A 115,343-nucleotide genomic window follows, 5' to 3' on the forward strand; every position below is an offset into this window, starting at 1 on the left:
CAGCAGTTCCAGCCCGAGCACCTCGCGATAGAAGCGGGCGACAATCGCCGGATCGGCCGTTTCGATATTCGCGACGATGCGTTTGACCTTCATGGATCCTCCTTACCGCACGACGGGCGTCGCATAGGCCGGCATGTCCGGCCGGTGTGCCGCGCGCACCTCCGCGACGCGCTCGATCACCTTGGGCAGCGCAACCGTGATGTGGTGGCGGAGCGTTTCGGCCGCGCGTGTCCGGTCGTCCACATCGAGCGCGCGGAACACCGCCAGGTGCTCGGCGATGAAGGGCTCGTCGGCGGGCATGCGGTGCGAAACGCCGATAATGTGCTTGCTGACATTCAGCATGAAGCGGGCGCGCCGCAACGCGATCAGCAGTTCGCGGTTCGGGCAGTAGCCGAGGCAGGTGATGTGCAGGTCGGTTTCAAGACCGTCCATCGCCTCGACGGAGAGAGCCGGATAGGCAGCCAGCGCCTCCTCCAGCCGCTGCGTCATGGCACGCCGCTCGACCAGCGGGATGAACGGCGCGGCCCGGCTCAGCGCCAACGGCTCCAGCGCGATGCGGATGTCGTGCAGGTCGTACATGCGCTGTTCGTCGAGCGGCACCAGCGTCCAGCGCATGCGCTCGTCCTTTTCCACGATGCCGAGCGCTTCGAGGCGGGTCAGCGCGTCGCGCGCCACCTGCCGGCCGACGCCGCGCGCACGCGCGAGTTCCACCTCGTTGATCCGGTGGCGGCCGAAGACGGAGAGATGCACCATCTCCCGCTCCAGGTTCTCGTAGATCGCCTCCCAGGCCGGCGCCTTGCGCAGGGCCGGCGCCTCCTCGTCAAGGCCGAGCATCTCGGCCGTCAGCACCACCCGCTTCGGCCCGCCGCGCCCCTGCCCCACCAGGAAACCGCGCCCGTCGAAACGTCGGATCTGCCCCGCCGCCTCCAGGAGCGCGAAAGCCTGGCGGACCGGCGTGCGGGTGGAGGCAAAGAGCGTTGCGACCGGCCCCTCCAGGAGGAGGGCCCCCTTCGGCAGCCGTCCGGAGGCAATCGCTTCCGCCAGCACCTCGCGGATGCGCAGATAGAGCGGGCTCTTGTCGAGCGCCCCTTCGGCGCTTTCCGCGCCCGTTTCCGCCAAAGCTTGCCCTGTGCCGATCATGGCGCGGACCATCGCATGAATGCACCGTGCCGACAACGGTCATGTCCGCCGCAGGCCGCGGCAAGGAAATTGCGTCGCACCGGCAAAAAATCTCCATTCCTTTCGTGACGCGCGGGGTGTTTTGCGCTAGGGAACCCTGCTGAGGCTCGCAATGCGGCCCGAAAAAGCCCATATGTCAGCCGCGTCCACTCGAGGAATTGACCATGCCCGCATATCGCTCCCGAACCACCACCCACGGCCGCAACATGGCCGGTGCCCGCGGCCTCTGGCGCGCGACCGGCATGAAGGATACGGACTTCGGCAAGCCGATCATCGCGGTGGTGAACTCCTTCACCCAGTTCGTGCCCGGCCATGTGCACCTCAAAGACCTCGGCCAGCTCGTCGCCCGCGAGATCGAGAAGGCCGGCGGCGTTGCCAAGGAATTCAACACGATCGCCGTCGACGACGGCATCGCCATGGGCCATGACGGCATGCTCTATTCGCTGCCGAGCCGCGAGATCATCGCCGACTCGGTCGAATACATGGTCAACGCGCACTGCGCAGACGCCATGGTCTGCATCTCGAACTGCGACAAGATCACCCCCGGCATGCTGAATGCCGCCATGCGCCTCAACATTCCCGCCGTCTTCGTCTCCGGCGGCCCGATGGAGGCCGGCAAGGTCGTGCTGCACGGCAAGACTCACGCGCTCGACCTCGTCGACGCCATGGTCGCGGCGGCCGACGACAATATCTCCGACGAGGACGTCAAGGTCATCGAGCGTTCCGCCTGCCCGACCTGCGGCTCCTGCTCCGGCATGTTCACCGCCAATTCGATGAACTGTCTGACCGAAGCCCTCGGCCTGTCGTTGCCGGGCAACGGCTCCACGCTCGCGACCCATGCCGACCGCAAGCGCCTCTTCGTCGAGGCCGGCCATCTCATCGTCGACCTCGCCCGCCGCTACTACGAGCAGGACGACGACAGCATCCTGCCGCGCTCGGTCGCCAACAAGAAGGCCTTCGAGAACGCCATGTCGCTCGACATCGCCATGGGCGGCTCGACCAACACGGTGCTGCACATCCTGGCCGCCGCCCATGAAGGCGGCATCGATTTCGATCTCGATGACATCGACGAACTGTCGCGCCGGGTGCCGTGCCTCTCCAAGGTCGCGCCCGCCAAGCAGGACGTGCATATGGAGGACGTGCATCGCGCCGGCGGCATCATGCGCATCCTCGGCGAACTTGACCGCGGCGGCCTCATCCACCGTGACACGCCGACCGTGCATGCCGAAACGCTGGGCGACGCCATCGACCGCTGGGACATCACCCGCACCAGCAGCGAGACCGTGCGCACCTTCTTCCGCGCCGCGCCCGGCGGCATACCGACCCAGGTCGCCTTCAGCCAGGAAGCGCGCTGGGACGAGCTGGACACCGACGGCGAGAAAGGCGTCATCCGCTCCGTCGAGCATCCGTTCTCGAAGGATGGCGGCCTGGCCGTGCTCTCCGGCAACATCGCGCTCGACGGCTGCATCGTGAAGACCGCCGGCGTCGATGAATCGATCCTCAAGTTCTCCGGCCCCGCCGTCGTCTTCGAAAGCCAGGATGCAGCGGTGAAGGGCATTCTCGGCGGCGAGGTGAAGGCCGGCGACGTCGTCGTCATCCGCTACGAAGGCCCGAAGGGCGGCCCGGGCATGCAGGAAATGCTCTATCCGACGAGCTACCTGAAGTCGAAGGGCCTCGGCAAGGCCTGCGCGCTGATCACCGACGGGCGCTTCTCCGGCGGCACATCCGGCCTTTCCATCGGCCATGCCTCGCCCGAGGCGGCGCAGGGCGGCGCGATCGGCCTCGTGCGCCAGGGCGATCTCATCGAGATCGACATCCCCAACCGCACGATCAACCTTGCGGTTCCGGAAGCGGAACTCGCCGCCCGCCGCGCCGAGCAGGACAAGCTTGGCTGGAAGCCGGCCGCCCCGCGCAGGCGCAACGTCACGACGGCGCTGAAGGCCTATGCCGCCTTCGCCGCCAGCGCCGACAAGGGCGCCGTGCGCATCCTGCCCGAGTAAGAGGTTCGCCGGGCGCTGGACCTATCCGGCACCCGGCCGATTCTCACAGGTGGCGCGTCTCGGCCGGCGTGTTCCACCAGGCATTGTTCCGCCCGTCGAAATACTGGACCGGCAGTTCCGTCAGTTCGCCCTGCTCGATGTCATCCAGGCAGGCGACGTTTATCGAGACATAGGCCCCGCCGATCGCCTCGATATAGCCATGCCCGAAGGGTGAGACGCCGCAGGTCCTGCAGAAGCGGTGGTGCCCGCTCATCGTGCCGAACTGGTAGTCGCCAAGATCCGCTTCCTCGCATTGCAGGCGGAAGGCGTCCGGCTTGATCTGGGCCCCCCAATAGCGCTTCTTCGAGCAGATCGAGCAATTGCACCGGCCCGTGCCGGCGGAGAGATCGATATCGGCCTCGTAGCGGATTTTCCCGCAGTGGCAGCTTCCCTTGTAGGTCCTCAACATGATGCTCTCCTCGCTTGCGCTGCTGGCGCTAAAATGACAATATATTGTCAAAATCACCCTCGCAGAATGACAGCATGTTGTCAATATGAGTCCTGACCGCACCCCCGCCGGCGATGCCTTCGCCACCTTCGCCATCTCGATCCTGCGCCTTGCCGGGCATTTGCAAACCGCTGGCGATGCGCTGGCCAAACCGGCCGGCCAGACGAGCGCCCGCTGGCAGGTGCTTGCCGCCGCCGACCATGCGCCGATGTCCGTCGCCGATGCCGGGCGGGCGCTCGGCATGACACGGCAGGGCGTGCAGCGCGTCGCCGATCTCCTCGAAAGGGACGGTCTGATCGTCTATGCCGAAAATCCTGCCCACCAGCGCGCCAAGCTGATGGTTCTGACGGATGGCGGCAAGGCGGCGCTTGCCGCCATCCGGGCACGCCAGGCGGTGTGGGCGGATGCACTCGGCGAGGCGCTCGGCGAAAAGGTACTGCTCCAGGCAACCGAAACCGTCATCGCCGCGTTACAGGCCATCGAGAAACAGTCCATCCCGGAGCGGTGAAGGCGGCGCGCGCTTTGACATGGGCAAGAAATGTTGATACCAACTCATTTGTCGAAAGCCCGCGAAAGAGGAGTTCCGAGCATGAGACCGAACCACGAGATCGTATCCCGAAAGGAATGGCTGACTGCCCGCAAAGCGCTGCTGGCGCTTGAAAAGGAGGAGACGAAGCTGCGCGACAAGGTGCGCGCCGAACGCCTCGCCCTGCCCTGGGTCAAGGTCGACAAGACCTATACCTTCGACACGCCCGATGGCGAGAAGACGTTGGCCGACCTGTTCGACGGCCGCAGCCAGCTCATCGTCTACCATTTCATGTATGGCCCCGACTGGGATGCCGGCTGCCCCGGCTGCTCCTTCATGGCGGACCATGTCGACGGCATGCTGCCGCATCTCAACAACCACGATGTCACGATGATCGCCGTCTCCCGCGCCCCGCTGGAGAAGCTTGAGGCCTACAGGAAGCGCATGGGCTGGAAATTCCCCTGGGTGTCCGCCTATGGCAGCGATTTCAATTTCGACTATCATGTCTCCTTCACGAAGGAGGAGCTGGCGAGCGGCAAGGTCATCTACAATTACCGCGAGACGGACGCGGCCGATGCGCATGACGAGCTTCCCGGCCTCAGCGCCTTCTTCAAGGACGAGGACGGCACCGTCTACCATACCTATTCCGACTATGCCCGCGGCGGCGAGGAGGCGCTCGGCACGCTGATGATCCTCGACCGCGCACCGAAGGGCCGCAACGAGACCGGCACGCTCAGCTTCGTCAAGCGCAAGGACGAATATGCAGGGACGCAGAAGACGTCATCCTGCTGCGACTGAACCCGCCGACCGAGAGAAGGCCAACCGAAAGAAGGGACGACCGCATGCACAAGGACTATGGCACGTTCTGCTGGTATGAGCTCATGACGCCCGACGTGCCCGCCGCCGAGCGGTTCTATGCGTCGGTCGTCGGCTGGTCGACGCATGATTCCGGCATGGAGGGCATGGACTATACTCTCGCCTATGCCCGCGAGAGCCAGGTGGCCGGCCTGATGACGCTGCCGGCGGAGGCGGAAGGCATGCCGCCGATGTGGATGGGCTACATCTTCACCGACCGGATCGAGGAGACGCTGCGGGATATCGAGGCCAATGGCGGAAAGATCTGCCGCCAGCCGCAGGACATTCCCGGCATCGGCCGCTTCGCCGTCGCGAGCGATCCGCACGGCGCCGTCTTCTCGCTCTTTTCCACCGAGGACGAAGGTCCCCAACAGCCCGGCATGATGACGCCCGGCCATATCGGCTGGAACGAGTTGATGGCCGGCGACCTCGACAGCGCCTGGGAATTCTATTCGAAAACCTTCGGCTGGACGAAGGATACGGCCGTCGACATGTCGGACGCCGGCATGGGCACATACCAGACCTTCGCCGTGCGCGGCGGCGACGCGATCGGCGGCATGATGACCAACCCGCCCGGCGCGCCCGCGCCGCCCTTCTGGGGCTATTATTTCGTCGTCGAAGGCCTCGATGCCGCCGGAAAGCGCGTGACGGACGGCGGCGGCCAGATCGTCATGGGGCCGATGGAAGTGCCCGGCGGCGCCTGGATCCTCAATTGCGTCGATCCCCAGGGCGCCTATTTCTCGCTGGTTTCGATGAGCCGCTGAGCCTTGGCCACGCGGGGCGGCCCGGCCGCCCCGTCTTTCCACAGCCTTCCGTCATGGAGTCGTCACGACGGGACGGTATGGATGGACTGTCAGAACCGGACAGGCTCCGGCCGCAGGATGCGCTTTCTGACAGCCGATAGCGGCATGATCTGTAGCTGCGTATTCTTTCAGAAATCATCCTATGCGTCTTTCCCTCAAGCTTTCGCTTGCAGCCCTGCTGCTGGCCGTCATCGCCATTTCCGCGACCAGCGTCGCAAGCCTTACGCTGAGCGCCAGCCAGTCGGCCGCAGCCGCCGTGACGAAGCTGGAAACGCTCGCCGACGGCCGGCGCAACGAGCTGGCGCAATATCTGCAATCGATCGTCAAGGAGACGCGCGACCTCGCTGGCCAGAAAGTGGTCGCCAAGGCGCTCGACGACCTGTCCGGTGCGTTCGGCGGCATCGAGGGCGACCGCACGGGTGAACTGCACCGCCGCTACGGCGGCAAGGCCGATCTCAAATCCGCCGAGGTCGACACGTTCGACCAGTTGCACGGCCGCTACCATGGCTTCTTCCAGCGCAATGCCGAAACACTTGGTTTTGACGACATGCTGCTGGTCAATCTCAGCGGCGACGTGGTCTATTCCCTGAAGAAACACGGCGATTTCGGCAGCAATGTCGTGAACGACCCGGCGCTCAAGGATACCGGCCTCGCCAGGGTGTTTGCGGAGGCTGCGCCCGGCACGGACACGGCCATCGTCTCCTTCGGCGATTTCGAGGCTTACGCCCCTGCCGACCGCGCCACCGCCTTCCTGGCCGCCCCGGTCTCCTCCGTCGCCGGCAAGATCGGCGTGCTCGTGGTCGCGCTGCCGACCGAGCGCATCACCGCAAAGCTGAACAATCCGGTCGGCCTTGGCGAAACCGGTGAGGCCATGCTGCTGAACGCGGAAGGCGACCTCCTCACCCGCCCCTCGCATGGCGTGGACGCCGACGTGTTCGCCATGCGCATCGCTCCGGATCTTCTGACGGCCGCCGATGGCGCGGCGATCGCCAGTGCGACCCTGCCCGATCACCGCGGCCACGAGGCGAAACTCGCCGCCGCGCGCTTCGATTTCCTCGGCCGCACCTGGACGGTTGCCGCGGTCATGGCCTCCAGCGAGGTCTTTGCCGGCCTCAACCGCCTCATCAACTGGACCCTGCTGATCTCGTTCGGCGTGCTCGCCGTCACGGCGGCCGTCGGCTTCCTCTTCGCCAGCCGTCTTTCGCGCCCGATCACCGCCCTCGTTTCCGACATGAACCGCCTGGCGGGCGGCGACACGACCATCGCCTGCAACGGCAGGGACCGCCGCGACGAGATCGGTGACATGGCGCGCTCCGTCGTCGTCTTCCGCGATGCGGCGATCGAAAAGGAACGCCTGCAACGGGAAACGGCGACGATGCGCGAGGACGCCGAAAGCGAACGCGCCGCGCGCGACGCCGCCAGGCAGGTGGAGGACGCCGAGACGGAAGCGGCCGTGCAGCACCTTGCCGAAGCGCTGCAGCACCTCGCCCGCGGCGACCTGACGCGGCGCATCGACAGGCCCTTCATCGCCGCGCTCGATCGCATCCGCACGGATTACAACGCCTCCATCGAACGGCTCGCCGAAGCCATGACCACGGTGCGCGTCAACACGCACCGCATCCGTGACGATTCCGGCGAGATGCAGGAAGCGCTGATGCAGCTTTCCACCCGCACCGAGCGCCAGGCCGCCTCGCTCGGCGAGGCCGCGACGGCGCTTGCCGAGATGACGCAGGCCGTGCAATCCGCCGCCGAGCGCACGACGGTCGCCGAACGCCTTGCTTCCGACACCAAGAAGAGTTCGGCCGCCTCCGAGCAGGTCGTCGACAACGTCGTCGGCGCCATCGGCAAGATCGAGACCTCCTCGCACGAAATCGGAAACATCATCGGCGTCATCGACGACATCGCTTTCCAGACGAACCTCCTGGCGCTGAACGCCGGCGTGGAGGCCGCCCGTGCCGGCGAAGCCGGCAAGGGCTTTGCCGTCGTCGCCCAGGAAGTGCGGGAGCTTGCCCAGCGCACTGCGAGCGCCGCCCGCGAAGTGAAGGCGCTGATCACCAAATCCGCCGACGAGGTGGCGCGCGGGGCGGGCCTCGTGCGCGAGACCGGCAGCGTGCTGCGCGACATCGCCGGCAAGGTCCATGCGATCGACGCCGAGATCAAGGAGATCGCCCGCGCCGCCCGCGATCAGTCCACCGGCATCCACGAGATCAACACGACGATCCGCCAGCTCGACACGGTCACGCAGCAGAACGCCGCGATGGTCGAGGAAAGCAGCGCCGTAACCCACCGTCTCACGGATGAATCGGCGACGCTCGCCCGCTTGGTCGGCCAGTTCGAGATCCCGCACGAGACGCCGGCGGCACCGCCGCTGCTCCAACGCATCGCCTGAGCAGCCGGAAGCGCGCGCCATTCCCGCTTGCAATCTCTCTTCGCATTGCACAAACTCCCCGCGATGGCGGCAGAAGACCGTCACCGAGGGGAAAAAGAGAGCGCATGTCGATCAAGGCCGGTATCTACCACCTCACCCATTACAAATACGACAATCCGGTCCGTCTCGGACCCCAGATCATCCGGCTGAAGCCGGCGGCGCATTCCAAGACCAAGGTCATCAGCCATTCGCTGAAGGTCTCGCCGGAAAACCACTTCGTGAACCTCCAGCAGGATCCCTACGGCAACTACCTCGCCCGCTACGTCTTCCCCGATCCGGTCACGGAACTGAAGATCGAGGTCGACCTCGTCGCCGACATGACGGTCTACAATCCGTTCGACTTCTTCGTGGAGGAGGAGGCGGAACACTGGCCCTTCGACTATCCGGAGGACCTGCGCGAAGACCTGAAGATCTACCGCACCCCCGAGCCGATGGGGCCTGAACTGGAAGCCTTCATGGCGAGCGTCGACCGCTCGCGCCAGCGCACGGTGGACATGGTCGTCGGCCTGAATGCGCGTCTCCAGCAGCAGGTGGGCTACGTCATCCGCATGGAGCCGGGCGTGCAGACGCCGGAGGAGACGCTAACGACCGCAAGGGGCTCCTGCCGCGATTCGAGCTGGCTGCTCGTGCAGATCCTGCGCAATCTCGGCTTTGCCGCCCGATTCGTCTCCGGCTATCTCATCCAGTTGACGCCGGACCTGAAGGCGCTCGACGGCCCCTCCGGCACGGAGGTCGATTTCACGGACCTGCATGCCTGGTGCGAGGTCTATATCCCCGGCGCCGGCTGGATCGGCCTCGACCCGACCTCGGGCCTTTTGACCGGCGAAAGCCACATCCCGCTCGCCGCCACCCCGCACTACCGCAACGCCGCGCCGATTTCCGGCGGTTATTTCGGTGAGGCGAATACCGAGTTCGACTTCGCCATGACGGTGGATCGCGTCGCCGAGCATCCGCGCATCACCAAACCCTTTTCCGACGAGAGTTGGGAGGCGCTGAACGCGCTCGGCCACGAGGTGGATTCGGTCCTCGCCGCAAACGACGTCCGCCTCACCATGGGCGGCGAACCGACCTTCGTCTCCATCGACGATTTCGAATCCGACGAATGGAACACCGCAGCCGTCGGCCCGACCAAACGAGAGAAGGCCGACCAGCTGATCCGTCGCCTGCGGCAGCGCTTCGCCCCCGGCGGCTTCCTGCATTACGGCCAGGGCAAATGGTATCCCGGCGAGAGCCTGCCGCGCTGGACCTTCTCGCTCTACTGGCGCCGTGACGGTCGGCCCATCTGGCAGAATCCGGATCTGATCGCCGAAGAAGGCAGTGATGCGGATGTCGGGGAGGCCGATGCCAAGGCCGTACTGACCGGCATCGCCGAGGAACTCGGCGTCGAACCGGACATGGTGCAGCCGGCCTATGAAGACCCCGCCGAGTGGATCATCAAGGAAGGCAATCTTCCCGAAAATGTCGATCCGTCGAACTCGAAGCTCGAAGATCCGGAGGAACGCAGCCGCATCGCCCGCGTCTTCGAACGCGGCCTCACCACGCCGACCGGCCATATCCTGCCGGTCCAGGCCTGGAACGCCCGCGCCGGCGGGCGGCGCTGGGTCAGCGAAAGATGGCGCACGCGCCGCGGCAAGATCTTCCTTGTTCCCGGCGACAGCCCCGTCGGCTACCGCCTGCCGCTCGGCGCCCTGCCCTATCTTCCGCCCTCCGGCTACCCCTACATCAACCCGGCCGACCCTTCCGAGAACAAGCCGCCGCTGCCGGATTATTCCGAACCCGGCCGCACGATGGCCGCGGCCTCGTTCCAGGCGAGCGAGGCCGGGCAGGACCGCGTCGAGCAGGTCCGCAGCGAAATCGTCGGCGCGGTGCGCACGGCGATGAGCGTCGAGGCGCGCGATGGCCGGCTCTCGATCTTCATGCCGCCCGTCGAGCGGGTCGAGGACTATCTCGACCTCGTGACCGCCGCCGAGCGGGCGGCCGACCGGCTCGGCCTGCCCGTCCATATCGAAGGCTACGCCCCGCCGCAGGACGAACGCCTCAACGTCATCCGCGTCGCGCCCGATCCCGGCGTCATCGAGGTCAATATCCATCCCGCATCCGGCTGGCAGGATTGCGTCGACATCACCAGCGCCGTCTACGAGGAAGCGCGCCAGTCCCGCCTCGGCGCCGACAAGTTCATGATCGACGGCCGCCACACCGGCACCGGCGGCGGCAACCATGTGGTCGTCGGCGGCAGGAACCCGAACGACAGCCCGTTCCTGCGCCGTCCGGACCTCCTGAAGAGCCTCGTCCTGCACTGGCAGCGCCATCCCTCGCTCTCCTACCTCTTCTCCGGCCTCTTCATCGGCCCGACCAGCCAGGCCCCGCGCATCGACGAGGCCCGGCACGATTCGCTCTACGAGCTGGAGATCGCGCTCGCCCAGGTGCCTGCGCCGGGCGAGGGTGCGCCGCCGCTGCCCTGGCTCGTCGACCGGCTGTTCCGCAACCTTCTGACCGACGTCACCGGCAACACGCACCGTTCGGAAATCTGCATCGACAAGCTGTTTTCGCCGGACGGGCCGACAGGCCGGCTCGGCCTCGTCGAATTCCGCGGCTTCGAAATGCCGCCGAACGCCCGCATGAGCCTGGCCCAGCAATTGCTGATCCGCGCACTCATCGCCCGGTTCTGGCTGAACCCGGCCAAGGGGAGCTTCGTGCGCTGGGGCACCACGCTGCACGACCGCTTCATGCTGCCGCACTATGTCTGGCAGGATTTTCTCGACGTCATCGCCGACCTCAAGGCGAACGGCTTCGACCTCCGGCCCGAATGGTTTTCCGCCCAGCTCGAATTCCGCTTCCCCTTCTGCGGGGAGGTCGAATACGAGGGCGCGAACCTTGAGGTGCGCCAGGCGCTGGAACCCTGGCATGTCATGGGCGAACAGGGCGCGATCGGCGGCACCGTGCGCTATGTCGATTCGTCCGTCGAACGGCTGCAGGTGAAGCTGGAGACGGTCAATCCGGAGCGCTACACCGTCGCCTGCAACGGCCGGCCCTTGCCGCTGAAGCAGACCGGCACGAAGGGCGTTTCCGTCGCGGGCGTGCGCTACAAGGCCTGGCAACCGGCCTCGGGCCTGCATCCGGTGCTGCCCGTCAACACACCGCTTACTTTCGACATTTATGATACATGGTCGCGGCGGGCGATCGGGGGCTGCATTTACCACGTTGCCCATCCGGGTGGACGCAACTATGACACCTTCCCGGTCAACGGCAACGAGGCCGAGGCGCGCCGGCTGGCGCGGTTCGAGCCCTGGGGGCACAGGACGGGTGGCTATACGCTGTGGCCGGAAACACCGTCGGCGGATTTCCCGCTGACGCTGGATCTGCGCCGGCCGCCCGGCATCTGACCTCCGTTAGGAGTGAATGGATTGAAGACCACGAGTGTGGAGGCGGAACGCAGGGCGGCCGAGGCGGCACACGCCTATGCCCCGCTTCCGGATGTGGCCGACGAGATGGTCGACACCGCGGGCGTGGTGCGCCCTGTCTGGCGGCATTTCCTGGACGCGCTCGGCCGCATGGACGAGGCGGACCTTGCCGGCCGCTTCGCCCGCGCCGACCGGTATCTGCGCGATGCCGGCGTCTTCTACCGCGCCTATGGCAAGGAGGCGGTCAGCGACCGTGCCTGGCCGCTCTCCCACATTCCCGTGCTGATCGACGAAGCGGAGTGGGAAAACCTCTCGCGCGGCCTCATCCAGCGCGCCGAACTGCTGGAAGCCGTCGTCGCCGATATCTACGGCAAGAACGAGCTCGTCGCGAACGGCTTGCTCCCCCCTGCCCTCGTCGCCTCCAACAACGAGTTCCTCCGCCCGCTCGTCGGCGTGCATCCCGCCGGCCAGCATTTCCTGCATTTCGTCTCCTTCGAGATCGGCCGCGGGCCTGACGGCAACTGGTGGGTGCTTTCCGACCGCACGCAGGCTCCGTCCGGCGCCGGCTTCGCGCTGGAGAACCGCGTGGCGACGACCCGCGCCTTCTCCGACGTCTATGCGGAAACCCATGTCCACCGCCTCGCCGGTTTCTTCGGCGCCTTCCGCACCACGCTGCAGGCCAACAAGTCGGCCGAGGATCGCATCGCCGTCCTGACACCGGGCCTTGCCAACGAGACCTATTTCGAACACGCCTATATCGCCCGCTATCTCGGCTTCATGCTGCTGGAGGGCGAGGACCTGACGGTCGTCGGCGGCCGGGTCATGGTGCGCACCGTCGCCGGCCTCAAGCCCGTCGGCGTGCTCTGGCGGCGGCTCGACGCCGCCTTCGCCGACCCGCTGGAGCTGAACCAGAACTCCCATATCGGCACGCCCGGCATGGTGGAGGCGCTGCGCGCCGGCTCCGTCACCTTCGTGAACGCGCTCGGCGCCGGCATCGTCGAGACCCGTGCCTTCCTCGCCTTCCTGCCGAACATCTGTCGCCAGTTGCTCGGCGAGGACCAGCTCCTGCCGTCCGTGGCCACCTGGTGGTGCGGCCAGAAGAGCGAGCGGGAGCATGTCGCGGCCCATATCGAGCGCATGGTCATCGGCCCCGCCTATTCGACCCGCCCCTTCTTCGACGACAACGAACAGTCCGTGCTCGGCTCCACCTTGCGCGACACCGCCAAGCAATCGATCGCCGAATGGCTGGCGAGCGATGGCGCCAAGCTGGTCGGCCAGGAAGCCGTCACCCTCTCCACGACGCCCGCCTTCGTGGACGGCAAGCTCGTGCCGCGGCCGATGTCGCTGCGCGTCTTCGCCGCCCGCACGCGCGACGGCTGGCAGATCATGCCCGGCGGCTTCGCCCGCATCGGCGCCGGCGACAATGTCGCGGCCATCGCCATGCAGAAGGGCGGCTCGGCCGCCGATGTCTGGATCGTCAGCCGGAAACCCGTCGAGCGCACCTCGCTGCTGCCCGCCGAAGAGGTCTTCACCCGCAACATGCCCGGCAGCCTGCCGAGCCGCGCGGCCGACAACCTCTTCTGGCTCGGCCGCTACATCGAGCGGGCGGAAGGCGCCTTGCGCATCCTGCGCGCCTGGCACGGCCGTTACGCCGAATATGCCAATCCCGGGCAGCCGCTGCTGAAGGACGTCACCGACTACCTGGAAGCGCTCGACATCGACACCTCGGAGGCCGTGCCGACAAGCCTCATCCGCAACATCGACAGCGCGGTCTTCTCCGCCAGCAATATCCGCGACCGCTTCTCGCCGGATGGCTGGCTGGCGCTGAACGACCTGTCGAAGACAGCCCGCCGCTTCCATGTCAATGTCCAGGCCGGCGACGACGCGACGCGCGCCATGACCGTGCTGCTCCGCAAGCTCGCGGGCTTCGCCGGTCTCGTGCACGAGAACATGTACCGCTTCACCGGCTGGCGTTTCCTCTCCATCGGCCGCTATCTCGAACGCGGCCTGCACATGACGCGCCTGCTCGGTCACATGTCCGGCGAGGATGCGCCCGACGGCGCGCTCGACATGCTGCTGGAGATCGGCGACAGCGTCATGACCCACCGCCGACGCTACAATGTCGCGACCGCGCGCCTGACGGTCACGGACCTCCTCGCGCTCGACCCGCTCAACCCGCGCTCGATCCTCTACCAGCTGAACGAGATCAAGAACGAGGTCGAGCAGTTGCCGAACGCCTATGCCAACGGCCAGATGTCACCCTTCTACCGCGAGGCGATGCGGCTGCATGCGGGGCTCGCGGTGATGACGCCGGAAACGATGACGGACGCGGTCTACAAGCGCTTCGAGACGGAACTCGAAAAGCTGTCCGACATTCTTGCACAGACCTATCTGAGCTGAGCGAGGGGGAGGCGCCGAAACCATGCTCTACGACGTCAACCTCCATATCAGCTACCTCTACGACACGCCGGTTTCCGGCGGCCGGCATATCGTACGCGTGCTGCCGCTGTCGATCGCCGGGCGCCAGCGGCTCGTCGCCGGCACGGTGGGCGTGACCCCCGGCCCCGGCGAACGGGTCGACCACACCGACTTCTTCGACAACCCGATGAGCGCCATCCTCTTCCGCAACGCGCATGAGCGGCTCGACATCCGCATGCAGGCGCGCGTGCATGTCGACATGCCGGAGCCCGCCGCCGACTTCTCCCCGCGCGTCACCGACCTGCCGGAGGATATCGCGAACTACTGGTCGCTCGATGCCGGCTCGCCGCACCATTATACCGGCCCGAGCCCGCGGCTGAAGGACTGCCCCGAGATCGCCGAATATGCCCGCTCCATCGTCAGGCCGGACATGACCATCCGCGCCATCGCGACGGCCGTCTGCGCGCGCATCCACAAGGATTTCACCTACGACCCGAAGGCGACGAATGTCGACACGACGCCGCGCGAGGCCTTCAAGCTGAAGCGCGGCGTCTGCCAGGATTTCACCCATGTGATGATCGTGGCGCTGAGGAGCCTCGGCATTCCCGCCGGCTATGTCAGCGGGTTCCTGCGCACCATCCCCCCGCCGGGCAAGGAGCGACTGGAAGGGGCGGACGCCATGCATGCCTGGGTGCGCTACTGGTGCGGCCGGGTGAACGGCTGGATGGAGCTCGACCCGACCAACGACATCCCCGCCGGCACCGACCATATCGTCGTCGCCTACGGCCGCGACTATGCGGACGTTGCCCCCGTCATCGGCGTCCTGAAAGGCTACGGCCAGCACAAGACGAACCAGGCCGTCGACGTCATCCCGGTGCGCCAGACGGCATGAAATCCCGTTTGGAAACAGCCGCAAAGGCCGGTTTCTCAGGGTCTATGCAATTTTACGAAAACTATACCACGCGCCCGAACCGTTAAATAACACTTCGCTGCTAGGTTCCCCCCACATTATGAAGATGGTGGGTGAATTCTCATGACGAAGAACACGGAAAGAAAGACCTGGGTCTCCCGCCTCCTGCGGGATCGCGGCGGCAATTTCGGAATGATGACGGCGCTCATCTTCCCAGTCATGCTGGCGGCCGGCGGCGTCGCCATCGACCTGACCACCATGGTCATGAAGAAGGCCGAGTTGCAGGACGCCGCCGATGCGGCCGCGCTCGCCGCAGCCTCGGCGCTCGCCAATGACGGCAAGAACATCTCCGAGGCGAAGGTCATCGCCATGCGCTTCCTGAAGACGCAGATGAGCGGTTCGACCGCGGTCGAAGACGTCGAGGTGGGCGGCGAGAACGACGACCCGAAGAACGAATACGATTTCGATGCCTCCACCGTCGTCGACATCACCGAGACGGCGCTGCTCGGCAACGGCAAGTCGTTCAAGGTGAACGTCTCGACAAGCTACGAGATGAAGTTCAATCCCTTCACGCGGCTTCTCGGCCAGACGAAGACCACGATGAACGCCGCAAGTTCGGCGGAAAGCGCGACGGAATCGAAGAACGCCCTCTCGATGTTCCTCGTGCTCGACAAATCCGGCTCGATGGCCTGGATCACCAACGAAAAGGACACGTCGGTCTATTCCTGCATCAACTGGACGGAATCGAACTGGGGCAATACCAAGACCAAGGCGACGAGCCCGTGCTATGTCTCCAAGATGGCCGCGTTGAAACTTGCCGTGGCAAGCCTCTTCACCCAGTTCAAGGCAGCGGACCCGACCAACACCTTCGTGCGCACCGGCTCGATCGCCTACGATTCGGTCAGCTACACGCCGAGCGCCCTGGCCTGGGGCTTCACGAATTCGCTCGACTACGTCAACAAGCTCAATGCCGAAGGCGGCACCGCCTCTGGCAAGGCCATGGAAACGGCCTACAACAGGCTGAAGGAATCGTCTGAAAACAAGGCGCACAAGGACAAGAACGGTCAGGTCCCGACCAAGTACATCGTCTTCATGACGGATGGCGACAACAACAACACATCCGACGACACGAGCACGAAGGCGACCTGCGCCGCCGCGAAGAAAGACGGCATGGAGGTCTACGCCGTCGCCTTCATGGCACCGACCCGCGGCCAGAATCTGCTCAAGGAGTGTGCATCGAGCACATCGCACTACTTCCAGGCCGAGAACATGGCGGCCCTGGTCTCCGCCTTCAAGGTGATCGGCGAGCGCACCTCCGCAGTGGTCTCCCGCCTGACCAAATAAGCGGCATCCCGCTATCGGAAAACGCAAAACCCGCCGGGCTTGCCCGGCGGGTTTTTTAGCATGTTCAACGTGTTTCAGGCATGTCGAAAATGCATGCTGCCTTTCTTGAAAAGCATGTTGCAAGCGCTTCGGATAGATGCATAAATTGATTTAAACGCGACTTTCGCGAGAACAGACGCACAGAATGCGAGGGGGCAAAGTTCACCGATGATGAACCGGGTTACCAACAACGATCTCGCCCCCGCCCCCCGATCATCCGATCGCGAACAGCTTGCGACCGAGCTGCTGGAGCGCCTCAAATACCGTATCGGCAAGGACCCGAAAGTGGCCAAGCCGCATGACTGGCTGACGGCGGCCATCCTGGTTGCGCGCGACCGCATCACCGACAAGTGGATGGACTCCACCCGCCGGACCTATGCGACAGGCGCAAAGCGGGTCTACTACCTCTCGCTCGAATTCCTCATCGGCCGTCTGATGCGCGACGCCATGACCAATATCGGCATCATGGACGAGATGCGCCACGCGCTCGCCTCGCTCGGCGTCGACCTCGACATCATCGCTGAGCTGGAACCGGATGCCGCCCTTGGCAATGGTGGTCTCGGCCGCCTGGCCGCCTGTTTCATGGAGAGCATGGCGACGGTCGACGTGCCGGCCTATGGCTACGGCATCCGCTATGTGCACGGCCTCTTCCGCCAGCAGATGGCGGACGGCTGGCAGGTGGAACTGCCGGAGACCTGGCTTGCCCACGGCAACCCCTGGGAATTCGAGCGGCGCGAGAGCTCCTACGAGATCGGCTTCGGCGGAGCCGTGGAAACCATCAATATCGGCGAGGACAAGCAGCGCTTCGTCTGGAAACCGGCCGAGCGCGTCATCGCGACCGCCTATGACACTCCGGCCGTCGGCTGGCGGGCCAAGCGCGTCAACACGCTGCGCCTGTGGGCCGCCAACCCGATCGACCCGATCCTGCTCGACGCCTTCAATGCCGGCGACCATATCGGCGCGCTGCGCGAGAGTAACAAGGCGGAAAGCCTGACGCGTGTCCTCTACCCGGCCGACGCCACCTCCGCCGGCCAGGAGCTGCGCCTCAGGCAGGAGTTCTTCTTCTGCTCCGCCTCGCTGCAGGACATCCTGCGCCGCCACCTGCAGCAATATCCGGATTTCACCTCGTTGCCTGATGCCGTCGCCATCCAGCTCAACGATACCCACCCGGCCATTTCCGTTGCCGAACTGGTGCGCCTGCTCACCGACGTGCACGGCATCGATTTCGACACGGCCTGGGATATCGCCCATCGCACCTTCTCCTACACCAACCACACGCTGCTGCCGGAAGCGCTGGAAAGCTGGCCCGTGCCGCTGCTCGAGCGGCTGCTGCCGCGCCACATGCAGATCGTCTACGCGATCAATGCCAAGATCCTCGTCGAGGCACGCAAGGAGAAGGGGTTCGAGGACCAGCGCATCCGCAACATCTCGCTGATCGAGGAATCGGGCGAGCGACGCGTGCGCATGGGCAACCTCGCCTTCGTCGGCTCGCACTCGATCAACGGCGTTTCGGCGCTGCACACCGAGCTGATGAAGGAAACGGTCTTCGCCGACCTGCACAATCTCTATCCGGACCGCATCAACAACAAGACCAACGGCATCACCCCGCGCCGCTGGCTGATGCAGTGCAATCCGGGTCTCTTCAACCTGATCCGCGAAGCGATCGGCGATGCCTTCATGGATGATGCCGAGGCGCTGAAGGCGCTCGACGCCTTCGCCGACAACAGGGATTTCCAGGAGCGTTTCGCCGCGATCAAGCGGGAGAACAAGAACCGCCTCGCCAACCTCGTCGGGAGCCGCATGGGGGTCCGCATCGATCCCGCCGCGATGTTCGATATCCAGATCAAGCGCATCCACGAATACAAGCGCCAGTTGCTCAACATCATCGAGGCCGTGGCGCTTTACGACCAGATCCGCTCGCATCCCGAACTCGACTGGGTCCCCCGCGTGAAACTCTTCGCGGGCAAGGCGGCGCCGAGCTATCACAATGCCAAGCTGATCATCAAGCTCGCCAACGACGTGGCGAAGGTGATCAACAACGACCCGGCCGTGCGCGGCCTGCTCAAGGTCGTCTTCGTGCCGAACTACAACGTCTCGCTCGCCGAGATCATGGTGCCGGCCGCCGATCTTTCGGAACAGATTTCCACCGCCGGCATGGAAGCGTCGGGAACCGGCAACATGAAGTTCGCGTTGAACGGGGCGCTGACGATCGGCACGCTCGACGGGGCCAATGTCGAGATGCGCGACCATGTGGGCGAGGAGAACATCGTGATCTTCGGCATGACGGCGGAAGAAGTGGCGAAGGTCAGGGCCGAAGGGCACAATCCGCGCGCCATCATCGAACAGTCGAGGGAGCTGTCGCAGGCGCTCGCCGCGATCTCCTCCGGCGTCTTCTCGCCCGATGACCGCAACCGCTTCGCCGGTCTCGTCGACGGCCTCTACAATCACGACTGGTTCATGGTGGCCGCCGATTTCGACGCCTATGCCAAGGCCCAGCGCGATGTCGACGCCATCTGGACCGACAGGGCCTCGTGGTACTCCAAGACCATCCGCAACACGGCCCGCATGGGCTGGTTCTCGTCCGACCGCACCATCCGCCAATACGCCAAGGAAATCTGGAGAGCCTGATGACCGCACCGCCGAAAACAGGCACGACGGGTGGGCCGTCAGAGCTTCTGGCGAAGGCGGATATCGACGCGATCTTGGAAAGCCGGCACTGGGACCCGTTCGCCGTGCTCGGCCTGCATGCAGCCGGCAACAGCTATGTCGCCCGCTGCTTCCTGCCCGGCGCGGCTGAGGTGACCGCCGAGACGCTCTCGGGTAAGGAGATCGGCGAGCTGACGCAGGTCGATCCGGCCGGCATCTTCGCCGGCGAGGTCTCCGTCAAGAAACTCCAGCCGATCCGCTACCGCGCCAGAAATGACGGTGGCGAATGGGTGGTGATCGATCCCTATTCCTTCGGCCCGGTGCTCGGCCCGATGGACGACTACTACATCCGCGAGGGTTCGCACCTTCGCCTGTTCGACAAGCTCGGCGCCCATCCGATGACGCTCGACGGCATCGAGGGGTTCCACTTCGCCGTCTGGGCGCCGAATGCCAAGCGGGTCTCCATCGTCGGCAATTTCAACAATTGGGACGGCCGGCTGAATGCGATGCGGCTGCGCCGCGACACCGGCATCTGGGAAATCTTCCTGCCCGGCATCACCATCGGCCATGCCTACAAATACGAGATCGTCGGCATCAACGGCGAGGTCCTGCCGCTGAAGGCCGACCCCTTCGCCCGCCGCTCGGAGCTGCGCCCTAACAACGCCTCCATGACGACAGGGCCGATCGACCAGGCCTGGGAAGACGCGGCGCACCTTGCGCACTGGGCCGCGGCCGACGCCCGCCGCCAGCCTATCTCGATCTACGAGGTGCATGCCGGTTCCTGGCAGAAGAACGATAGCGGCGACTTCCTCACCTGGGACGAGCTGGCGAGCCGCCTGATCCCCTATTGCGTCGACATGGGCTTCACCCATATCGAGTTCCTGCCGATCACCGAATTCCCCTTCGATCCGTCCTGGGGCTATCAGACGACCGGCCTCTATTCGCCGACCGCCCGCTTCGGCGAGCCGGAAGGTTTTGCCCGCTTCGTCAACGGCTGCCACAAGGTGGGCATCGGCGTCATCCTCGACTGGGTGCCGGCGCATTTCCCGACCGATGCGCACGGCCTGCGCCAATTCGACGGCACCGCGCTCTATGAGCACGAGGACCCGCGGCAGGGCTTTCATCCGGACTGGAACACCGCGATCTACAATTTCGGCCGCGCCGAGGTTCTCTCCTACCTCATCAACAACGCGCTCTACTGGGCGGAAAAATTCCACCTCGACGGCCTGCGCGTCGATGCGGTCGCCTCGATGCTCTATCTCGACTATTCGCGCAAGCACGGCGAATGGGTACCGAACGAATATGGCGGCAACGAGAACCTGGAGGCCGTGCGCTTCCTGCAGTCGATGAACAGCCATGTCTATGCCGCCCATCCCGGCATCCTGACCATCGCGGAGGAATCGACCTCCTGGCCGAAGGTTTCGGCGCCGGTGCACGACGGCGGCCTCGGCTTCGGCTTCAAGTGGAACATGGGCTTCATGCACGACACGCTGCAGTACCTGTCGCGCGAGCCGGTGCACCGCAAGTTCCACCACAACGACATGACCTTCGGCCTGCTCTATGCCTTCACGGAGAACTTCGTGCTGCCGCTCAGCCATGACGAGGTCGTGCACGGCAAGGGCTCGCTGATCGCCAAGATGACGGGCGACGACTGGCAGAAATTCGCGAATCTGCGCGCCTACTACGGCTTCATGTGGGGCTATCCCGGCAAGAAGCTGCTCTTCATGGGCCAGGAATTCGCGCAATGGCAGGAGTGGAGCGAGGCGCGCGCCCTCGACTGGAACCTGCTCGAATATCCGCTGCACGAGGGCATGCGCCGGCTGGTGCGGGATCTCAACGGCACCTACCGCCGCAAGGCAGCGCTGCATGCGCGCGACTGCGAGGGCGACGGCTTCGAATGGCTGATCGCCGACGACCGGGAGAACTCCGTCTTCGCCTGGCTGCGCAAGGCGCCGGGCGAGAAGCCGATCGCCGTCGTCACCAACTTCACTCCCGTCTACCGCGAGAACTACGGGGTCCCGCTGCCGGTGGAGGGCCGCTGGCGGGAAATCCTCAACACCGACGCCGAGATCTACGGCGGCAGCGGCAAGGGCAATGGCGGCGCCGTGCAGGCCAAGAAAAACGCAAATGGAAGAATAGCAGCCACGATCACCCTGCCGCCCCTGGCGACGCTGATGCTCGAGCTGGACGCATAAGATTTCGACTGTCGGGAGGACACTATGGAGCAAAAGCGGATTCAACCCCTCGCCCGTGACGCGATGGCCTATGTTCTGGCGGGGGGCCGCGGCAGCCGCCTCAAGGAACTGACCGACCGGCGCGCCAAGCCCGCCGTCTATTTCGGCGGCAAGGCGCGCATCATCGATTTCGCCCTCTCCAATGCGCTGAATTCCGGCATCCGCCGCATCGGCGTCGCCACCCAGTACAAGGCCCATTCGCTGATCCGCCACCTGCAGCGCGGCTGGAACTTCTTCCGGCCCGAGCGCAACGAGAGCTTCGACATCCTGCCCGCCAGCCAGCGCGTCTCCGAAACGCAGTGGTACGAGGGCACCGCCGACGCCGTCTACCAGAACATCGACATCATCGAGGATTACGGCGTCGAATACATGGTCATCCTCGCCGGCGACCATATCTACAAGATGGACTACGAGCTGATGCTCCAGCAGCACGTCGATTCCGGCGCGCAGGTCACCATCGGGTGCCTCGAAGTGCCGCGCATGGAAGCGACCGGCTTCGGCGTCATGCATGTCGACGAGAAGGACCAGATCATCGCCTTCGTGGAAAAGCCGGCCGATCCGCCGGGCATTCCCGGCAATCCCGACATGGCGCTCGCCTCCATGGGCATCTATGTCTTCCACACCAAGTTCCTGATGGACCTCCTGCGCCGCGATGCCGCCGACCCGACGTCGAGCCGCGACTTCGGCAAGGACATCATCCCCTACATCGTCGAACACGGCAAAGCCGTCGCCCACCGCTTCACCGCCTCCTGCGTCCGCTCGGATTTCGAGCGCGAGGCCTACTGGCGCGACGTCGGCACGGTCGATGCCTACTGGCAGGCGAACATCGACCTCACCGACATCACTCCGGAACTCGACATCTACGACGGCTCCTGGCCGATCTGGACCTTCGCCGAGATCAAGCCGCCGGCAAAGTTCGTGCATGACGACGAGAACCGCCGCGGCTCGGCGATCTCCTCGCTCGTCTCGGGCGATTGCATCATCTCCGGCTCGACGCTGCACCGCAGCCTGCTCTTCACCGGCGTGCGCGCCAATTCCTATTCCCGCCTCGAAGGCGCCGTCGTGCTGCCCAACGTCATGATCGGCCGCCATGCCAACCTCAGGAACGTCGTCATCGACCGGGGCGTCGTCATTCCGGAAGGCCTCGTCGTCGGCGAGGATCCGGTGCTCGACGCCAAGCGCTTCCGCCGGTCGGAAGGCGGCATCTGCCTCATCACCCAACCCATGATCGACAAGCTGGAGCTCTAGTCGTCCTCATGAACATCCTTTCGGTGGCATCCGAAGTATTCCCGCTGATCAAGACGGGAGGCCTCGCCGACGTCGCCGGCGCATTGCCGATCGCACTCGCCGGGCATGGTATGCACATGCGCACGCTGATGCCCGGTTATCCCGCGGTCATGCAGCGGCTGGAAAGCGTCGAGGTGGTCGCCACCTTCGACGACCTTCTCGGCGAACCCGCACGCATCCTCGCCACCCGGCACGAGGGCCTCGACATCCTCGTGCTCGATGCGCCCGGCTTCTTTGACCGGCCAGGCGGGCCCTATACGGATGCCACCGGCAAGGATTTCGTCGACAACTGGCAGCGCTTTGCCGCGCTCTCCTTCGCGGGCGCCGAAATCGCCCGCGGCCTGCTGGCGGACTGGCGGCCGGACATCGTGCATGCCCATGACTGGCAGGCGGCGATGACGGCGGTCTACATGCGCTATACCGGCCTGCAGCACATCCCCACCATCGTCACCGTGCACAACCTCGCCTTCCAGGGCCAGTTCGGCGCCGACATCTTCCCGGCTCTCGGCCTGCCGCCGGAAGCCTTCACCGTCGACGGGCTCGAATATTACGGCGATGTCGGCTTCCTCAAGGGCGGGCTGCGCACCGCCTGGTCGATCACCACGGTCAGCCCGACCTATGCCCACGAGATCATGACGGCGGACTACGGCATGGGTCTCGAAGGCCTGATCAATGCCCGCGCCGGCGACCTCGTCGGCATCGTCAACGGCATCGACACCGCCGTCTGGAACCCCGAGACCGACACGAACATCGCCCGCCCCTACGCCGCCGGCTCGCTGAAGCAGCGCGCGGTCAACCGGCGGGCGCTCGCCGAGCGCTTCAATCTCGAACAGGATGACGGCCCGGTCTTCTGCGTCATCAGCCGCCTCACCTGGCAGAAGGGCATCGACCTCATCGCCGAGGTCGCCGACTGGATCGTCGATCAGGGCGGCAAGCTCGCCGTGCTCGGCTCCGGCGACCAGGGCCTGGAAGGCGCGCTGCTCGCCGCGGCCTCCCGCCATCGCGGCCGCATCGGCATCGTCATCGGCTATAACGAGCCGCTGTCGCATCTCATGCAGGCCGGCGCCGACGCCATCCTCATCCCCTCCCGCTTCGAGCCCTGCGGCCTCACCCAGCTCTATGGCCTGCGCTACGGCTGCATCCCCGTGGTCGCGCGCACCGGCGGCCTCGCCGACACCGTCATCGACGCCAACGAGGCCGCCCTTTCCGCCCGCGTCGCCACGGGCTTCCAGTTCACGCCGATCAATGCCGAGGGCCTGCGCCAGGCGCTGCGCCGCGTCTTCAAGGCCTGGCGCGAGCCGAAAATCTGGGCCCGCATCCAGAACCAGGGCATGCGGTCGGACGTTTCCTGGGAAAACAGCGCCGCGCGCTATGCCGACCTCTATTCCAGCCTTCTTTCGCGAGTGTAAGCCGATGACCATCAAGACCGTATCGACCACGCCCTATTCCGACCAGAAACCCGGCACCTCGGGCCTGCGCAAGAAGGTCCCCGTCTTCCAGCAGAAGAACTATGCGGAGAACTTCATCCAGTCGATCTTCGATTCGCTGGAGGGGTTTGCCGGCGAGACGCTGGTGATCGGCGGTGACGGCCGCTACTACAACCGCGAGGTCATCCAGCTCGCCATCAAGATGGCGGCGGCCAATGGCTTCGGCCGCGTGCTCGTCGGCCGCGGCGGCATCCTTTCGACGCCCGCGGCCTCCAATGTCATCCGCAAGTACAAGGCCTTCGGCGGCATCGTGCTGTCGGCCAGCCATAATCCCGGCGGCCCGACCGAGGACTTCGGCATCAAGTACAATATCGGCAATGGCGGCCCGGCGCCCGAAAAGATCACCGATGCGATCTTCGCCCGCACGAAGTCCATCGACAGCTACAAGATATCGGACGTCGCGGACGTGAACCTCGATCTTGAAGGCACGCACGAGATCGAGGGCATGACCATCACCGTCATCGATCCCGTCGCCGACTATGCCGAGCTGATGGAGCAGCTCTTCGACTTCGCCGCCATACGCACCCTGCTGTCCGGCGGCTTCCGCATCGTCTTCGACGCGATGAGCGCCGTCACCGGCCCCTATGCCAAGGAGATCCTGGAAAACCGCCTCGGCGCCACCAAGGGCTCGGTGCTGAACTTCATGCCGCTGCCCGATTTCGGCGGCCACCATCCGGACCCCAATCTCGTGCATGCCCGTGCCCTCTACGAGACGATGATGGCCGACGACGCGCCGGATTTCGGCGCGGCCTCCGACGGCGACGGCGACCGCAACCTCATCATCGGCAAGGGCATCTTCGTCACCCCCTCCGACAGCCTCGCGCTGCTCGCCGCCAATGCCCATCTCGCTCCCGGCTATGCCAAGGGCCTTGCCGGCATCGCCCGCTCCATGCCGACCTCCGGCGCGGCCGACCGCGTCGCGGAAAAGCTCGGCATCGGCATCTACGAGACGCCGACCGGCTGGAAGTTCTTCGGCAACCTGCTCGACGCCGGCCTTGCGACGATCTGCGGCGAGGAAAGCGCCGGCACCGGCTCCAACCATGTGCGCGAGAAGGACGGCCTCTGGGCGGTCCTCCTCTGGCTCAACATCCTCGCCGTACGCAAGGAAAGCGTTCTCGACATCGTGAAGCAGCACTGGGCGACCTACGGCCGCAACTACTATTCCCGCCACGACTACGAGGAAGTCGACACCGACGCCGCCAACGGCCTGGTGGCCAATCTGCGCGGTGAGCTCGCCACGCTGCCCGGCAAGACCTTCGGCGCGCTGAAAGTCGAGACCGCCGACGACTTCGCCTACAACGACCCGGTCGACCAGTCCGTCAGCAAGAACCAGGGCGTGCGCATCCTCTTCGAAGGCGGCTCGCGCGTCGTCTTCCGCCTCTCCGGCACCGGAACATCGGGCGCGACGCTGCGCGTCTATGTCGAGCGCTTCGAACCCGACCCCGCCCGCCACGACATCGACACCCAGGAGGCCCTTGCCGATCTCATCGCCGTCGCCGACGCGATCGCCGGCATCAAAAGCCGCACCGGTCGCGATGCGCCGACCGTGATCACCTGAGATGGCGATGACCGCCCCCTCCTTCGCGCCGGGCGCCACGCTCTCCGGGGACGGGGTGGAGTTCGCGGTCTATTCGCACGACGCCGCCCGCGTCGAGCTTTGCCTGTTCGACAAGGACGGCGACAGGGAACTTGCCCGCCTCGCCATGGGACGGGACGAAAACGGCTTCCACCGCGTCTTCGTCGAAGGCGCGACCGCCGGCACGCGCTACGGCTTTCGCGCCGACGGCGTCTATTCCCCCGACCACGGCCTTTGGTTCGACCCGGCGAAACTGCTCGTCGACCCCTATGCGAAGGAGATCGACCGCCGCTTCGTGCATGACGGCCGGCTCACCCGCTGCGGCGTCGAGACAGCGGAGATCGTGCCGAAGGCCATCGTCACGCGCGACCGGCCGGTCAGCCTGAAACCGCCGCTCTTCCGCCCCGGTGGCTTCGTCTACGAGGTGGCGGTGCGCAGCTTCACCATGCTGCATCCCGAGGTGCCGGAGAGAATGCGCGGCACGGTGGCGGCACTCGCCCATCCCGCCGTGCTCGCCCATCTCAAGCGGCTCGGCGTCGACGCCGTCGAGCTGATGCCGATCACAGCCTGGATCGACGAGCGCCACCTGCCGCCGCTCGGCCTTTCCAACAGCTGGGGCTACAACCCGATCGCCCTGATGGCGCTCGACCCGTGCCTCGTGCCCGGCGGCATGCGGGAGCTCGCCGACACCGTCGCGGCACTGCGGGCAGAAAACATCGGTGTCATCCTCGACCTCGTCTTCAACCATTCCGGCGAGAGCGACCGCCACGGCACGACGCTCTCCATGCGCGGCCTCGACAATCTCACCTATTACCGCCATGTAGAGGGCCGCCCCGGCGAATTGATCAACGACACCGGCTGCGGCAACACCATTGCCGGAGAACACCCGGTCGTGCGCCAGCTCGTGCTCGACAGCCTGCGCCATTTCGTGCGCCATGCCGGCGTCGATGGTTTCCGCTTCGACCTCGCGACGATCCTCGGCCGCGAGGCGGACGGCTTTTCCGCCCATGCCGCGCTGCTCTCCGAAATCTGCGCCGACCCGCTGCTGAAGGACCGCGTGCTGATCGCCGAACCCTGGGATATCGGCCCCGACGGCTACCAGCTCGGCAATTTCCCGGCGCCGTTCCTCGAATGGAACGACCGCTACCGCGACGATACCCGCATGTTCTGGCGCGGCGACGGCCACCGGCTCGGCGCCTTCGTCACCGCCTTCGCCGGCTCCTCCGACATCTTCACCCGCCACGGCGGGGATCGCACCCGCTCGGTCAATTTCCTCGCCGCCCATGACGGTTTCACGCTGATGGACCTCGTCTCGCACACGGTGAAGCACAACGGGGCGAATGGCGAGGACAACCGCGACGGCCACAACGAGAACCATTCCTGGAACAACGGCGCCGAGGGCGAGACGACGGATGGTGCCGTCCTCTCCGCCCGCCGGGCGGATGTGAAGGCGCTGCTCTCCAGCCTCTTCCTCTCCCGCGGCACCGTCATGCTGACGGCGGGTGACGAGGGCGGGCGCAGCCAGCAGGGCAACAACAATGCCTATTGCCAGGACAATGCCATTACCTGGCTGCATTGGGACAGGCTGGACGAAGGCCTGATCGAACACACCGCCATGCTCTCGGCGATCCGCAAACGCTTCCCTGCCCTCATCGAAACGACCTTCTGGAGCGGCGCCGGCGATGTCGAATGGCGAACGCTGTCAGGCACCCCGATGACGGTCGGCGACTGGGAAGCGCCGTTCGCCGGAACCCTGCTTGTCCTTCTCAAGACACCTGATCTACAACAGCAGCGGATCGTCCACCTCGCGATCGCCATCAACCGGACGCATGGTGAGCAGGCGCTCGCCCTGCCGCCGCCGGAGGGACGCGACTGGACGAGCCTGCTTTCCGCCAACCATCCCGCAACCGGCCTCCTCCATGCCCGCAGTGTCGAGATTTTTGTCGAAAAGCACTGATCTTCATTGTCCGGACAAAGCGTCTCTCTAAAGCATGTCGCAAATGCGCCGCTGTCTTGCGAGAACACCGAATCCAGGCGCGCATCGAGCGGCAGGAAAACCATATGCCAGAGACCATTCACCTGAAGGACGTCAGTACCCTCGTCGGCACCGAACTCGGCCTGTCGCGCTGGTTCACGGTCGACCAGACGATGATCGACCGCTTCGCCGAGGCGACGGAAGACCATCAGTTCATCCACACCGACCCCGTGCGCGCCAGCGCGGAAACGCCGTTCGGCGGCACGATCGCGCACGGCTTTTTGACGCTCTCGCTGCTCTCGGCGATGAACTATGACTGCGTGCCGCGCATCGCCGAACAGACGATGGGCATCAACTACGGCTTTGAAAAAGTCCGCTTCATGACGCCGGTGAAGAGCGGTGCCCGCGTGCGCGGCCGCTTCATGCTCGCCGAGGCTCGCTTCCGCGGCGCCGGCATGGTGACCATCCGCTATGACGTGACCGTGGAGATCGAGGACGAGCGCAAGCCGGCGCTGACGGCCGACTGGATCACCATCATCCAGTTCGACCCGAAGGATCGCCCGGAGGACGCATGAAGATCCGGCCGGCCACGTCGGGGGACTTTCCGATCCTCGGTGCCTGCGACTTCTCCTTCCTCGTCACCCGTGAGGCCGTTCCACCCTTCGAAGGCGACTGGCTGGCGCATGCCCGACCGGTGGAGCCCTACGCCAAGAGCTACGGCTTCGATCCCGATGAACTCGGCGCCCACGCGGGCGATGGCGACAAGGCGCTCTTCGTCGTCCTCGGAGATGAGGCGCCGGTCGGTTACATCGCGCTTTCGGCGGGGTGGAACAATTTCGCCTTCGTCGACGATATCGCAGTCGACATGGAATGGCGCGGCACGGGCGCGGCGCAACGGTTGATGCAGCACGCCTGCCATTGGACGAAGGAAAAGGGCCTGCCCGGCATCCGCCTCGAAACCCAGACGAACAATATTGCAGCCTGCCGGTTCTACCTGCGCCAGGGTTTTGCGCTCGGCGGCCATGACCGGCACCTATATGAAGGGCTGTCCCCCGGCACGCGGGAGACAGCCCTGTTCTTCTATCGCTTCCTTTGACTGCGATCAGAGCCCGGCGTCTTCCGCGCCTTCCGCCAGAAGGCCGAAGGCATAGGGCGAAAACGAGCGCCAGCATTCCACACGGTAGTCCTCTTCGCCGGAGCGGAAGAGCACGATCTCGATCTTGCCGAGCACGGTGCGCGCCGCGGCGCCGACCGGGAAGATCGTGTTGCCGAGATCGAGCGGGCAGGCGCTGGCGATCGCCCCGGCCGCATCCGGGCCGGAAACCAGGATCGCCGTGTTGCGGTGGGAGACATCCGTCGCCGAATGCAGTGCGGAAACACCGGATGCGATGCCCATCAGGTCCGTGCCGTTCTCGTCGATCAGCAGCCACTCGTCCGGGCCGAGCCAGAGCGCGTGACGGCCGCTGACGGAGGCCGAAGTCTTGGGCCGTCGCGGCAGTTCGAGGCCGAAGGCCAGCGAGAGCGTGCCGATGGCATCCTCGCCGGCACGCAGCGAGAGACGGGTCGCGGCAGCGGCGGGCGTGACGCGCGCGCCGGCGGAGCCGCCATGGCGGCCAGCAAGCGGCGCCTTGCGAAGAGCTTGATCAGCCATTGAGGCGTCCTCCTTCCTTGTCGATGAAGACCATGTCGCTGACCTCGACCGCGATGGTGCGGTCGGGCATCGGCACGTAGAGCGTCTGGCCCATGCGCGCCTGGCCGCCGGCGACGAGCGCCATGGCGATGGAGCGGCCGCAGTTTTCCGACCAGTAGGACGAAGTCACGTGGCCGAGCATCTTCATCGGCTTCGGCTCGTTCGGATCGGCGACGATCTGCGCGCCCTCCTCCAGAACCACTTTCGGGTCCTTGGTCAGAAGGCCGACGAGCTGCTTGCGGCCTTCCTTGACGAGGTCCGGTCGCTTCAGGCCGCGGATGCCGACGAAATCCGCCTTCTTCTTGGAGACGGCCCAGCTCAGGCTCGCATCATGCGGCGTGACCGTGCCGTCCGTGTCCTGGCCGACGATGATGTAGCCCTTCTCGGCGCGCAGGACGTGCATGGTCTCCGTGCCGTAGGCGCAGGCGCCGAGCGGTTCGGCGCGCGCCCAGATGGCTTGCCAGACGGCTTCGCCGTAATCGGCGGGGACGTTGACCTCGTAACCCGCTTCGCCGGTGAAGGACATGCGGAACAGCCGGGTCGGCACGCCGCAAATCTTGCCCTCGCGCACGCTCATATGCGGGAAGGCCTCGTTGGAGATGTCGATGCCCTCGACGAGCGGTTCGAGGATTTCACGCGCCTTCGGCCCCTGCACGGCGATGACCGCCCACTGTTCGGTGGTGGAGGTCAGCCAGACCTTCAGGTGCGGGAATTCCGTCTGGAGATAGTCTTCCATGTGGTGCATGACGCGCGGCGCGCCGCCCGTCGTGGTGGTGACGTGGAAACGATCTTCCGCCAGACGCCCGACGACACCGTCGTCATAGACGAAACCGTCCTCGCGCAGCATGATGCCGTAGCGGCAGCGGCCGGGCTTCAGCGTATCCCAGGCGTTTGTGTACATGAGGTTGAGGAACTCGGCGGCATCCGGGCCGACGACCTCGATCTTGCCGAGCGTCGAGGCGTCGAACAGGCCGGCAACATTGCGCACCGTGCGGCACTCGCGGTTGACCGCGTCGTGCATCGTCTCGCCGGAGCGCGGATAGTACCAGGCGCGCTTCCAGTTGCCGACATCCTCGAAGACCGCGCCATGCGCCTCTTCCCAGGCATGCATCGGCGTCTTGCGCGCCGGATCGAAGAGCTCGCCGCGCGAATGGCTGATCAGCGCACCGAAGGTGACGGGCGTGTAGGGCGCGCGGAAGGTCGTGAGGCCGATCTTCGGGATCTCGCGGTTCAGCACTTCCGATGCGATGGCAAGGCCGTGGATGTTGGACAGCTTGCCCTGGTCCGTCGCCATGCCGTTGGTTGTGAAGCGCTTGATGTGCTCGATCGAATGCATGCCCTCGCGCACGGCAAGGCGGATGTCCTTGGCGCAGACGTCGTTCTGGAAGTCGACGAAGGCCTTGACGGTGGTGTCGATCCCGGCCCCCTCGCCGGTGCCTGCCATGCCGCCGGTCCATTCGAAGGCGTTTTCGCCGCGAAGCTCGACCTTGCCGCCGCCCTCATTGCCGGTGGCGCGGGCCATCAGCTCGCCGGCGGCGAGCGATTCCTCGATCGTCGCCTGCAGGCCGTCCGTGCCGTTGCACGAGCCGACCGAGAGGCAATCCTGCGCATAGGTGCCCGGTAGGAAGCGGCCGGAAGCGGCGTCATAGGCGACCTTGCCGCGCGACTGCGAGAAGAGATGCACGGAGGGCGTCCAGCCGGCGGACATCAGGAGCGCATCGACCGGAATGGCGCGGGCCGAGCCGCCACCGTTGCGGACGACCGACATGGAGGAGACGCGGAGCTTGCCCTTGGTATCGACGACCGAATGGCCCGTCAGCACTTCGATGCCGAGCTTGCGAGCCTCGGCGAGAACGGCCTCGCCGGGCTTCTCGCGGTTGTCGACGATGGCGGCGATGGTGACGCCGGCGCGCTTCAGGTCGAAGGCGGCCTCATAGGCCGAATCGTTCGCCGTGTAGACACCGACCTTGCGGCCGACGGCAACGCCGAAATGGTTGAGATAGGTGCGCGCCGCAGACGCCAGCATGATGCCCGGCCGGTCGTTGTTGGCGAACACCATGTGGCGCTCGATCGAGCCGGTGGCGAGGATGACGCGCTTGGCGCGGACCTGCCACAGACGCTCGCGCGGCAGCGTCTTGTCCGGACGCGCGAGGTGATCGGTGACGCGCTCGACGAGGCCGACGAAATTGTGGTTGTAGTAGCCGAAGGCCGTGGTGCGGGTGAGGATGGTGACGTTCTCCATCGCCTCCAGCCTGGCGGCCGTCGCCTGCGCCCAGTCGTAGCCGTTCTGGCCATCGATCTTCACCGACGTGTCGAAATGCAGGGCGCCGCCCACTTCCGGCTGCTCGTCGCAGAGGATGACGCGGGCACCGGCCTCAGCGGCCGCAAGCGCCGCCGAGAGACCAGCCACACCGGCGCCGGCGATGAGCACGTCGCAATGGGCGTAGCGGTTGGCATAGTGATCCGGATCCTCTTCCGTCGGCGCGACGCCGAGGCCGGCGGCACGGCGGATGAAGGGCTCGTAGACCTTTTCCCAGGCCGCCTTCGGCCACATGAAGGTCTTGTAGTAGAAGCCGGCGGCGAAGAAGGGCGAGAGCAGGTTGTTCACACCGCCGACATCGAAGGCAAGCGACGGCCAGCGGTTCTGCGAGGAGACCTTCATGCCGTCGAAGACTTCCTGCACCGGCGCGCGCACGTTCGGCTGGCGGCGCGCGGCGTCGCGGGACACATCGATCAGCGCGTTCGGCTCTTCCGGACCGGCCGAGAGGATGCCGCGCGGGCGATGATACTTGAACGAGCGGCCGACGAGGTGCACGCCGTTGGCGAGCAGCGCGGAGGCGACGGTGTCGCCTTCCAGCGCGTCGAAGGTCTTTCCGTCGAAGGTGAAACGCGCCGTCCTGGCGGGGGTCAGGCGGCCCTGACCGGCAATGCGATTGGCGCCGCTCATTTCGCGGTTCCTTCCGTGGCTTCATAGGTTTCGACGGTCTTTTCGGTGGCGGTCGGCTCGCCGGAAAGGTTCGGCTTCGGCTCGCCCGCCTTGTAGCTCATGACGAACTTGTCGCTCACCGTGTCGCGCGCCGCGTTGAAGAAGCGGCCGCAGCCATGGATATGGCGCCAGCGTTCGAAGATCAGGCCCTTCGGGTTGTCGCGCAGGAAGAAGTAGTCCTGGAACTCCTCGTCCGTGATGTCGGCGATGTTGGTCGGCCGGGCGATGTGCGCGTCGCCGCCATGGCGGAATTCGAGCTCGGAGCGCTCTTCCTCGCAGTAGGGGCAGTAGATCAGCAGCATTTTATCCTACCTGTTTAAAGCTCTGGTCCCGTCACGAACGTGCCCGGGTCCTGGTCGCAAAGTCGCTGGCCCATGGTGACGAAGGGAGCAATCCGGTGCACGAGCTGCTCGACAGTGTCGTAAGGGGCCAGAATGTCGTTCATTCCCAGATTGACGATGCTCATCGCAAAGACGTTCATGTCGAGGTTGAAGGCACGGTTCATGTCGGTCTCATCGGGAATGAAATAGACCGCCCGATTGCCCAGCACCTTCGTGCACCCCAGCATTCCGCCCTTGGCCGAGAAAGGCCATTCCACCTCGCCCGCCGCCCGATGGATCTTCTGGAAACGGAAATCCCCGGCCTCGGGGAAGAGGTCTCCAGCCGGAACGGCACCAGCCGTCATCAGCAATCCGGCGACGAGCGCGCCGTTCATCAGTGGGCCACGGCTGCCGCCGCCGCCTCGTCGATGAGGCGGCCGGTGCGGAAGCGGTCCAGCGTCAGGCCGGCCGCCAGCTTGTGCGGCTCGCCCCTGGCGATGAGGTGGGCGAAGAGATGCGCCGAACCCGGCGTCGCCTTGAAGCCGCCGGTGCCCCAGCCGCAATTGACGAAGAGGTTCTTCACCGGCGTCACGCCCTGGATCGCCGAGCGGTCCGGCGTGTTGTCGGTGATGCCGCCCCACTGGCGCATCATCTTGACGCGGCGGAACATCGGGAAGAGTTCGCAGATCGCATCAAGCGTGTGCGTGATGATCTGCAGGCCGCCGGTCTGGGAATAGGAGTTGTACTGGTCCGTGCCCGCGCCGATGACGAGTTCACCCTTGTCCGACTGCGAGATATAGGCATGCACCGAGTTTGACATGACCACGCAGGGGAAGATCGGCTTCATCGGCTCGGAGACCAGCGCCTGGAGCGGCACGGAATGCAGCGGCAGCTTGACGTCGGCCATGGCCATGATGACCGAGTTGTGGCCGGAGGCCGACACCGCGACCTTCTTCGCGCCGATGAAGCCCCTGGAGGTCTCGACACCCGTCACCGCGCCGTCAGGCCCGCGGCGGATGCCCTTGACCTCGCAGTTCTGGATGACATGCACGCCACGGTCCGAGGCGGCGCGCGCATAACCCCAGGCGACGGCATCGTGGCGGGCGGTGCCACCGCGGCGCTGCAGGGCCGCGCCGTTGATCGGGTAGCGGGCGGAGGCGGAGATATCGAGAACAGGCACGAAATCCTTCGCCTGCTGCGGCGTCAGCCATTCATTGTCGATGCCGTAGAGCCGGTTGGCATGGACATGGCGCTGGAAGGACTGCTTGTCGTGCACGTTGTGCGACAGCATCATCACGCCGCGCGGCGAGTACATGACATTGTAGTTGAGATCCTGGCTCAAACCTTCCCAGAGCTTCAGCGAGTGCTCGTAGATGTCCATGCTCTCGTCATAGAGATAGTTCGAGCGGATGATCGTCGTGTTGCGGCCGGTGTTGCCGCCGCCGAGCCAGCCCTTCTCGATGACCGCGACATTGGTGATGCCGTGCTCCTTGGCGAGGTAATAGGCCGCGCCGAGGCCATGGCCGCCGCCGCCGACGATGATCACGTCATATTCCTTGCGCGGCTCGGGCGAGGTCCATTGCGCCTCCCACCCCTTGTGGCCGCGCATCGCCTCGCGGGCGACGGCGAAAACCGAATATTTGCGCATCCCGTGTCCTCAAATTCCCGCCGGCCCGGCCGGCTTGTTTCCTGCCCCGATAGAAAGCAAATCCTGGCGCGGCGCGCCGTATTCTTTGCGACGCATTCGGGCGCACCTTGTACCACATGCGACATGAGCACCGCCGGGAATTTTGCCGCGGCCTTTCCCGCGGCAACAGCGCATGCGAAGCACCCCCTGTGCGTCGGGGATAAGCATGACGAGAGGCCACCTATACCGCGATTTCCGTGGCTCCTCGCAAATATCCTCAGCCTTCCGACGCTTCAGGCTGGACTTCTGCGCAGGCTTCTGATATCCGACGCCTCAATCGTCAGCCTTCCGGGCTGCGCGAACGTCATTTATTTGCCTGACGAGCGATAGAATCGCCGGGCTAACAACGAACAAAGGAACGGGATTCTCGTGCAGGTACTTGTCCGCGATAACAACGTTGATCAGGCTCTCCGCGCTCTCAAGAAGAAGATGCAGCGCGAAGGCATTTTCCGTGAAATGAAGATGCGCGACTTTTACGAAAAGCCGTCGCAGAAGCGTGCGCGTGAAAAGGCCGAAGCCGTCCGTCGCGTTCGCAAGCTGGCCCGCAAGCGCGCCCAGCGCGAAGGCCTTATCGGCGGTCGTCCCGGCGCCCGTTGATCGGCCGTCTTTTCGACGTTTTCGGATGCAAGACCGGGCGGGGGCGAACATTTCGCCGCCGCCTTTTTTGACGTGACCGGACGTTCTTTCACGGAAGTGAAAGACTTCCCGTGCAATTCCGGGCGCCATCGCTACGCACCTTCGCCGGAATTGCTTTCAAGCGTAGCGTTTTCATCGCGCATGAGGCGCGACAGAAGCCCACTTTGAGGATTCGCACTTGGACATGGCTGCATCTACCGGGTTCCCGACCGACCGCTTCTCCCTCTCGGCTGCCCGCCTGCGCCGCCCCCTGATGGCCGCCGCCGCCGCCACGTCCATCGCGCTTCTGCTCACCGGCTGCCAGTCGACCGCGACGTCGACGGATGTCCTGAAGGTCGAGCGCGCCCAGGGCTCGGAAGAGAACATCTCCTCGCTCTCGGCCGTCATCGCCGCCAATCCGCAGGATCCGGCAGGCTACAACGTGCGCGGTTCCGCCTATGGCCGCGCCGGCCAGCATCGCCGCGCGATCGACGACTTCAACCGCGCCATCGAGCTCAATCCGCGCTTCTACCAGGCCTATGCCAACCGCGCGCTCGTCGAGCGCAGCCAGGGCAACCAGGCACAGGCGGCGAGCGACTACAACATGGCGCTGCAGCTCAACCCGAACTATGACGTCGCCTATATCGGCCGCGGCAACCTCTATCGTCAGGCCGGCCGCCTCGATGACGCCTTCCGCGACTTCAACCGCGCCATCCAGCTCGACACGACCGACCCGCGCGCCTATCACAATCGCGGCCTGATCTACCAGGCACGCCGCCAGCACGACAAGGCGATTGAGGATTTCTCGAAGGCCATCTCGCTCTCGCCGAACTCGGCCGAGCCCTATAACGGCCGCGGCATTTCCTACGCCGCGCAGGGCGACGACGACAACGCGTTCCAGGATTTCAACACGGCGATCAACCTCGACGGCAAGCTCGCCGAATCCTGGGCCAACCAGGCGCTGATCTACGAGCGCCGCGGCGACATGGCCCGCGCGGCGAAATCCTATTCGCACGCGCTGAGGCTGGACCCGAACTACAAGCCCGCCAAGGACGGCCTCGCCCGCACCCGCGGCGCCGCCAGCGCCGCCAAGCCGGCCTGACCGGCGCGAGAGATCGACTACCTCTCCTTCGTCATGCCACGGCTGTGGATCCTCGGGTCAAGCCCGAGGATGACGGGAGAAGAGAGGTAAGCAACATATAAAAAGGGCGCGGCATGCCGCACCGCTTGATAGGCCCCGCCCCTCTCCTCCGTCATCCTCGGGCTTGACCCGAGGATCCACGTTCCGGGCGGGTCACAAACAAAAAGCCCGCGATCATCTCGCGGGCTTTTTGTTTCGGGCTGTTTGCCGGTCAGTGGTTCATCGCCTTGACGATGTCCTCGGTCATCTTCTTGGCATCGCCGAGCAGCATCATGGTGCCGTCCTTGTAGAACAGCGTGTTGTCGATGCCCGCATAGCCGGAGCCGAGCGAGCGCTTGACGAAGAGGCAGGTCTTGGCCTTGTCGACGTCGAGGATCGGCATGCCGTAGATCGGCGAGGACTTGTCGTCGCGCGCGGCCGGGTTCGTCACGTCGTTGGCGCCGATGACATAGGCGACGTCCGCCTGCGCGAATTCCGAGTTGATGTCCTCCAGCTCGAACACTTCGTCATAGGGCACGTTCGCCTCGGCGAGCAGCACGTTCATGTGGCCCGGCATGCGGCCGGCGACCGGATGGATCGCGTATTTCACCTCGACGCCCTGCTTCTTCAGCGTATCGGCGAGCTCGCGCAGCGCGTGCTGGGCCTGTGCCACCGCCATGCCGTAGCCCGGCACGATGATGACCTTCGAGGCGTTCGCCATCAGGAAGGCCGCGTCGTCGGCCGAGCCCTGCTTGACCGTGCGCTGCACGCCGTCGTCGGCAGCAGCGGCCGTCTCGCCGCCGAAGCCGCCGAGGATGACGGAGACGAACGAGCGGTTCATGCCCTTGCACATGATGTAGGAGAGGATCGCACCCGACGAGCCGACCAGCGCGCCGGTGATGATCAGCGCGAGGTTGCCGAGCGTGAAGCCGATGCCCGCTGCCGCCCAGCCCGAATAGGAGTTGAGCATGGAGACGACGACCGGCATGTCCGCCCCGCCGATCGGCACGATGAGCAGCACGCCGAGCGCCAGTGCCAGCACGACGATCAGCCAGAAGTCCATATGGCTTTCCGACAGCGTCAGGCCGACGATGAAGAAGACGATCGCGGCGAGCAGCACGATGTTGATGACATGCCGGTAGGGCAGCATGATCGGCTTGCCGGACATGCGCCCGTCGAGCTTGAGGAAGGCGATGATCGAGCCGGTGAAGGTGATCGCGCCGATGGCGGCGCCGAGCGCCATTTCGACGAGCGCCTGGCCATGGATTTCGCCCACCGCGCCGATGCCGAAGGAGACCGGCGAATAGAGCGCGGCGGCCGCCACCAGCACGGCGGCAAGGCCGACGAGCGAATGGAAGCCGGCGACGAGCTGCGGCATGGAGGTCATCGGAATGGAGCGGGCGATCCAGGCGCCCGCGCCGCCGCCGATGGCAAGACCGAGCACGATGAGCACGAGGCCGCCGAAGGACGGCGTCGCGAGCAGCAGCGTCGTGCCGATGGCGATGCCCATGCCGATCATGCCGAGCATGTTGCCGCGACGGCTGGTCGTCGGATGCGACAAGCCGCGCAGCGCCATGATGAAGAGCACGCCGGAGACGAGATAGAGGAAGGCTGCGAAGTTAGCGTTCATCGGGCCGGCCTCACTTGTCTTTTTTCTTGTACATCGCCAGCATGCGCTGGGTGACGAGGAAGCCGCCAAAGATGTTGACCGAGGCGAGGATCAGCGCCACGAAACCAAAACCCGTAGCAACGCCCGAAAGCGAGATGCCGACGGCGAGCAGCGCGCCGACGACGATGACCGAGGAGATCGCATTGGTGACGGCCATCAGCGGCGTGTGCAGCGCGGGCGTTACCGACCAGACGACATAGTAGCCGACGAAGATCGACAGCACGAAGATCGCCAGGCGGAAGACGAAGGGATCGATCGCCCCGCCGGAAACGCCATGCGCCACGGCGGCGGCCGCGTCCGGCACATATTCGGAGGCGGTGCGCACAGCCTCCACGGCACGTTCCAGATCGGTGATTGCCTTGTCGAGAAGTTCGTTCGCCATCACTTGCCCTCCCCTTGCTGAACGGCGCCGCCGAAGTTCGGATGCACCACGGCGCCGCCGTTGGTCAGCATCGTCGCCTTGACCAGCTCGTCCTCGACATTGACCGAGACCGATTTCGTTTCCTTGTCGACCATGGTCTCCAGGAAGGTGAGAAGGTTCTTGGCATAGAGCGCCGAAGCCGACGCCGCGATGCGGCCCGGCACGTTGAGATAGCCGATGACCTTGACGCCCTCGACCTCGACGACCTTGCCGGCTTCCGAGCCTTCGATATTGCCGCCGCGCTCGACCGCGAGGTCGACGGCGACGGAACCGGTGCGCATGGCCGAAAGCATCTGGCGCGTCACGAGCCGCGGCGCCGGACGGCCGGGAATGAGTGCCGTGGTAATCACGATGTCCTGTTTGGCGATATGGTCGGCGACCAGCGCGGCCTGCTTCGCCTGGTACTCCTTGGACATCTCTTTCGCATAGCCGCCGGCAGTCTCGGCCGCCTTGAACTCGTCGTCCTCGACGGCGATGAACTTTGCGCCGAGCGAGGCAACCTGTTCCTTGGCGGCCGGACGCACATCCGTCGCGGAGACGGCGGCGCCGAGGCGGCGGGCGGTGGCGATGGCCTGGAGGCCGGCGACGCCCGCGCCCATGACGAAGACCTTGGCGGCCGGGACGGTGCCGGCGGCAGTCATCATCATCGGCATGGCGCGGTCGAATTCATGGGCGGCGTCGATGACGGCCTGGTAGCCGGCAAGGTTCGCCTGCGAGGACAGGATGTCCATCGACTGGGCGCGCGTGATGCGCGGCATCAGTTCCATGGCGAAGGTGGTGAGACCGGCACGGCCCATCTCGGCGATGGCCGCTTCGTTGCCGTACGGATCCATCGTGGCGATGACGATGGTGCCGGACTTGTAGGTCGCGATCTCGGCGGCAGTGGGCCGGCGCACCTTCAGGACGACGTCGGCGGCATTCGCCTCGCCCGCTCCCACGATGCGGGCGCCGGCGGCCTCGTAGTCGGCATCCAGGATGCGTGAGGCAAGACCGGCACCGGCCTCCACCAGCACGTCGAGCCCGAGGCCCTTCATTTTCTTGACGGTTTCAACGGAACCCGCGACGCGGCCTTCCGCCGGGTCACTTTCCCTTGCGACAAAAACACACTGACTCAAACCGTGGTCCTCCCCCCGAGACTGGCCGTGTTGGATCACGGCGCCGGGATGGCGCCGCGTGACAAACCGCGAATGCGGCTGTTCAGGTCAACGCAGCAGGAAGTAGCCGACGACGTTGAGAATGATGAGGAGCAGCAGGCTCGAGAAGAAACCGGCGCTCGTGAAGAAGCCGGCGGCCATGGCGATCAGCAGCGCGACGCAGAACAGCGTGCCGTATTTGGCACCGGCGATGAAGAGGTCGTAGGTCTTCTCGTGCTCCGGGTAATCCATCGCAGCGCCCGTTTCGACCGGTCCGGAATGATGTTCAGCCATAGTCTACCTTCTCCTAAGCACCCGCACCCGTGAGCAGAAAGCCCGACCCGACGAGCGCCAAAAACAGATTCCCTCAAGCGTGAAGACACGCGTCTTTCTGGCCATACACAATGGATTGGCAAAGCGCAACGGCAAGGCAGGCAGAGCGTTTCGACCTGTATCGTTTCCGAAACAGAACGGGCCGGTTTCGGAAGAAACCGGCCCGGCATGCGACATCAGGGCGCGGGCGCCCTACCCGGCATAGGCGTTGCCGGAAAGCTGGATCCGCTCGCCGCCGAAATGGGCTCTCCGCGCGGTCGGGCGCACCGTCAGCGGGCTGAACGGCAGGTCGTCGCCGCGGGCGAACATCATGCGGCGCTCATAGGGCTCCGACTTGAAGAACGGGAAGCGCTGGTAGAGCGAGGGCAGCGTCTCCTTGACATTGGTCGCCAGCAGCATCAGGTCGATGATGAACTTGCCCTGGTTGCTCTTCGGCGAAGCGACGAAATCGGCATCGAAGACGCGCTTGTAGAAGGCCGAATGCGCGGGCTTGACCATCTGCACGCAGCGATCCGTCTGGAAATAGTCCGTCGCCATCGTGGCGATGCGCAGCGTCAGATACGGAATGGCCGGCATCTCGCTCCAGATCTCCGGGTCGGCCGCAAGGCGAACCGGGTCGATCAGCGACATGCCCGCGTCGAGGAAGGCATTGATCTCATCCGGGAAGACCTTTCCCGACGAGGTGACGCGGTGCTCGGGCGTCACATGGTGCAGGCGCACCGTCGAGATCAGCCGCTCCTCGTAATAGATGCCGAAGACATAGGCATGGCTGTCGAAATCGACCTCGTCGATGAGGACCGCCTGATCATCGAGATGCATGACGGCACCGGCCTTGTAGGCCTTGTAGCGGATGCGGGCGACATCCTCCATGTCCTCGCCCGTCTCGACCCGGCGGTACTCGATCCTGTCGAGCAGTCCCAGAAGCTTGTCCGAAAAGCGGTTGGTCGCCGTCTCCACGCTGGCCATTGTCCCCGTATCCTCGATTGAAAAACACCGGCAGCCACCGCGCTGCCGTCCTTACAATCGTCGATATAAGACAATTTGTGTAAAATACCATTCATTAACCTTAATAGATGGTTAACGCTAATTTTGAATAAGCTGATATATCGTATCGACTTCACACATTGCGGGAAAAGGAAGGATCAGGCGACGCGGCGGCCGCGGCGACCGGAGGAGGAACCGCCGGATTTGCGGGCGAGCGTGTCGTAGAGATCGCGCAGCGCATCGGGCGACATGGGCGCCGCGAAGACATAGCCCTGCACGAGATCGGCACACTGGTACTTGTTGATGAGCGCGAGCTGCTCGCGCGTCTCCACGCCCTCGATGACGATGCGCAGGCCGAGCTCGCGGGAGAGGTTGACCGTGCCGCGCAGGAGCTTGAAGCGGCGCGGGTCCTCACCGATGTTGCGCACGAAGGAGCGGTCGATCTTGATGACGTCGAGCGGCAGCTGGTCGAGATAGCTGAGGCTGGAATAGCCGGTGCCGAAATCGTCGATGGCAATGGTGATGCCGCGGGCGCGCAGCTCCTGCAGGATCGCCTGCACCTTGACCGGCTCCTCCATGAGGCAGCTTTCGGTGACTTCCAGATGCAGCCGGTGCGGCGCGAGCCCCGCCGCCTCCAGCGCCTCGGCGACGAGGTCGATGATGCCGGTGCCGCGCAGGTCCTGCACGGAAAGGTTCACCGAAACGCCCATATGCGCCGGCCAGCCCGCGCAGTCGGCGCAGGCGCGCATGATCATGAAGCGCGTGATCTCGGAGACGATGCCCATCTCCTCGGCGAGCTGGATGAAGACATTCGGCGGCACCGGGCCGCGCTCGGCATGCGTCCAGCGCGACAGCGCCTCGCAGCATTCGATGCGCGACCCGTCCGGCACGAACATCGGCTGGTAGGCGACGGACAGCGTGTTGCTGGCGAGCGCCTCGCGCAGGTCGTCCTTGAGCTTCTGGCGGTCCATGTAGCGCGCGTCCATCTCCTGTTCGAAGACGGTGACGCTGCCCTTGGCGCGCGATTTCGTCTCGAAGAGCGCGAGATCGGCGCGAATCTGCATTTCCTCCAGCCGGAAATCATCGCTCGACACCATCACGGCGCCGGCGCTGAAGGAGACGAGGAAGGTCATGCCATCGAAATCGTAATTGCCGCGAAGCTGCTCGTGGAAGCGGCGCATGCGCGTTTCGAGGTCGCGGCGGTTCGTCTCGTTGGGGAAGAAGAGAATGAATTCGTCGCCCATCAGATGGCCGGCGAGCACCTTGTCGCCGGCAAGCCGGCGCAGGCGCTCGGCAATGGCGCAGAGCAGCCGGTCGCCGGTGACGTGCCCCTTCATGTCGTTGACATGCTTGAAGTCGTCGACATCGAGCACCATGAAGCCGACCGTACCGGGCTTCTTGCGCTCGCCCAGCGCCTCCTGCACGAGATCGGCGAAATAGGTACGGTTCGGCAGGCCGGTGAGGCTGTCGTAGCGCACCATGTGCAGGATCTTCTTTTCTGCCCGAACGCGCCCCGTCACATCCTCGAAAATCAGCACGGCGCCGCCGTTTTCACGCGGCGAGGCGGTGAATTCGAGATAGAGCCCGTCCGTGACCTGGACCAGCGCACGGGAGCGCTCGCCCTTCAGGAGTTCGTCGAGCTGGCGCAGGATCACCCTGCTCTGCTCGGCATTGAGGAAGGTGTTGCGCACGCCGAACCTGAGGACGACATCGAGATGGCAATCCTTCAGCCGCTCCTGGTTGCCGAGATGCAGCAGCTCGCAGGCCCGGCGGTTGGCGACGAGGATGCGATGATCGGCATCCAGCATGAACAGGCCGTGCGGCATGTTGTTGAGCGCCGTGTCGAAACGGTCGGCGATGATGGAGACCTCACGCGTCGCCAGCACGTTCTTGTAGAGGAATTCGCGCACGCCGTTCGCCATCATGCGCGTCGTCATCACGAAGGGCAGGATGAGCACCGCCAGCACCGCGTGGTAGAAATCCTGCAGGCCCAGGAAGCCGACGACCATGGGGAAGCAGGCGGAGAAGGTCATGTAGTCGACGGCCCGCTTCGAGCCGCAATTGCGCCCGACGACGGAGACCATGGTGGCGAGCGTCACCGCGATCGTGGCAAGCTCGGCAAAGCTGTCGCGGCTGAAGAGCAGGCTGTAGCCGCAGGAGGTGCCGAGCGCCAGCGTCGTGCCGACGGCACCGAGATTGTACCAGTTCTCCCAGTAGCGGATGCCGTCCATGTCGAGCGCCGCATGGTCCACCCGGTCGAAATGGCGCATGCCGACGGCGCGCAGCGACCAGATGGCGACGACAAGGCCGCTCCAGATCAGGAAAAAGGGGTCGGATGTCTTGGCGTAGACGAAGGAGAACGTGATGACATGCGAAATCATGCCCACGAAAAGGGTCTGGCGGTTCCCGTACAGCGAGCTGACAAACGACAGATACACATCAGCCGGCAGTGTGTTTTGACCCTTATCCTTCATGGACTCGGCACTCCCTATGACACGAGAGGGTTACCGACCAAAATTTAATGAATGATTTCGGGAAATTACCCAATAACAAGGGTATTGCCCGGCATTATTGCACGCGCATTCAACCCACGGAAGATGCCCTCAACCCCATATTGCAGAATTAGGGTCTTTCACGCGATGAATTCAACCTCGCATGAGTCATCCGCGCAATATCCTGTCTCCAAGGCGACACAGTATTACACGCAAGCAAAGCGAAAAAAGTCGTGCGTGCAATCGTTGTTTGCAAGCGTGTGGTTAATGAGGCGTCGCTGGACAGGGCTGAGATCCGTCAATCCGATACCACTATATCCTGCCGCCTACCGCCTGGAAACCGGGCTTCGGCCGTCATTTCGCCCGAATGGGGGAATTGACTGATGGAAGATTTGATAGCAAATCGTCGATTGGTATTTCTTTTTCCGGAGCCCCTCATGTCGAAACCCGTCGTCGCCATTCCCGCCGATATCAGGGAAATCGAAGGCAACGTCTGGCAGGCCACCCCGAACCAGTATGTGCGCGCCGCCGTCAAGGGCGCGGACGTCACGGTGTTCCTCGTTCCGGCGCTCGAAGCGGGCAACGATTTCGACGGCATTCTCGACCGGGTGGACGGGCTCCTCGTCAGCGGCTCGCGCACCAATGTGCATCCCTCGCTCTACGGCAAGGAAGCGACCGAGGCGGAAGGCCCCTATGACACGGCGCGCGACGCCACCAGCCTGCCGCTGATCAGCCGTGCGCTGGAACGCGGCATTCCGCTGCTGGCCATCTGCCGCGGCATCCAGGAGCTGAACGTCGTGCTCGGCGGCACGCTCGCCAACGAGATCCAGGAACAGCCCGGCATGTGGGATCACCGCAAGCCGGACACGCCCGTCCTCGACGTCGCCTACGGCATCCGTCAGACGGTCCATGTCAAGGAGGGTAGCTGCCTTGCCGCCGTCGTCGGCGCCGGCGAGGTGCAGGTCAATTCGCTGCACCGGCAGGCGATTTCCGACATCGCGCCGCGCCTTGCCGTCGAGGCCGTCGCCGAGGACGGCACGATCGAGGCCGTCTCCGTCATCGGCGCCAAGGCCTTCGCGGTCGGCGTGCAGTGGCATCCGGAATATTGGGTCGGCTCCGACCAGCCGTCGGACAGGCTTTTCGCCGCCTTCGGCCAGGCCGTGCGCGACTATGCCGCCTCCAAGCAGGCGACCGCGCACCGGACCGCTGCCGAATGATCGCTCAGTCGGCAGAAATCATCGTGATCATGGCGTCGGCAGGCTCGACGGCCTCGTAGGCAGGGCCGTCGCCGTCGACGACGGTCAGGATGGCCTCGCCCTGCGCATCGGCGACGACCACCGTGCCGTCACCATTCTTGACCCAGGTCCGCGCGGCGGAAAGGCCCGGCCACACGGCATCGCAATCGGCGCCGGCGGAGAAGCGCTCGCTGCGGCTCGAAATGCGGTCGCCCCGCTCGGCAAGGCAGGCGGTGTTCGCCACCACGTTGGAAATGGTATAGCTGTGCGCTCCCGCCGCGGCGGGAACGGAACTCGTCGTCACCGGGTCCACGGCCGGTGCCCGGTCCGCGGCAACGCTCCAGAGCCCCAGCGCCAAGGCGCCGGCCGCGGCGGCAATCATCGGCGTCTTCATGGGGCTCTCCTTCGCTCTCGACTCGATGGCAAAAGCATGCGCCCGCAAAATTGCCGAAAGGTTAACGAAGGCTTTCCAGACCGTTCCCTGCTTTTCGCGTAAAGGGTGTTTCGGGCACCGGCGTCAGGGCCGCGCCGCGCGCGAACCAGGCGAAGAGATTGTCCGCCACGAGATCGGCCATGGCATCGCGTGTCGCCACCGAGGCGGAGGCGACATGCGGCAGCAGCGAGACGTTCGGCAGGTCGAGCAGCGCCTGCGGCACGTTCGGCTCGTCATAGAACACGTCAAGCCCCGCCGCCGCGATCACGCCGTCCTTGAGCGCCGTGGCAAGCGCATCCTCGTCCACCGTCCAGCCGCGCCCGACATTGATCAGCACGCCGTCCGGCCCCAGCGCGCGAAGGATATGCGCATCGATCGTCCGGTGCGTCTCGGCCGTCTTGGGCACGATGGCGATCAGGATGTCCACCGCCTCCGCCAGCTCCGCCAGCGAGGGGTAATAGGCAAAGGGCACGCCCTCGCGCGGGCGCCGCGTGTGATAGGCGATTTCGATGCCGAAACCCTTGAGCCGCTCGGCGATCGCCATGCCGATGCGCCCGAGCCCATAGATGCCGGCCTTGCGGCCGCGCAGGCTGAGGGGCGTCAGCGGGAAGGCGCCCTCGCGCACCCAGCGCCCCTCGCGCAGCCAGGCCTCGGCCTGCGGAAAGCGGCGCACCGTGTTGAGCAGCAGGCCGATCGTCGTATCGGCCACCTCGTCGTTCAGCACGTCAGGCGTGTTTGTGACGGTTATGCCGCGCGCGGCGGCGGCCGCCACATCCACGCCGTCGTAGCCGACGCCGAAGCTCGCGATGATTTCCAGCGCCGGCAGATGCTCGATCATCGCCGCACCGAAGCCGCCGGAGATCGCGACGCCGGAAATGGTCGCCGCCTCGGAGCGGGCGAGCAGCGCCGGGTCCGCCCGCTCGATGCGCACCACGTCGAAGGTATCCTTCAGCCGGTCGAGCACCCGTTCGCGGATCGTGCCGGGCACGAGAAGACGCGTCTTGGCCACCATGGCGAGATCTCCCATTGCCCGATGCCTCAGCCTTCCGAATGGACCTTGAGCGGTCCGGTGGACTGCCGGATGCGCATTTCCGGCTTGATGAGGTGGATGCCGTCGGGCTCATGGCTGCCCGAGAGCTTGTCGAGCAGCGCACGGGCGGCATTGCGCCCGACCTCGGACTGGCCGTTCCAGACGGTGGTGAGCGCGGGCGTGGCGATCGCCGCCTCCTCCAGGTCGTCATAGCCGGTGACGGAAACGTCGCGGCCGGGCACGAGGCCGGCGCGGGCGATGCCGTTCATCAGGCCGATCGCCACGAGGTCGTTCCAGCAGACGGCCGCGGTCGGCTTCTGCGGCAGGGAGAGGAAATGCACCGCCGCCTCGAAACCGCCCTGCTTGGTGCGCGGACCGGGAATGCGCAGGCCCGGATCGACCTCGATATTGGCCTTGCGCAAGGCATTCACATAACCCTGGTAGCGGTCGCGGCCGGTCGACGTCTGGTCCGTCCCGCCCACCATGGCGATGGTCCGGTGGCCGAGGCCGATCAGATGGTTGGTGGCGAGCGAGATGCCGTAACTGTCGTCGCCGCGGAAGATCGGCACATCCAGCCCCTCGATCGAGCGGGCGATGAGGATCGCCGGCATGCCATTGTCCTCGGCAAGCTGGATATCCTCCGGCGGCGTGCCGATGGCCGGCGACATGATGACCCCGTCGCCGCCGAGTTGCAGCAGCGTCTCGACGAAATTGCGCTGCTTTTCGACCGAATCGTAATGGTTGGAGAGAATGAAGGTCTGCCGGTCGCGGTCGAGCTCGCTCTCGATGGCCTTCAGGATTTCCGCATAGAACGGGTTCATGATGTCGTGCACGACGACGCCGATGATGCCGGAGCGGGAGGTGCGCAGGCTGGCGGCACGACGGTTGTAGATGTAGCCGAGCGCGCGGGCCTGCTCCTTGATCTTGTCGCGGGTGGACGCCGCGACGAGCGGGCTGTCCCTGAGCGCAAGCGATACCGTCGCCGTGGAAACGCCGAGCGTTTCCGCGATGGTGGAAAGCTTGATTTTCTGTGCCACGACCCCTCCCCGACGAACGCCAAGCAACGCGGCGTTTAAAACCGTTTATTTAAACAGTTTAAATCTCGTCGGCAACTGCCTTTTCAACGTCCCGCGGCGCATCCGGCAGGCCGCCATGCAGGTTTTCGTCGACGGCGCGCAGGAGCTTGAGCAACTGGCGCACGTCCTTCTCGCTCAGCCCGTCCGCCGCCTGCTGCTCGCTGAGCCGGCCGGCCTCGGTGATGTGCTCGACGGAGGCCTCGCCGGCCGGCGTGAGGTGCACGACGGTGAGCCGGCCGTCCGTTTCATCCGGCCGCCGCTCCACGAAACCCTGCGCCTCCAGACGCCCGATCGTGCGCGTCATGGTCGGCGCCTTGACGCCGAGCCGGGCGGCGAGCGCGCCGGCGGTCAGGCCCCCCTCTTCCGCCAGCGCCAGGATCACACCGTCCTGGCCGGCATAGAGGCCGGTGGCGAGAAGATTGCGCGACAGCACCGTGCGCATGGAGCGGGCCGCATTGACGACGGCGGCGGCAAGGCCTGCGCCGGAGACATCCTCGTGTCCCTTCTTCTTCTTGCCCTTCTTGCCGTCCTTATGCTTCTTGCCCATCGATTGCCTCCGCCTCACCGTTCCCTGCATCACCCTTGCATCGCGGGCATGGCCTTGTATGACTCATGTGACAGTCGGGCGGCAAGACGGGATAGAGGCAGACGATGACGCATCCGAAGATGCGGTGGAACGACAACGATCCGGCCCTGTCGGTAAAGGACCGCGCGGACTGGATCGCCATTCTGCCGCTCGGCGCCCATGAAGGCCACGGCCCGCACCTGCCGCTCGATACGGATACGCTGATCGCCGAGGGCATCGTCAGGCGGTTGATGGCGGTGCTGCCGGCGCACCTGCCCGTCACCATCCTGCCCACGGAGCCCGTCGGCTATTCGCCGGAGCATCTCGACGTGCCGGGCACGTGCTCGCTGGGTTATGCGGAGGCGGTGGAGCGATGGCTGGCCATTGCGAAGACCCTGCATGAAAAGGGCGTGCGGAAACTCGTCCTGCTCAACGCCCATGGCGGCAATTCGCCCCTGATGACCATCGTCGCCACCGAGGCGCGCGTGCGCTGGAACATGCTTGCCGTCGCGACGGCCTGGACCCGTTTCGGCCAGCCGGAAGGCTGGATCGCGCCGGAGGACAAGGCGATCGACATCCACGGCGGCGATATCGAGACCTCCGTCATGCTCGCCCTGCATCCGGACCGCGTTCGCATGGACAAGGCGGAACATTTCGGCTCGCGGCAGGCGGAATTTGTCGCGCGCTTTGCCCATCTGCGCGCCTATGGCCCGCATGCCTTCGGCTGGAAGATGTCCGATCTCAACCCAAAGGGCGTTTCCGGAAATGCCGCGGCGGCAACCGCAGAGAAAGGCGAGGTCCTGATTGCCCATGCCCTCAGCGGCCTCGTCGCGCTTCTCGAGGACATCGCGGCCTTCGACGTGAAGATGCTGCGCTGAAGAAGCGCCGGGCGGTTTTGCAGGCAACAAAGGCCGGATCGCATTTGCGCTGGCCCGTGCGATCTCCTATATCAGACGCCAACCGGATGCTGCACGCGTCCCCGCCATCGCTCGAGGTTCCCATGACCGAAACAGCCCTCCCCAAGCCCATTCCCGTCACCGTGCTCACCGGCTATCTCGGCGCCGGCAAGACGACGCTGCTCAACCGCATCCTGACCGACAACCACGGCAAGAAATACGCCGTCATCGTCAACGAATTCGGCGAGATCGGCATCGACAACGACCTCATCGTCGAATCCGACGAGGAAATCTACGAAATGAACAACGGCTGCATCTGCTGCACCGTGCGCGGCGACCTGATCCGCGTCGTGGAGGGCCTGATGCGCCGCCCCGGCCGTTTCGACGCCATCATCGTCGAAACGACGGGTCTTGCCGATCCGGTGCCGGTCGCCCAGACCTTCTTCATGGACGACGACGTGCGCCAGAAGACCGAACTCGATGCCGTCGTGGCCCTGGTCGATGCAAAGCACCTGCCGCTGCGCCTGAAGGACAGCCGGGAGGCCGAGGACCAGATCGCCTTTGCCGACGTCGTGCTGATCAACAAGACCGACCTCGTCAGCCCGGAAGAGCTGGCCCGGATCGAGGCGACCGTGCGCGTGATCAACCCGTCGGCCCGCATCCATCGCACCACCCGTTCGGAAATCGATCTCACCAAGATTCTCGATCAGGGCGCGTTCAACCTGGAACGGGCACTGGAAAACGATCCGCATTTCCTCGACCACGACCATCCGGACCATGTCTGCGGCCCCGATTGCGGCCATGACCATCACCATCATGGTCACGACCACGATCATCACCACCATGATCACGACCATCACCACCACGATCATGATCATGACCACCATCACCACGACCACGGCGTCTCACCGATCCATGACGTGACGGTGCAGTCGATCTCGCTGCGCGGCGGCGAGATGAACCCGGACCGATTCTTCCCGTGGATCCAGAAGATCACCCAGACGGACGGCCCGAACATCCTGCGCCTCAAGGGCATCATCGCCTTTGCCGGCGATGACGAACGCTACGTCGTGCAGGGCGTGCACATGATCGTCGAGGGCGACCACCAGCGCGCCTGGAAGGACGGCGAGAAGCGCGAAAGCCGCCTCGTCTTCATCGGCCGCGACCTCGACCGCGAGAAGATCGAGCGCACCTTCAAGGCCTGCGAGGCGCAGCAAGCATGATTTCAAGACATGTTATGCGCCGCCCGGATGCCATTTTGCGCATGAAAGACAAGACCTGATGCCGACCGTCGCGCCTCTCGACCTCGACGACCACGTCGTCGCGGCCGCCTTTCTCGGCGACGTGCCGTTCTTCGCCACCGCCTCCGGCGCCATCCACCGCCTCGACCACGGTCAGAAGGTCACGCAAGCGCATGACGGGCTGCTCGCCTGCATCAGGGACGAAGCGAACGACACGGTGATCACGGGCGGCGAGGACGGCAAGGTGCAGCGTATCGCCGCCGACGGCACCGCGACGCTTCTTGCCGAAGTGCCGCGCAAATGGATCTCCGTCGTTGCCGCAGGCCCGCAGGGCGCGGTCGGCTTCGCGGAGGGCCGCACGGCACGCGTCCGCCTTGCCGACGGCACGATCAAGGAATTTGCCGAAAGCCGCTCGGTCGAGGGCATCGCCTTCGCGCCGAAGGGCCTGCGCATCGGCGTGGCGCGCTACAATGGCGTCTCGCTGCACTGGGTGGCGATGGCCGGCCAGCCGGTCGACCTGGAATGGAAGGGCGCCCACACCGGCATCACCTTCTCCCCCGACGGCCGCTTCGTCGTCACCAGCATGCAGGAAAACGCCCTGCACGGCTGGAAGCTCGACACCAAGCCCGGCGCCGACACCCGCCACATGCGCATGACGGGCTATCCGGCCAAGGTGAAGTCGCTCTCCTGGTCGGTGAAGGGCAAGTGGCTCGCCTCGTCGGGCGCGCCGGCAGCCATCGTCTGGCCGTTTTCTGCCAAGGATGGCCCGATGGGCAAGCCGCCGCTGGAACTCGGCACCCGTGCCGATGTGATGGTGACATCCGTCGCCTGCCATCCGGCGGAAGAGGTCGTCGCCATCGGCTATTCCGACGGCATGGTGCTCGCCGCCCGGTTCGCCGACAGCCGCGAGGTGCTGCTGCGCCGCCCCGGCAAGGGCGCCATCACCTCCATGGCCTGGAGCAGGAACGGAAAACTTCTGGCTTTCGCCAGCGAAGCCGGCGATTGTGGTGTCATCGATCTTGCGGGATAGGAGCGGCACCGTGGCGCGTCAGGTGATCAAGTTTGCCTCCCCCGTCGCCAGGCATCCGGAAAGACGGATCTGGACCGACATACGGGCCGCGGCGCAGCATCGCGCCGACGACCAGCCGCATCTTGCCGAATTGCTTCGCCCCATCCTAGCGGCCACGACGGGCCGGCAGATGCTGATCGGCACGCTCGCCGCGCGGCTCGCCCACGCGGCCGGCGACCGGGCACTTGCGGCGAACGTCCTTGCCTCCATCGAAGACGGTACGCTTCTCGAAGAGACCGAGGCCGATCTCCTGGCGATCGTCACGCGCGACCCGGCCAATCCCGATCCGCTCACCGTCCTCCTCCATCTCAAGGGGTTCCAGGCCCTGCAGGTCCACCGCTTCGCCCATCGCCTCTGGCACGCGGGCCGCATGGAAGGCGCGCGCTGGCTGGCCTCGCAGGCCTCGCTGGTCTTCGGCCTGGATATCCACCCTGCCGCGCGCATGGGCCGCGGCATCATGCTCGACCATGGTTCCGGCATCGTCATCGGCGAAACGGCCGTCGTGGAGGATGACGTCTCGATGCTGCAGCAGGTCACGCTCGGCGGCACGGGCCGCGACAAGGGCGACCGTCACCCGAAGGTGCGCCGCGGCGTGCTGATCGGGGCCGGCGCCAAGATCCTCGGCAATATCGAGATCGGCGCTCATAGCAAGATCGCCGCGGGAAGCGTGGTGGTGGAGCCCGTTCCGCCGCACACGACCGTCGCCGGCGTTCCCGCCAGGATCGTCCGCGTCCACCCGGCAGACGAGATGCCGGCCGTGACGATGGACCAGCAGATCGACTGAACCGTCACCCGCCTCCCCTGAAAACGGGAAGACCCGGGAGAGCGGCGCTCTCCCGGGTCCCGCTGACCGCACGGGCGGGGATGAATGCGGTCAGCGCTTGGGCTTCTTGCAACCGCAGTCGCTGCCGCCGAGAATGCCCAGCGTGTTGCCGTTGAGGATGCCCGACAAGGTGCCGTTGAGCACGCCGTTCAGCACGTTGTTGCCGCGATTGTCACTGAGGATATCGCCGACCCCGACGCCGACACTCGGGGCGATCACGACACCGCCTGTCTTGTTGTTGTTCAGGATGCCGAGGCCGCCGAGCAGGCTGCCGGCCGATGCCTGGCCGGCGCCGGCGATTGCGAAGACGGTTGCGATGGCGATGATGCGGGTCTTGTTCATGCTCTCTCTCCTTCGGTTGTGTACCTCACTGGTACGCAATCGAAGGTAATATAAACGCTGTTTTACTCAACCGGATTTCCCAGTCATAGCAAACAGTTAACCATAACGTAGACAAGTTTAACAATTCCCAACTTAAAGCAATCAAAGGTAGTATAAATCAGACTTTTCAGTTGAAAATCAACTACTGAGGGAATTTTTAACCATGCAACTCTAGGATTCTGTTCCAGAAACGGACAGGGGCAGAATTCGATGCGCTTCCTTGGTGGCTTGCTTTGCGCAGCTTCAATACTGGCCTGGCACAACCCGACAGAAGCCGATTCAACCGTGGATTACAAGGTCGGCATGGGCTGGAGCTCGAATATTTTTCAGGATCCGACCCAACTTTCGGCCGCTTTCGGCGAGGCGAAACTCGCGCTGCGCGGCAGCCTGGCGCTGGAGGACTCCCAGTTGGCCTATGCGCTGAGCACGAGCGCCCGGCGCGTGCCGAAATACCGTTTCGCCGACCAGCGCACGGCCGGATTCGAAGTCGGCTACGCCTATGATGTCGGCAAGGCGGTGAAGCTGACGTTGAAGGGCGGCCTTGAACGTCGGCGCAACGGCGATCTCTTTCTCGCCCTGCCCGGCGCGCTGATCGGCTACCGCAAGGACGATGTCTTCGCGACGGCAAGCGCCGGCCTGACGGCCGACCATTGGGGCGGCCGCAATCACCTGACCGCGGCCCTCTCGAACCTCGACCGCGGCAAGGCGCATTTCACGCTCACCGGCCTGAAGCCGACCCAGCTCGAAGCCGGATACAGCCTGCTGGACGTCACCGGCGGCCATATCCGTCCGCTGCTCAGCGGCGAGGTGGGCGCGACGCTGCAATACCGGGCAAGCCACATTGCCGGTGCCGAGCGCAAGACGTTCGGTCGCTTTCCGGCCGAAACCCTGCGTGGCTCGCTCGCCTATGGCCGGGTCTACGGCAACGGCATCACCCTGATGGCCGAGGCCGGCGTCGTCGGCATAACCAGCCCCCATCTCGGCGAGACCGTCGAGCGTGCCCGCCCCTTCCTCAAGGGTGAAGTGACCTGGCAATTGCCGCACAAGGCCGTGCTGAAGGCAAAACTGGCGCGCGACCTCCAGCTCGCCGATATCGACGATCCGCTCGCCGAGGACATGCGCATGATCGGCCTCTCGCTGGAAAAGGCAGTGACGGAAAAACTGACGCTGACGCTCGCCTACGAGCAGGCCTATAGCGACTGGCTCTACTACGACTACCGCACGCGCACGAAATCGGCCGCCGCCACGCTGACCTATAGGCTGCCAAGGGGCGCGACGGTGGCGCTGGAATACAGCCATCTCGTGCGCCGCGAAAACGACAAGGCCGCCGATTTCACGGTCGACGGCCTTGCAGTGCGGTTTGCCGGTTCCTTCTGAAGCCGCTTCAGCAACGGTGTGCAGCGGCTTTGCGCAAGCCAAAGGGCCTCACCATTCGAGTTCGAGATGCGGCCGGCCGTTCGAGGTCTTTTCCATGGTCCTGCCCGTTTCATCGACGGTGCAATGCACGCGCTGGCGAAAAGCGGAAAAGCTGTCGAAGGTCACCACATCGACCGGCTCATCGAAATGCAGCACCATGCGGTAACGGCCGGGCTGACCGGTCAGCGCCTGCACGCCCAGCACCTGCGCATCGAAAGGCTGGCCGAGATAGTGGCCGCGCACGCGCGCGCCGAGCATCCACGGATTGAATGGCGGCCGGTTGCCGACGACCGCATGCAACGTGTTCCAGCCGCGAAAGCCGTATTGGGCGGCGACGAGTTCGAGAGCACGGGAATGGGAAAGAGCCTGGCCGTCCTCGCAAAAGCGGGCGCGCAGCCGCCTTGCCTGGTCTTTCAGGGCGTCAAGCGATGGAAGGGGCGTCGATGATGAACGCATGTCGGATCTCCAGTCGGTGCATGCGTCTTTTCGGAGGGAGCCCGCATTGCCACCGGTTCGCATGCCTGATGCTGGAAGACCGATTTTCTGAAGGAGAGACTTCACCAAAGCTTGCGCTCGCGGACGGCAGGGGCTCTCACCCTTGCCCTCGCACATAAGGCCTTGCCGGCCTCCTGTCAAATCCGCCGCCGGCTCGACCGTATCTGCGGCGCGCTGCTGGCGCTTGCCGGATCCCTTGCCTTCTCCCGCCGCGCGGCGACCCGGGCAGCCTCAGCCCTCCGCCGTGCCGATGATCTTCGCCAGGAGGTCGTGCAGCTCGTCGCGATAGCCGGAGCGCGCGGACGGCCCGCTCTCGTCGGAGGTCATGGCGACCGTCAGGCCGAGATCGGGCACGACATAGAGCATCTGGCCGCCAAAACCCCAGGCGAAATGGACCATCTTGCCGCCGATCACGCGTTCGAACCAGCCATAGCCGTAGCCGTCGTTGGAGAAGCGGGAATTGGTGCGCGACGTCCAGGACCGGCGGATCCAGTCTTCCGGCACGACTTGCTCGCCCCTGGCCGTGCGCCCGCCATTGCGGTAGAGCTCGCCGAAGACCAGCAGCGAGCGGGTGCTCATCGCCATCTGGTTGCCGCCGAGATAGACGCCCTGCGGGTCGCGGTCCCAGGCGCCGATGCGAAAGCCCTCGACCGGCCCCAGCCAGTCGCGCGCAAGCTGCAGGGTGGATTTGCCCCCGACCTTCGTCAGGATGGCCGAAAGCAGGTGCGTGGAGCCGGTCGAATAGAGCATGCGGCCGCCCGGCTCGTCGACGAAGGGCATGGCGAGCGCGGCACGCACCCAGTTGCGGCTAGCGATCCAGCGTCCGTAATTGCCGCCGGAGGTGCGATCCAACCCCGCCTGCATGGAGAGGAGATGGCCGATCGTGATGCGATCGAGCCGCGGATCGCGTTCCGCCGGCAGGTCGCCGGAAAGGATCGGCGCGATCGGCTGGTCGACGCCTTCCAGCAGGCCCTTGTCGATCGCGATGCCGACGAGGGCGGAGATGATCGATTTGGAAGCGGACTTGATATTGGTGCTTTCGGCCGGCGTATGGCCGCCATAGCCCCGCTCGGCGACAATCTCGCCGTTCCGAGCCACGACGACGGCCCTTAGCTGCGACAGCGCGGCGGCAGCCTCCAGCGTCTCGGCGATCGTCTGTGCCGGCTGCACGACGGCCGGTTGCTGCGCATGAACGGCAGGCGGCGGCGTGATGGCGAGCGCGAGCGAAAGTCCGGCGATAAGAGCGTGCGTCCTCATGCCATGGCACATAGGCGCAGGCCGGCGCGAATTCATGGCCGATTGCCGGCTTTCACGCAATGTTGAAGGCGCCCACCCTACCGGGCGGGCGCTTCGGAATCTCGTCGTCAGAAGCGGTAGGTAACGCCGGCACCGACGAGCCAGGGATTGAGCTTCGCCTTGCCGGTGAGCGGCGCGCCGTCGAAATCGACCTTCCATTTGGGCTCGAGAAAGATCTTCTTCACGTCGAAGTTCACGCCCCAGTGGTCGTCCAGCATGTAGTCGAAGCCGACCTGCAGGGCTGCGCCGACCTTGTTCTCGATGTCGAGATTGGAGAACCTGCCCGAGCCGGACTGCTCATAGAACAGGCTGTAGTTCACCCCGGCGCCGACATAGGGCTTGAAGGCGCCGAAATCGGTGAAGTGATATTGCAGGGTCACCGTCGGCGGCAGCAGCCAGGCCTTGCCCACCTTGCCGAGACCCTCGATCGCGCCGTCCGCATGGACATTCGCATAGGTCGTGCCGAGAATGAGTTCGGCCGCGATGTTGTCGGTGAAGAAATAGGAAATGTCGAGCTCCGGAATGACCGTATCCGAATAGGAGAGGTCGGAACCCGGGATACCGTTCACCGAACCGGAATCGTTCGTGATGACGCCGAGGCCGCGCACGCGGATCTGCCAGGGGCTCTGCGCCGCGAAATCAACGGTCGCCTCCGACGGCGCCATGCGCTCCTCAAGATCGGCGGCGAGCGCCTGCCCAGCCAGCAACCCCAGACCGGCGGCAAGGGCGGCACGCCCCATCCAATGTCCCTTCATGTCGTCTCTCCATCAAACGCGACTCGTCTTTGCGAGCGCGACTATGGAGCGGCAGGGTGCGAGGCTCCCTTGAGATGGATCAAACAGCGGTAGGCGAATGGGAAGATTGGCGCGAATAGCACGCCAATCTTGACAATTATCCAATTAAAACAATGATAAACATCAGACAAAGGGCCGGCAGGTCGCCGGTCCGTCTCAGGCCGCCTTGCGCAGCTCCGCCGCCACCCGGCGGCGACCGCTAGCGACGAGCACGCCGGCGGCATCGGCCAGCCAGCCCTCCTTCAGCTCCAGCCCGAGGAAGCGGCGGCGCTCGAACGGGCCGGGCATGACGAGATGTTGTGCCTTGTCGGCGAAGAAGCCGAAGCGCTCGTAATATTCAGGATCACCGACCAGCAGCACCGCGCCGTGGCCACGATCGCGCGCCTCGGTGATCGCCGCCCGCATCAGCGCGCCGCCGATGCCCTTGCCCTCATGTTCGCAATCGACGGCGAGCGGACCGAGCAGCAGCGCCGGCACGGCGTTGCCGTCCGGATCGACACCCGCCTCGACATTCCACAGCCGTACAGTGCCGATGACGTGGCCATCCGCATCGCGGGCGACAAGCGCGAGGCCTTCGGCCGGCATGCGGCCCCGGCGGATCTTTTCCGACGACTTGCGGAAGCGGGCCTCGCCCATGACGCGGTCGAGCAGGCGCTCGCGCGCAACGACGTCGCCGGCGTTTTCCCGGTCGATGGCGAAGGCAGCATGCGCGAAGAACGCGCGGACAGAATCAAGAACAGTGGCCATCTCTGGGCCTCCCGCACTCAAAACCGATTCAAACGGTATCCGGAACAAATTGTGAAGGCTGGCGCTCCCGCAGGGACGGGAGCGCCAGGTGGTCAGATGACGTAGGCCTTGAGCGGCTCGAAGCCGTTGAAGGCGACGGCCGAGTAGGTCGTCGTATAGGCGCCGGTGCCCTCGATCAGGACCTCGTCACCGATCGAAAGAGTGATCGGCAGCGGATACATGTTCTTCTCGTACATCACGTCGGCCGAATCGCAGGTCGGGCCGGCGAGCACGCAGGGCTCCATCGCATCCTGATCGCGCACGGTGCGGATCGGGTAGCGGATCGCCTCGTCCATGGTTTCGGCGAGACCGCCGAACTTGCCGATGTCGAGGAAGACCCAGCGGTGATTGTCGTTGTCGGACTTCTTCGAGACCAGAACGACTTCCGCCTTGATGACGCCCGCATTGCCGACCATGCCGCGGCCCGGCTCGATGATGGTTTCCGGGATCTGGTTGCCGAAGTGCTTCTTCAACGCGCCGAAGATCGCCTGGCCATAGGCTTCGGCGGAGGGCACGTCGCGCAGGTACTTCGTCGGGAAACCACCGCCCATGTTGACCATCTTCAGCTCGATGCCCTGCTTGGCAAGCTGCACGAAGACGCGCTTGGCATCGGCAAGCGCCGAATCCCAAGCATCGAGCTTCGTCATCTGCGAGCCGACATGGAACGACACGCCGTAGGACACCAGGCCGAGCTGGTGGGCGTAGACGAGCACGTCCACGGCCATCTGCGGCACGCAGCCGAACTTGCGCGACAGCGGCCATTCGGCGCCTTCGCCATCGGTCAGCACGCGGCAGAACACGCGCGCGCCGGGCGCGGCACGGGAAATCTTCTCGACTTCCTCATGGCTGTCGACGGCGAAGAGCGAGACGCCGAGCGCATGCGCCTTGGCGACATCACGCTCCTTCTTGATCGTGTTGCCGAAGGAGATGCGGGAAGCGGTCGCGCCGGCATCGAGCGCCATTTCGATCTCGGCGACGGACGCGCAATCGAAGTTGGAGCCCATGGAGGCGAGCAGGCGCAGGATCTCCGGCGCCGGGTTGGCCTTGACGGCATAGTAGATGGCGCTGTCGGGCAGCGCGTGGCGGAAGGCCTTGAAATTGTCCCGCACGACATCGAGGTCGACCACGAGGCACGGGCCGTCGGGACGTCGGGTGTTCAGGAAGTCGATAATACGTGCAGAGGTCATCTCGGTATTCCCCATATCCAGGTTGCTCCGGGAAACCCCGGAGGACAAAGGGCAGAATGCAGGCACGCTCTGGAACCAGCCGGTGGAGACCCCGGAACCAAGCATGCGCATCATGCGCGAACGGTGAACCGAAGCCCGCCTAGGCTTCAATTCGGCTTTGTCTGCCATGGATTGGCGGGAGAACCCGACCGCACGTCCGGCAATGAAGGTGTGCCTCTTCAGTAACCCCGGCTGTTGGAAAGCCGGCAGACACCAGAAAGGCCCGCACCGTCGTTGCTTCAAGATGTCCTCGCTCTTCCGGTTGGCCGGAGAAACGACTGGAGGGGTTAATTCCAGGTACCTTACCGATTTCCTCACCAATTCGAGGGTCGGCGGACACCCACAGGCACGTGCGACTTTGGGCAAGGCGGGAGATAAGAAGAATCGCTGTCGTAATCAAGAGGTTTTTTGCGAAATGCTATTGAAAATATTCCGGCAGCCACGACATTCGCCGGACTGGTTTTCTAGAGAATGCTGATAACGCACCGGCCACCGTTTCGGCCGCAGCCGAATGGGGACACATGGATACTCTGACCCGAATTCGCGCCTTCATCGACGTCGTCGACGCCGAAGGCTTTTCCGCCGCCTCCCGCAAGACCGGCCGCTCCAAGGCGCTGCTGTCGAAATATGTGCGCGAACTGGAAGACGAGCTCGGCACGCTCCTCCTCAACCGCACGACCCGCCAGTTCTCGATGACCGAGGCCGGCCATACCTACTATCGCACCGCCTCCGACATCCTGAAGGAGATCGACAACCTTGCCGATCTCGTGCGCGAGAAGAACACGGACCTGCGCGGCAAGCTGAAAGTCTCCGCCCCGCGCACCTTCGTCGACGCCGATATCGGCCAGTCGCTCATCGATTTCGGCAAGGAGCATCCGGAACTCTCGCTGGAAATCATCTCGGACGACCGTTTCGTCGATCTCGTCGAGGAAGGCTTCGACGTCGCCGTCCGCATCACACGGCTCGAGGATTCCGCCCTCATCGCGCGCAAGCTCGGCGACTTCTACCTGAAGATCTGCGTCAGCGAGGAATTTCTCGAACGGGTCGGCCCGATCAACCATCCAAGCGACCTCGCCCGCCTGCCCTGCATCATCGACACCAATGGCAAGTCGCACAGCAACTGGCGCTTCATCGACGAGAAGGGCACGGGCTTTTCCGTGCCGGTCGGCGGCCATATAGAGGTGAACAGCCCGACGGCGGCGGTGCGCGCGGCAGCGAGCGGCCTCGGCGTCGCGCAGGTGCCGGCCTTCATCGCCCGCCATTGCCTCGACAACGGCAAGATCGTCTCGATCCTGGAGGATTACCTGCCGACGGACCGCGGCATCTACGCGATCTATCCGCACCGCCGCTACCTGCCGGCGAAGGTGCGCACCTTCGTCGACTTCCTGCACGGCTGGTTCCGCCGCAATCCCGGCATCGAGGCTTGAGGCGACCGGGCGAAGGTCCCAATTCCGACCCATTTGCGTTACATTCAACCGGTCGATTCTGAACGCCGCCGCGAGAGGACATACCCCATGCGCTTCCTCCCCCTCCTCGTTGCCGGAGCAGCCATCATCGCCCCGGCTGCGGCCCTCGCCCATCCGCATATCTTCGCGGAGGCGCGGCTGGAGGTGGTGGCCGGCGAGGACGGCACGGTCAGCGAATTGCGCAATGTCTGGCGCTTCGACGAGATGTTCTCGGCCAGCGTCGTGATGGACTTCGACAAGAACAGCAATGCCGAACTCGACCCGGACGAACTGGCGGAAGTCGGCCAGACCGTGCTCGAATCGCTGGAAGAGTTCAGCTACTACACGACGATCACCGAGGATGGCAAAACCATCAAGGTCGCCAAGCCCGACGCGATCAACGTCGACTACAAGGACGGCCAGCTCCTGATGTTCTTCACCGTCAAGCCGGGCGAGACCATGCCGCTCAAGGGCACGCTCACCTTCGGCGTCTACGATCCCACCATGTACGCCGCGATGGACTTCGCCTCGGATGACGACCTCATCGCCGTCGGCGACAAGTTCGCCGCCTGCAAGCGGGCCGTCGTGCGGCCGGACCCGGACGAGGTGCTCGCCCAGAACCAGGACAGCCTGACGGAAGCCTTCTTCAACGACCCGGCCGGCACCGACATGTCGAAACTCTTCGCCACCCGTCTGGAGCTGACATGCTGACCCGCAGCCGGGCTCTCGCCCTTCTCACGCTGACGCTCGTAATCGCCGCGACCGCCGGCCTTGCCCACGCCCAGTCGCCGCTCGGTATCGGCTCGGCCGAACCCGGCTTCAACACGACGGGCACCTTCGGCAGCCTGTTCGGCTGGATCAACGCGCAGCAGCAGGGCTTCTACCGCGCCATGACCGGCGCACTGAAGGAGATGCGCGAAAATCCCTGGGCAGCCTCGACGCTGGTCGGCCTCTCCTTCGCCTACGGCGTCTTCCATGCCGCCGGCCCCGGCCACGGCAAGGCCGTCATCTCCTCCTACATGCTGGCGAACGAGATAGAGTTGAAGCGCGGCGTCTTGCTCTCCTTCCTTTCCTCGATCCTGCAGGGCATCGTCGCCATCCTGCTCGTCGGCGCGGCCTATCTCTTCCTGCGCGGCACCACGGTCTCGATGACCGATGCCACCCGCGCGCTCGAAATCGGCAGCTATGCCCTCATCGCCCTTTTCGGCGCCTGGCTGCTCTTCAGGAAGCTGCGGCCGGCGGAACGCCGGGCCTCGGCGCTCGGCGCACAGGCGGTCGAGGTGCACGATCATGGCCACCATGGCCATGCGCATCACCACCACCATGCCGGTGAAATCTGCTCGACCTGCGGCCATGCCCATGCGCCGGATCCCTCGCTGCTGAAGGGCGAGCGCTTTGCGCTGCGCGAGGCCTGGTCGGCCATCGTCGCCGTGGGCCTCAGGCCCTGCTCGGGCGCGCTGATCGTGCTCAGCTTCGCGCTTCTGAACGGCCTCTATCTGGGCGGCGTACTCGCCGTCGTCGCCATGTCGATCGGCACGGCCATCACCGTTTCCATCCTCGCCACCCTCGCCGTCACGGCCAAGGGCGCGGCCGTGCGTTTCGCCGGCAACGGCTCGGCGGCCGCCCGCGTCGGCAGCGCCATCGAGATCGGCGGCGCCGCGCTGGTCATGGTGCTGGGACTGCTGCTGCTCGGCGCCGCGCTGCAGGGCTGAGACGGCGCGCTAATTGCCACGGCTGCGCTGGTAGCGCGCCCGGAGCCAGAAGAGCAGGAAGAAGCCGAGCACGAGCAGCGTGCCGAAGACGCCCGCCAGCCACGGCGAGACGTCGCCGAGCGCGATCATCACGCTCGGCAGGAAATAGAACACCACGCCCGTTCCGAGCAGGATGAAGAGCGCGGCCAGCGCCGGCGACTTGCCCTTGCGCTCCCCGCTCATGCCGCGCCCGCCTTGATCTCGGCGCGGATGTCTTCGAGGCGACATTTCTGCTGGCCGCCGGCATCGAAATTGTCGGGCGAGAGCCAGGCGTCGAAGGCCTTGGCAAGAACAGGCCATTCGCCGTCGATGATCGAGAACCAGGCGGTGTCGCGGTTCTCGCCCTTGGACAGCATGTGCTGGCGGAAGACACCCTCGAAGGTGAAGCCGAGGCGGGTGGCGGTGCGCTTGCTGGCCGCGTTGCCGTTGTGGCATTTCCACTCGTAGCGGCGATAGCCGAGGTCCTCGAAGACGTGCTTGGCGAGCAGGTACTGCGCCTCGGTGGAAAGCGGCGAGCGGGACATGCCGCCGCCATGGGCGATGCCGCCGATCTCGACCACGCCGTTCGCCGGGTCCGGCCGCATGTAATGCGCCATGCCGACGACCTTGCCGGCCGCCTTGTCGATGATGACCTCGCGCACCCAGCCGGACTTGATGACCGATTCCGACCAGGCATCGAAATCCTCGATACCGGCAAAATCGGCCTGCGTGAAATAGCGCAGCAGCGGATTGATCTGCATGCCGCCGAACGCATCCCAGAGCGCCTGGAGATGTTTCGCGCGCTCATAGGGCTCCAGACGCACGGTGCGCCCTTCGAGGGCGACGGGCGACGGGGCCGGGCACCCTTTCCAGTCTTTGAGATCGCGCATGAGAATTCTCCTTCGGTCTTGCCGAAGGGATAGAGCAGGCGCCCTGCCCGCGCAATGCGCAAAACGGGGAGCGGCGTTCGGCCGCTCCCCCGAAAGGTTCAGACGGTGGCGGCGGAAACCGTCGCCTCGATATGGTCGACCAGTGCGTCCGGCAGACCGAGGCGGCCGGCGAGCAGATCGAGGTAACCGCGTTCAGCACGCGACTTCGGCTCGATGGCGAGGCGCGAGGCGGTGTAGAGCTCGACGCGCTGCTCCTCGGTCTTGGCCGCGGCGATGATCGCGTCGAGATCGACCGGGTTGGCAAGCTCATCCTCAAGGAACTGCGCCGCGTCGGCGCCAAGGCCGGAGACCTTCAGCTTGTCCATGATGCGGGCGCGCTCGGCCTCATCAATATGGCCGTCGGCACGCGAGGCGGCAATCATGGCGCGCACGAGGATGAGGGCGAAATCGGTGCTGACGGCCTCGGGATGGAAACCGGAATCGGTCGGCGGCGGCAAGAGTTCCGGTGTCGCGCCCTGCGTGGTCTCGACCGGGTTCTGGCCGGACTTGTAGTTCTTGTAGGCCTGGTAGCCGAGGCCGGCGATGGCGGCGAGGCTGCCGAGCTTGAGCGCGGAACCGGCGACCTTGCGCCCGCCATCCGTTCCGAGCAGGACGCCGGCAATCGCAATGGTGGCAAGCGGGTTGTCCTTGGCGAGCTGCGTCACCTGGCCGGCGCGGTCGCGCACGGACCCGCCGGCGCCGGGCACCTGCGAACCGAGGAACTGGTCAAGCAACTTCTTGGCGTCAAACATGGGCGGTCTCCGTTTCGCTTGTTCTCTTGTCATCGCAAGGGCCGACAGCAAGGCAAGATAGGAATGCACGACCGCAATTACAAACGCATAACGGGCGACCAAGGGCCGCCCGTCTGCAAATCCGCTGAACCTGCCTCAGCCCTTCAGCGCCGCCGCTTCCGCGGCGAGCTTCGTGATGCCCGCCCAGTCGCCCTTGGCGACGAGGTCCTTCGGCGCCACCCAGGAACCGCCGACACAGACGACATTGGGGAGCGAGAGATAGTCGCGGGCATTGGCAAGCGAAATGCCGCCCGTCGGGCAGAACAGCGTGCCGGCGAGCGGCGAGGACAGCGACTTCAGGTAGGCGACGCCGCCGGCCTGCTCGGCGGGGAAGAACTTCAGCACCTGGTAGCCCTCCTCGCGAAGGCCCATGACCTCGCTGGCGGTGGCGGCGCCCGGCAGCAGGGGGATATCACTGTCGGCGGCCGCGTCGATCAGCTCCTGCGTCGTGCCGGGGCTGACGATGAACTGCGAGCCGGCCTCGACGGCCGCCTCGAACTGCGCCGCGTTGAGGATCGTGCCGGCACCGGCGACGGCGCCCTCGACCTCGTTGGCGACAGCGCGGATCGCCTCCAGCGCGGCGGGCGTGCGCAGCGTGATCTCAATGGCCTTGAGGCCGCCTGCCACCAGCGCGCGCGCCAGCGGAACGGCGCTCGAAAGGTCATCGATGACCAGCACCGGCACGACCGGCTGCAGCTTCAGGACGGAAAGGAGCTTGGCGTTCTTCTCGCTCATGGCACGACCTTTTAAAACGATTGAATTGTGACCCGAATAGCGCGTCTGCGACGTCGTGTCGAGCCTAAAGCATGAAGGCTTCTCTTGTCATGACAGACTTATCGTGTAGTGTTTCCCTCGCCCAAGCCCATCTCCAACAGCGAAAGCGAGCCTATGGCGAAAGAGATCGAGCGGAAGTTTCTGGTATCGGGCCAACGGTGGCGCACCTTCGCAGACGAAGGAATCGCCATACGGCAAGCCTACATTGTGGCCCAGGACGACCGATCGCTGCGGGTCCGCATCTACGGCAACGGGCAGGCACGCATTACCCTCAAGGTCGGCCATACCGCGCTGGTGCGCGATGAATACGAATTCGAGATCGACCGCGACGAGGCCGAGGACATGCTGCGCCATGCCATCGGCAATGTCATCCGGAAAGTCCGCTACAAGGTACCGCACGAGGGCCACATCTGGGAAGTCGACGTCTATGAAGGCGTCCATCGCGGGCTTGTGATCGCCGAGGTGGAGCTTGCCTCGATCCATGACGAACCGGAGCTGCCCAACTGGGTGGGGCGGGAAGTGACGGGCGAAAGCCAGTATTCCAACCAGTCCATGGCACTCGGCATCAGTGAAGGCGCGCGGCTGCACCAGCTTGCCTGAGCCGCTGCGCCGCATTGCCTGAAATGCGGCAAGGTTGTATGTGGCGGCCATGACCCAAGAGATTTCTTCGCCCGTCCCGGCCAGCGGCTTCCTTGTCGCCGCGCTCTATCATTTCGTCTCGGTTCCGCGCTTTGCCAAGTTGCGCGCGCCCTTGCAGGCGCTCTGCGAGGAGAACGGCGTGCGCGGCACGCTGCTGCTCGCCCATGAGGGCATCAACGGCACGATCGCCGGCCCCGCCGATGGCATCCGCCGGGTGCTCGCCTTCCTGCGCAGCCAGCCGGAATTTGCCGCGCTGGAGCACAAGGAGAGCCATGCGGGCGAGATGCCCTTCCTGCGCATGAAGGTGCGGCTGAAGAAGGAGATCGTCACCATGGGCGTCGAGGACATCGACCCCACGCGCTCCGTCGGCACCTATGTGGCGCCTGAGGACTGGAACGCGCTGATCTCCGATCCCGAGACGATCGTCATCGACACGCGCAACGATTACGAGACGGCGATCGGCATGTTCAAGGGCGCGGTCGATCCGAACACGAAGACATTCCGCGAGTTCCCGGACTGGGTGCGGAGCAATACCGGCCTGCACAACAAGCCGAAGATCGCCATGTACTGCACCGGCGGCATCCGCTGCGAGAAGGCGACCGCCTTCATGAAAGAGCAGGGCTTCGACAAGGTCTACCATCTCAAGGGCGGCATCCTGAAATATCTCGAAGAGGTGCCGGCGCAGGACAGCCTCTGGGAAGGCGCCTGCTTCGTCTTCGATGAGCGCGTCTCCGTTCTGCACGGCCTGGAAGAGGGCGAGCACAAGCTCTGCCGCGCCTGCCGCCATCCGTTGACCGCGGAAGAGATCGCCTCGCCGCTCTACGAGGCCGGCGTCTCCTGCCCGCATTGCCATGCGACGCGCAGCGAGGAGGATCGCCTGCGCTTCCGCCAACGGCAGATGCAGATGGATCTTGCAAGGAAGCGCGGCGAACGCCACCTCGGCAAATAGTCAGCCGGCCGCGGCCTCGACGTCGGCAGGCGGGGCGAGCAGGTCGCTGATCGCCCTCTCGCTCATCGGCTTGCCGAAGAAATAACCCTGCAGTTGGTCGCAGCCGCACAGATGCAGGAACGCGGCCTGTTCGGCCGTCTCCACCCCCTCTGCCGTTACCGGCATATCGAAGGAGGCGGCGAGCGCCACCGTCGCCTGCAGCATCGCCCCGCCCTTCGGCGACTGTTCCCCGGCAATGGTGAGCGAGCGGTCGATCTTCATGCGGTCGAAGCCGAAGCGGATGAGATAACCGATACTGGAAAAGCCGGCACCGAAATCGTCGAGCGCGATGCGCACGCCGCCGGCCTTCAGCCGGTCCATGACGAGTTTCGCACGGCCGGGATTCTGGATGAAATAGCCCTCGGTGATCTCCAGCGTGACGCGGGACGGCGCGATGCCCGCCTCCGCGATGATGCCGAGCGCCTGGTCGGGGAAATAGGGATTGCGGAACTGCGCCGGCGAGACGTTGATCGAAATGTCGATGCCCGGCCAGTTACGCACCGCCGCGCAGGCCCGCTTGAGGACGAGCGGCCCGAGCGTATCGATGATGCCGGTCGCCTCCGCCAGCGGAATGAAGACATCCGGCGGCACCGGCTTCGTTCCGCCGCGAGACCACCGGGCGAGCGCCTCGACACCGCAAATCGTCCGGCTCCGCGCCCCGACGATCGGCTGGAACACGACGTCGATCTCGCCGCGGGCCACCGCGGCCCGCAGCGCCTCCTCCATTTCCCGCCGTTCGTCGCGGTCATCGTCCATCAGCGTTTCATAATACATCGCGCGGCCGCGGCCGGCATGCTTGGCCCGGTACATGGCGACATCCGCCCGGCGCAGAAGCTCCTCGCCCCCGACCGCCCCCTTGCGCGAGACGGCAATGCCGATGCTGGCGCCGACCACGGCGACGCGCTCGCCGATCGAAAAGGGTTCGGAGAAGAAATCCAGGATGGACCGGGTGAGGTGTTCGGCCTCCGGCCCGTCCAGCCTGTCGATGAAGGCAATGGCGAATTCGTCGCCGCCGATGCGGGCCAGCATGGCCTTGGCCGGAACGAGACGGGAAAGCCCGGCCGAGACCCCGCGGATCAGCCGGTCGCCGACCGCATGGCCGTAGAAATCGTTAACGTCCTTGAAGCCGTCGAGATCGAGATAGAGCATCACGACGTCGCGCTCCTCCGTCCTCGCGCGGGCGGTCAGTTCGTCAAGGCCGAGATAGAGGCCGGTGCGGTTCCTGAGGCCGCTGAGCCTGTCGGTGAGGGCCTGGATCCGCGCCGTGTTTTCATCCGCCTTGAGGCGTATGGCGAAGGCGGCACCGGTCAGCACGAGGAGCGCGAAGAAGACGACGACTCCGGCGAGCGCCAGAAGCACGAGCGGGCGCACCTGCGCATAGCTCTGGTTACCTGGCGCATCCGGCGTCCAGGAAAGGAAGCCGAGGGTCTTTCCATCCGGATCGGCAAGGGGCACGGCAGGGCCGTTCGAAGGAGCCGATTCCGCCAGCAGCAGGCCCGAGATCAGGAAATTATCGGCAATGCGGGAAATGCGAGCGGGTGTCAGGTGGCGGATGATGAAGAGCGTGCGCAACGCCTCTGCCGGAGCCTCGACCGCGCTGGAAACCGGCCGGATGGCAGAGGCGGCACCGACCGCAGGCCCATCCGGCGTTTGCAGGAAGACGCCGAGTTCCGCGCCCGGCTCCAGCCCGGCGCGCAGGATCTTGCGGTGCATCTCCAGGAAGACGGCGCCGCCATAGCTGCGTGCATCGGCCTCGACGGGCGCACCGTTGCGGTAGGCGAGCATCGTCTTGCCCGTCTCGTCGACCAGGAAGACCGTATCGAAGAGCGGCCCGCCCTCGGTGGCAAGCCCCATATTGGCAATCAGCCACGGCATGTCGGGTGTGCCGTAGACGGCCGTGACCGCGTCGTCCCAGACGGCATAGTCGCGCACGGTGGTGACAATGGAACTGCGCATGGAAGAGAGCGCGCCGAATACGGTCTGGCGTGTGCGTTCCGCGTCGAGTTCGTTCGCCCGGTTCGCAAGGAACCCGAGCGCCATCATGACGAGCACGGTCGCAAGGCTGACGACGATGGCAAAGGAAGCGAGCACGCCCAGAACGACCGCCAGCCGTCGGGCGCCGATCATGCCAGAAAGGTGGCGCGCTAGCCGCAGCATCATTTTCTCCAACTTGGCAGAAATGATGCGGCAGAACCGTTATGAATCCTTTACGGCCGGCATGACAATACGAGGAAATACGGGCAGTCAGGCTGCCCGATGATTGCCCTTGGGAAATGCGCCGGCGAGTTCGGCATACCACCTGCCGCTCTTCTTGATCGTGCGGAGCTGGGTCTCGTAGTCGACATGCACGAGACCGAAGCGCATCCGGTAGCCCTCGGCCCATTCGAAATTGTCCATCAGGCTCCAGGCGAAGTAACCGCGCATCGGATAGCCTTCGCGGATGAGGTCCGCGGTGACGCCGAGATGCTCGGCGATGTAATCGAGGCGCGGCTGGTCGTCGACCGCGCCGTTTTCCACGCCCATATTGTAGCAGGCACCGTTCTCCGTGATGTAGCAGGCGGGCAGCGCATAATCCGCGTTGAGCTTGCGGATGAGGTCGCCAAGCGCCGGCGCAAACACCTCCCAGCCGATATCCGTCCTGATGTCGGCGACCGGCGGCGCGGGCACGGTCGCAGGGAATTCGGCACCCTCCGCCGGATCGTGCGAAACCCGCATCGGCGTATAGTAGTTGAGCCCCCACCAGTCGAGCGGCTGGCTGATCGTCTCCATGTCGCCCGGCTCGATGGCCGGCATGCGGGTGCCGAACGCCGAGAGGAAGCTTTCGGGATATTCACCCTTGAAGACCGGGCCGAAGAAGACGCCATTGTGGAAGTCGAAGGCGCGCGCGGCCGCCGCCTGGTCTGCCTCGCCATCGCTGCCGGCATGGATGGAATGCGCATTCAGGACGAGGCCGGCGGCCAGCTGCGGGCGCTCCGCACGGATCGCCGCAACGCCGAGGCCATGCGCCAGGTTGGTGAAATGCAGGGCATGCAGCGCCGCATCCATGTTGCGCTCGCCCGGCGCATGAATGCCGTAGAGATGGCTGAGCCAGACGGAGCACCAGGGCTCGTTGAAGGTCGCCACCGCATCCAGCCGGTCGCCAAGCCGGGCGATCACGGTTTTCGCGTAGCGCTGATAGGCATAGGCCGTCTGCCGCGCCGTCCAGCCGCCATCACCGGCCAGCATCAGCGGCAGGTCCCAGTGATAGAGCGTGGCGAAGGCCTTTATGCTGCGTGCCTTGAGGCCATCCACGAGGCGATCGTAGAAATCCAGCCCCTTCTCGTTTACCGGGCCGGTGCCTTCGGGAATGATGCGCGGCCAGGCGATGGAGAACCGGTAGGCCGACACGCCGAGCGACTGGATGAGATCGAGATCCTCCTCCAGACGGTTGTAGTGATCGCAGGCCACGTCGCCATTGTGCCGGCCGAACACTCGGCCCGGCATGTTGGAAAACGCGTCCCAGATCGAAGGCTTGCGGCCATCCATCTTCGTAGCGCCCTCGATCTGGAAGGCGGCTGTCGCCACACCGAACACGAAGTCGCCGGGAAACTGGTCGGCCAGGATTTTGGGATCGTTCATTTTCGTCTCTCAGGCGTGGAAGATTGCGCGCGTCTGGTCACTGCAACGTTGCAGTAAGCAGCTTGATTGTAAAAATCAATGGTTTTCGCAAACCCGGCTTTCGCCTCCAGGCAAAAGGTTGCGAAGTTGCCGTCAAACAGGGACTGCTTAAACAAAGGTTAGACACTTCTCCCTTAAACTGCCTGTAGCTGGGACGGAGGCACTGGCGTGGTACGACGAATCGCAAAGCATCTCGTACGGAAGGGCATGTTCGTGGAATCGCTGGAATGCCCGGATGCCGAGTTTTCCGGGCGGCGTTTCCTCGTCCAGTCCGACGAAACCGTGCGGGCCATCCTGGCGACCTCCGCCGCCTATGCGCTGGTCAATCCGCAAAGAAGCACGGTGGACATCGACCACGGCACCGGCGCGGCGCCCGCCGCGCAGGCCGCCGAAGAACGCAGGCGCACGCTGGAAACGGTGGCACAATCGGCCCGCTCGCTGCGCAACAGTTTCGACGCCGCGCGAACCGGCCAGTTGGAAATCGACGCGCTGTCGCCGGTCGCCGACGAGATTTCCGACCGCATCGACGCCGCCCCCGATGTCTTCCTGAAGGTCACGCGCCTGAAGACGAAGGACGAGGGGACCTATGTGCACTCGCTGGCGGTGAGCGCGCTCATGATGCGCCTTGCCCGCCTGCTCGGCCAGGATGAAAGCGCGGTGCGCGAACTCGGCGTGGCCGGTCTGCTGCACGATGTCGGCAAACTGATGATCCCGAATTCCGTTCTCAACAAGAGCGGCCGGCTGGACGGCGACGAGAAGCGCCTGGTGCGCGGTCACCCCGAACTCGGATACCGCCTGCTGAAGGAGCAGGCCAATGTCTCCGACCTCGTGCTCGATATCTGCCGCTACCATCACGAAGCCCTGGACGGCAGCGGCTATCCGCTCGGCCTCAAGGCCGACAAGCTGAGCCCGGAAATCCGTCTTGCCACGGTCTGCGACGTCTTCGAGGCTCTGACGAGCACCCGCCCCTACAAGCGGCCGTGGACCACGCGCGATGCGCTGAACTGGATGTTCGACCGGGGCCACCTGTTCGACAAGAAACTGGTGATCCGCCTCGGCAGCATTTTCACCTGAAAGGCGTCCGGCCGCCACAGAGGGCGGCGGCCGGCAATCCGGCGGAAACCTCAGACCTTGACCCAGGCCCCGTTCTTCTTCGACGATTGCACGCAGGCATCGACGAAAAGCATGCCCTTGAGACCGTCATCCACCGTTGGATAGGTGACGGCGGGATCGACCGGCGCGCCCTTGCGCTTGGCGTGGATGGCCCGGGCGGCCTCGGAATAGATATTGGCGAAGCCTTCGAGATAGCCTTCCGGATGGCCGGAGGGCACGCGGCTGACGCGGGCGGCGGCCGCACCGGAGCCTGCACCGCCTCGGGTGATCAGGCGCTTCGGTTCGCCGAAAGGCGTGTACCAGAGGTAGTTCGGATCGGCCTGCACCCATTCGAGACCGCCCTTGGTGCCATAGACGCGCACTTTCAGCCCGTTCTCGTGGCCCGGCGCCACCTGGCTGCACCAGAGCATGCCCTTGGCGGCGACGCCGTCCTTTTCCCTGAAGCGCATCATCACATGGGCATTGTCGTCGAGACGGCGGCCCGGCACGAAACTGTCGAGATCGGCGGCAAGCTCGGCGAGTTCCAGCCCGGAGATAAAGCAGCCGAGATTGTAGGCATGCGTGCCGATGTCGCCGGTGGAGCCGCCGGCACCCGATTTCGAGGGGTCGGTGCGCCAGGCCGCCTGCTTCTGGCCGCTCGACTCGATGTCCTCCGTCAGCCAGTCCTGCGGATATTCCATCTGCACGAGCCGGATCGCGCCGAGATCGCCATTGGCCACCATCTCCCGCGCCTGGCGGACCATCGGATAGCCGGTATAGTTGTGCGTCAGCACGAAGAGCGCATCGCTCTCCTCCGCCAGCTTCTTCAGCTTGCGCGCATCCGAAAGCGTGGAGGTCAGCGGCTTGTCGCAGATGACATGGATGCCGCGCTTCAGGAATTCCTTCGCCGCCTCGTAGTGCACATGGTTCGGCGTGACGATCGCCACCGCCTCGATGCCGTTCTTCAGCTTCGCCTCGCGGATCGCCATTTCCTTGAAGCTGCCATAGCTGCGCGCAGGGTCGAGCCCGAGCTCGCGGGCCGACTGTTCCGCCTTTTCCGGCGAGGACGACAGCGCGCCGGCGACGAGTTCGTAATGATCGTCGAGCCGCGCCGCGATGCGGTGCACCGCGCCGATGAACGCGCCCGAGCCGCCGCCGACCATGCCGAGCCGGATGCGGCCCTCCCGCGCCTCGCTGGCGCTTCCTTCGATTGCCATGGGGTTTTCCTCCTTAAAATTTCTCCGAGGCAAATGCCCCTCGTCCGGCCCCCTTCTCCCCGCAAACGGGGGGAAGGTTAGGGTGAGGGGCAGCCGTCAAAGACCGAGCATGCGCCGGTTGGCCGCCTGATCCGTCCCGGCATCCGCAAAATCATCGAAAGCCTTTTCCGTGACGCGGATGATATGCGCCTTGACGAATTCCGCGCCTTCCCGCGCGCCGTCCTCCGGGTGCTTCAGCGCGCATTCCCATTCCACCACGGCCCAGCCGGCAAAGTCGTTGGCCGCCATCTTGGAGAAGACGGCGCCGAAATCGACCTGGCCGTCGCCGAGCGAGCGGAAGCGGCCGGCGCGGTTCACCCAGCCCTGGTAGCCGCCATAGACACCCTGCCGGCCCGTCGGGTTGAACTCGGCATCCTTCACATGGAACATGCGGATGCGGTCCTTGTAGATGTCGATATTGTCGAGATAGTCGAGGCATTGCAGCACGTAGTGCGAGGGATCGTAGAGCATGCAGGCCCGGGCATGGTTGCCGGTGCGCTCCAGGAACATCTCGTAGGTGATGCCGTCATGCAGGTCCTCGCCGGGATGAATCTCGTAGCAGACGTCGACGCCGTTCTCCTCCGCATGGTCGAGGATCGGCTTCCAGCGCCGTGCCAGTTCGTCGAAGGCGGTCTCGACGAGGCCGGCCGGCCGCTGCGGCCAGGGATAGACGAAGGGCCAGGCGAGCGCGCCGGAAAAGCTGGCCATGGCATCGAGGCCGAGATGCCGCGAGGCCGTCAGCGCCATCTTCACCTGCTCCACCGCCCATTCCTGCCGCGCCTTCGGGTTGCCGCGCACCTCCGGCGCCGCAAAACCGTCGAAGGCCTCGTCATAGGCCGGATGCACGGCGACGAGCTGGCCCTGCAGATGGGTGGAAAGTTCGGTGACCTCGACGCCGTTCTCGCGCGCCCTGCCGGCGAAGTCGTCGCAATAGGCCTTGGATTCGGCAGCCTTCCTGAGGTCGATGAGGCGGGCATCCCAGCTCGGGACCTGCACGCCCTTGTAGCCGATGTCGGCGGCCCACTTGGTGATCGAATCCCAGGAATTGAACGGCGCGGCATCACCGGCGAACTGGGCGAGAAACAGGGCCGGGCCCTTGATCGTCTTCATCTGTGGCGTCCTCCCATGGACCGGGCCGCACCTTGCGGGCGGCCGACGATATTCTTGCGGTACGTACCGCAGCGCGTGGAAAGCTATCGGCGTTTGGCGGGGTGGGCAATGCCGATTTGCCGGCAAAGGCCGAAACCTCTCTTCCGTCATCCTCGGCTCACGCCCGAGGATGACGGAAGAGAATGAGGAACTGTCGTTGTCAAACCGCCCGGGCCATCATGTCCCGGGCGGCTTGTTTCCGTCAGGTCAGAACGGGGAATCCGGGAAGTAGAAGTCCTTCGCGTTGTCCTTCGTAACCAGCGTCGCGTCGATCGTGTAGACGCCGCGGACCGGGACCTGGCCGTAGAAGTTGGCGGCCGTCATTTCGAGCGCGGTGCCCACCATCGCCGGCGGATAGAGCACGTCGACGGGGATCATCTTGTCGCCGTCCATGACCTTCTTGATCATGTCCTTCGAGCCGGCACCGGCCACGACATACTGGATGTCCGTGCGACCGGCCTGCTCGATGGCCTGCAGGACGCCGACGGCCATGTCGTCGTCCTGGCACCAGACGACGTCGATCTTCTGGTACTTGGTGAGATAGTCCTGCATGACCTTGAAGGCGTCGTCGCGGTTCCAGTTGCCGTACTGGCGATCGAGAATCTTCACGCTCGAGCCTTCGATGCCCTTGTCGAAGCCGTCCTGACGCTCCTGGTCGATCGGGATCGGCATGCCGCGGATGACGACGACTTCGGCTTCCGGCGTCGTGGCCTTGATATATTCGCCGGCCGTCTGGCCGAGCGCGAAGTTGTTGCCGGCGACATAGAGGTCACGCACGGAATTGTCGTTCGTGCTCGGCGCACGGTCGACCAGCGCCACGAAGGTGCCGCTGTCCTTGATTTCCTTGATGGCGTTGACCAGCGGATCGGGATCCGTGGGCAGGATGACGAGCGCATCGATGCCCTGCGTTGCAAGGTCCTGCACGGCGTTCGCCTGGCTTGCCGGATCCGGCGAGGTCTTGACGACAACGTTGAGGCCCGGATGGCTCGCCATCAGGAGCTTGGCGACACGCTCGGCATGGAAGATCACGCCGGCCGTCCAGCCATGGCTGGCCGCCGGGATCGAGACGCCGATCGTCACCTTCTTCTCTTCCTGTGCGTGGGCAAAGCCGGTGAAGACGGCGAATGCCGCAACCGTCAGGCCCAGTAGTTTCTTGCGCATGAGTTTCCTCCCAAAATCAGGTCTTCCTCACAGACCGGGCGACCTGTAGACCCGGCTACTTCCCCGCAATTCCATGGCTGGAACTGCCTGGTCTCACGATTTGCGCACCAGCGAGCGCTGGACGAGCATCGCAATGATGATGATCGCGCCCTGGATGGCCCCGATCAGGTATTCGCTGATGAAGTTGGAGAGCAGCATGATGTTGCCGACCAGCTCCAGAATGAAGGCGCCGCAGATCGTGCCCCAGACACGCCCCGCCCCGCCCTTCAGCGCCGTGCCGCCGACGACGACCGCGGTGATCGCCTGCAATTCCCACAGGATGCCCGTCGTCGCCGAGGTGGAGCCGAGGCGCGGCACATAGAGCAGCACGGCGATGGCGACGCACAGGCCCTGGATGACGAAGGCGATGGTGCGCACGCGATCGACCGGAATGCCCGAATAGCGCGCGACATCCCTGTTCGAACCGACCGCCACGACATGCCGGCCATAGCGCATGCGATAGAGCACGAAGGCGGCAATCGCGGTGACGACGAGGATGACGGCGATCGGCACCGGCACGCCGAAGATCGAGCCGAAATAGACCGGGCGATAGAGCGCCTGCAATTCCGGCTCGCGCAGCGTGATCGCGCCGCCCTGCGACAGCCAGGTCGTCAGGCCGCGATAGATGCCCATCGTGCCGAGCGTCGCGATGAAGGGCTCGATCTTGCCGACGGTGGTGATGAGGCCGTTCAGAAGGCCGCACCCCGCGCCGATGACGACCGTCAGGACCATCGCGGCGGTCAGCATCAGCGAGGGATCGGCGATAGCGCCGGAATTCATGAAGAGGATCATGAGGCTGGCGACGAAGGCGACCATGGCGCCGACCGACAGGTCGAGGTCGCCGGACGAAATGACGAAGGTGGCGCCGACCGCGATGATCGCGATGAAGGCGCTGCGCGTCGCCACGTTCGCCAGGTTGGTGAAACCGATGAAGTTGGGGTTCACCAGCGCGCCGACAATGAGCAGCAGGGCCAGCGCCGCGAAGGGCGCGACGGCCCTCAGGTCGACATCCCGCCAGCTGCGGCCCTTGCCCTTCGTTTCGACCGCGTCTTCGCTTGCCGTCATGTCCGTCCCCAACCTTGAATTCTGTGTAATGCCGCCGGCGCAAGGCTCAGGCAGCGGTCTTCTTCTTCAACCCTGCCGAATAGCGCATGATCTCCTGCTCGGAGATCTCCTCGCCTTCGAGAATGCCGACGATCCGCCCTTCCCGCATCACCGCGACGCGGGTGCACAGGCCGATGATCTCCGGCATCTCGGAAGAGACGACGATGATCGACTTGCCGTCGCGGGCGAGCGCCGAGATGAAATGATAGATCTGCTGCTTGGTGCCGACATCGATGCCGCGTGTCGGCTCGTCGATGATGATGACGTCGGGCTCGGTCTCCATGACCTTGGCGAGCAGCAGCTTCTGCTGGTTGCCGCCCGACATGCGGCCGGCGACGACGCGGCCGTCGCGCACGCGGATATCGAAGCGCCGGCGCGCACGCTCCAGCGCCTCCGCCTCGCTCTTCGGGCTGAGGTAACCGTAATGACCGTGCTTATCCAGCGATTGCAGCGTGAGGTTCGCCGTCATGCGGGAGTTCAGGAGCAGGCCCTTGTGCTTGCGGTCCTTCGTCATATAGGCGATGCCGACGCGGTTGGCGGCATGAACATCGCCGCCCGGCACGCTTTCGCCGCGCACGGAGACCTCGCCGGAAAGGCGCGAGCGAAGCCCCGCCACGGCCTCCATCAATTCCGAGCGCCCGGAGCCGATCAGCCCGGAAAAACCGAGAATCTCGCCCTTGCGCACCTCGAAGCTCGCGTCCTTGACATAATGGGTCGAAAGGCCCGCCACGGCGAGCGTCACCTCTTCGTCGACGCTCGGCTCCTGCTTGGACGGGTAGAGGCTGGAAAGCTCGCGGCCGACCATCAACTGTGCGATCGATTCGCCGTCGAGAATGGCGGTGGGCGCGGTCTTCACCCATTGCCCGTCGCGCAGCACCGTGACCCGGTCGGTGAGCTCCATCACCTCGTCCAGCTTGTGCGAGACGAAGACGAAGGAGGTGCCCTCCTCGCGCAATTTGCGCACCTGGCGGAAGAGATAGTTGGTCTCCTCGCGCGACAAAACGGCCGTCGGCTCGTCCATGAAGATGATGCGCGCATCGCGGCTGATCGCCTTGGCGATCTCCACCATCTGCTTGTCGGCGATGGAGAGCGAGCTGATCAGAGCGTTCTCGTCGACATGGGAGCCGAGCTGGTCGAGCACGCGGCGCGTTTCGGCGCGCATGAATTTCCGGTCGAGCACGCCGTAGCGCGTCACTTCCCGGCCGAGAAACAGGCTCTCGGTGACGGTCAGGTGTTCGGCGAGGTTGAATTCCTGGTGGATGATGACGATGCCGAGCTGCTCGGCCTGGCCGTTCGGCGGCAGCTTGACCGGCTGGCCGTCGAGAAGGATCTCGCCTGATGTCGGCTGCTCGAAGCCGGAGAGAATCTTCACGAGCGTCGACTTGCCCGCGCCGTTCTCGCCCATCAGGGCATGGATCTCACCGGCGCGCAGCTCGAAATTGACGCTGAACAGCACCTGCACGCCATTGAAAGACTTGGCGATGCGGCGTGCAGCGAGAACGACGGGAGCCCCATCGGCAGCGTCCGGATTCATGATTTCCTCCCTGCGGCTCCTCGACCGCTTGAGAAGTGATGTAAACCTTTACACGATCCATGTAAAGGTTTACATCATGGGATATCAGGAATTTTCACCAAGCGCCGTTTGACCCTCAGTCCAGTCTGTGTAGTGTCCCCCGCACTTCGTTTGTTAATGCAATTCCGGATGCTGCGCTTCGCACCCCCGCCGGACTTGCCCGTGCCGAGTGAGAGCCAGTTTGTCGACGTCCAGCCCCGCCACGATCGAGGATGTTGCGCGCATCGCGCAGGTCTCGATCGCGACCGTATCGCGGGCGATCCACACGCCGGAAAAGGTGGCGAATTCGACGCGGCTGAAGGTCAACCAGGCGATCGCGATCACCGGCTATACGACCAATGCGATGGCGCGCAGCCTGCGCCTCGGCCGGTCGAACATGATCCTCGTCGTGGCGCCGGATATCGGTGACCCGAACTTCTCCAACATCCTCGTCGGCCTAGAGAACGAGGCGCGCGCACACGGCTACGGCATCCTGATCGGCCATACGCAGAACGATCCGCAGCGCGGCCTCGAATATCTGAAGTTCCTGAATTCCAACCAGGCGGCCGGGCTGATCCTCTTCACCGGCATCCTGCCCTTCGGCCACCAGTCCATGACGGCCCGCCTGCCGCCCAGCGTCGGCGTCTTCGAGCCGGTCTACAATGGCGGCATTCCCTATGTCGGCGTCGACGACATCGAAGGGGCGCGCAAGGCGGTCGATCTCCTCATTGCCGAGGGACACCGCAAGATCGCCTTCATCGGCGATTCGCGCACGCGCCTTGCCTATAGCCGGCGCCGCCAGGGCTATGATGCCGGGCTCGACGCCGCGGGCGTGCCGGCCGGCGAGCGCATCATCCTGGAGGGCGACGGCACGATCGAGAGCGGGCGCCTCGCGCTCGAGCAGCTCTTCATGCGCGACACGCTGCCGAGCGCCTTCATGTGCGTCAACGACCAGACGGCGATCGGCGTGATGATCGGCCTCGGCGCGCGCGGCTATGACATTCCGACCGACTTTTCCGTCACCGGCTTCGACGACGTGCCGCAGGCGAGCTTCATGACGCCCGCGCTCACCACCATCCGCCAACCGCGCACCGCGATCGGCAAGAGCGCCATGGCGCTGCTGTTCGAGCTTCTCTCCGACAGCGAACCGACTGACACGGAAATCCTGCTCCGGCCGGATCTGATCGTGCGCAATTCGGTCTCCGCGCCATCGCGACGGTTTCAGAAACGGTAGAAGCCCTCGATCCAGGCACGCACGCCGCCAGCCCTACCCGTAGCGGCGCTGGGTCGGCCGTGCCGTCCGCTGGCTGCGTTCGGCCGAAACCGTGAAGCGGTCGACGAGACTCTTCAGCGTCGTGCTGATCTGCATGAGATTGTGCGTCGCGGCATTGGTCTCCTCGACCATCGCGGCATTCTGCTGGGTCATCTGGTCCATGCTGCCGACGGCCGTGTTGATCTCGGAAATGCCGGCCGACTGCTCGCGGGCGGAACTGGCGATGGCATCGATATGCGCGTTGATGTGCACGACCTGCTCGCCGATATGATGCAGCGCCTCGCCCGTCTTGTTGACCAGCGATACGCCGAGCTGCACGTCCTCGAAGGACTTGTCGATCAGAACCTTGATCTCCCTGGCCGCATCCGCGGATTTCTGCGCGAGTTCGCGCACCTCCTGCGCCACAACGGCAAAACCCTTGCCCGCCTCGCCCGCCCGGGCCGCCTCGACGCCGGCATTGAGCGCCAGGAGATTGGTCTGGAACGAGATCTGGTCGATGACGCTGATGATCTGCGTGATCTTTCCGGAAGAGTCCTGGATGGCGCCCATCGCGGAGACTGCCTGTTCGACGATCTGGCCGGAGCGCCGGGCCTCGTCCGTGGCGCTGCCGACGACGCGGCGGGCCTCTTCCGCGCGCTGCGCGGCTTCGCGGGAAATGGTGGTGATTTCCTCTACGGCCGCAGCGGTCTCTTCAAGAGACGCCGCCTGCTGCTCGGTGCGCTTGGCCATGTCGTCCGTGGCACTCACCAGTTCGCCGGAATTGCCGGCCGCATCGTCCGCCGCCGTGACGATGGCGCCGAGCGTGTCGTCCAGCTTCTCGATCGCCCCGTTGAAATTGGAGCGCAGGCGCTCGAACTGCGGGGCGAGCGGCTTGCTGATCGAGGCGGTGAGGTCGCCGCCTGCAAGGCGGGTGAGCGAGGTGTCGAGCGCAGCCAGCGCCTCTTCCTGCTCGGCATTCAGCACCTGCCGTTCGGCCTCCGCCTTCTCGCGCTCCTCCTGCAGGGCCTCCAGATAGACGGAGATGGCGTAGTCCATGTCGACGAGCGCGGCCTTGACGATGGCCGAGATCTCCTCGCCGAGCGCGGCCGCCTTCTTGCGGTAGATGAACCCTTCGAGATGTTTTGCGATGACGCTCTCGACGATCGCCTCGAGGATCAGCGCGTAACCGCCGATATACCAGCGCGGCTCCAGGCCAAGACGCGCATGCGTCTTGCCGATCATCGTGACGGCATCGACATATTGCGTATCGAAACGCGCCGAGCCGATCAGCTCCCAATGCTTGACCTGCCGCCCCTTGGCGCTCTGGATATGGGCCTCGCTGGAGAAGAACCGCGCCGTCTCGGGCGTGGCGCGGGCCTTGCGATAGAAGATGTCGAGGGCGCCATCGAGTGACGCGGAGATCGTCGGCAGCGCGCGCTTCAGCGCCTCGCGCTGGCCGTCATCGAGTTCGACGAAGGAGAGACGCTCATTCAATTGCTGGGTCTTGGCATCCTGCGCTGACATTCGAAATATCCTCGTGCGGTTGGAGTGCTGATTGATGCCCAGCTCCGAATCAGGGGCCTAGCTTCCGATCGCCGACGATTCTCCGCGAGGGATGGTAAATAAACAACTATGAATAGAGCGGCAATACTTTATAGAATTTGACGAAAAGCCAGAAATTATGGCTTTTTGTGATAAGCTCCGCTTACTATTATGAAGTATAGCAATTAAATTGGCCAAGCCAAAATACAATCTCACGCAACGTGAAGTATAACTCACCTAACGTGAGGCGACACACTTTTTCGTCTACCAAAGGTGCATCCAAAGGCATCTCGATGAAGAAGCACTCGATCGCATGCGTGAACGGGCACCCCCGGCATGATGCGAAAGCACCGATGCGTCGCCAAACATTCCTTCGGAGTCAGCGGGCGGATGACGGCAGGCGCACCACCGACATGACACCAAACCTGCATAAGCTCGCGAAACAACAAAGGCCCCGGTCAAACCGGGGCCTCCAGATGGTTCCATGCGGTCTGCAAGGCCCCCACGCCGATCCGCGGCGGGAGCCCGTCGACCGGCTCAGACGTAGCGGTTGACCACGTTTTCCAGCAGTTCCTGCTTGCCGGAACGCGGCTGCGGATTGATGCCGCCGGCAAGAACGTAGGCCTCCAGCGCCTCCAGCGAGGAACCACCGGACAACACCTTCTGCGCGTCCTGCGTCTGCCAGCCGGCATAGCGCTCGGCGAGCGGCCCGGACAGCGCCTTGTCCTCGATCATGCGGGCCGCGGCCTTCAGGCCGCGCGCGCAGCAATCCATGCCGCCGATATGACCGATCAGGAGGTCCGCCGGATCGATCGACTGGCGACGCAGCTTGGCGTCGAAGTTCGTGCCGCCGGTGGTGAAGCCGCCGCCGGAAAGCACCTGGTAGAAGGCAAGCGCCATTTCCGGCACATTGTTGGGGAACTGGTCGGTGTCCCAGCCGGACTGGTAGTCGTTGCGGTTCATGTCGATCGAACCGAAGATGCCGAGCGCATTGGCGAGCGCCAGTTCATGCTCGAAGGAATGGCCGGCGAGGATCGCGTGGCCCTGCTCGATATTGACCTTCACCTCGTTTTCCAGGCCGTACTTCTTCAGGAAGCCGTAGACCGTCGCGACGTCGTAATCGTATTGGTGCTTGGTCGGTTCCTGCGGCTTCGGCTCGATGAGGATCGCGCCCTTGAAGCCGATCTTGTGCTTGTATTCGACGACCATGTTGACGAAGCGGCCGAGCTGGTCGAGCTCCTGGCCGAGATTGGTGTTGAGCAGGGTCTCGTAGCCCTCGCGACCGCCCCACAACACATAGTTGTCGCCGCCGAGGCGATGCGTGGCGTCGATGCAGGTCTTCACCGTCGCCGCGGCGAAGGCGAAGACATCCGGATCGGGATTGGTCGCCGCGCCCCCCATGTAGCGACGGTTGGAGAAGAGGTTCGCCGTGCCCCACAGCAGCTTCACGCCTGTCTCTGCCTGCTTCTTCTCAAAGTAGTCGACGATCTCGTTGAGGTTCTTCGTGTTCTCGACGAAGTCCCGGCCTTCCGGCCGCACGTCCGCATCGTGGAAGCAGTAGAAGGGCACCCCGAGCAACTGGAAGAATTCGAAGGCGACGTCGGCCTTCAGCTTCGCCGCCTGCATGGAATCCTCGAACCACGGACGCTCGAAGGTCTGCCCGCCGAAGGGGTCGCCGCCCGGCCAGACGAAGGTGTGCCAATAGGCGACGGCAAAGCGCAGGTGATCCTCCATGCGCTTGCCCAGCACGATCTCGTCGGGATTGTAGTGGCGGAAGGCGAGCGGGTTGGTGCTGTCGGGGCCTTCATATTTGATCCTGGCGATGTCGCCGAAGAAGCCGGTGGCCATGGGTGTCTCCTCTTGTGTGTTTTCTGGTCAGTAGGCGGCGCGGATCGCCGGGTAGAGGCGGCGATAGCGCTGGTATGCGTCCTCGTAGGCGGCGGTCAGCGCCGTCTCGGGTTCGATCGTCTCGGCCGTGGCCGGCGCGCTGCAGACCGCAACGGGGTCCGCGCCGGTTGCCGCGACGAGGCCGAGGCGGGCGGCGCCGAAAGCAGCGCCGAAATCGCCATCCGCCGGCAGGTCGACGGGCAGGTTCAGCGCGGTGGCGATCGATTTCAGCCAGTAGCGCGAGCGCGAGCCGCCGCCGATGGCGGTGACGCGAGTGAGCGCCGTGCCGGCGGATTTCAGCGCTTCCAGGCTGTCGCGGATGGCGAAGGAAACGCCTTCGAGCACGGCTTGCGTCAGCACTATGCGGCTGCTCTCGTGGCCGAGGCCGAGAAAGGCGCCGCGGATCGCCGCGTCGTTGTGCGGCGTGCGCTCGCCCGAGAGATAGGGCAGGAAGGTGACGCCGGACGGGGTCTTCAGCGCATCGCCGAGTTCCCCCGTGAGATCGGCGGCGGAGGCTCCGGTGACGCGCGAATGCCAGTTGAGCGCATCGGTGGCCGAGAGGATGACGCCCATCTGGTGCCAGGTGGCCGGCAGCGCATGGCAGAAGGCGTGCACGGCGCTTTCCGGGTTCGGCAGGTAGCTGGCATTGGCCGCAAACAGCACGCCCGACGTGCCGAGCGAAACGAAGGCCGCCCCCTCGCGTACCGTGCCCATACCGCAGGCCGAGGCCGCATTGTCCCCCGCCCCGCCGGCAACGACGACACCGGCGCCAAGGCCCCATCGTGCCGCAAGCTCCGGCCGCAGGATGCCGGCGGCCTCCGTACCTTCCACCAGCGCCGGCATCTGGCGCTCGTCAAGCCCCGTCTCGGCAAGCAGTTCACCGGACCATTTGCGCGCGCCCGTATCGAGCCACGAGGTGCCGGCCGAATCCGACATTTCCGACATATGCTCGCCGGTGAGCCAGACGCGCAGAAAATCCTTCGGCAGCAGGACCCAACGGACCTTCGCGAAGACATCCGGCTCGTTGTTCTTCACCCAGGCGAGTTTCGGCGCCGTGAAGCCGGGAAAGACGATGTTGCCGGTGATCCTGCGAAAGCGTGGATCCGAATCGAGCGCCGCCGCCTCACGATGGCTGCGCGTGTCGTTCCACATGATGCAGGGGCGCAGCACCCGGTCCTCGGCGTCGAGCAGCGTCGCGCCGTGCATGTGGCCGGAAAGGCCGATGCCGCGCACGACGGCAAGCGCGGCAGGATGGGCGGCGCGAAGGCCGGCGATCGCCTCCTCCGTCGCGCGGATCCAGTCCGCCGGGTCCTGCTCGGACCAGCCGGCCTGCGGCCGCGCGGTCTTCACCTCCGTGCTGGAGGCCGAGCCGACGACCGTCTGCTCCGCATCGATCAGCATGGCCTTGACGCTCGACGTGCCGAGGTCGATCCCGAGATACATGGCGTTCTCCCTAGTTGCCGTCATCCTCGTCCGGGCCGGCCGGGAGGTTGTCCTTGATGAAGATATCGAGACGGATGCGCTCCTGCGCCGCGATGACGGGCAGGCCGTCCGCCTTGGCGCGCAGCACGCGGATGGCGCTGCGCACCTCGTGGCCGGCATCCTGGTTGAGCACGGCATCGATGGTGCCGGCTTCGAGCGCGGCGCGGGTATGGGCCGTCAGTTCGTGGGCGATCACGCAAATATCGTCGCGCTCGCCGTCGGCAAGCGCCGCGACGAGGCCCTGGTTGCCGGCGCCGAGGCTGTAGACGCCGGCAAGGTCCGGAACGGCGGCAAGGCACTCGGACATCAGCACGCGGGAACGCGCGGGATCGTCCTGGCCCTCCAGAACCGGCAGGATCGCGCGGGCAACGGGCATCTCCGCCATCGCGGCGCAAAACCCCTCCAGGCGTTCGCGATGATCCCGCACGCGCATCGAGCCGGCGAGCACCGCGACGGGGCCGGGCCGGCCGCCGAGGAACCGTCCCATCAGGCTGCCGGCCGTGCGGCCTGCGGCAATGTTGTCGACGCCGACGAAATGATCGCGGCCGGAACCGGCAAGGTCGGAAACCAGCGTGACGAGGGGAATGCCGGCCGCATGCGCCCGGCCGACAGCCGTGGAAACCTCCGGTGCGTCCACCGCGACGACGGCGATGCCGGACACATTTTCGGCAATGGCGCCGTCGATGGCCTGCGCCAGCGCGCCGGCATCGAAGGCGGGAACGGTGACGACCGACAACCGGGTGCGCTCGCTCGCCGAATGCAGGCCGGCGCGGCGCACCTCGGCCTCAAGCCCGCGCATGAAGGGATTGTCGCCCTCCGGCAGGATGAAGACGAGGGGGTAGACCCGGCTCTTGGCAAGGTTCGCCGCCGCCACGTCGCGAACGTAGCCGAGCGCCGCAATCGCCGCCTCGACCTTGGCGCGCGTCACGCCGCGAACGCCCGGACGGTCGTTCAGCACGCGGTCGACGGTCGCCAGGCTGACGCCCGCCGTGTCGGCAATATCGTGAACCGTGGGTCTCATCTCTCCTCCGTGCCGAGACCCATAGAGGAATTTCTGATGTACGTAAATCAGAAATTTTCACGCGGACGATCCAAGCCGATTTTTCAGCCTAGAAAGCGCCTGTTCACGGCAGGGATGAAGGTGATCGCAGTCGATATTTCCAGCGCTCGAAGCCGCCCAGCGTGACATCGAAAGGTACGCTCCGGACGGACGCCCCGTAGTGCGGAACAGCATGTCCCCGGGCCTACAGAACCCGCAGCACCTTGAGCAGTTCCGGCGAACTTGCTACCACCAAGCTCTTTGGAGCCGGTCGATGAAGCTGCCCTTTCACACGCTCGATGTGTTCACCCGAACCCGCTTCGGCGGCAATCCGCTCGCCGTGGTGCTCGATGCCGACGCACTGACGACTGAGCAGATGCAGGCGATCGCCCGGGAATTCAACTATTCCGAAACGACCTTCGTGCTGCGGCCCAGGAGCGAGCAGCATAGCGCGCATGTGCGCATCTTCACGCCCACCGTGGAAGTGCCCTTCGCCGGCCACCCCAATGTCGGCACGGCCTATGCGTTGGCGACGGCCGAGGGTGCCGAAGCCGTGAGCGAATTCACCTTCGAGGAAGCGGCCGGGCTCGTGCCTGTGCGGATCCTGCGGGTGGAGGGAAAGGTCGACCGGTTGCAACTGACGGCACCGCAGGCGCTTTCGATCGGGCGTTCGTTTGCCCCTGCCAGCGTTGCCGCTTGTCTTTCGCTTGAGCAGGAGGATATCGCAAGCGGGGTTCACCCGCCCTGTATCGCCTCGGTCGGCCTGCCGTTCCTCGTCGTCGAAGTCGCGACTCGGGCGGCGTTGCGGCGCGCCAAGCCGGACATGGCGGCCTTCTCCACCATCCTGCCCGCGGATGGTGCCGATGCGATCTACCTCTATTGCCGCGAATTGCAGGCGGATGACGGCGCGGTGGATTTCACCGCCCGCATGTTCGCCCCCTTCGACGGACTGCCGGAAGATCCCGCCACCGGCAGCGCCACGGCCGCGACCTGCGCCCTCCTCACCACGCTGGAGAAGACCGCACCACGGCGCTTCGAGGTGGCGCAGGGCATCGACATGGGGCGGCCGAGCCTGCTGTCCGTCGAGGTCGAGGACGAAAGGACCGTGCATGTCGCCGGTGCCTGCGTGTCCGTGATGAGCGGAACCCTCACCGTCTGACGACCTTCAATGCCCGCCGCCACCCCGCACCGCACCCTGCGGCTTGCGGATCGCCAGCACGCAGACGATGAGCGTCGCGAAAAGGCCGGTGAGCAGCACGAAGACATCGATGAAGGACAGGATATAGGCCTGCTGCTGCACCATGCCGGCCATCTGCTTGATGGCAATGGTAGGCCCGTCGAGGCCATGGGCGCCGTAATTGGCGGCCATGCTGTTCATGCGCTCGACAGCCTCGGGATTGCCCCACTGCACATGCTCGGAAAGGCGCAGGTAGTGTTCCTGCGAGCGCTGGGTGAGGATCGTGTTGATGACCGCCAGCCCCACGGCACCGCCGAGATTGCGCGTCAGGTTGAAGAGGCCGGAGGCGTTGCGGATGCGGTCGGGCGAGAGCGTGCCGAGCGCCACATTGTTGATCGGCACCATGCAGATCATCAGCGAGACGCCGCGCAGGATCTGCGGCACGAGCAGTTCGTAGAAATCCCAGTCTGCGGTCAGCTGCGTCATCGACCAGGTGCCGAGCGCAAAACCGCCGAAGCCCATCATCATCATGACGCGCGGATCGAGCCGCGACGACATCATGCCGGCAATCGGCGCCGTGCAGAACATGGCAAGGCCGGAGATGAACAGCGTCTCGCCGATCATCAGCGAATCGTAGCCGCGGATGCGCGCCAGATAGAGCGGGTAGAGATAGGTGAGGCCGTAGAGGCCAATGCCCATGGTGAAGGAGAAGATCGAGCCGAAGGCGAAGTTGCGGTTCGCGAAGGCGCGCAGGTCCACCACCGGAAACGGCACCTTGAAGGCCCGCCAGAAGAAGACCACGGCGCCGACCACGACGGCGACGGATCCCATGACGATATGCTCGTCGCTGAACCAGTCCTTGTTGTTGCCCTCTTCCAGCACATATTCGAGCGAGCCGAGGAACACCGCCATGGAGATGAGGCCCCACCAGTCGAAGCGCTTCATCAGGCTGAATTCCGGCTTGTCGAAGTCGATGAGGTTCCAGGTCAGCACCGTGACGATGATGCCCGGGATGATGTTGACGAGGAAGAGCCAGTGCCAGGAGAAGGCGTGGCTGAGATAACCGCCGACCGTCGGGCCGATGGTCGGGGCAAGCGTGGCGACGAGGCCGATCATCGGCGAGACGACGGACCGCTTGGAGGGCGGGAAGATGGTGAAGGCGGCCGCGAAGACCGAGGGGATCATGCCGCCGCCGATGAAGCCCTGGATGGCGCGGTAGACGATCATCTGGTCGATGTTCGTCGCGGTCGCGGCAAGCGCGCTCGCCACGGTGAAGCCGGCGGCCGAGAAGGCGAAGAGCACGCGCGTCGAGACGATGCGCGCCAGCGTGCCCGACAGCGGGATCATGATGACTTCGGCGATGAGATAGGAGGTCTGCACCCAGGCGATCTCGTCGGCGCCTGCGCCGAGGCCGGCCTGGATCTCCGAGAGCGAGGCGGAGACGATCTGGATGTCGAGGATCGACATGAACATGCCGAAGACCATCGCGAAGAACGCGACGACGCGGCGGACGGGAACCTTGTCGGCCTGCGCGGGCGGCGCCGTCAGGGCGCCTGCTGCCGGTTGAGCGGTCGCGGCCATCGCCCGCGCTCCTTTGCTTAAAGTCTCTACTCGGCCTTGGCGGCCACCGCCGTGCCCTGGGGCGCCGTGCGGCTGTCGACATCGACGACGACACTGAGGCCGGCGCGCAGCTTGCCGGTATCCAGCGCGTCCCGCGGGATGGCGATGCGGACCGGCACGCGCTGCGTGACCTTGGTGAAGTTGCCGGTGGCGTTCTCCGCCGGCAGCAGCGAGAAGACCGAGCCGGAGGCCGGCGCGATCGAATCCACGATGCCGACGATGTCGTCATCCTCGAAGGCATCGACATGCAGATGCACCTTCGAGCCCGGCACCAGATGGGCGATCTGCGTTTCCTTGAAGTTCGCCTCGACATAGAGGTCCTTCACCGGAACGAGGGCGGCAAGACGCTGGCCGGCTGAGACGAGGTCGCCGACCTGCACGGAAATATTGCCGACGACGCCGTCATAGGGCGCCTTCAGCACGGTGAAGCCGAGGTCGCGCTCGGCCTTGTCGCGGGCAAGCTCCAGCGTGCGGATCTGGCTTTCGGCCTCCGCGCGCTGCGCCTCGAGCACCGTGATGGCCGCCCTGGCGGCAACGATATTGGCATCCGCGCCGACGAGATTGGCCTTGGCCTGGTCCAGCGCCACGGTGGCGCTGTCGAGCGAGGCGGTGGTGCCGACGGCCTTGGCATTCAGCTCCTTGGCGCGCTTTTCGGCGACTTGCGCACCGCTGAGGGCGGCCTGGTAGGCCATCTTCTGGGCATCGGCCTGGGCAAGGCTCGCCCTGGCGCCTTCGATCTGCGCATCGATGCGGCCGAGCGAAAGCTTCTGCGTCGCGATCTGCGCCTCGGCCTGCTCGCGGGCGAGCCGGTAGTCGCCGTCATCGAGCGTGACGAGCGGATCGCCGGCCTTCACCGCCTGGTTGGCGACGGCGTTCACCATGGCCACATAGCCGGAAACCTTGGGGGAGATGGAGGCGATGTCGCCCTCGATATAGGCGTCGTCCGTCGAGATCATGAAGCGGCCGTTCGTCCACCATTCGTGGCCGTACCACCCGCCTGCGGCGATGAGGGCAACGGCGAGGATCGGCAGCACAAGGCGCCGGCCACCCTTCTTCGGCTCTGCCGGCTGGGCAACGGCGGCGGGTGCCGTCTCTGCGGTGGTCGCCGGCCGCGCCTCGGCGGTCTCGGCCTCGAAATCATCGTTGACCGGACGAACCTTCGCCGTGCCGGCGCCATGGGAAGTCGACATGGATTTGCCACCATCTCTGGGATAGATTTCCGAACTGAACCGTTCGGTTCGATTTGACATAGACTCCTTTCTCGCGCATATCAAGTGGAAATCGAACCGAACGGTTCGAAATGGTTGACGCCAGGTCTCGAACACGGGAACGGAGATGCAGACGACGGACGAAAAATCGCGCACCCCGCAAACGGGCCGCCGCATTGCCGGCGAGGACCCTGCCAAGCGCGAGCAGATTCTCGATGGCGCGAAACGCGTGTTCATGGAAGAGGGCTTCGAAGCCGCCAGCATGAACGACATCACGCGCGCGGCCGGCGTCTCCAAGGGTACGATCTACGTCTATTTCGAGAACAAGGAAGACCTGTTCGGCTCGATGATCGAGCGCGAGCGCCGGCGGATCACCGAAACGGTGCGCCATGTGCTCGACGGCAGGCGGCCGATCGCCGAGACGCTGATGGAATTCGGCCTGCTCTTCGCCACGCACATGACGGCGGACCAGACGATCCGCGCCATGCGCATGGTGATCGCCGCCAACCATCGCCTGCCGAAACTCTGTAGCCGCTTCTTCTCCGCAACGCCGATCAACCCGGTCTCGGTGCTGCAGGAATATCTCGACCGACAGGTAGCGGCCGGCACCATCGTTTCGGACGACACGACCCAGGCGGCCAAGCAGTTCATCGAACTCACCACGGTCGGCCTTTTCAAGCCCCGCATCTTCGGCGCGATGGAAGAGGTGCCGCAGAAGGCCGTGATCGAACAGAACGTCGCCTCGGCCATAAGGGTCTTTCTCGCAGCTTATGGCGCAAAGCCCTGAAGACGCGGGCGGCGGTCATCAGATGACGAAATCGTGATATCCGCCCGAACGGCAGGCGGTTAGCTTGTCAGCAGTCAAATTCCGCATAAATACGAAGGTCCATTCTCAACCCGTATCTTGGAGAGGAAGACCGGATGGACAGCATTCTTGCGCTCATGCAAGACCCGGCCGCGTGGGTAGCCCTCGTCACGCTCGTCGTGATGGAGGTCGTTCTCGGCATCGACAACCTTATCTTCATCTCGATCCTGACGAACAAGCTGCCCCCCGAGCATCGCGAAAGGGCCCGCCGTATCGGCATCGGCCTCGCGCTCATCATGCGCCTTGCGCTGCTCGGCACCATTGCCTGGATCGTCCAGCTCACCACTCCGGTCTTCGAGGCCTTCGGCCATGGCTTCTCCTGGAAGGACATGATCCTGATCGCCGGCGGTCTCTTCCTCGTCTGGAAGGCGACGAAGGAAATCCACCACAATGTCGACCCCATCGACCACAAGGAAGACATGATGGGCGGCGCGGCCTCGACGACGTTCACGGCGGCGATCGGCCAGATCCTGCTGCTTGACCTCGTCTTCTCCATCGACAGCATCATCACCGCCGTCGGCATGACGCCGCACCTGCCGATCATGGTGGTCGCCGTCCTCGTCGCCGTCACGGTCATGCTGCTTGCGGCCACGCCGCTCGCCAACTTCATCGAGAAGAACCCGACGATCGTCATGCTGGCGCTCGCCTTCCTCCTGATGATCGGCACGACACTGATCGCCGAAGGCATGGGCTTCCATGTGCCAAAGGGCTACGTCTACGCTGCGATGGCCTTCTCGGCCCTTGTCGAGGTGCTCAACATGTTCTCCCGCCGGGCGCGGCAAAGGAGCAGGGCCTCGGGCCACTAGAGCAATTCCAGCAAAAAGTGCGAAGCGGTTTTGCGCCCGGAATTGCTTAAAAACAAACAGACAGAGCGTTTTCGCGATTCGAAGAAAAGCGGGAATGTTCCTGGCACGAAGAAACCGGCGGGACCTTCATCCCGCCGGTTCCCGTTTGGAAAGGTGCTGAAGACGGACCGGACAGGTGGGGAGCTCGACTGCCGTTTCGTTGGCCACGGGAAGAAACCGGAAAAACGCCCGTGTTCTCCATCCCCGTCGCGTCCGGTTGACACGGTCCGCCTTCTCTTGGCAAACCGCCCGGCAAATGGATTGTTCCGCAAAAGTTTGTGACCGGCTTGCGCGTCTTGCAGGAACCGGGAAGGCCCGTACGGAATTCATGTCGAGCATCGTCCCGCCGCACGGACCGAAATATGACCCTTGAGCAGACCTTCGCCTTCGTCGTCATCACGCTCATGATGGCGGCGTTCATCTGGGGACGGTTTCGCTACGACCTCGTTGCCTGTTGCTCGCTGCTCCTGGCGCTCGCGCTCGGCATCGTGCCCTTCGACAGGGCCTTTTCCGGTTTCAGCGACGACATCGTCATCATCGTCGGCAGCGCATTGATGGTCAGCGCGGCCGTCGCCCGCTCAGGCATCGTCAATCTCGCGGTCAAGCGCTTCTTCCCGAACCTCACCTCCGGCCGCGCGCAGCTCGCGCTGCTGCTCGTCTCCGTCGCGGTGCTCTCGGCGTTCATCAAGAACATCGGCGCGCTTGCCATCATGATGCCGCTCGCCTTCCAGTTCGCCCGGAAATCCGGCACGCCCGCCTCGAAATTCCTGATGCCCATGGCCTTCGCCGCGCTGCTCGGCGGCCTGATGACGCAGATCGGCACCTCGCCGAACATCGTCGTCTCGCGGCTGCGCCAGGAGATCACCGGCGAGAGCTTCACCATGTTCGACTTCACGCCCGTCGGCGCCACGCTGGCGGTCTGCGGCATCCTCTTCATGCTGTTCTTCAACCGCATCGTGCCGGAACGCACGAACAGCAATGCCAGCATAGAGGAATCGCTGGAGGCGGCCGCCTATTCCTCCGACGCGACGGTGGAGGAAGGTTCGCCCTCGGTCGGCAGGTTGCTGAACGACGTGCTGAAACATGGCGACGGCGAGGTGATCGCCACCGCCATCATCCGCGGCCATGTCCATCTCTCCCCGCTGCCCGATGTGCGCCTTGCCGCGGGCGACACGATCCTGATGGAGGGCACGGCGAGAGCGCTCGACAAGGTCGTCTCCGCCGCCGGCCTCATGCTGTCCGGCAAGCCGATCCGCGCCGGGCGCGGCGAGGAAGGCGAGATCAGCGCCATCGAGGCCGTCGTCGGCAACGATTCCCGGCTCATCGACATTTCGGCGCGCAGCATCGCACTGTTTCATTCCTACGGCATCAACCTGCTCGCCGTCAGCCGGCAGGGCGAACGGCTGCGGGAAAAGCTCTCCGCGGTGCGGCTGCGTCCTGGCGACATGGTCGTGCTGCAGGGCAACAACCGCACCCTGCCGACGCTCCTGCCGGAACTTGGCCTGCTTCCCCTCGCCCAGCGCGAGATCCTGCTCGGCGCGCCCCGCCGGGCGATCATCCCCGTGCTGGTGCTGATCGCCGCCATGGCCTCCACCGCCATCGGCCTCGTGCCGGTGGCGACCGGCTTCTTCGCCGCCGCCGTCGCCATGGTGCTCTTGCGCGCCGTGCCGCTGCGCGAAGCCTATGCCGCGCTCGATGGGCCGATCCTCATCATGCTCGCCTGCCTCATCCCCGTCTCCGACAGCCTGCGCACGACGGGCGCCAGCGAGCTCATCGCCGGCTGGCTGGGCGATGTCGCCGTGCACCTGCCGCCCTTCGGCGCCCTCGCCCTCATCCTTTTGACCGCCATGGCCGTCACGCCCTTCCTCAACAATGCCGCGACGGTGCTGGTCATGGCGCCGATCGCCGCGAGTTTCGCCGGCGCGCTCGGCTATCGGCCGGAGGCCTTCCTGATGGCGGTAGCGATCGGCGCGGGCTGCGATTTCCTCACCCCCGTCGGCCACCAGTGCAACACGCTGGTCATGGGGCCGGGGGGCTACAAATTCGCCGATTATCCGCGGGTCGGCCTGCCCTTGTCCTTCCTCATCGTTCTCGTCAGCGTACCGGCCTTGCTCTACGTCTGGCCGGTGCAATAGGCGCGGCTGACTTTTTCTTGACGCGCCGGGCTGAATATGGTCTCACGCAGCCCAACGGAAAGCCTTTCCCCGCCGCCTGTCCGGCGCAAAACCGGGCTCTCCCTCCCTAAAGTGACGCCTTCGCCGCCGGAACCGCCGGCCCGGGGGCGTAGAACCATGTCAAGACGGGCCAAACCATGAGCACTTCCGCAACCGCCTCCGGCGTTCGCGTCCGCATCGCACCCTCCCCGACCGGTGAGCCGCATGTCGGCACCGCCTATATCGCGCTGTTCAACTATCTCTTCGCCAAGAAGAACAACGGCACCTTCATCCTGCGCATCGAGGATACGGACGCCACGCGCTCGACGCCGGAATTCGAGCAGAAGGTGCTGGACGCGCTGAAATGGTGCGGCCTCGAATGGTCGGAAGGCCCCGACATCGGCGGCCCCTACGGCCCCTATCGCCAGTCCGACCGCAAGGACATCTACCGTCCCTTCGTCGACAAGATCGTCGCGAACGGCCACGGCTTCAAGTGTTTCTGCACGCCCGAGCGGCTGGCGGAGATGCGCGAGGCGCAGCGCGCCGCCGGCAAGCCGCCGAAATATGACGGCCTGTGTCTCCATCTCTCCGCCGAGGAAGTGAAGACGCGCGTCGAGGCGGGCGAGCCGCATGTCGTGCGCATGAAGATCCCGACCGAAGGCTCCTGCAAGTTCGTCGACGGCGTTTACGGCCCGGTCGAAATCCCGTGGGATGCCGTCGACATGCAGGTCCTGCTCAAGGCCGACGGCATGCCGACCTACCATATGGCGAACGTCGTCGATGACCACCTGATGAAGATCACGCATGTCGCGCGCGGCGAGGAATGGCTCGCTTCGGTGCCGAAGCACATCCTCATCTACCAGTATCTCGGCCTGGAGCCGCCGGTCTTCATGCACCTGTCGCTGATGCGCAACCACGACAAGTCGAAGCTCTCGAAACGCAAGAACCCGACCTCGATCTCCTATTACTCCGCGCTCGGCTACCTGCCGGAAGCGCTGATGAACTTCCTCGGCCTGTTCTTCATCCAGATCGCCGAGGGCGAGGAACTGCTGACCATGGATCAGCTCGCCGAAAAGTTCGATCCGGAGAACCTGTCCAAGGCCGGCGCGATCTTCGACATCCAGAAGCTCGACTGGCTGAACGGCCGCTGGCTGCGCGAGCAGCTTTCAGAAGAGGAATTCGTCCAGCGCGTGCTTTCCTGGGCGATGGAGAACGACCGCGTCCGCCAGGGGCTGAAGCTCTCGCAGTCGCGCATTTCCAAGCTCGGCGAACTGCCGGACCTTGCCGGCTTCCTGCTGAAATCCGACCTCGGCCTGACGCCGGAGGCCTTCGCCAAGGTGAAATCCACGCCGGAAGAAATCCTCGCAGTCCTCAATCAGGTCCAGCCCGATCTCGAAAAGATGCCGGAATGGACCGTGGAGAGCATCGAGGCGGAGCTGCGCGCCAGCGCCGACAAGCTCGGCAAGAAGCTGAAGGTCGTCGTCGCCCCGCTCTTCGTCGCCGTCTCCGGCTCGTCGCGCTCGCTGCCGCTCTTCGATTCGATGGCCATCCTCGGCCGCTCCGTCGTGCGCCAGCGCCTCAAAGTGGCCGCGCAGGTGGTTGCCTCGATGGTCGGCAGTGGAAAGTAAGGAACAAGAAGAATGAACGAGAAGACAGAAACCGCCCTTTCCTCCGACCCGACGGAAGTCCGCCGCCAGAAGCTCGACCAGCTTCGCCAGACGATCGGCGACGTCTACCCGGCGCATTTCCACCGGACGATGACGAATGCCGAACTTGCGGAAAAATACGAGGACCTGGCGCCCGATACCGAGAGCGGCGACGTGGTGACGGTCGCCGGCCGCGTCTATTCCTCGCGCAATTCCGGCATGTTCATGGACATCCATGACGCCTCGGGAAAGATCCAGATCTTTTCGCACAAGGACACGACGCCCGAAGAAGCCCGCGCGCTGCTGCCGATGATCGATCTCGGCGACATCATCGGCGTGACGGGCGTCGTGCGCCGCACCAAGCGCGGCGAGCTGACGATCAACGCACAGCAAATCGTCATGCTGACGAAGACCCTGCTGCCGATGCCGGAAAAGTGGCATGGCGTGGCGGACATCGAGATCCGCTACCGCAAGCGCCACCTCGACATCATGACCAACGAGGAATCCAAGCTCCGCTTCCAGCAGCGCTCGAAGATCGTCTCCGGCATCCGCCGCTTCATGGAGAACGACGGCTTCATGGAAGTGGAGACGCCCATGCTGCATTCCGTCTATGGCGGCGCGACGGCCGAGCCCTTCAAGACGCACCACAACACGCTGAAGCTCGACATGTACCTGCGCATCGCGCCGGAACTGTTCCTGAAGCGCACGCTGGTTTCGGGCTTGACCGACAAGGTGTTCGAGATCAACCGCAACTTCCGCAATGAGGGCGTGTCCACCCGGCACAATCCCGAATTCACCATGATGGAGTGCTACTGGGCTTATGCCGACTACGAGGACATCATGGACCTCGTGGAACGCCTCTTCGCCGAGCTCGCGGTCAAGATCCACGGCTCGACCGAATTTTCCTACGGCGACAAGCAACTCTCCTTCAAGGGCCCGTTCAAGCGCGTGCCGATGCCCGACGCCGTGAAGGAAGCGACCGGCATCGACTTCCTCGCGATCAAGACGGACGAGGAAGCGCGCGCCGCTGCCAGGGCCGCCGGCTTCGAAGTCGAGAAGGACTGGACCTGGGGCGAATGCCTTGCCTTCGTCTTCGAGGAGAAGGTCGAGCCGACGCTGATCCAGCCCTCGCACGTCACGCACTTCCCGAAGGACATCTCGCCCTTCGCCAAGGAAGTGCCGGGTGAACCGCGCCTCGTCGAGCGTTTCGAGACCTATTGCAACACCTGGGAACTCGGCAACGCCTTCTCCGAGCTGAACGATCCGGAAGAACAGCGCGCCCGCATGGTCGAGCAGCTCGAACAGGCCCATGCCCGCGGCGAGAAGGACAAGCAGCTCGACGACGAATTCCTGGATGCTATCGACCAGGGCATGCCGCCCGCTGGCGGCCTCGGCATCGGTGTCGACCGCCTGATCATGCTGCTCACCAACGCCTCGTCGATCCGCGACGTCATCCTCTTCCCGGCCCGCCGGGCAAAGGCGGACTGAGAGCTGAGGCGGCTGATGCCGGCCACCTCTTGTCTGATTTCGTCCTTGGCTCTTGCCCCTCACCCTAACCCTCTCCCCGCAAGCGGGGAGAGGGGACATGCCCCACGAACGGATATTGGTTGAGGAAACGAGCGGGTCCTATCCCCTTCTCCCCGTTTACGGGGAGAAGGTCGCGGCAGCGGGATGAGGGGCATTCCCTCCTCTACCCGTCAATGCTCGCTGGCGGCGACCTCGTGCGACCCGTCTTCGGCTGACGCTTCGCCGTGGCCACCTTCGGCCTTCGCCTCGCGATGGCCACCCGCTTCCTCGACGGCATGCGGATCGATACAATCCGCCCGCTCCTTCATCGCGGTCACGATGGTCTTGATCTCGTCCAGCGAAAGCTCCTTGCGCTCGCCGTAGAATTCGCCGTTGCCCGCCGGCTGGCCGGTCGTGTAGCGCGCGACGAACGGTGCCGCCATTCCGGGGATGGCTGACGGGTTGCGTGCGAAAAGCACCTCGGCGCCGATGGCGCGGCCGCGCATGTCGGCCCGGTTCACGGGTCCGGCGGCATCGAGCAGGATGACCTGGTAGAGATCGGCCTCCTCGTGGTTGGATACGGCACCGGCGACACGCAGCGCCGTCTTGATGCGCACATCCCCGTCCTTGGCGTCCGAGCGCACATATTTGCGCAACCACTGTTGGCCGTTGCGATCGAGGCGGACGGTGGACACCGTTGTACAGGCAGCGCCCGACACCTGTTCCGCCGGTGGCCCGAGCAAAGCATCGCGCCCGACGAAAATCGCGGCAGCCCCCGACGCACCCGTCAGCACGACGACGCCGGTGACGATGATCAGAAGCTTCCGGGACAAGCGGAAAGAGGTCGGAAGGAACTTCACGGGCGGTGGACTTCTCTTGAAACGCAGGAACACGAACGCGCCGAGAGCACGCGAACTGCCCGCACTCTACAGGCCGGGCGTTTCGGAAGTTTTAAACCCGGGCGTCCGATTCCGGGACGTTTTTGCGAATGATTTGCAATTGCGTTGACAGGGGCGAAAACAGCCCTATAGTTTAATGCAACTCATTCGCAAAAGCAGATCAGGAGAGCCGATGCTCCGCCGTTCGTTCCATACCCTTCTTCTCAGCCTGCCGCTTCTGATGGCAGGCCCCGCTCTTGCACAGGAAAAACCGAAGGTCGTCACGAGCTTCACCATCATCGCCGACATCGCGGCGAATGTGGCGGGCGATGCCGCCGTGGTGGAATCCATCACCAAGCCGGGCGCGGAGATCCACAACTACCAGCCGACCCCGCGCGATATCCTGAAGGCGCAGGACGCCAAGCTGGTGCTGTGGAACGGGCTGAACCTCGAACTCTGGTTCGAGAAGTTCCTCGCCAATCTCGGCGATGTGCCGAACGTCACCGTCAGCGAGGGCATCGAGCCGATGAGCATCGTGCAGGGCCCCTATGAGGGCAAGCCGAACCCGCATGCCTGGATGTCGCCGGCCAACGCGCTCATCTATGTCGAGAACATCCGCAAGGCGCTGGTCGCGCTCGACCCCGCCAATGCCGCGACCTATGACGCGAACGCCAAGGCCTACAGCGAGAAGATCACCGCACTCGGCGCCGAGATGAAGACGAAGATCGATGCATTGCCCGAGGAAAAACGCTGGCTCGTCACCAGCGAGGGCGCCTTCAGCTACCTCACCCGCGATTTCGGCCTCAAGGAACTCTTCCTCTGGCCGATCAACGCCGACCAGCAAGGCACGCCCAAGCAGGTGAAGGCCGTGATCGACGCGGTGCGCGAACACAATATCCACGTCGTCTTCTCTGAAAGCACCGTTTCAGACGACCCGGCAAGGCAGGTGGCCGCGGAGACCGGCGCGGCCTATGGCGGCGTGCTCTATGTCGACTCGCTGAGCGAGGCGGACGGCCCCGTGCCGACCTATCTCGACCTCCTGCGCGTCACGTCGGAGACCATCGTGAAGGGTCTTTCACAATGATGATGGGCGGCAGGCCGAAGAAGGTGGACGGCATTCTCGCCGAGGACGTGACCGTCACCTACCGCAACGGCCACACGGCGCTGACGCATGCCAGCTTCTCCGTGCCGAAGGGCACGATCACCGCGCTCGTCGGCGTCAACGGCGCCGGCAAGTCCACGCTCTTCAAGGCGATCATGGGCTTCGTGCCGGTCGCCGCCGGCAAGGTGACCATCCTCGGCCTTTCCGTGAAGGAGGCGCTGAAGAAGAACCTCGTCGCCTATGTGCCGCAGGCCGAGGAGGTCGACTGGACCTTCCCCGTGCTCGTCGAGGACGTCGTCATGATGGGCCGCTACGGCCACATGAACTGGCTGCGTATTCCGACGAAGCACGACCACGAGATGGTCGAGCAAGCGCTGTCGCGGGTGAACATGAGCGACTTCCGCAAGCGCCAGATCGGCGAGCTCTCGGGCGGGCAGAGGAAGCGCGTCTTCCTCGCTCGCGCGCTCGCGCAGGAGGGCCAGGTGATCCTGCTCGACGAGCCCTTCACCGGCGTCGACGTGAGGACGGAGGAGCAGATCGTCGACCTGCTCGGCAAACTGCGCGACGAGGGCCGCGTCATGCTGGTCTCCACCCACAATCTCGGCAGCGTGCCGGACTTCTGCGACCGCACCGTCTTCGTGAAGGGCACCGTCATCGCCTCCGGCCCGACGGCCGAGACCTTCACCGAAGCCAATCTGGAGCGCGCCTTCGGCGGCGTGCTGCGCCACTTCATCCTCGGCGGCCGCGACCTGCACGACGACGAGGACAAGCGCTCCGTCAAGGTCATCACCGACGACGAGCGCCCCTTCGTCATCTACGGCGAGCGCGACGCGGAGAAGACGCCGTGATCGACACGCTCCTCGAACCCTTCGGCTACGGCTACATGGTGAACGCCATGTGGGTGAGCGCGCTGGTCGGCTGTATCTGCGGCTTCCTGTCCGCCTATCTCATGCTGAAGGGCTGGTCGCTGATCGGCGACGCGCTCTCCCATTCCATCGTGCCCGGCGTTGCCGGCGCCTACATGCTGGGCCTGCCCTTCGCGGCCGGCGCCTTCCTCTCCGGCGGGCTTGCCGCCGCCACGATGCTCTTCCTCAACCGGAAGACCAGATTGAAGGAAGACGCCATCATCGGCATGATCTTCTCCTCCTTCTTCGGCCTCGGCCTCTTCATGGTCTCGCTCGCCCCGACGCCGGTGAACATCCAGACCATCGTGCTCGGCAACATCCTCGCCGTCAGCCCGGAGGACACGATCCAGCTCGCCATCATCGGCGTCGTCACGCTCGTCATCCTGCTCCTGAAGTGGAAGGACCTGATGGTCACCTTCTTCGATGAGAGCCATGCCCGCTCGATCGGCCTCAACCCGACGGGCTTGAAGATCCTGTTCTTCACGCTGCTCAGCGCCTCCACGGTCGCGGCCATGCAGACGGTCGGCGCCTTCCTCGTCATCGCCATGGTGGTAACGCCGGGTGCTACCGCCTATCTGCTGACGGACCGCTTCCAGCGGCTGATCACGATCGCCGCCGCGCTCGGCGCCGGCACCAGCCTCGTCGGCGCCTATATCTCCTATTTCCTGGATGGGGCGACGGGCGGCATCATCGTCGTTCTGCAGACGGCGATCTTCTTTACCGCCTTCCTCTTCGCCCCGAAACACGGCCTTCTTGCCGCGCGCCGCAGGGGTCGCCTGGCGCTCGAAGCCCTGGAGGCGAAGCTGCCATGAACGAGACACTCGAACTTGCGATCATGCCCTTCCAGCTCGCCTTCATGCAGAACGCCTTCCTGGTGACGCTGATGATATCGGTGCCGATGGCGCTGCTCTCCTGTTATCTCGTGCTGAAGGGCTGGTCGCTGATGGGCGACGCGGTCTCCCATGCTGTCCTGCCGGGCGTCGTCATCGCCTATGTCCTGGGCCTGCCCTTCGCCGCCGGCGCCTTCGTCGCGGGCCTGTTCTGCGCGCTTTCGGCCGGCTACCTCAAGGACAACAGCCGGGTGAAGGAGGATACGATCCTCGGCATCGTCTTTTCCGGCATGTTCGCGCTCGGCCTCGTTCTCTACGTGAAGATCCAGCCGGATATCCATCTCGACCACATCCTCTTCGGCGACATGCTCGGCATCGCCGCCGCCGATCTCGTGGAGACGGCCGCGATCGCCGCGGCCTCGACGGCCTTCATCCTCCTCTTCCGCAAGGACCTCCTGGTGCATGCCTTCGACCGGCAGCACGCCTCGGCCATCGGTCTGCCGGTGAAACTGCTGCATTACGGCCTGCTCGCCGTGCTGTCGCTCGTCGTGGTCGGCGCGCTGAAGGCGGTCGGCATCATCCTCGCCATCGCCATGCTGGTGGCGCCGGGCGCCATTGCCGCCCTCCTCACGCGGCGCTTCCCGAGCATGCTCATGGTCGCCGTCGCGGTTGCCCTCGGCGCCACCTTCTTCGGCATCTGGCTGAGCTTCCTCATCGACAGCGCCCCCGCCCCGAGCATCGTGCTCCTGATGACCGTCCTCTTCGTGCTCGCCTTCCTGCGGCAGGTGCTGCAGAGCCGCAAACCGGCGCAGGAGGCCGGCGAGCGGGCCTGATCCGGCACGGCTGCCGCTCGGTCGACAGCCGTGCGCTTTCCGTCTATCGTCCGCCGCAACCTGCCGTTCCTGCTTCGCGAGGGACGGCGCAACGAACGAAAACAACACGCAACGGGACGGCATGGCGCATATTGGTATCGTCGGCGGCGGCCTCATGGGCTGCGCCACAGCGCTCAATCTCCTGGAACAGGGCCACAGCGTCACCATCCTGGAGCGGGACGCCGGCGGCCTGCCGGCCTCGGTCGGCAATGCGGGCATCCTGGCCGTGCCGGAAATCGATCCGCTCGCCCGGCTGGACATGCTGCTCTCCGTGCCGAAATGGCTGCTCGATCCGCTGGGGCCGCTGACCCTGCGCTGGCAGGATCTGCCGGCGCTCACCCCCTGGCTCATCCGCTTCCTCCTTTCGGCCCGCGCCGGCACGGCCGCAGAAAGCCGCAAAGCCCTGCTTTTCCTCATGAAGACGGCGGAAGCCGATCATGTGCGCCTCGGCGCGATGGCCGGCCTCTCCGGCCATATGCGCGACACCGGCGCGCTGACGGTCTTCGACAGCGCCGCGGCCCGCGACAAGGTGTTCGCGCACGAGGCGGAGAATGCCCGGCTGATCGGCTGCAACGTTGAGGCGCTGGACGTGGAAGAAGCCCGCCGTCGCGTGCCGGCCCTCTCGGGACCTTTTGCCGGCGCCATCTTCAACGACGGCTACAAGACCTTCGAATATCCGTTGACCTTCCTGCGCCGCCTGCAGGCGCTGCTGCGCGACCGCGCGGCACTGCTCGACGCCACCGTGTCGCGGGTCGCCCGGGCGGAGAGCGGCATCAGCGTGACGACGGAGGGCGGCCGGACCTTCACCTTCGATCGCCTTGCGATCACCGCGGGCGTCTGGTCGCGCCGCTTCGTCGCCGATCTCGGCCTGAAGGTGCTGCTTGAAACCGAGCGCGGCTACAACACCACCTTCATGAACCCGTCGACGACGCTCGAAATGCCGGTCTTCTTCTCCGAGCACGGCTTCGTGGCGACGCCCTTCGAGAATGCGCTGCGTATCGGCGGCGCGGTGGAGCTCGCCTCGCCCGACGCGCCCGCCAACTACAGGCGCGCCGCCGCCATGCGCAGGAAGATGCGCCGCTACGTGCCGGACCTTCCGGAAGAAGGCGGCACCGAATGGATGGGGCGGCGCCCCTCCACCCCGGATTCGCTGCCCGTCATCAGCCTGCATCCGGGCGATCCGCGCATCGCCTTTGCCTTCGGCCACGGCCATCTCGGCCTCACGCTTTCCGCAACGACCGGCCGCCATGTCGCCCAACTTCTGGCCGGTGAGGGTGAAAGCGCGCTTGCCCCCTTCTCCATCGCCCGTTTCCAGTAGGCGCGCGATCTCCATAAAGACAAGAAGAAAGACACCCGCAATGCACAAGGTTATTTTCGACACGGATCCCGGCGTCGACGACGCGATGGCGCTGCTGTTCCTGCACAATCATCCCGAGATCGACCTCATCGGCATCACCACCGTCTTCGGCAATGCCGCCATCGAGACCACAACGCGCAACGCCCTGTTCCTGAAACGCGAATGGGGCATCGCGGCCCCCGTCGCCCGCGGCGAGGGTAAGACCTACAATCCGATGCGCAACCCGGTCGACTGGCCGGTGCTGATCCACGGCCATGACGGGCTCGGCAATATCGACGTGCCCGACACGATCGACCTGCCGCTCGATCCGCGCCCGGCGCACCGCTTCATCATCGAGACCGTACGGGCCAATCCCGGCGAGGTGACGCTGATCGCCGTCGGCCGCATGTCGAACCTCGCCTATGCGCTGAAGGAAGACCCCGGTATTGCCGGCCTCGTCAGGCAGGTCATCATCATGGGCGGCGCCTTCGACGTGCCCGGCAACATCACGCCGGCCGCCGAAGCCAACATCCACGGCGACCCGGAAGCCGCCGACGCGGTGATGACGGCGCCGTGGAAGGTCGTGGTCGTCGGCCTCGACGTGACGATGAAGACGGTGATGACCCGCAAGCGCCTCGCCGAACTCACCGAGCGGAACGGCAAGCACCTGAAGCTGCTTTCCGACATCTCGCAATTCTACATCGACTTCTACGGCCAGCATGTGGAGGACGAGGGCATGGTGGTGCATGACAGCTGCGCCTGCATCTATCTCGTCGCCCCCGAGCTCTTCACCACCCGCCCCGGCGCGATCCGCGTCGTCGCCGGCGGCATTGCCGATGGCCAGACGATCCAGAAGCCGGACGCCCGCACATTCCCGCCCGGCAACTGGGACGACCTGCCGAGCCAGCACGCCTGCATCGGCATCGATGCGGAAAAGGTGATGGCGCTGCTCGACGAGACGCTCGTCCGCTGAGGAGCCTGCCCCTCACCCCCTACCGGAATCTTCTCCCCGCAAGCGGGGAGAAGGAGGATGTGGCAATGCCGTACCCTATCAGCGATCACTCTGCCGCAAGCAGCGGGAGGGAGGAAGGCGGCGCGTCCATCGCTCCTCGCCCCGCTTGCGGGGAGAGGATGCCGGCAGGCAGGTGAGGAGCAACCCTCGCCCCGAGAGCCTGCTCAGCCCGGCGGGCCCGGCAATTGCCAGTCGATCGGCTTGCGGCCGTGCTTTTCGAGAAACGCGTTCGCCTTGGAAAACGGCCGCGAGCCGAAGAAGCCGTTATGGGCGGAAAGCGGCGAAGGATGGGCCGAGCGCAGCACGAGATGGCGGTCCCGATCGACGAAGGCCGCCTTCTTCTGCGCATAGGAGCCCCAGAGGATGAAGACGACGGGCTTTTCCTGCTCGTTGACGGCGCGGATGACCGCGTCGGTGAACCGCTCCCAGCCGCGGCCCTGGTGCGAGGCGGCGCGGCCCATCTCCACCGTCAGCACGCTGTTCAAAAGCAGGACGCCCTGCTTCGCCCAATGCTCCAGGAAGCCATGACGGACCGGCGGGATGCCGAGATCGTCCTGCATTTCCTTGTAGATATTGACCAGCGACGGCGGGATGCGCACGCCGGGCTGCACGGAAAAGCAGAGCCCGTGCGCCTGCCCCTCGCCGTGATAGGGATCCTGCCCGAGGATGACGACACGCACCTCCTCCAGAGGCGTCAGGTCGAGGGCTCGGAAATATTCCGAGCCTTTCGGGAAGATGCGGCGTCCCGCCTGCTTCTGCTCCAGGAGGAAGGCCTTGAGGTCGGCCATGTAGGGGCTGGAGAATTCCGCCGCCAGGGGCGCCTTCCAGCTTTCCCCGACCTTCACTTCGCCCGCTGCCATCGCCCGCTCCCGTGTCTTCCTTCGAGAAGACGGAGTTTAACGCCTGACAGCGGCAAGAACCGGCGGCAGGGCCGGTCATCCACAGCTAATCTTGCCCGACGCCGAGCACCGTCATCAGGTTCTTCATGCGCGCAGCGGCGAGGTCCGGCCTGTCGAGCACGTTGGCCCGGTCGGCAAGGCGGAAGACGTCGGCATAGTGCAGGAGGCCGCGGGCCGACTGCATGCCGGCCGGCATGGTGAAATGGTCCTGGTGGCCGTTGAGCCAGGCGAGGAAGACGACGCCCGCCTTGTAATATTGCGTCGGCGCCTCGAAGATCTTGCGCGAGAGCGGCACCGTCGGCTCGATGACGGCCCGGAAGGTGGCGGCATCGCCAGTCGCGAGCGCTGCCAACGCCTTGGAAGCCTGCGGGGCGACCGCATCGAAGATGCCGAGCAGGGCATGGCTGTACCTCCGCCCGTCACCCTCGATCAGCTCGGCATAGTTGAAGTCATCGCCCGTGAAGCAGAGCACGCCCTCCGGCAGCCGGTTGCGCAACGCCACCTCGCAGGCATTGTCGAGCAGCGAGATCTTGATGCCCTCGACCTTGCCGCGGTTCTCCGCGATGATCGACAGGACCGTCTCCAGCGCAGGCGCGAAATCCCTGGAGCCCCAGTAGCCCGCAAGCTGCGGGTCGAACATGTCGCCCAGCCAGTGCAGCACCACCTTGTCCTTCGCCTGGCCGAGGATGCGGCCATAGACCTTGCGGTAGTCGTCCGGCGAGGCCGCCAGGCGAGCGAGCGCCCGGCTCGCCATTATGATGGCCCGGCCACCGTGTTTCTCGACGAAACCGACCTGCTCCTCATAGGCCCGGATCACGTCGTCAAGCGAACGCGCATCGGCGGGGTCGAGTTGGTCCGTGCCCGCGCCGCAGGCGAGATCGGCGCCCGGCACGATCTTCGCCTCGGCCAGCGAGCGGCGGATCAGCTCCTGCGCGCCGGCCCAGTCGAGCCCCATGCCGCGCTGCGCCGTGTCCATCGCCTCGGCGATGCGGAAGCCGAGCGACCAGAGATGGTGCCGGAACGCCATCGTACGCTCCCAGTCGATGGCCGGCGCCTCCCACGGCCGCGCGTCGCGACGCGGATCGGAAACCACATGGGCCGCCGCATAGGCGATGCGGCTGAAGACAGGCGCGGCGGTGGGGCGCTCAAGCGGCGTCCCGACAAGCTCGTAGCGGGCAAGGCCGCCATCCGGCTGCGGCAGGGTAAGGCTGATCGGCATGAAATCCTCCCGGGTTTTTCAGGGCAATAATTTAGATCGTTCCAAATTTCAAGGGAGATTTTTGCCGGATTGCGTTCGGCAGCGACGCGTCGCCAGCCATGTCGAGAGACAGGAAAGCGCCTGCTCCGCCCTCTGCAGTCATTCTCGACCTTGAGCCGGGATTCCCTGAATCCGAGACCTTGCGGACGTAGCATGGATGGTCGGGTCAAGCCCGACCATGACGAGCGGAGAGGATGGCGATACAATATGAGGGCATCTGGTCTTTGCCATTCAACTTCATCAAGCGCGATCCAAACCCTCTTGACAAATTTGGAACGATCCAATTAATTGCCGTCAACAAGCGGGCTCGAACGCCCTGCGCAGGGAGGAAGACCGTGAACAAGAGCCGGGTGACCGTCGTCGATATTGCGCGCGCCGCCGGCGTGTCGAAGTCGACCGTCTCGCTCGTGCTGCAGGCAAGCCCCCTGGTGAACGAGGCGACCCGCGCCAGGGTGAACGCCGTCATCCGCGAACTCGGCTATGTCTACAATCGCGGCGCGGCGAACCTGCGCCAGTCCGCATCCTCGCGGATCATCGGCATCATCGTCAACGACCTCACCAACTCCTTCTTCGCCGAGCTTGCCGTCGGCATGGACATGGTCATGCAGTCGGCCGGCTACGTGCAGTTTTTGTCGAACTCCGCCGAAAGCGTCGACCGCCAGCGCGAGGTCATCGCCTCCATGCGCGAGCACGGCATTGCCGGCCTCATCCTGTCGCCGGCCCGCGGAACGGAGGCGGCCGACCTGAAGCCGCTCGCCGCCAGCGGCATCCCGGTCGTCGCCGTGGTGCGCAATGTCGTCGGTGCCAAGGTCTCGACGCTGTTCTCCGACAACTATGCCGGCGCGAAGGATGCCGTACGGCACCTCGTCTCGCTCGGCCATACCCGCATCGCCTTCCTCGGCGGCATCGCCAACACCACGGTCTTCACCGAGCGCGTCGAAGGCTGGCGGGATGCACTTTCGGAAGCCGGACTTGCGGCGCCGGACCGGCTCGTCATCGGCACGGCGGCCTCGCGCGCCGGCGGCGTTGCCGCCATCGAGCGCGCGCTGCTTCTGCCCGAGGCGCCGACCGCCGCGCTCTGCTTCAACGACGCCGCCGCCTTCGGCGTGTGCGACGGCCTGCGCGCCGCCGGCAAGGAGCCGGGCCGCGACTTCGCCGTGGTGGGCTTCGACGACGTGATCGAGGCCGAAACCGCCGTGCCGGCGCTGACGACGGTCTCCGTTGACCCGCAGGGCATGGGCCGGCGCGCGGCGCAACTCTTGCTGAAACAGATCAATGCCGGCCGGGTGGAGCCCGAGACCATCGTCAGCTCCGTGCGCCTCGTCGTGCGCCAGAGCTGCGGTGCCGGCCAGACGGACAGGACGAGGAGGATTTCCGCATGACAAACTGGGGTTTGATCGGCGCAAGCACGATCGCGAAGGAATGGGTGATCGGCGCGATCCGCGCGACGGGCGGCGAGGTCGTCTCCGTGATGAGCACGAGCGCCGAGCGCGGCCGCGCCTATGCGGACGAGCAGCGCATCGCAAAGTCGGTCACGACGCTTGCCGATCTGCTCGACGACCCTGAGATCGACGCCGTCTACATCTCGACGACGAACGAGCTGCACCGCGACCAGGCCCTCGCCGCGGCGAAGGCGGGCAAGCACATCCTGTGCGAAAAGCCGCTCGCCCTTTCGCTCGACGATGCCCGCGCCATGATCGCGGCGGCAGAGGCGGCCGGCGTCGTGCTGGCGACGAACCACCACCTGCGCAATGCCGCGACGCACCGGGCGATGCGCGATGCCATCAAGGCCGGCCGCATCGGCAAGCCGCTGTCGGCCCGCGTCTTCCACGCCGTCTACCTCCCGCCGCACCTGCAGGGCTGGCGGCTCGACAAGCCGGAGGCCGGCGGCGGCGTCATCCTCGACATCACCGTGCACGATGCCGACACGCTGCGTTTCGTGCTCGACGACGATCCGGTGGAGGCCGTCGCCTTCTCGCAGGCCGGCGGCATGGGCAAGGCGGGGCTGGAGGATGCCGTGATGGGCGTGCTGCGCTTCGGCTCCGGCACGATCGCGCAGTTCCATGACGGCTTCACCACGAAATTCGCCGAAACCGGCCTCGAAGTCCATGGCACGGAGGGCTCCCTCATCGGCCGCAATGTCATGACGCAGCGCCCGACCGGCACGGTGACGCTCCGGGATGCCGACGGCGAGCACGAGCTGCCGCTCGACCATCACAACCTCTACGAGGCCACCCTCGCCGCCTTCCATGCCGCCATCGCCGGCAAGGGAACGCCCTCGGCCACCGGCGAAGACGGCATCTGGTCGCTGGCGACGGGCCTTGCCGTCGTCGAGGCGGCCCAAACGGGCCGTGCGGTCCGCATCGAACCGGGACTGTGAGCCCCATGAGCAAGCATATCACCCCGCGCGAGGCGGCAGGCCTGATCCCGGATGGCGCCGTCGTCTCGGTCTCCTCCTCCTCCGGCCTCGGCTGCCCGGACCTGATGCTGAAGGCGATCGGTGAACGTTTCGACGAAACGGGCCATCCGAGGAACCTGACGACGCTGCACCCCATCGCCGCCGGCGACATGAGCGGCATCAAGGGCGTCGACTACATCGCCAGGAAAGGCCTCTTGAAGACGATCATCGGCGGCTCCTATCCGTCCGGCCCCTCCTCCTCCGAACCGCCGCTCATCTGGCAGATGATCGGCGCGAACGAGGTCGCCGCCTACAACATCCCCTCCGGCATCCTCTTCGACATGCACCGCGAAGCGGCCGCCAAGCGCCCCGGCGTCATCACCAAGGTCGGCCTGGAGACCTTCGTCGACCCAAGCCGCGAAGGTTGCGCGATGAACGAAGCCGCGGCGACCGAGCCGGTGGTGGAGAAGATCACCTTCGCCGGCGAGGAATGGCTCTACTTCAAGGCGATCGCGCCTCACGTGGCGATCATTCGCGCCACCACCGCCGACGAGCGCGGCAACCTCACCTACGAACACGAGGGCGCCACTCTCGGCGGGCTCGACCAGGCGCTCGCCGCCCGCAACAATGGCGGCATCGTCATCGCGCAGGTCAAGCGCATCACCAAGGACGGCTCCCTGAAGCCGCACGACGTGCGCGTGCCCGGCGTGCTGGTCGATTACATCGTGGTCGATCCGGACCAGAAGCAGACGACGCAGACCCTCTACGACCCCGCCATTTCCGGCGAGATCTTCCGCCCGCTCGCCAGTTTCCGCGTGCCCGAGTTCAACATCCAGAAGGTCATCGCCCGCCGCGTGGCCGAGGAGCTGGAGGCCGGCAGCGCGGTCAATCTCGGCTTCGGCATCTCCGCCAACGTGCCGCGCATCCTGCTGGAAGAGGGCCTGCACGGCGCCGTCACCTGGGTGATCGAGCAGGGCGCCGTCGGCGGCGTGCCGTTGCTCGACTTCGCCTTCGGCTGCGCTTCCAATGCCGATGCCTTCATGCCCTCGCCCTACCAGTTCACCTATTTCCAGGGTGCCGGCTTCGATGCCTCGCTGCTCTCCTTCCTGGAAATCGGCAGGGACGGCTCGGTGAACGTCTCGAAACTCTCCTTCCGTCCGCATGTGACGGCGGGGGCCGGCGGCTTCGTCGACATCACGGCGCGGGCGAAGAAGATCGTCTTCTCCGGCATGTTCAATGCCGGCGCCAGGCTTGCCGTCGCGGATGGAAAGCTCGTCATCGAGAAGGAAGGCAAGCTGAAGAAGCTGGTCAATGCCGTCGAGCATGTCACCTTTTCCGGCCCGCGCGGCGTCGCACAGGGGCAGGACATCACCTATGTCACCGAGCGCTGCGTCATGAAGCTGACGCCCGACGGCATCGTGCTAACCGAGATCGCGCCCGGCGTCGATCTCAAGGCGCATATCCTCGACCAGTCGGAATTCGCGCTGATCGTTTCGCCCAACCTCACGGTGATGGACGCAAAGCTCTTCACCGATGCACTGACCGGCCTCACGCTGCCCGAAAAGGCGCCGCGCACGCTGGCGGGAGCCGCCCATGGCTGAGCCGCGCATCCGCATCGATATCGAAGGTCCTCTCGCGACGATCACCGTCGCGCGGCCGGAAAAGCTGAACGCCTTCGACATCGACATGCTGAAGGAGCTTTCGGCGGCCTGCGACGCGGTCGAGGCGAATGCCGCGGTGCGTGTCGCCATCCTCACCGGCGAAGGCAAGGCCTTCTCCGCCGGCGGCGATATCCGCGCCTGGGCCGGCATGGAGCCGAACGAATTCGGCCATGCCTGGGTGCGCTTCGGCCACCGCGTCTTCGAACGGCTGGCGACGCTGCGCATGCCGCTGATCGCCGCTATCAACGGCCATGCGCTCGGCGGCGGGCTGGAACTGGCGGCGGCGGCCGATATCCGCATCGCGGACGCCCAGGTGAAGATCGGCCTGCCGGAAGCCGGCCTCGGCATGGTGCCCGGCTGGTCCGGCACGCAGCGGCTGGTGAAGCGTTTCGGCGCCCAGGCGGTGCGCCGCATGCTGCTCGGCGGCGAGGTGCTGACGGCGGCGGAAGCCGCAACGCTCGGCATCGTCGATCAGGTGGTGGAAACCGGGACAGCCGTGCAAGCGGCCAAGACCTATGCCGCGCGCATCGCGGCCCGCGGGCCGGCGGCAACGGAAGTTTCCAAGCTGATGATCGCAGTGGCGAACGGCGAGGACAATGGCGCGGCGGTGGAGGCCCTCGGCTCGATCCTCGTCGCCAAGACCGGGGACCTCAAGGAAGGCGTCGCCGCCTTCACGGGCAAGCGCCCCGCTGATTTCAAGGGAGAATGGTGATGACCGCGCATGTGAAACCCAAGGCGCTGGAAAACTTCAAGGCACGCGATTTCCGCATGCTGATCGACGGCGCCTGGACGGAGGGCACCGGCCAGCCGATCGAGCGCATCGCGCCCGGCCACGGCATCGTCGTCAGCCGCTATCCGGCCGGCAGCAAGGGCGATGCCGAGCGCACCATCGCCGCCGCGCGCAAGGCCTTCGACGACGGACCATGGCCGTCCATGACCGGCGCCGAGCGCTCCAACATCCTCCTGAAGGCCGCCGACCTCATCGCCGCGCGCGCGGATGAGCTCGCCTTCCTCGACTGCATCGAAAGCGGCAAGCCGATCAGCCAGGCCAAGGGCGAACTCGGCGGCGCCGTCGACATCTGGCGCTATGCCGCGGCGCTTGCCCGCGATCTTCACGGCGAAAGCTACAACACGCTCGGCGACGGCACGCTCGGCGTCGTGCTGCGCGAGGCGATCGGCGTCGTGTCGATCATCACGCCGTGGAATTTCCCCTTCCTGATCGTAAGCCAGAAATTACCATTCGCGCTCGCCGCCGGCTGCACGACGGTGGTCAAGCCGTCCGAGCTCACCTCGGGCTCGACGCTCGTCCTCGGGGAGATCCTCATCGAGGCAGGCGTGCCCGCAGGCGTCGTCAACATCGTCACCGGCACCGGCCCGGAGGTCGGCGCGCCGATGACGACGCATCCGGATGTCGACATGGTCTCCTTCACCGGCTCGACCGGCGTCGGCCGCCTGACCATGGCCAATGCGGCGCAGACGTTGAAGAAGGTGTCGCTCGAACTCGGCGGCAAGAACCCGCAGATCGTCTTCCCCGATGCCGATCTCGACGCCTTCGTCGACGCCGCCGTCTTCGGCGCCTATTTCAATGCCGGCGAATGCTGCAATGCCGGCTCGCGGCTGATCCTGCACACATCCATCGCCGCCGACGTGACAGCCCGCATCGCGGACCTGGCGAAGAAGGTGAAGGTCGGCGATCCGCTCGATCCGGCGACGCAGGTCGGCGCGATCATCACGCCGCAGCACCTGGCAAAGATCGGCGCCTATGTGGACGGCGCGGCGAAGGCCGGCGCCTCGGTGGCGCTCGGCGGTGCGGCGCTCGACCTCGGCCTCGGCCAGTTCATGGCCCCGACCATCCTTTCGGGCGTTCAGCCGGACATGGCCGTCGCCCGCGAGGAAGTGTTCGGTCCGGTGCTTTCGGTTCTGACCTTCGAGACGACGGAAGAGGCGATCCGCATCGCCAATGCCATCGACTACGGCCTGTCGGCCGGCGTCTGGAGCCGGGACTTCGACACCTGCCTCACCGTCGGCCGCAAGGTGCGCGCCGGCACGATCTGGATGAACACCTTCATGGATGGCGCCTCGGAGCTGCCCTTCGGCGGCTACCGCCAGTCCGGCCTCGGCCGAGAGCTCGGCCGCCATGCGGTGGAGGACTATACGGAGACCAAGACGCTCAACATGCATATCGGTGCGCGCACCGGCTGGTGGATGCCGCGATGAGCCACGCTTTCCCGACAACCATGGCTGGGACCGGCGCTGCCGCCCGCTCAGGGCGTCGGGAAGCTGAATTGCGGGCTCTGCAGGATAGAGAGGTCCTCGATGGGCTCGCCGCCGATGCGCTTCAGCAGCAGCCGGCCCATCGCCTCGCCTGCCGCCGTCAGGTCCTCGTAGATCGTCTCGACCTTCGGCTGGATCTGGCTGAGCAGCCGAGACGTCTGCTTGGCGACGATGTCGTATTCGCCGCCGAGCGAAAGGCCGCGGTCGCTCATGCCGGTGATCGTGGCGAGCGCCGACACCTCGCCGGGACAGGCGAAGCCGTCGGGCGGATCGGGCTCGGCGCTGCGGCGGCGCACATAGTCGCGAATCATGTCGGCGGGGCTGTCGAGATCGAGCGCCTCGGGAATCTCGTAGGCGACTCCGGCCTCACGCACGGCAGTCATGAAACCGTGCAGCATGTGCTGGTAGAAGGTAAGGCGCCGGGGCGGCAGGATGATCGTCACCTTGCGTCGGCCCTTGACGATCAGCCGTCTGGTGGCCGCATAGGCGAAGGCGAAATTGTCGTAATCGACGAAGGCATGCGGGGTGGAGAATTCCGTGCGGCCGTGGGTGACGAAGGGAAAGCCGTTTTCCAGCAGCAGCCGCACGCGCGGATCGAAGGGTTCAGTCCGGGAAAAGATGAGACCATCGGCCATGCCGTTGCGGATGATGTAGTTGACGGCATCGACATTGCTGCCATCGAGGAAATTCGGCGTGACGATGAGATGGTAGGCGGTGCCCTGAAGGGCGCGCGCCAGGCCATGCATGATGGACGTGCCGAAGCCCAGGATCTCCTCATGCGGATCGAGCAGGACGGATACGACATTGGTGCGACCCGTCTTGAGGCGCTGGGCGGCGCGATCCGGCAGGTAACCGATCTCGGCGGCGACCTCGTGCACGCGCCGGCGCGTCGTCTCGGAGATCTGCGGCGCGTTGCCGAGCGCACGGGAAACCGTGGTGACCGCGAGGCCCGTCATTTCCGCAATCGTCTTCAGCGTCGGCTTGCCGGTTCGAAGCACGTTGCGGGCGGGGTCACTGTCGGCGGGCTTTTCGATGCGGGACACGGGTGCGGTTCTTCGAATGGCGGCAGGCGATATCCGGCACCATACCGGCGAGCCCCGTCTTCGGCAATCTTGCATCGCACAGAATTTAAAACGATTTCAGTGCACTGCACAACGCTTTACGCGCGGCATGAAATACCCGAATTTCCGGAATTTACCGCATTTGCAAAAGCATATCTCCGCAGGCGTGGCACGAGCTTGACTCCGCAAATTTACAACGTTTTAAATTGGCACGGCGCTTTAAGCCGCAGATGAACCATCGGCGGGAGGAGGCTCTCGCCCTCGAACTTGCAAACGGGAGGAATACGATGCGCAAGTTTCTGACGACCACCGCGATCGCCGCGGTGATGATGACGATGGGCGGCCTGTCCGCCAAGGCCGCGGAAGGCGTGGAAGTCCTGCACTGGTGGACCTCCGGCGGTGAGGCCGCAGCCCTCGACGTGCTCAAGAAGGATCTCGAATCCAAGGGCATTTCCTGGACCGACATGCCGGTCGCCGGCGGCGGCGGCACGGAAGCCATGACGGTGCTGCGCGCCCGCGTCACGGGTGGCAACGCGCCGACCGCGGTGCAGATGCTCGGCTTCGACATTCTCGACTGGGCCAAGGAAGGCGCGCTGGGCAATCTCGACGAGATCGCCGCCAAGGAAGGCTGGGACAGCGTGATCCCGACCGCCCTGCAGCAGTTCTCCAAGTATGACGGCCACTGGATCGCCGCGCCCGTCAACGTGCACTCGACCAACTGGGTCTGGGTCAACAAGGCCGCACTCGATGCTGCCGGCGGCGCGGAGCCGACCAACTGGGACGAGTTGGTCGCCCTGCTCGACAAGTTCAAGGAACAGGGCATCACGCCGGTCGCCCATGGCGGCCAGCCGTGGCAGGATGCGACGATCTTCGACGCGGTCGTGCTCTCCTTCGGCAACGACTTCTACAAGAAGGCCTTCATCGACCTCGATCCGGAAACGCTGGGCAGCGCCCAGATGAAGGAAGCCTTCGACCGCATGACGAAGCTGCGTTCCTACGTCGATGACAATTTCTCGGGTCGCGACTGGAACCTTGCCTCCGCCATGGTCATCGAAGGCAAGGCCGGCGTGCAGTTCATGGGAGACTGGGCGAAGGGCGAATTCATCAAGGCCGGCAAGGTGCCGGGCACGGATTTCGTCTGCATGCGCTTCCCGGGCACGCAAGGCTCGGTCACCTTCAACTCCGACCAGTTCGCGATGTTCAAGGTCGCCGAGGACAAGGTTCCGTCCCAGTTGACCATGGCGTCGGCCATCGAGAGCCCGGCCTTCCAGTCGGCCTTCAACGTGGTCAAGGGCTCCGCCCCGGCCCGCACGGACGTCTCCGACGAAGCCTTCGACGCGTGCGGCAAGAAGGCCATCAAGGACCTTGCGGAAGCCAACACCAATGGCTCGCTGTTCGGCTCCATGGCGCATGGCCATGCCAACCCGGCCTCCGTCAAGAACGCCATCTACGACGTCGTGACCCGCCAGTTCAACGGTGAGCTCTCCTCCGAGGAAGCCGTCGAGGAACTGAAGTCCGCCGTCGAAGCTGCGAAATAAGGCAAGGGCGCAGCCCTCACCCTGGCCCTCTCCCTGGAAACGGGGAGAGGGAGAAGGACAGGCCACGGCATATGTCCTTCTCCCCGCCTGCGGGGAGAAGGTGCCGGCAGGCGGATGAGGGGCCTCGCCCCGCCGCCGACAAACACACAACAATGGTGGTAACGACCATGGATAGCCGAAGCCGGCTGCAGGAGCTTCTGCCGAAGCTCGTGCTGGCCCCCAGTTTCCTCATCGTGCTCGTCTTCGTCTACGGCTTCATCGCCTATACGGGCTTTTTGTCCCTGACGGACAGCAGGATGCTGCCCTCCTACAATCTCGTGGGGCTGAGCAACTATTCCAAGCTCTGGGCGCTGCCGCACTGGTGGCGGGCGATCTCGAATCTCGCGATCTTCGCCTCGCTCTACATCGTCATCTGCTCGGTGCTGGGCCTGGCGCTCGCCATCCTGCTCGACCAGAAGATCCGCGCCGAGGGCATCCTCAGGCCCATCTACCTCTACCCGATGGCGCTCTCCTTCATCGTGACGGGCACCGCCTGGAAGTGGTTCCTCGATCCCGGCATCGGGCTTGAGAACACCATGCACCTCTGGGGCTGGGAGAGTTTCGCCTTCAACTGGATCAAGGACCGCAACTATGCAATCTACTGCGTGGTGATCGCCGCCGTGTGGCAGTCCTCCGGCTTCGTCATGGCGATGTTCCTCGCCGGCCTTCGCGGCGTCGACAACGAGATCATCAAGGCCGCCCAGATCGACGGCGCCTCGACCGCCACCATCTACCGCCGCATCATCATCCCGCTGATGCGCCCGGTGTTCCTCTCCGCCTTCGTCGTGCTCGCCCACCTTGCCATCAAGGCCTACGACCTCGTCGTCGCCCTGACCGGCGGCGGTCCCGGCCAGGCGACCGAACTGCCGGCGACCTTCATGTATTCCTACACCTTCACCCGCAACCAGATGGGCATCGGCGCCTCGTCGGCCATCATCATGCTGGTCATGATCTTCTCGATCATCATCCCCTACCTCTATTCCGAAATCCGCGGAGGCAAAGGCCGATGAGCGCTCCCAGTCCCGACAACGTCATCTCGCACAACAGGCTGACGCGCGCCCTGATCTACACCGCGCTCATCCTCTTTGCGGTCTATTACCTGCTGCCGCTCTACGTGATGCTGGTGAACTCGCTGAAACCGCTGGAGGAAATCCGCCAGGGCGGCATGCTGAACCTGCCGCAGGTCTGGACCATCGAGCCCTGGCTGCAAGCCTGGTCGACGGCGCAGATCGGCGTGCAACCGACGGGCCTTCGCCCCTTCTTCATCAACTCGATCCTGATGGTCGTGCCCGCCGTCGTGATCTCCACCATCATCGGCGCGCTGAACGGCTATGTGCTGACCAAGTGGCAGTTCAGGGGCTCGAACGTCTTCTTCGGCCTGCTGCTGCTCTCCTGCTTCATCCCGTTCCAGATCGTGCTCATCCCGATGGCGCGCATCCTCGGCATGCTGGGGCTCGCCGGCTCGCTCTGGGGCCTGATCCTCGTGCACGTCGTCTACGGCATCGGCTTCACGACACTCTATTTCCGCAACTACTACGAAAACTTCCCGACCGAGCTGGTGCGCGCGGCACAGATCGACGGGGCGAGCTTCTTCCAGATCTTCTACCGCATCCTTCTGCCGTCGTCGGGGCCGATCATCGTCGTCTCGGTCATCTGGCAGTTCACCAATATCTGGAACGACTTCCTGTTCGGCGCCTCTTTCTCCGGCGCGAACACCACGCCGATGACGGTGGCGCTCAACAACCTCGTCTCCTCCTCGACCGGCGTGAAGGAATACAACGTGCATTTCGCGGGCGCGATCCTCGCGGCGCTGCCCACCCTCATCGTCTACATCGTCTCCGGACGCTACTTCGTGCGCGGCCTGATGTCCGGCGCCGTGAAAGGATAACGCCCATGTCCTCAACACAAACATCTTTCCTCAAGATCAGCCACTTGCGCAAATCCTACGGTTCGCTCGAAATCCTGAAGGACATCAACATCGAGATCGAGGAGGGCGGTTTCCTCGTACTCGTCGGCCCCTCCGGCTGCGGCAAGTCCACGCTGCTCAACACCATCGCCGGGCTGGAGCCGATCACGTCCGGCGACATCGCCATCGACGGCCGCTCGGTCGCCGGCCTGCACCCCTCCAAGCGCGACATCGCCATGGTGTTCCAGTCCTACGCGCTCTATCCGAACATGACGGTCGGCGGCAACATCGCCTTCGGCATGGAGATCCGCGGCGTGCCGAAGGAAGAGCGCGAGAAGGCCATCAAGCAAGTCGCCGACATGCTCCAGATCGGGCACCTGCTCGACCGCAAGCCCGGCCAGCTCTCCGGCGGCCAGCGCCAGCGCGTCGCCATGGGCCGGGCGCTGGTGCGCGACCCGAAACTCTTCCTCTTCGACGAGCCGCTTTCCAACCTCGACGCGAAGCTGCGCGTCGACATGCGCACGGAAATCAAGCGCCTGCACCAGCGCATGAAGACCACCATCGTCTACGTGACGCACGACCAGATCGAGGCGATGACGCTCGCGACGAAAATCGCCGTGCTGAAGGACGGCGTGCTCCAGCAATTCGGCTCGCCCGCGGAGATCTACAACAACCCGGCCAACATGTTCGTCGCCGACTTCATGGGCTCGCCCGCGATGAACCTGTTGAAGGCGAAGATCGAGGGCAACGGTTCCGGCGTCGCCGTCTCGCTTGCCCGCCATCAGGCCGACCCCCTGGTTCTTTCGGTGCCGAACGCGCCGGGCGGCCTGTCCGCCTATAGCGGCAAGGAAGTGATCTTCGGCATCCGCCCGGAAGCCCTCACCGACCCTGACGGCGCGGATCGCAACGCGCGCACCCTCGGCGAAGGCGATTGCCTGATCGAGGTGGTGGAACCTGCCGGCGCCGACACCTTCGCCGTCACCCATCTCGGCGGCAAGGAGATCGTCGCCCGCCTGCGCGCCGACGTGCGCATCACCGC

General features: G+C 65.1%; 98 protein-coding genes (2 of these 98 cut by a window edge). 53 read left to right on the forward strand and 45 right to left on the reverse strand.

The features are described from left to right. Together EV665_RS06975 and EV665_RS06980 are read right to left on the reverse strand one after the other, a co-directional pair. Positions 1–93: the 5' end (the start) of a VOC family protein gene (locus EV665_RS06975; protein WP_064331186.1), read on the reverse strand. It extends 258 nt beyond the left edge of the window; 93 of the gene's 351 nt are visible here — the first part of the coding sequence; the start codon lies at positions 91–93; its stop codon lies beyond the left edge, outside the window. Between the two features lie 9 nt (positions 94–102). Then, the gene (locus EV665_RS06980; protein ID WP_162852997.1) at positions 103–1,140 is read right to left on the reverse strand and encodes a GntR family transcriptional regulator; all 1,038 of its coding nucleotides are present in this window, start codon (positions 1,138–1,140) and stop codon (positions 103–105) included. A gap of 203 nt (positions 1,141–1,343) precedes the next feature. Between EV665_RS06980 and ilvD the strand changes: the two genes are divergently transcribed. After that, positions 1,344–3,179: a dihydroxy-acid dehydratase gene (ilvD, locus tag EV665_RS06985; RefSeq protein ID WP_133033538.1), complete on the forward strand. Its 1,836-nt coding sequence runs from the start codon at positions 1,344–1,346 to the stop codon at positions 3,177–3,179. 43 nt (positions 3,180–3,222) lie between these two features. On the opposite strand, the gene EV665_RS06990 is transcribed toward ilvD, so the two are convergent. Next, positions 3,223–3,627 carry a GFA family protein gene (locus EV665_RS06990; protein WP_133033539.1) on the reverse strand — a complete coding sequence of 135 codons (405 nt, stop codon included), beginning with the start codon at positions 3,625–3,627 and terminating at the stop codon, positions 3,223–3,225. An 85-nt stretch (positions 3,628–3,712) separates the two neighbouring features. On the opposite strand from EV665_RS06990, the gene EV665_RS06995 reads away from it, so the two are divergent. The 16 genes from EV665_RS06995 to EV665_RS07070 all read left to right on the forward strand — a co-directional run bounded on the left by EV665_RS06995 (position 3,713) and on the right by EV665_RS07070 (position 28,691). Continuing rightward, on the forward strand, positions 3,713–4,174 hold the full coding sequence (locus tag EV665_RS06995; protein WP_133033540.1) for a MarR family winged helix-turn-helix transcriptional regulator: 462 nt from the start codon (positions 3,713–3,715) through the stop codon (positions 4,172–4,174). Positions 4,175–4,255: 81 nt separating this feature from the next. Then, complete coding sequence (locus EV665_RS07000) at positions 4,256–4,990, forward strand: DUF899 domain-containing protein (protein WP_133033541.1); 735 nt, start codon at positions 4,256–4,258, stop codon at positions 4,988–4,990. A 44-nt stretch (positions 4,991–5,034) separates the two neighbouring features. Then, the gene (locus EV665_RS07005) at positions 5,035–5,811 is read left to right on the forward strand and encodes a VOC family protein (protein ID WP_133033542.1); all 777 of its coding nucleotides are present in this window, start codon (positions 5,035–5,037) and stop codon (positions 5,809–5,811) included. Between the two features lie 181 nt (positions 5,812–5,992). Further along, complete coding sequence (locus EV665_RS07010) at positions 5,993–8,239, forward strand: methyl-accepting chemotaxis protein (RefSeq protein WP_133033543.1); 2,247 nt, start codon at positions 5,993–5,995, stop codon at positions 8,237–8,239. A 104-nt stretch (positions 8,240–8,343) separates the two neighbouring features. Beyond that, positions 8,344–11,661: a transglutaminase family protein gene (locus tag EV665_RS07015; RefSeq protein ID WP_133033544.1), complete on the forward strand. Its 3,318-nt coding sequence runs from the start codon at positions 8,344–8,346 to the stop codon at positions 11,659–11,661. A gap of 21 nt (positions 11,662–11,682) precedes the next feature. Then, the gene (locus tag EV665_RS07020; RefSeq protein WP_380684837.1) at positions 11,683–14,079 is read left to right on the forward strand and encodes a circularly permuted type 2 ATP-grasp protein; all 2,397 of its coding nucleotides are present in this window, start codon (positions 11,683–11,685) and stop codon (positions 14,077–14,079) included. Between the two features lie 22 nt (positions 14,080–14,101). Next, positions 14,102–14,989: a transglutaminase family protein gene (locus EV665_RS07025; RefSeq protein WP_064331194.1), complete on the forward strand. Its 888-nt coding sequence runs from the start codon at positions 14,102–14,104 to the stop codon at positions 14,987–14,989. 141 nt (positions 14,990–15,130) lie between these two features. Further along, the gene (locus EV665_RS07030) at positions 15,131–16,351 is read left to right on the forward strand and encodes a vWA domain-containing protein (RefSeq protein ID WP_064331195.1); all 1,221 of its coding nucleotides are present in this window, start codon (positions 15,131–15,133) and stop codon (positions 16,349–16,351) included. 207 nt (positions 16,352–16,558) lie between these two features. Beyond that, on the forward strand, positions 16,559–19,018 hold the full coding sequence (locus tag EV665_RS07035) for a glycogen/starch/alpha-glucan phosphorylase (protein WP_133033545.1): 2,460 nt from the start codon (positions 16,559–16,561) through the stop codon (positions 19,016–19,018). After that, a complete protein-coding gene (gene glgB / locus EV665_RS07040; RefSeq protein ID WP_133033546.1) occupies positions 19,018–21,231 on the forward strand; it encodes a 1,4-alpha-glucan branching protein GlgB in 2,214 nt (737 codons plus the stop codon). The genes EV665_RS07035 and glgB overlap by 1 nt, the downstream gene beginning before the upstream one ends. Positions 21,232–21,255: 24 nt before the next feature. Then, the gene (glgC, locus tag EV665_RS07045) at positions 21,256–22,518 is read left to right on the forward strand and encodes a glucose-1-phosphate adenylyltransferase (protein WP_064331198.1); all 1,263 of its coding nucleotides are present in this window, start codon (positions 21,256–21,258) and stop codon (positions 22,516–22,518) included. An 8-nt stretch (positions 22,519–22,526) separates the two neighbouring features. Then, entirely contained in the window at positions 22,527–23,966 is a 1,440-nt protein-coding gene (gene glgA / locus EV665_RS07050; protein ID WP_133033547.1) for a glycogen synthase GlgA, read from the forward strand. A 4-nt stretch (positions 23,967–23,970) separates the two neighbouring features. Beyond that, entirely contained in the window at positions 23,971–25,602 is a 1,632-nt protein-coding gene (locus tag EV665_RS07055) for an alpha-D-glucose phosphate-specific phosphoglucomutase (protein ID WP_133033548.1), read from the forward strand. Between the two features lie 7 nt (positions 25,603–25,609). Then, complete coding sequence (glgX, locus tag EV665_RS07060) at positions 25,610–27,577, forward strand: glycogen debranching protein GlgX (RefSeq protein WP_133033549.1); 1,968 nt, start codon at positions 25,610–25,612, stop codon at positions 27,575–27,577. Between the two features lie 104 nt (positions 27,578–27,681). Further along, the gene (locus EV665_RS07065; RefSeq protein ID WP_064331202.1) at positions 27,682–28,170 is read left to right on the forward strand and encodes a MaoC family dehydratase; all 489 of its coding nucleotides are present in this window, start codon (positions 27,682–27,684) and stop codon (positions 28,168–28,170) included. Beyond that, positions 28,167–28,691 carry a GNAT family N-acetyltransferase gene (locus tag EV665_RS07070; protein ID WP_133033550.1) on the forward strand — a complete coding sequence of 175 codons (525 nt, stop codon included), beginning with the start codon at positions 28,167–28,169 and terminating at the stop codon, positions 28,689–28,691. Before EV665_RS07065 ends, EV665_RS07070 begins: the two co-directional genes overlap by 4 nt. A 6-nt stretch (positions 28,692–28,697) precedes the next feature. On the opposite strand, the gene EV665_RS07075 is transcribed toward EV665_RS07070, so the two are convergent. The 5 genes from EV665_RS07075 to EV665_RS07095 are packed head-to-tail and all read right to left on the reverse strand — an operon-like array spanning position 28,698 to position 34,239. Beyond that, positions 28,698–29,246 (reverse strand): sarcosine oxidase subunit gamma, encoded by a 549-nt coding sequence (locus EV665_RS07075; protein WP_064331204.1) that lies wholly within the window; start codon positions 29,244–29,246, stop codon positions 28,698–28,700. Continuing rightward, positions 29,239–32,232, reverse strand: coding sequence for a sarcosine oxidase subunit alpha (locus EV665_RS07080; protein ID WP_133033551.1), 2,994 nt, complete (start codon positions 32,230–32,232; stop codon positions 29,239–29,241). The genes EV665_RS07075 and EV665_RS07080 overlap by 8 nt, the downstream gene beginning before the upstream one ends. Continuing rightward, a complete protein-coding gene (locus EV665_RS07085) occupies positions 32,229–32,573 on the reverse strand; it encodes a sarcosine oxidase subunit delta (RefSeq protein ID WP_064331206.1) in 345 nt (114 codons plus the stop codon). Before EV665_RS07085 ends, EV665_RS07080 begins: the two co-directional genes overlap by 4 nt. A 14-nt stretch (positions 32,574–32,587) precedes the next feature. Then, positions 32,588–32,986 carry a hypothetical protein gene (locus tag EV665_RS07090; protein WP_133033552.1) on the reverse strand — a complete coding sequence of 133 codons (399 nt, stop codon included), beginning with the start codon at positions 32,984–32,986 and terminating at the stop codon, positions 32,588–32,590. After that, positions 32,986–34,239, reverse strand: a complete 1,254-nt coding sequence (locus EV665_RS07095; protein WP_064331208.1) for a sarcosine oxidase subunit beta family protein — start codon at positions 34,237–34,239, stop codon at positions 32,986–32,988. Before EV665_RS07095 ends, EV665_RS07090 begins: the two co-directional genes overlap by 1 nt. Before the next feature lie 408 nt (positions 34,240–34,647). On the opposite strand from EV665_RS07095, the gene rpsU reads away from it, so the two are divergent. Together rpsU and EV665_RS07105 are read left to right on the forward strand one after the other, a co-directional pair. Further along, positions 34,648–34,875 (forward strand): 30S ribosomal protein S21, encoded by a 228-nt coding sequence (rpsU, locus tag EV665_RS07100; RefSeq protein WP_024270893.1) that lies wholly within the window; start codon positions 34,648–34,650, stop codon positions 34,873–34,875. A gap of 223 nt (positions 34,876–35,098) precedes the next feature. Next, a complete protein-coding gene (locus EV665_RS07105) occupies positions 35,099–35,995 on the forward strand; it encodes a tetratricopeptide repeat protein (protein WP_133033553.1) in 897 nt (298 codons plus the stop codon). Positions 35,996–36,245: 250 nt separating this feature from the next. On the opposite strand, the gene EV665_RS07110 is transcribed toward EV665_RS07105, so the two are convergent. The 6 genes from EV665_RS07110 to EV665_RS07135 all read right to left on the reverse strand — a co-directional run bounded on the left by EV665_RS07110 (position 36,246) and on the right by EV665_RS07135 (position 43,027). After that, the gene (locus EV665_RS07110; RefSeq protein ID WP_064331211.1) at positions 36,246–37,643 is read right to left on the reverse strand and encodes an NAD(P)(+) transhydrogenase (Re/Si-specific) subunit beta; all 1,398 of its coding nucleotides are present in this window, start codon (positions 37,641–37,643) and stop codon (positions 36,246–36,248) included. Between the two features lie 10 nt (positions 37,644–37,653). Further along, positions 37,654–38,064 (reverse strand): proton-translocating transhydrogenase family protein, encoded by a 411-nt coding sequence (locus EV665_RS07115; RefSeq protein ID WP_064331212.1) that lies wholly within the window; start codon positions 38,062–38,064, stop codon positions 37,654–37,656. Next, positions 38,064–39,218 (reverse strand): Re/Si-specific NAD(P)(+) transhydrogenase subunit alpha, encoded by a 1,155-nt coding sequence (locus tag EV665_RS07120; RefSeq protein ID WP_133033554.1) that lies wholly within the window; start codon positions 39,216–39,218, stop codon positions 38,064–38,066. The genes EV665_RS07115 and EV665_RS07120 overlap by 1 nt, the downstream gene beginning before the upstream one ends. An 87-nt stretch (positions 39,219–39,305) precedes the next feature. Then, on the reverse strand, positions 39,306–39,530 hold the full coding sequence (locus EV665_RS07125) for an aa3-type cytochrome c oxidase subunit IV (RefSeq protein WP_064331214.1): 225 nt from the start codon (positions 39,528–39,530) through the stop codon (positions 39,306–39,308). 231 nt (positions 39,531–39,761) lie between these two features. Beyond that, positions 39,762–40,535, reverse strand: coding sequence for an N-acyl amino acid synthase FeeM domain-containing protein (locus tag EV665_RS07130; RefSeq protein WP_064331215.1), 774 nt, complete (start codon positions 40,533–40,535; stop codon positions 39,762–39,764). A 176-nt stretch (positions 40,536–40,711) separates the two neighbouring features. Beyond that, complete coding sequence (locus EV665_RS07135) at positions 40,712–43,027, reverse strand: putative bifunctional diguanylate cyclase/phosphodiesterase (RefSeq protein WP_064331216.1); 2,316 nt, start codon at positions 43,025–43,027, stop codon at positions 40,712–40,714. A 455-nt stretch (positions 43,028–43,482) separates the two neighbouring features. On the opposite strand from EV665_RS07135, the gene EV665_RS07140 reads away from it, so the two are divergent. Continuing rightward, positions 43,483–44,262, forward strand: coding sequence for a gamma-glutamyl-gamma-aminobutyrate hydrolase family protein (locus EV665_RS07140; RefSeq protein WP_133033555.1), 780 nt, complete (start codon positions 43,483–43,485; stop codon positions 44,260–44,262). A gap of 4 nt (positions 44,263–44,266) precedes the next feature. Here EV665_RS07140 and EV665_RS07145 read toward each other — a convergent pair whose 3' ends face one another. The 4 genes from EV665_RS07145 to EV665_RS07160 form a co-directional block, all read right to left on the reverse strand. Beyond that, complete coding sequence (locus tag EV665_RS07145; protein WP_133033556.1) at positions 44,267–44,674, reverse strand: hypothetical protein; 408 nt, start codon at positions 44,672–44,674, stop codon at positions 44,267–44,269. Between the two features lie 61 nt (positions 44,675–44,735). Next, entirely contained in the window at positions 44,736–45,722 is a 987-nt protein-coding gene (locus EV665_RS07150) for a 2-hydroxyacid dehydrogenase (protein ID WP_133033746.1), read from the reverse strand. Positions 45,723–45,751: 29 nt separating this feature from the next. Continuing rightward, a complete protein-coding gene (locus tag EV665_RS07155; RefSeq protein ID WP_064331220.1) occupies positions 45,752–46,780 on the reverse strand; it encodes a LacI family DNA-binding transcriptional regulator in 1,029 nt (342 codons plus the stop codon). Positions 46,781–46,838: 58 nt separating this feature from the next. Beyond that, a complete protein-coding gene (locus EV665_RS07160) occupies positions 46,839–47,366 on the reverse strand; it encodes a MarR family winged helix-turn-helix transcriptional regulator (protein WP_133033557.1) in 528 nt (175 codons plus the stop codon). Between the two features lie 104 nt (positions 47,367–47,470). On the opposite strand from EV665_RS07160, the gene EV665_RS07165 reads away from it, so the two are divergent. The 4 genes from EV665_RS07165 to cysE all read left to right on the forward strand — a co-directional run bounded on the left by EV665_RS07165 (position 47,471) and on the right by cysE (position 51,374). Then, on the forward strand, positions 47,471–48,262 hold the full coding sequence (locus tag EV665_RS07165; protein WP_133033558.1) for a creatininase family protein: 792 nt from the start codon (positions 47,471–47,473) through the stop codon (positions 48,260–48,262). A 122-nt stretch (positions 48,263–48,384) separates the two neighbouring features. Beyond that, on the forward strand, positions 48,385–49,503 hold the full coding sequence (locus EV665_RS07170; protein ID WP_064331223.1) for a CobW family GTP-binding protein: 1,119 nt from the start codon (positions 48,385–48,387) through the stop codon (positions 49,501–49,503). A 58-nt stretch (positions 49,504–49,561) separates the two neighbouring features. Further along, a complete protein-coding gene (locus tag EV665_RS07175; RefSeq protein WP_133033559.1) occupies positions 49,562–50,551 on the forward strand; it encodes a WD40 repeat domain-containing protein in 990 nt (329 codons plus the stop codon). A gap of 10 nt (positions 50,552–50,561) precedes the next feature. Further along, a complete protein-coding gene (gene cysE, locus EV665_RS07180) occupies positions 50,562–51,374 on the forward strand; it encodes a serine O-acetyltransferase (RefSeq protein WP_133033560.1) in 813 nt (270 codons plus the stop codon). A gap of 90 nt (positions 51,375–51,464) precedes the next feature. On the opposite strand, the gene EV665_RS07185 is transcribed toward cysE, so the two are convergent. Beyond that, the gene (locus tag EV665_RS07185; RefSeq protein ID WP_064331226.1) at positions 51,465–51,755 is read right to left on the reverse strand and encodes a hypothetical protein; all 291 of its coding nucleotides are present in this window, start codon (positions 51,753–51,755) and stop codon (positions 51,465–51,467) included. Between the two features lie 324 nt (positions 51,756–52,079). Here EV665_RS07185 and EV665_RS07190 point away from each other — a divergent pair, with 324 nt between their 5' ends. Next, a complete protein-coding gene (locus tag EV665_RS07190) occupies positions 52,080–53,171 on the forward strand; it encodes an outer membrane beta-barrel protein (protein ID WP_162853000.1) in 1,092 nt (363 codons plus the stop codon). Positions 53,172–53,219: 48 nt separating this feature from the next. Here EV665_RS07190 and EV665_RS07195 read toward each other — a convergent pair whose 3' ends face one another. The 5 genes from EV665_RS07195 to odc2 form a co-directional block, all read right to left on the reverse strand. Further along, positions 53,220–53,666: a glyoxalase superfamily protein gene (locus tag EV665_RS07195; RefSeq protein ID WP_133033562.1), complete on the reverse strand. Its 447-nt coding sequence runs from the start codon at positions 53,664–53,666 to the stop codon at positions 53,220–53,222. Positions 53,667–53,936: 270 nt separating this feature from the next. Further along, entirely contained in the window at positions 53,937–54,962 is a 1,026-nt protein-coding gene (locus EV665_RS07200) for a serine hydrolase domain-containing protein (protein WP_133033563.1), read from the reverse strand. A gap of 107 nt (positions 54,963–55,069) precedes the next feature. Next, a complete protein-coding gene (locus tag EV665_RS07205) occupies positions 55,070–55,756 on the reverse strand; it encodes an OmpW/AlkL family protein (RefSeq protein WP_133033564.1) in 687 nt (228 codons plus the stop codon). Positions 55,757–55,951: 195 nt separating this feature from the next. Then, on the reverse strand, positions 55,952–56,542 hold the full coding sequence (locus EV665_RS07210) for a GNAT family N-acetyltransferase (RefSeq protein WP_133033565.1): 591 nt from the start codon (positions 56,540–56,542) through the stop codon (positions 55,952–55,954). A gap of 92 nt (positions 56,543–56,634) precedes the next feature. Next, complete coding sequence (odc2, locus tag EV665_RS07215) at positions 56,635–57,768, reverse strand: ornithine/lysine decarboxylase (RefSeq protein WP_064332643.1); 1,134 nt, start codon at positions 57,766–57,768, stop codon at positions 56,635–56,637. A gap of 560 nt (positions 57,769–58,328) precedes the next feature. On the opposite strand from odc2, the gene EV665_RS07220 reads away from it, so the two are divergent. The 3 genes from EV665_RS07220 to EV665_RS07230 all read left to right on the forward strand — a co-directional run bounded on the left by EV665_RS07220 (position 58,329) and on the right by EV665_RS07230 (position 60,964). Beyond that, positions 58,329–59,234 carry a LysR family transcriptional regulator gene (locus tag EV665_RS07220; RefSeq protein ID WP_133033566.1) on the forward strand — a complete coding sequence of 302 codons (906 nt, stop codon included), beginning with the start codon at positions 58,329–58,331 and terminating at the stop codon, positions 59,232–59,234. Between the two features lie 87 nt (positions 59,235–59,321). Next, positions 59,322–59,963 carry a DUF1007 family protein gene (locus tag EV665_RS07225; RefSeq protein WP_064331233.1) on the forward strand — a complete coding sequence of 214 codons (642 nt, stop codon included), beginning with the start codon at positions 59,322–59,324 and terminating at the stop codon, positions 59,961–59,963. After that, complete coding sequence (locus EV665_RS07230) at positions 59,957–60,964, forward strand: nickel/cobalt transporter (protein WP_133033567.1); 1,008 nt, start codon at positions 59,957–59,959, stop codon at positions 60,962–60,964. Before EV665_RS07225 ends, EV665_RS07230 begins: the two co-directional genes overlap by 7 nt. Before the next feature lie 9 nt (positions 60,965–60,973). On the opposite strand, the gene EV665_RS07235 is transcribed toward EV665_RS07230, so the two are convergent. The 4 genes from EV665_RS07235 to EV665_RS07250 form a co-directional block, all read right to left on the reverse strand. Beyond that, the gene (locus tag EV665_RS07235) at positions 60,974–61,186 is read right to left on the reverse strand and encodes a hypothetical protein (protein ID WP_133033568.1); all 213 of its coding nucleotides are present in this window, start codon (positions 61,184–61,186) and stop codon (positions 60,974–60,976) included. Next, entirely contained in the window at positions 61,183–61,872 is a 690-nt protein-coding gene (locus EV665_RS07240; protein ID WP_133033569.1) for a GNAT family N-acetyltransferase, read from the reverse strand. Before EV665_RS07240 ends, EV665_RS07235 begins: the two co-directional genes overlap by 4 nt. A gap of 98 nt (positions 61,873–61,970) precedes the next feature. Further along, positions 61,971–62,663 (reverse strand): tellurite resistance TerB family protein, encoded by a 693-nt coding sequence (locus EV665_RS07245; protein WP_133033570.1) that lies wholly within the window; start codon positions 62,661–62,663, stop codon positions 61,971–61,973. A 135-nt stretch (positions 62,664–62,798) separates the two neighbouring features. Further along, positions 62,799–63,437 (reverse strand): 2-dehydro-3-deoxy-phosphogluconate aldolase, encoded by a 639-nt coding sequence (locus tag EV665_RS07250; RefSeq protein WP_133033571.1) that lies wholly within the window; start codon positions 63,435–63,437, stop codon positions 62,799–62,801. A gap of 153 nt (positions 63,438–63,590) precedes the next feature. Between EV665_RS07250 and EV665_RS07255 the strand changes: the two genes are divergently transcribed. Then, positions 63,591–64,076: a CYTH domain-containing protein gene (locus tag EV665_RS07255; protein ID WP_064331239.1), complete on the forward strand. Its 486-nt coding sequence runs from the start codon at positions 63,591–63,593 to the stop codon at positions 64,074–64,076. 49 nt (positions 64,077–64,125) lie between these two features. Further along, positions 64,126–65,064, forward strand: a complete 939-nt coding sequence (gene trhO, locus EV665_RS07260; RefSeq protein WP_133033572.1) for an oxygen-dependent tRNA uridine(34) hydroxylase TrhO — start codon at positions 64,126–64,128, stop codon at positions 65,062–65,064. Here trhO and EV665_RS07265 read toward each other — a convergent pair whose 3' ends face one another. Then, complete coding sequence (locus EV665_RS07265; RefSeq protein WP_245507657.1) at positions 65,065–67,263, reverse strand: putative bifunctional diguanylate cyclase/phosphodiesterase; 2,199 nt, start codon at positions 67,261–67,263, stop codon at positions 65,065–65,067. Between the two features lie 84 nt (positions 67,264–67,347). Beyond that, the gene (locus tag EV665_RS07270) at positions 67,348–68,721 is read right to left on the reverse strand and encodes a GH1 family beta-glucosidase (RefSeq protein ID WP_133033574.1); all 1,374 of its coding nucleotides are present in this window, start codon (positions 68,719–68,721) and stop codon (positions 67,348–67,350) included. A 207-nt stretch (positions 68,722–68,928) separates the two neighbouring features. Between EV665_RS07270 and EV665_RS07275 the strand changes: the two genes are divergently transcribed. After that, positions 68,929–69,834, forward strand: a complete 906-nt coding sequence (locus EV665_RS07275; RefSeq protein WP_133033575.1) for an HD-GYP domain-containing protein — start codon at positions 68,929–68,931, stop codon at positions 69,832–69,834. A gap of 50 nt (positions 69,835–69,884) precedes the next feature. Here EV665_RS07275 and EV665_RS07280 read toward each other — a convergent pair whose 3' ends face one another. The 5 genes from EV665_RS07280 to EV665_RS07300 form a co-directional block, all read right to left on the reverse strand. Further along, the gene (locus EV665_RS07280; RefSeq protein WP_133033576.1) at positions 69,885–71,069 is read right to left on the reverse strand and encodes a Gfo/Idh/MocA family protein; all 1,185 of its coding nucleotides are present in this window, start codon (positions 71,067–71,069) and stop codon (positions 69,885–69,887) included. Positions 71,070–71,165: 96 nt separating this feature from the next. Continuing rightward, positions 71,166–72,218, reverse strand: a complete 1,053-nt coding sequence (locus tag EV665_RS07285; RefSeq protein WP_064331243.1) for a sugar phosphate isomerase/epimerase family protein — start codon at positions 72,216–72,218, stop codon at positions 71,166–71,168. A 246-nt stretch (positions 72,219–72,464) separates the two neighbouring features. Then, positions 72,465–73,418: a substrate-binding domain-containing protein gene (locus EV665_RS07290; RefSeq protein WP_133033577.1), complete on the reverse strand. Its 954-nt coding sequence runs from the start codon at positions 73,416–73,418 to the stop codon at positions 72,465–72,467. A 93-nt stretch (positions 73,419–73,511) separates the two neighbouring features. Further along, positions 73,512–74,522, reverse strand: coding sequence for an ABC transporter permease (locus EV665_RS07295; protein ID WP_064331245.1), 1,011 nt, complete (start codon positions 74,520–74,522; stop codon positions 73,512–73,514). A gap of 46 nt (positions 74,523–74,568) precedes the next feature. Beyond that, the gene (locus tag EV665_RS07300; RefSeq protein WP_133033578.1) at positions 74,569–76,095 is read right to left on the reverse strand and encodes a sugar ABC transporter ATP-binding protein; all 1,527 of its coding nucleotides are present in this window, start codon (positions 76,093–76,095) and stop codon (positions 74,569–74,571) included. 220 nt (positions 76,096–76,315) lie between these two features. Between EV665_RS07300 and EV665_RS07305 the strand changes: the two genes are divergently transcribed. Continuing rightward, positions 76,316–77,347: a LacI family DNA-binding transcriptional regulator gene (locus tag EV665_RS07305; protein WP_064331247.1), complete on the forward strand. Its 1,032-nt coding sequence runs from the start codon at positions 76,316–76,318 to the stop codon at positions 77,345–77,347. 33 nt (positions 77,348–77,380) lie between these two features. On the opposite strand, the gene EV665_RS07310 is transcribed toward EV665_RS07305, so the two are convergent. The 4 genes from EV665_RS07310 to EV665_RS07325 form a co-directional block, all read right to left on the reverse strand. Further along, positions 77,381–78,889: a globin-coupled sensor protein gene (locus tag EV665_RS07310; protein WP_133033579.1), complete on the reverse strand. Its 1,509-nt coding sequence runs from the start codon at positions 78,887–78,889 to the stop codon at positions 77,381–77,383. Between the two features lie 555 nt (positions 78,890–79,444). Then, positions 79,445–80,755: a xylose isomerase gene (xylA, locus tag EV665_RS07315; protein ID WP_133033580.1), complete on the reverse strand. Its 1,311-nt coding sequence runs from the start codon at positions 80,753–80,755 to the stop codon at positions 79,445–79,447. 27 nt (positions 80,756–80,782) lie between these two features. Further along, positions 80,783–82,237 carry a xylulokinase gene (gene xylB, locus EV665_RS07320; RefSeq protein ID WP_133033581.1) on the reverse strand — a complete coding sequence of 485 codons (1,455 nt, stop codon included), beginning with the start codon at positions 82,235–82,237 and terminating at the stop codon, positions 80,783–80,785. A gap of 10 nt (positions 82,238–82,247) precedes the next feature. Next, the gene (locus EV665_RS07325) at positions 82,248–83,297 is read right to left on the reverse strand and encodes a LacI family DNA-binding transcriptional regulator (protein ID WP_133033582.1); all 1,050 of its coding nucleotides are present in this window, start codon (positions 83,295–83,297) and stop codon (positions 82,248–82,250) included. Between the two features lie 292 nt (positions 83,298–83,589). On the opposite strand from EV665_RS07325, the gene EV665_RS07330 reads away from it, so the two are divergent. After that, positions 83,590–84,474, forward strand: coding sequence for a PhzF family phenazine biosynthesis protein (locus EV665_RS07330; RefSeq protein ID WP_133033583.1), 885 nt, complete (start codon positions 83,590–83,592; stop codon positions 84,472–84,474). Between the two features lie 6 nt (positions 84,475–84,480). Here the strand turns inward: EV665_RS07330 and EV665_RS07335 are convergent, their stop codons facing one another. Continuing rightward, positions 84,481–86,073 (reverse strand): DHA2 family efflux MFS transporter permease subunit, encoded by a 1,593-nt coding sequence (locus EV665_RS07335; protein ID WP_133033584.1) that lies wholly within the window; start codon positions 86,071–86,073, stop codon positions 84,481–84,483. A gap of 26 nt (positions 86,074–86,099) precedes the next feature. Next, on the reverse strand, positions 86,100–87,302 hold the full coding sequence (locus EV665_RS07340) for an HlyD family secretion protein (protein ID WP_133033585.1): 1,203 nt from the start codon (positions 87,300–87,302) through the stop codon (positions 86,100–86,102). A 145-nt stretch (positions 87,303–87,447) separates the two neighbouring features. On the opposite strand from EV665_RS07340, the gene EV665_RS07345 reads away from it, so the two are divergent. From EV665_RS07345 to lysS, 5 genes are all read left to right on the forward strand, one after another. Continuing rightward, a complete protein-coding gene (locus EV665_RS07345; RefSeq protein ID WP_133033586.1) occupies positions 87,448–88,107 on the forward strand; it encodes a TetR/AcrR family transcriptional regulator in 660 nt (219 codons plus the stop codon). Between the two features lie 134 nt (positions 88,108–88,241). Continuing rightward, the gene (locus EV665_RS07350) at positions 88,242–88,991 is read left to right on the forward strand and encodes a TerC family protein (protein WP_133033587.1); all 750 of its coding nucleotides are present in this window, start codon (positions 88,242–88,244) and stop codon (positions 88,989–88,991) included. Positions 88,992–89,392: 401 nt separating this feature from the next. Next, on the forward strand, positions 89,393–91,165 hold the full coding sequence (locus tag EV665_RS07355) for an SLC13 family permease (RefSeq protein WP_064331256.1): 1,773 nt from the start codon (positions 89,393–89,395) through the stop codon (positions 91,163–91,165). A gap of 176 nt (positions 91,166–91,341) precedes the next feature. Then, positions 91,342–92,811 carry a glutamate--tRNA ligase gene (gene gltX, locus EV665_RS07360; protein WP_133033588.1) on the forward strand — a complete coding sequence of 490 codons (1,470 nt, stop codon included), beginning with the start codon at positions 91,342–91,344 and terminating at the stop codon, positions 92,809–92,811. Between the two features lie 12 nt (positions 92,812–92,823). Next, on the forward strand, positions 92,824–94,317 hold the full coding sequence (gene lysS, locus EV665_RS07365) for a lysine--tRNA ligase (RefSeq protein ID WP_064331258.1): 1,494 nt from the start codon (positions 92,824–92,826) through the stop codon (positions 94,315–94,317). 209 nt (positions 94,318–94,526) lie between these two features. On the opposite strand, the gene EV665_RS07375 is transcribed toward lysS, so the two are convergent. Continuing rightward, positions 94,527–95,168 carry a hypothetical protein gene (locus tag EV665_RS07375; protein WP_133033589.1) on the reverse strand — a complete coding sequence of 214 codons (642 nt, stop codon included), beginning with the start codon at positions 95,166–95,168 and terminating at the stop codon, positions 94,527–94,529. Between the two features lie 238 nt (positions 95,169–95,406). On the opposite strand from EV665_RS07375, the gene EV665_RS07380 reads away from it, so the two are divergent. From EV665_RS07380 to EV665_RS07405, 6 genes are all read left to right on the forward strand, one after another. After that, on the forward strand, positions 95,407–96,297 hold the full coding sequence (locus tag EV665_RS07380; RefSeq protein WP_133033590.1) for a metal ABC transporter substrate-binding protein: 891 nt from the start codon (positions 95,407–95,409) through the stop codon (positions 96,295–96,297). Then, complete coding sequence (locus EV665_RS07385; protein ID WP_281048227.1) at positions 96,294–97,163, forward strand: manganese/iron ABC transporter ATP-binding protein; 870 nt, start codon at positions 96,294–96,296, stop codon at positions 97,161–97,163. Before EV665_RS07380 ends, EV665_RS07385 begins: the two co-directional genes overlap by 4 nt. Then, positions 97,160–98,032: a metal ABC transporter permease gene (locus tag EV665_RS07390; RefSeq protein ID WP_281048228.1), complete on the forward strand. Its 873-nt coding sequence runs from the start codon at positions 97,160–97,162 to the stop codon at positions 98,030–98,032. Before EV665_RS07385 ends, EV665_RS07390 begins: the two co-directional genes overlap by 4 nt. Further along, positions 98,029–98,883: a metal ABC transporter permease gene (locus EV665_RS07395; protein ID WP_133033591.1), complete on the forward strand. Its 855-nt coding sequence runs from the start codon at positions 98,029–98,031 to the stop codon at positions 98,881–98,883. The genes EV665_RS07390 and EV665_RS07395 overlap by 4 nt, the downstream gene beginning before the upstream one ends. A 121-nt stretch (positions 98,884–99,004) precedes the next feature. Continuing rightward, positions 99,005–100,240 (forward strand): NAD(P)/FAD-dependent oxidoreductase, encoded by a 1,236-nt coding sequence (locus EV665_RS07400; RefSeq protein ID WP_133033592.1) that lies wholly within the window; start codon positions 99,005–99,007, stop codon positions 100,238–100,240. 40 nt (positions 100,241–100,280) lie between these two features. Continuing rightward, positions 100,281–101,231, forward strand: a complete 951-nt coding sequence (locus EV665_RS07405; RefSeq protein ID WP_133033593.1) for a nucleoside hydrolase — start codon at positions 100,281–100,283, stop codon at positions 101,229–101,231. Positions 101,232–101,434: 203 nt separating this feature from the next. Here the strand turns inward: EV665_RS07405 and ung are convergent, their stop codons facing one another. Beyond that, the gene (gene ung / locus EV665_RS07410; RefSeq protein WP_133033594.1) at positions 101,435–102,130 is read right to left on the reverse strand and encodes a uracil-DNA glycosylase; all 696 of its coding nucleotides are present in this window, start codon (positions 102,128–102,130) and stop codon (positions 101,435–101,437) included. Between the two features lie 85 nt (positions 102,131–102,215). Then, complete coding sequence (locus EV665_RS07415; RefSeq protein WP_133033595.1) at positions 102,216–103,388, reverse strand: dihydrodipicolinate synthase family protein; 1,173 nt, start codon at positions 103,386–103,388, stop codon at positions 102,216–102,218. A 374-nt stretch (positions 103,389–103,762) separates the two neighbouring features. Between EV665_RS07415 and EV665_RS07420 the strand changes: the two genes are divergently transcribed. From EV665_RS07420 to EV665_RS07440, 5 genes are read left to right on the forward strand one after another with little or no spacing between them, the layout of a single operon-like run. Beyond that, the gene (locus tag EV665_RS07420; protein ID WP_133033596.1) at positions 103,763–104,809 is read left to right on the forward strand and encodes a LacI family DNA-binding transcriptional regulator; all 1,047 of its coding nucleotides are present in this window, start codon (positions 103,763–103,765) and stop codon (positions 104,807–104,809) included. Next, positions 104,806–105,807, forward strand: coding sequence for a Gfo/Idh/MocA family protein (locus EV665_RS07425; RefSeq protein WP_133033597.1), 1,002 nt, complete (start codon positions 104,806–104,808; stop codon positions 105,805–105,807). The genes EV665_RS07420 and EV665_RS07425 overlap by 4 nt, the downstream gene beginning before the upstream one ends. A gap of 5 nt (positions 105,808–105,812) precedes the next feature. Further along, positions 105,813–107,426: an acyl CoA:acetate/3-ketoacid CoA transferase gene (locus EV665_RS07430; RefSeq protein ID WP_133033598.1), complete on the forward strand. Its 1,614-nt coding sequence runs from the start codon at positions 105,813–105,815 to the stop codon at positions 107,424–107,426. After that, a complete protein-coding gene (locus EV665_RS07435; RefSeq protein WP_133033599.1) occupies positions 107,419–108,198 on the forward strand; it encodes an enoyl-CoA hydratase/isomerase family protein in 780 nt (259 codons plus the stop codon). Before EV665_RS07430 ends, EV665_RS07435 begins: the two co-directional genes overlap by 8 nt. Beyond that, positions 108,198–109,703 carry an aldehyde dehydrogenase family protein gene (locus EV665_RS07440; RefSeq protein ID WP_133033600.1) on the forward strand — a complete coding sequence of 502 codons (1,506 nt, stop codon included), beginning with the start codon at positions 108,198–108,200 and terminating at the stop codon, positions 109,701–109,703. The genes EV665_RS07435 and EV665_RS07440 overlap by 1 nt, the downstream gene beginning before the upstream one ends. Positions 109,704–109,750: 47 nt before the next feature. Here EV665_RS07440 and EV665_RS07445 read toward each other — a convergent pair whose 3' ends face one another. Continuing rightward, on the reverse strand, positions 109,751–110,716 hold the full coding sequence (locus tag EV665_RS07445; protein WP_245507666.1) for a LacI family transcriptional regulator: 966 nt from the start codon (positions 110,714–110,716) through the stop codon (positions 109,751–109,753). Between the two features lie 431 nt (positions 110,717–111,147). On the opposite strand from EV665_RS07445, the gene EV665_RS07450 reads away from it, so the two are divergent. From EV665_RS07450 to EV665_RS07465, 4 genes are all read left to right on the forward strand, one after another. Further along, on the forward strand, positions 111,148–112,359 hold the full coding sequence (locus EV665_RS07450) for an ABC transporter substrate-binding protein (RefSeq protein ID WP_245507667.1): 1,212 nt from the start codon (positions 111,148–111,150) through the stop codon (positions 112,357–112,359). A gap of 167 nt (positions 112,360–112,526) precedes the next feature. Continuing rightward, the gene (locus EV665_RS07455) at positions 112,527–113,408 is read left to right on the forward strand and encodes a carbohydrate ABC transporter permease (RefSeq protein ID WP_133033603.1); all 882 of its coding nucleotides are present in this window, start codon (positions 112,527–112,529) and stop codon (positions 113,406–113,408) included. Then, entirely contained in the window at positions 113,405–114,286 is an 882-nt protein-coding gene (locus EV665_RS07460) for a carbohydrate ABC transporter permease (protein ID WP_133033604.1), read from the forward strand. Before EV665_RS07455 ends, EV665_RS07460 begins: the two co-directional genes overlap by 4 nt. Positions 114,287–114,291: 5 nt before the next feature. Further along, a protein-coding gene (locus EV665_RS07465) for an ABC transporter ATP-binding protein (RefSeq protein ID WP_133033605.1) crosses the window boundary here: on the forward strand, positions 114,292–115,343 show its 5' portion. Its footprint extends 79 nt past the window's final position; only the first 1,052 of its 1,131 coding nucleotides appear in the window; it begins with the start codon at positions 114,292–114,294; its stop codon lies off the right edge, out of view.

The organism is Shinella granuli (assembly GCF_004341885.1).
GTDB lineage: Bacteria > Pseudomonadota > Alphaproteobacteria > Rhizobiales > Rhizobiaceae > Shinella > Shinella granuli.

What these genes read in the sequence shown, in the direction of transcription:
- glgX (WP_133033549.1), top strand. Translation starts at nt 25,610, where the DNA reads ATGACCGCCCCCTCCTTCGCGCCGGGCGCCACGCTCTCCGGGGACGGG.
- EV665_RS07185 (WP_064331226.1), bottom strand. Translation starts at nt 51,755, where the DNA reads ATGAACAAGACCCGCATCATCGCCATCGCAACCGTCTTCGCAATCGCC.
- EV665_RS07415 (WP_133033595.1), bottom strand. Translation starts at nt 103,388, where the DNA reads ATGCCGATCAGCCTTACCCTGCCGCAGCCGGATGGCGGCCTTGCCCGC.
- lysS (WP_064331258.1), top strand. Translation starts at nt 92,824, where the DNA reads ATGAACGAGAAGACAGAAACCGCCCTTTCCTCCGACCCGACGGAAGTC.
- EV665_RS07125 (WP_064331214.1), bottom strand. Translation starts at nt 39,530, where the DNA reads ATGGCTGAACATCATTCCGGACCGGTCGAAACGGGCGCTGCGATGGAT.
- EV665_RS07225 (WP_064331233.1), top strand. Translation starts at nt 59,322, where the DNA reads ATGCGCTTCCTCCCCCTCCTCGTTGCCGGAGCAGCCATCATCGCCCCG.
- EV665_RS07035 (WP_133033545.1), top strand. Translation starts at nt 16,559, where the DNA reads ATGATGAACCGGGTTACCAACAACGATCTCGCCCCCGCCCCCCGATCA.
- EV665_RS07335 (WP_133033584.1), bottom strand. Translation starts at nt 86,073, where the DNA reads ATGGCCGCGACCGCTCAACCGGCAGCAGGCGCCCTGACGGCGCCGCCC.
- EV665_RS07175 (WP_133033559.1), top strand. Translation starts at nt 49,562, where the DNA reads ATGCCGACCGTCGCGCCTCTCGACCTCGACGACCACGTCGTCGCGGCC.
- EV665_RS07300 (WP_133033578.1), bottom strand. Translation starts at nt 76,095, where the DNA reads ATGAATCCGGACGCTGCCGATGGGGCTCCCGTCGTTCTCGCTGCACGC.
- glgB (WP_133033546.1), top strand. Translation starts at nt 19,018, where the DNA reads ATGACCGCACCGCCGAAAACAGGCACGACGGGTGGGCCGTCAGAGCTT.
- EV665_RS07240 (WP_133033569.1), bottom strand. Translation starts at nt 61,872, where the DNA reads ATGCGCGATCTCAAAGACTGGAAAGGGTGCCCGGCCCCGTCGCCCGTC.
- EV665_RS07115 (WP_064331212.1), bottom strand. Translation starts at nt 38,064, where the DNA reads ATGGCGAACGAACTTCTCGACAAGGCAATCACCGATCTGGAACGTGCC.
- EV665_RS07265 (WP_245507657.1), bottom strand. Translation starts at nt 67,263, where the DNA reads ATGATGCTGCGGCTAGCGCGCCACCTTTCTGGCATGATCGGCGCCCGA.
- EV665_RS07425 (WP_133033597.1), top strand. Translation starts at nt 104,806, where the DNA reads ATGACAAACTGGGGTTTGATCGGCGCAAGCACGATCGCGAAGGAATGG.
- EV665_RS07355 (WP_064331256.1), top strand. Translation starts at nt 89,393, where the DNA reads ATGACCCTTGAGCAGACCTTCGCCTTCGTCGTCATCACGCTCATGATG.
- EV665_RS07070 (WP_133033550.1), top strand. Translation starts at nt 28,167, where the DNA reads ATGAAGATCCGGCCGGCCACGTCGGGGGACTTTCCGATCCTCGGTGCC.
- EV665_RS07285 (WP_064331243.1), bottom strand. Translation starts at nt 72,218, where the DNA reads ATGAAGACGATCAAGGGCCCGGCCCTGTTTCTCGCCCAGTTCGCCGGT.
- EV665_RS07280 (WP_133033576.1), bottom strand. Translation starts at nt 71,069, where the DNA reads ATGGCAATCGAAGGAAGCGCCAGCGAGGCGCGGGAGGGCCGCATCCGG.
- EV665_RS07270 (WP_133033574.1), bottom strand. Translation starts at nt 68,721, where the DNA reads ATGAACGATCCCAAAATCCTGGCCGACCAGTTTCCCGGCGACTTCGTG.
- EV665_RS07460 (WP_133033604.1), top strand. Translation starts at nt 113,405, where the DNA reads ATGAGCGCTCCCAGTCCCGACAACGTCATCTCGCACAACAGGCTGACG.
- EV665_RS07170 (WP_064331223.1), top strand. Translation starts at nt 48,385, where the DNA reads ATGACCGAAACAGCCCTCCCCAAGCCCATTCCCGTCACCGTGCTCACC.
- EV665_RS07090 (WP_133033552.1), bottom strand. Translation starts at nt 32,986, where the DNA reads ATGAACGGCGCGCTCGTCGCCGGATTGCTGATGACGGCTGGTGCCGTT.
- EV665_RS07395 (WP_133033591.1), top strand. Translation starts at nt 98,029, where the DNA reads ATGAACGAGACACTCGAACTTGCGATCATGCCCTTCCAGCTCGCCTTC.
- EV665_RS07245 (WP_133033570.1), bottom strand. Translation starts at nt 62,663, where the DNA reads ATGTTTGACGCCAAGAAGTTGCTTGACCAGTTCCTCGGTTCGCAGGTG.
- EV665_RS07160 (WP_133033557.1), bottom strand. Translation starts at nt 47,366, where the DNA reads ATGGGCAAGAAGCATAAGGACGGCAAGAAGGGCAAGAAGAAGAAGGGA.
- EV665_RS07330 (WP_133033583.1), top strand. Translation starts at nt 83,590, where the DNA reads ATGAAGCTGCCCTTTCACACGCTCGATGTGTTCACCCGAACCCGCTTC.
- EV665_RS07440 (WP_133033600.1), top strand. Translation starts at nt 108,198, where the DNA reads ATGACCGCGCATGTGAAACCCAAGGCGCTGGAAAACTTCAAGGCACGC.
- EV665_RS07400 (WP_133033592.1), top strand. Translation starts at nt 99,005, where the DNA reads ATGGCGCATATTGGTATCGTCGGCGGCGGCCTCATGGGCTGCGCCACA.
- EV665_RS07105 (WP_133033553.1), top strand. Translation starts at nt 35,099, where the DNA reads ATGGCTGCATCTACCGGGTTCCCGACCGACCGCTTCTCCCTCTCGGCT.
- EV665_RS07210 (WP_133033565.1), bottom strand. Translation starts at nt 56,542, where the DNA reads ATGGCCACTGTTCTTGATTCTGTCCGCGCGTTCTTCGCGCATGCTGCC.
- EV665_RS07435 (WP_133033599.1), top strand. Translation starts at nt 107,419, where the DNA reads ATGGCTGAGCCGCGCATCCGCATCGATATCGAAGGTCCTCTCGCGACG.
- odc2 (WP_064332643.1), bottom strand. Translation starts at nt 57,768, where the DNA reads ATGACCTCTGCACGTATTATCGACTTCCTGAACACCCGACGTCCCGAC.
- glgA (WP_133033547.1), top strand. Translation starts at nt 22,527, where the DNA reads ATGAACATCCTTTCGGTGGCATCCGAAGTATTCCCGCTGATCAAGACG.
- glgC (WP_064331198.1), top strand. Translation starts at nt 21,256, where the DNA reads ATGGAGCAAAAGCGGATTCAACCCCTCGCCCGTGACGCGATGGCCTAT.
- EV665_RS07095 (WP_064331208.1), bottom strand. Translation starts at nt 34,239, where the DNA reads ATGCGCAAATATTCGGTTTTCGCCGTCGCCCGCGAGGCGATGCGCGGC.
- EV665_RS07295 (WP_064331245.1), bottom strand. Translation starts at nt 74,522, where the DNA reads ATGACGGCAAGCGAAGACGCGGTCGAAACGAAGGGCAAGGGCCGCAGC.
- EV665_RS07445 (WP_245507666.1), bottom strand. Translation starts at nt 110,716, where the DNA reads ATGACGGGCCTCGCGGTCACCACGGTTTCCCGTGCGCTCGGCAACGCG.
- EV665_RS07110 (WP_064331211.1), bottom strand. Translation starts at nt 37,643, where the DNA reads ATGAACGCTAACTTCGCAGCCTTCCTCTATCTCGTCTCCGGCGTGCTC.
- EV665_RS07000 (WP_133033541.1), top strand. Translation starts at nt 4,256, where the DNA reads ATGAGACCGAACCACGAGATCGTATCCCGAAAGGAATGGCTGACTGCC.
- EV665_RS07430 (WP_133033598.1), top strand. Translation starts at nt 105,813, where the DNA reads ATGAGCAAGCATATCACCCCGCGCGAGGCGGCAGGCCTGATCCCGGAT.
- ilvD (WP_133033538.1), top strand. Translation starts at nt 1,344, where the DNA reads ATGCCCGCATATCGCTCCCGAACCACCACCCACGGCCGCAACATGGCC.
- EV665_RS07235 (WP_133033568.1), bottom strand. Translation starts at nt 61,186, where the DNA reads ATGAGCGGGGAGCGCAAGGGCAAGTCGCCGGCGCTGGCCGCGCTCTTC.
- EV665_RS07080 (WP_133033551.1), bottom strand. Translation starts at nt 32,232, where the DNA reads ATGAGCGGCGCCAATCGCATTGCCGGTCAGGGCCGCCTGACCCCCGCC.
- EV665_RS07455 (WP_133033603.1), top strand. Translation starts at nt 112,527, where the DNA reads ATGGATAGCCGAAGCCGGCTGCAGGAGCTTCTGCCGAAGCTCGTGCTG.
- EV665_RS07220 (WP_133033566.1), top strand. Translation starts at nt 58,329, where the DNA reads ATGGATACTCTGACCCGAATTCGCGCCTTCATCGACGTCGTCGACGCC.
- EV665_RS07290 (WP_133033577.1), bottom strand. Translation starts at nt 73,418, where the DNA reads ATGCGCAAGAAACTACTGGGCCTGACGGTTGCGGCATTCGCCGTCTTC.
- EV665_RS07065 (WP_064331202.1), top strand. Translation starts at nt 27,682, where the DNA reads ATGCCAGAGACCATTCACCTGAAGGACGTCAGTACCCTCGTCGGCACC.
- EV665_RS07015 (WP_133033544.1), top strand. Translation starts at nt 8,344, where the DNA reads ATGTCGATCAAGGCCGGTATCTACCACCTCACCCATTACAAATACGAC.
- EV665_RS06980 (WP_162852997.1), bottom strand. Translation starts at nt 1,140, where the DNA reads ATGATCGGCACAGGGCAAGCTTTGGCGGAAACGGGCGCGGAAAGCGCC.
- EV665_RS07380 (WP_133033590.1), top strand. Translation starts at nt 95,407, where the DNA reads ATGCTCCGCCGTTCGTTCCATACCCTTCTTCTCAGCCTGCCGCTTCTG.
- EV665_RS07385 (WP_281048227.1), top strand. Translation starts at nt 96,294, where the DNA reads ATGATGATGGGCGGCAGGCCGAAGAAGGTGGACGGCATTCTCGCCGAG.
- EV665_RS07205 (WP_133033564.1), bottom strand. Translation starts at nt 55,756, where the DNA reads ATGAAGGGACATTGGATGGGGCGTGCCGCCCTTGCCGCCGGTCTGGGG.
- EV665_RS06990 (WP_133033539.1), bottom strand. Translation starts at nt 3,627, where the DNA reads ATGTTGAGGACCTACAAGGGAAGCTGCCACTGCGGGAAAATCCGCTAC.
- EV665_RS07025 (WP_064331194.1), top strand. Translation starts at nt 14,102, where the DNA reads ATGCTCTACGACGTCAACCTCCATATCAGCTACCTCTACGACACGCCG.
- xylA (WP_133033580.1), bottom strand. Translation starts at nt 80,755, where the DNA reads ATGGCCACCGGCTTCTTCGGCGACATCGCCAGGATCAAATATGAAGGC.
- EV665_RS07230 (WP_133033567.1), top strand. Translation starts at nt 59,957, where the DNA reads ATGCTGACCCGCAGCCGGGCTCTCGCCCTTCTCACGCTGACGCTCGTA.
- EV665_RS07340 (WP_133033585.1), bottom strand. Translation starts at nt 87,302, where the DNA reads ATGTCGACTTCCCATGGCGCCGGCACGGCGAAGGTTCGTCCGGTCAAC.
- EV665_RS07145 (WP_133033556.1), bottom strand. Translation starts at nt 44,674, where the DNA reads ATGAAGACGCCGATGATTGCCGCCGCGGCCGGCGCCTTGGCGCTGGGG.
- EV665_RS07075 (WP_064331204.1), bottom strand. Translation starts at nt 29,246, where the DNA reads ATGGCTGATCAAGCTCTTCGCAAGGCGCCGCTTGCTGGCCGCCATGGC.
- EV665_RS07135 (WP_064331216.1), bottom strand. Translation starts at nt 43,027, where the DNA reads ATGAAGGATAAGGGTCAAAACACACTGCCGGCTGATGTGTATCTGTCG.
- EV665_RS07055 (WP_133033548.1), top strand. Translation starts at nt 23,971, where the DNA reads ATGACCATCAAGACCGTATCGACCACGCCCTATTCCGACCAGAAACCC.
- EV665_RS06995 (WP_133033540.1), top strand. Translation starts at nt 3,713, where the DNA reads ATGAGTCCTGACCGCACCCCCGCCGGCGATGCCTTCGCCACCTTCGCC.
- EV665_RS07030 (WP_064331195.1), top strand. Translation starts at nt 15,131, where the DNA reads ATGACGAAGAACACGGAAAGAAAGACCTGGGTCTCCCGCCTCCTGCGG.
- EV665_RS07195 (WP_133033562.1), bottom strand. Translation starts at nt 53,666, where the DNA reads ATGCGTTCATCATCGACGCCCCTTCCATCGCTTGACGCCCTGAAAGAC.
- EV665_RS07085 (WP_064331206.1), bottom strand. Translation starts at nt 32,573, where the DNA reads ATGCTGCTGATCTACTGCCCCTACTGCGAGGAAGAGCGCTCCGAGCTC.
- gltX (WP_133033588.1), top strand. Translation starts at nt 91,342, where the DNA reads ATGAGCACTTCCGCAACCGCCTCCGGCGTTCGCGTCCGCATCGCACCC.
- EV665_RS07165 (WP_133033558.1), top strand. Translation starts at nt 47,471, where the DNA reads ATGACGCATCCGAAGATGCGGTGGAACGACAACGATCCGGCCCTGTCG.
- EV665_RS07130 (WP_064331215.1), bottom strand. Translation starts at nt 40,535, where the DNA reads ATGGCCAGCGTGGAGACGGCGACCAACCGCTTTTCGGACAAGCTTCTG.
- EV665_RS07005 (WP_133033542.1), top strand. Translation starts at nt 5,035, where the DNA reads ATGCACAAGGACTATGGCACGTTCTGCTGGTATGAGCTCATGACGCCC.
- EV665_RS07310 (WP_133033579.1), bottom strand. Translation starts at nt 78,889, where the DNA reads ATGTCAGCGCAGGATGCCAAGACCCAGCAATTGAATGAGCGTCTCTCC.
- xylB (WP_133033581.1), bottom strand. Translation starts at nt 82,237, where the DNA reads ATGTATCTCGGGATCGACCTCGGCACGTCGAGCGTCAAGGCCATGCTG.
- EV665_RS07200 (WP_133033563.1), bottom strand. Translation starts at nt 54,962, where the DNA reads ATGAGGACGCACGCTCTTATCGCCGGACTTTCGCTCGCGCTCGCCATC.
- EV665_RS07140 (WP_133033555.1), top strand. Translation starts at nt 43,483, where the DNA reads ATGTCGAAACCCGTCGTCGCCATTCCCGCCGATATCAGGGAAATCGAA.
- EV665_RS07450 (WP_245507667.1), top strand. Translation starts at nt 111,148, where the DNA reads ATGATGACGATGGGCGGCCTGTCCGCCAAGGCCGCGGAAGGCGTGGAA.
- EV665_RS07325 (WP_133033582.1), bottom strand. Translation starts at nt 83,297, where the DNA reads ATGAGACCCACGGTTCACGATATTGCCGACACGGCGGGCGTCAGCCTG.
- EV665_RS07405 (WP_133033593.1), top strand. Translation starts at nt 100,281, where the DNA reads ATGCACAAGGTTATTTTCGACACGGATCCCGGCGTCGACGACGCGATG.
- trhO (WP_133033572.1), top strand. Translation starts at nt 64,126, where the DNA reads ATGACCCAAGAGATTTCTTCGCCCGTCCCGGCCAGCGGCTTCCTTGTC.
- EV665_RS07250 (WP_133033571.1), bottom strand. Translation starts at nt 63,437, where the DNA reads ATGAGCGAGAAGAACGCCAAGCTCCTTTCCGTCCTGAAGCTGCAGCCG.
- ung (WP_133033594.1), bottom strand. Translation starts at nt 102,130, where the DNA reads ATGGCAGCGGGCGAAGTGAAGGTCGGGGAAAGCTGGAAGGCGCCCCTG.
- EV665_RS07010 (WP_133033543.1), top strand. Translation starts at nt 5,993, where the DNA reads ATGCGTCTTTCCCTCAAGCTTTCGCTTGCAGCCCTGCTGCTGGCCGTC.
- EV665_RS07345 (WP_133033586.1), top strand. Translation starts at nt 87,448, where the DNA reads ATGCAGACGACGGACGAAAAATCGCGCACCCCGCAAACGGGCCGCCGC.
- EV665_RS07255 (WP_064331239.1), top strand. Translation starts at nt 63,591, where the DNA reads ATGGCGAAAGAGATCGAGCGGAAGTTTCTGGTATCGGGCCAACGGTGG.
- EV665_RS07350 (WP_133033587.1), top strand. Translation starts at nt 88,242, where the DNA reads ATGGACAGCATTCTTGCGCTCATGCAAGACCCGGCCGCGTGGGTAGCC.